This is a genomic window from Streptomyces sp. NRRL S-87 (assembly GCF_000719335.1).
Taxonomy (GTDB): Bacteria; Actinomycetota; Actinomycetes; order Streptomycetales; family Streptomycetaceae; genus Streptomyces.
This window is the reverse complement of the sequence record NZ_JOGB01000003.1, coordinates 114153-229495: the sequence shown is the minus strand read 5'-3', so window position 1 is coordinate 229495 and position 115343 is coordinate 114153. Positions and strand designations below refer to the sequence as shown.

Annotated in this window: 103 protein-coding genes, 1 tRNA gene, 1 pseudogene and 1 riboswitch (2 of these 106 cut by a window edge); of the genes and pseudogenes, 53 read left to right on the top strand and 52 right to left on the bottom strand. The window is 72.1% G+C overall.

The features are described 5' to 3' along the window. The 4 genes from IF43_RS0103230 to IF43_RS0103215 all read right to left on the bottom strand — a co-directional run. A protein-coding gene (locus IF43_RS0103230) for a bifunctional MaoC family dehydratase N-terminal/OB-fold nucleic acid binding domain-containing protein (protein ID WP_051794638.1) crosses the window boundary here: on the bottom strand, nt 1-9 show its 5' portion. 930 nt of this gene lie to the left of the window's left edge; 9 of the gene's 939 nt are visible here — the first part of the coding sequence; it begins with the start codon at nt 7-9; its stop codon lies beyond the left edge, outside the window. Between the two features lie 122 nt (nt 10-131). Next, nucleotides 132-1304, bottom strand: coding sequence for an acyl-CoA dehydrogenase family protein (locus tag IF43_RS0103225; RefSeq protein ID WP_030193493.1), 1173 nt, complete (start codon nt 1302-1304; stop codon nt 132-134). A gap of 334 nt (nt 1305-1638) precedes the next feature. Continuing rightward, on the bottom strand, nt 1639-2016 hold the full coding sequence (locus tag IF43_RS0103220; protein WP_051794595.1) for a DUF6344 domain-containing protein: 378 nt from the start codon (nt 2014-2016) through the stop codon (nt 1639-1641). 217 nt (nt 2017-2233) lie between these two features. Continuing rightward, on the bottom strand, nt 2234-2644 hold the full coding sequence (locus IF43_RS0103215) for a MazG nucleotide pyrophosphohydrolase domain-containing protein (RefSeq protein WP_030193489.1): 411 nt from the start codon (nt 2642-2644) through the stop codon (nt 2234-2236). A 191-nt stretch (nt 2645-2835) separates the two neighbouring features. Between IF43_RS0103215 and IF43_RS0103210 the strand changes: the two genes are divergently transcribed. Beyond that, nucleotides 2836-3441: a potassium channel family protein gene (locus IF43_RS0103210; RefSeq protein ID WP_051794594.1), complete on the top strand. Its 606-nt coding sequence runs from the start codon at nt 2836-2838 to the stop codon at nt 3439-3441. Between the two features lie 97 nt (nt 3442-3538). Here the strand turns inward: IF43_RS0103210 and IF43_RS0103205 are convergent. The 6 genes from IF43_RS0103205 to IF43_RS0103180 all read right to left on the bottom strand — a co-directional run bounded on the left by IF43_RS0103205 (nt 3539) and on the right by IF43_RS0103180 (nt 9227). Continuing rightward, nucleotides 3539-3626, bottom strand: a tRNA-Ser gene (locus IF43_RS0103205). A 61-nt stretch (nt 3627-3687) separates the two neighbouring features. After that, nucleotides 3688-4650: a peptidase gene (locus IF43_RS0103200; protein ID WP_030193485.1), complete on the bottom strand. Its 963-nt coding sequence runs from the start codon at nt 4648-4650 to the stop codon at nt 3688-3690. Between the two features lie 203 nt (nt 4651-4853). Beyond that, on the bottom strand, nt 4854-5960 hold the full coding sequence (locus tag IF43_RS0103195; protein WP_030193483.1) for a YeiH family protein: 1107 nt from the start codon (nt 5958-5960) through the stop codon (nt 4854-4856). Further along, nucleotides 5960-6535: a cysteine dioxygenase family protein gene (locus IF43_RS0103190; protein ID WP_030193480.1), complete on the bottom strand. Its 576-nt coding sequence runs from the start codon at nt 6533-6535 to the stop codon at nt 5960-5962. The genes IF43_RS0103195 and IF43_RS0103190 overlap by 1 nt, the downstream gene beginning before the upstream one ends. A gap of 220 nt (nt 6536-6755) precedes the next feature. Beyond that, on the bottom strand, nt 6756-7661 hold the full coding sequence (locus IF43_RS0103185; RefSeq protein ID WP_030193478.1) for a LysR family transcriptional regulator: 906 nt from the start codon (nt 7659-7661) through the stop codon (nt 6756-6758). Between the two features lie 87 nt (nt 7662-7748). Beyond that, nucleotides 7749-9227, bottom strand: coding sequence for a S1C family serine protease (locus IF43_RS0103180; protein WP_030193476.1), 1479 nt, complete (start codon nt 9225-9227; stop codon nt 7749-7751). 275 nt (nt 9228-9502) lie between these two features. Here IF43_RS0103180 and IF43_RS0103175 point away from each other — a divergent pair, with 275 nt between their 5' ends. From IF43_RS0103175 to IF43_RS0103165, 3 genes are all read left to right on the top strand, one after another. Further along, entirely contained in the window at nt 9503-10333 is an 831-nt protein-coding gene (locus IF43_RS0103175; protein WP_030193474.1) for a glycerophosphodiester phosphodiesterase, read from the top strand. A gap of 74 nt (nt 10334-10407) precedes the next feature. Beyond that, complete coding sequence (locus IF43_RS0103170; protein ID WP_078909873.1) at nt 10408-11076, top strand: ATP-binding protein; 669 nt, start codon at nt 10408-10410, stop codon at nt 11074-11076. A gap of 151 nt (nt 11077-11227) precedes the next feature. Continuing rightward, on the top strand, nt 11228-12217 hold the full coding sequence (locus IF43_RS0103165) for a DUF5926 family protein (RefSeq protein WP_030193471.1): 990 nt from the start codon (nt 11228-11230) through the stop codon (nt 12215-12217). Nucleotides 12218-12418: 201 nt separating this feature from the next. Here IF43_RS0103165 and IF43_RS0103160 read toward each other — a convergent pair whose 3' ends face one another. Continuing rightward, nucleotides 12419-13078: a hypothetical protein gene (locus IF43_RS0103160; RefSeq protein WP_030193470.1), complete on the bottom strand. Its 660-nt coding sequence runs from the start codon at nt 13076-13078 to the stop codon at nt 12419-12421. A 106-nt stretch (nt 13079-13184) separates the two neighbouring features. Further along, nucleotides 13185-13871: a bifunctional DNA primase/polymerase gene (locus tag IF43_RS0103155; RefSeq protein ID WP_030193469.1), complete on the bottom strand. Its 687-nt coding sequence runs from the start codon at nt 13869-13871 to the stop codon at nt 13185-13187. A 491-nt stretch (nt 13872-14362) separates the two neighbouring features. On the opposite strand from IF43_RS0103155, the gene IF43_RS0103150 reads away from it, so the two are divergent. After that, nucleotides 14363-15778, top strand: a complete 1416-nt coding sequence (locus IF43_RS0103150; RefSeq protein ID WP_078909872.1) for a PP2C family protein-serine/threonine phosphatase — start codon at nt 14363-14365, stop codon at nt 15776-15778. 226 nt (nt 15779-16004) lie between these two features. Further along, nucleotides 16005-17468 carry an aminopeptidase P family protein gene (locus tag IF43_RS0103145; protein WP_030193466.1) on the top strand — a complete coding sequence of 488 codons (1464 nt, stop codon included), beginning with the start codon at nt 16005-16007 and terminating at the stop codon, nt 17466-17468. Between the two features lie 99 nt (nt 17469-17567). Here the strand turns inward: IF43_RS0103145 and IF43_RS0103140 are convergent, their stop codons facing one another. Next, nucleotides 17568-18053 (bottom strand): ATP-binding protein, encoded by a 486-nt coding sequence (locus IF43_RS0103140; protein ID WP_030193464.1) that lies wholly within the window; start codon nt 18051-18053, stop codon nt 17568-17570. 231 nt (nt 18054-18284) lie between these two features. Between IF43_RS0103140 and IF43_RS0103135 the strand changes: the two genes are divergently transcribed. The 9 genes from IF43_RS0103135 (at nt 18285) to IF43_RS0103095 (ending at nt 28191) form a co-directional block, all read left to right on the top strand. Then, nucleotides 18285-19109, top strand: coding sequence for a hypothetical protein (locus tag IF43_RS0103135; protein ID WP_030193462.1), 825 nt, complete (start codon nt 18285-18287; stop codon nt 19107-19109). A 101-nt stretch (nt 19110-19210) separates the two neighbouring features. Beyond that, the gene (locus tag IF43_RS0103130) at nt 19211-19939 is read left to right on the top strand and encodes a YcnI family protein (RefSeq protein WP_030193460.1); all 729 of its coding nucleotides are present in this window, start codon (nt 19211-19213) and stop codon (nt 19937-19939) included. A gap of 103 nt (nt 19940-20042) precedes the next feature. Beyond that, the gene (locus IF43_RS0103125) at nt 20043-20690 is read left to right on the top strand and encodes an SCO family protein (protein ID WP_030193459.1); all 648 of its coding nucleotides are present in this window, start codon (nt 20043-20045) and stop codon (nt 20688-20690) included. Further along, a complete protein-coding gene (locus IF43_RS0103120; RefSeq protein ID WP_030193457.1) occupies nt 20687-21178 on the top strand; it encodes a copper chaperone PCu(A)C in 492 nt (163 codons plus the stop codon). The genes IF43_RS0103125 and IF43_RS0103120 overlap by 4 nt, the downstream gene beginning before the upstream one ends. Before the next feature lie 20 nt (nt 21179-21198). Beyond that, entirely contained in the window at nt 21199-23223 is a 2025-nt protein-coding gene (locus tag IF43_RS0103115; RefSeq protein WP_030193456.1) for a copper resistance protein CopC, read from the top strand. Between the two features lie 17 nt (nt 23224-23240). Next, a complete protein-coding gene (efeB, locus tag IF43_RS0103110; protein ID WP_030193454.1) occupies nt 23241-24509 on the top strand; it encodes an iron uptake transporter deferrochelatase/peroxidase subunit in 1269 nt (422 codons plus the stop codon). A gap of 60 nt (nt 24510-24569) precedes the next feature. Beyond that, nucleotides 24570-25505, top strand: coding sequence for a prephenate dehydratase (pheA, locus tag IF43_RS0103105; protein WP_030193452.1), 936 nt, complete (start codon nt 24570-24572; stop codon nt 25503-25505). A 605-nt stretch (nt 25506-26110) separates the two neighbouring features. Continuing rightward, nucleotides 26111-27388, top strand: a complete 1278-nt coding sequence (gene serS, locus IF43_RS0103100) for a serine--tRNA ligase (protein WP_030193450.1) — start codon at nt 26111-26113, stop codon at nt 27386-27388. Then, a complete protein-coding gene (locus IF43_RS0103095) occupies nt 27385-28191 on the top strand; it encodes an HAD family hydrolase (protein ID WP_030193447.1) in 807 nt (268 codons plus the stop codon). The genes serS and IF43_RS0103095 overlap by 4 nt, the downstream gene beginning before the upstream one ends. 152 nt (nt 28192-28343) lie before the next feature. Here IF43_RS0103095 and IF43_RS0103090 read toward each other — a convergent pair whose 3' ends face one another. The 5 genes from IF43_RS0103090 to IF43_RS0103070 form a co-directional block, all read right to left on the bottom strand. Beyond that, the gene (locus IF43_RS0103090; RefSeq protein WP_030193445.1) at nt 28344-28988 is read right to left on the bottom strand and encodes a rhomboid-like protein; all 645 of its coding nucleotides are present in this window, start codon (nt 28986-28988) and stop codon (nt 28344-28346) included. Between the two features lie 124 nt (nt 28989-29112). Beyond that, a complete protein-coding gene (locus IF43_RS0103085; RefSeq protein WP_030193443.1) occupies nt 29113-29832 on the bottom strand; it encodes an ABC transporter permease in 720 nt (239 codons plus the stop codon). A 14-nt stretch (nt 29833-29846) separates the two neighbouring features. Beyond that, nucleotides 29847-30758 carry an ABC transporter ATP-binding protein gene (locus IF43_RS0103080; protein ID WP_030193441.1) on the bottom strand — a complete coding sequence of 304 codons (912 nt, stop codon included), beginning with the start codon at nt 30756-30758 and terminating at the stop codon, nt 29847-29849. Further along, complete coding sequence (locus tag IF43_RS0103075) at nt 30755-31642, bottom strand: ABC transporter permease (RefSeq protein WP_030193439.1); 888 nt, start codon at nt 31640-31642, stop codon at nt 30755-30757. The genes IF43_RS0103080 and IF43_RS0103075 overlap by 4 nt, the downstream gene beginning before the upstream one ends. Beyond that, entirely contained in the window at nt 31632-32666 is a 1035-nt protein-coding gene (locus IF43_RS0103070) for an ABC transporter ATP-binding protein (RefSeq protein WP_078909871.1), read from the bottom strand. The genes IF43_RS0103075 and IF43_RS0103070 overlap by 11 nt, the downstream gene beginning before the upstream one ends. Before the next feature lie 241 nt (nt 32667-32907). Here IF43_RS0103070 and IF43_RS0103065 point away from each other — a divergent pair, with 241 nt between their 5' ends. The 3 genes from IF43_RS0103065 (at nt 32908) to IF43_RS0103050 (ending at nt 36704) form a co-directional block, all read left to right on the top strand. After that, the gene (locus IF43_RS0103065) at nt 32908-33735 is read left to right on the top strand and encodes a M24 family metallopeptidase (protein WP_030193434.1); all 828 of its coding nucleotides are present in this window, start codon (nt 32908-32910) and stop codon (nt 33733-33735) included. Between the two features lie 2 nt (nt 33736-33737). Further along, on the top strand, nt 33738-35507 hold the full coding sequence (locus tag IF43_RS0103060) for an SDR family oxidoreductase (RefSeq protein ID WP_030193432.1): 1770 nt from the start codon (nt 33738-33740) through the stop codon (nt 35505-35507). A gap of 240 nt (nt 35508-35747) precedes the next feature. Further along, a complete protein-coding gene (locus IF43_RS0103050; protein ID WP_030193429.1) occupies nt 35748-36704 on the top strand; it encodes a MerR family transcriptional regulator in 957 nt (318 codons plus the stop codon). A 128-nt stretch (nt 36705-36832) separates the two neighbouring features. On the opposite strand, the gene IF43_RS0103045 is transcribed toward IF43_RS0103050, so the two are convergent. Beyond that, entirely contained in the window at nt 36833-37570 is a 738-nt protein-coding gene (locus IF43_RS0103045) for an aquaporin (RefSeq protein WP_051794590.1), read from the bottom strand. A 248-nt stretch (nt 37571-37818) separates the two neighbouring features. Between IF43_RS0103045 and IF43_RS0103040 the strand changes: the two genes are divergently transcribed. The 3 genes from IF43_RS0103040 (at nt 37819) to IF43_RS0103030 (ending at nt 40283) form a co-directional block, all read left to right on the top strand. Beyond that, a complete protein-coding gene (locus IF43_RS0103040; RefSeq protein WP_030193425.1) occupies nt 37819-38358 on the top strand; it encodes an RNA 2'-phosphotransferase in 540 nt (179 codons plus the stop codon). 66 nt (nt 38359-38424) lie between these two features. Continuing rightward, nucleotides 38425-39327, top strand: a complete 903-nt coding sequence (locus tag IF43_RS0103035) for an LLM class flavin-dependent oxidoreductase (RefSeq protein WP_030193423.1) — start codon at nt 38425-38427, stop codon at nt 39325-39327. 95 nt (nt 39328-39422) lie between these two features. Next, nucleotides 39423-40283, top strand: coding sequence for a Cof-type HAD-IIB family hydrolase (locus tag IF43_RS0103030; RefSeq protein WP_051794587.1), 861 nt, complete (start codon nt 39423-39425; stop codon nt 40281-40283). A gap of 143 nt (nt 40284-40426) precedes the next feature. Here IF43_RS0103030 and IF43_RS0103025 read toward each other — a convergent pair whose 3' ends face one another. The 4 genes from IF43_RS0103025 to IF43_RS0103010 all read right to left on the bottom strand — a co-directional run bounded on the left by IF43_RS0103025 (nt 40427) and on the right by IF43_RS0103010 (nt 48475). Beyond that, the gene (locus tag IF43_RS0103025; protein WP_030193409.1) at nt 40427-42157 is read right to left on the bottom strand and encodes a GAF domain-containing sensor histidine kinase; all 1731 of its coding nucleotides are present in this window, start codon (nt 42155-42157) and stop codon (nt 40427-40429) included. Nucleotides 42158-42253: 96 nt separating this feature from the next. After that, nucleotides 42254-45808, bottom strand: a complete 3555-nt coding sequence (gene cydD / locus IF43_RS0103020; RefSeq protein ID WP_234331920.1) for a thiol reductant ABC exporter subunit CydD — start codon at nt 45806-45808, stop codon at nt 42254-42256. A 141-nt stretch (nt 45809-45949) separates the two neighbouring features. Further along, nucleotides 45950-46954 carry a cytochrome d ubiquinol oxidase subunit II gene (gene cydB / locus IF43_RS0103015; RefSeq protein ID WP_030193407.1) on the bottom strand — a complete coding sequence of 335 codons (1005 nt, stop codon included), beginning with the start codon at nt 46952-46954 and terminating at the stop codon, nt 45950-45952. A gap of 18 nt (nt 46955-46972) precedes the next feature. Then, a complete protein-coding gene (locus tag IF43_RS0103010; RefSeq protein ID WP_030193406.1) occupies nt 46973-48475 on the bottom strand; it encodes a cytochrome ubiquinol oxidase subunit I in 1503 nt (500 codons plus the stop codon). A gap of 184 nt (nt 48476-48659) precedes the next feature. Between IF43_RS0103010 and IF43_RS0103005 the strand changes: the two genes are divergently transcribed. Continuing rightward, on the top strand, nt 48660-49028 hold the full coding sequence (locus IF43_RS0103005) for a cyclophilin-like fold protein (RefSeq protein ID WP_030193405.1): 369 nt from the start codon (nt 48660-48662) through the stop codon (nt 49026-49028). Between the two features lie 27 nt (nt 49029-49055). Here the strand turns inward: IF43_RS0103005 and hisC are convergent, their stop codons facing one another. Continuing rightward, nucleotides 49056-50135, bottom strand: a complete 1080-nt coding sequence (gene hisC / locus IF43_RS0103000) for a histidinol-phosphate transaminase (protein WP_030193404.1) — start codon at nt 50133-50135, stop codon at nt 49056-49058. Nucleotides 50136-50484: 349 nt separating this feature from the next. On the opposite strand from hisC, the gene IF43_RS0102995 reads away from it, so the two are divergent. The 3 genes from IF43_RS0102995 to IF43_RS0102985 all read left to right on the top strand — a co-directional run bounded on the left by IF43_RS0102995 (nt 50485) and on the right by IF43_RS0102985 (nt 53995). Next, nucleotides 50485-51597: a LacI family DNA-binding transcriptional regulator gene (locus IF43_RS0102995; RefSeq protein WP_030193402.1), complete on the top strand. Its 1113-nt coding sequence runs from the start codon at nt 50485-50487 to the stop codon at nt 51595-51597. Nucleotides 51598-51786: 189 nt separating this feature from the next. Further along, on the top strand, nt 51787-53034 hold the full coding sequence (locus IF43_RS0102990; RefSeq protein WP_030193400.1) for a metallophosphoesterase: 1248 nt from the start codon (nt 51787-51789) through the stop codon (nt 53032-53034). A 154-nt stretch (nt 53035-53188) separates the two neighbouring features. After that, on the top strand, nt 53189-53995 hold the full coding sequence (locus IF43_RS0102985) for a membrane protein (RefSeq protein WP_030193398.1): 807 nt from the start codon (nt 53189-53191) through the stop codon (nt 53993-53995). 91 nt (nt 53996-54086) lie between these two features. On the opposite strand, the gene IF43_RS42000 is transcribed toward IF43_RS0102985, so the two are convergent. Beyond that, complete coding sequence (locus IF43_RS42000) at nt 54087-55532, bottom strand: hypothetical protein (protein ID WP_199922666.1); 1446 nt, start codon at nt 55530-55532, stop codon at nt 54087-54089. 399 nt (nt 55533-55931) lie between these two features. On the opposite strand from IF43_RS42000, the gene IF43_RS0102975 reads away from it, so the two are divergent. Next, nucleotides 55932-57047, top strand: coding sequence for a glycosyltransferase (locus IF43_RS0102975; protein ID WP_063753261.1), 1116 nt, complete (start codon nt 55932-55934; stop codon nt 57045-57047). Nucleotides 57048-57129: 82 nt separating this feature from the next. Here IF43_RS0102975 and thiC read toward each other — a convergent pair whose 3' ends face one another. Then, nucleotides 57130-58911 (bottom strand): phosphomethylpyrimidine synthase ThiC, encoded by a 1782-nt coding sequence (thiC, locus tag IF43_RS0102970; RefSeq protein ID WP_030193393.1) that lies wholly within the window; start codon nt 58909-58911, stop codon nt 57130-57132. After that, nucleotides 58905-59060, bottom strand: a riboswitch (TPP riboswitch). Its footprint overlaps the gene before it by 7 nt. 76 nt (nt 59061-59136) lie before the next feature. Between thiC and IF43_RS0102965 the strand changes: the two genes are divergently transcribed. Then, the gene (locus IF43_RS0102965; protein ID WP_030193391.1) at nt 59137-60546 is read left to right on the top strand and encodes a YibE/F family protein; all 1410 of its coding nucleotides are present in this window, start codon (nt 59137-59139) and stop codon (nt 60544-60546) included. A 187-nt stretch (nt 60547-60733) separates the two neighbouring features. Here the strand turns inward: IF43_RS0102965 and IF43_RS0102960 are convergent, their stop codons facing one another. The 4 genes from IF43_RS0102960 to IF43_RS0102945 form a co-directional block, all read right to left on the bottom strand. Then, nucleotides 60734-61189 (bottom strand): SsgA family sporulation/cell division regulator, encoded by a 456-nt coding sequence (locus IF43_RS0102960; RefSeq protein ID WP_030193389.1) that lies wholly within the window; start codon nt 61187-61189, stop codon nt 60734-60736. Nucleotides 61190-61286: 97 nt separating this feature from the next. Further along, nucleotides 61287-62057 carry an IclR family transcriptional regulator gene (locus IF43_RS0102955; RefSeq protein WP_199922665.1) on the bottom strand — a complete coding sequence of 257 codons (771 nt, stop codon included), beginning with the start codon at nt 62055-62057 and terminating at the stop codon, nt 61287-61289. 302 nt (nt 62058-62359) lie between these two features. Next, nucleotides 62360-62578: a DUF5326 family protein gene (locus IF43_RS0102950; RefSeq protein WP_030193387.1), complete on the bottom strand. Its 219-nt coding sequence runs from the start codon at nt 62576-62578 to the stop codon at nt 62360-62362. A gap of 138 nt (nt 62579-62716) precedes the next feature. Next, nucleotides 62717-63034 carry a cupin domain-containing protein gene (locus IF43_RS0102945; protein WP_030193386.1) on the bottom strand — a complete coding sequence of 106 codons (318 nt, stop codon included), beginning with the start codon at nt 63032-63034 and terminating at the stop codon, nt 62717-62719. 80 nt (nt 63035-63114) lie between these two features. On the opposite strand from IF43_RS0102945, the gene IF43_RS0102940 reads away from it, so the two are divergent. The 4 genes from IF43_RS0102940 to IF43_RS0102925 all read left to right on the top strand — a co-directional run bounded on the left by IF43_RS0102940 (nt 63115) and on the right by IF43_RS0102925 (nt 66450). Continuing rightward, nucleotides 63115-63492, top strand: a complete 378-nt coding sequence (locus IF43_RS0102940) for a phage holin family protein (protein ID WP_030193384.1) — start codon at nt 63115-63117, stop codon at nt 63490-63492. A gap of 12 nt (nt 63493-63504) precedes the next feature. Next, the gene (locus IF43_RS0102935) at nt 63505-64662 is read left to right on the top strand and encodes a cystathionine gamma-lyase (protein WP_030193383.1); all 1158 of its coding nucleotides are present in this window, start codon (nt 63505-63507) and stop codon (nt 64660-64662) included. Nucleotides 64663-64905: 243 nt separating this feature from the next. Next, nucleotides 64906-65814 (top strand): LysR family transcriptional regulator, encoded by a 909-nt coding sequence (locus IF43_RS0102930; protein WP_030193379.1) that lies wholly within the window; start codon nt 64906-64908, stop codon nt 65812-65814. Between the two features lie 156 nt (nt 65815-65970). Continuing rightward, the gene (locus tag IF43_RS0102925; RefSeq protein ID WP_030193378.1) at nt 65971-66450 is read left to right on the top strand and encodes an NUDIX domain-containing protein; all 480 of its coding nucleotides are present in this window, start codon (nt 65971-65973) and stop codon (nt 66448-66450) included. 28 nt (nt 66451-66478) lie between these two features. Here IF43_RS0102925 and IF43_RS0102920 read toward each other — a convergent pair whose 3' ends face one another. Both IF43_RS0102920 and IF43_RS0102915 read right to left on the bottom strand, forming a co-directional pair. Next, complete coding sequence (locus IF43_RS0102920) at nt 66479-67747, bottom strand: globin domain-containing protein (protein WP_078909869.1); 1269 nt, start codon at nt 67745-67747, stop codon at nt 66479-66481. A gap of 142 nt (nt 67748-67889) precedes the next feature. After that, on the bottom strand, nt 67890-68540 hold the full coding sequence (locus tag IF43_RS0102915) for an HAD family phosphatase (RefSeq protein ID WP_030193376.1): 651 nt from the start codon (nt 68538-68540) through the stop codon (nt 67890-67892). Nucleotides 68541-68728: 188 nt separating this feature from the next. Here IF43_RS0102915 and IF43_RS0102910 point away from each other — a divergent pair, with 188 nt between their 5' ends. Together IF43_RS0102910 and IF43_RS0102905 are read left to right on the top strand one after the other, a co-directional pair. Beyond that, nucleotides 68729-69604, top strand: a complete 876-nt coding sequence (locus IF43_RS0102910; RefSeq protein WP_030193375.1) for a GNAT family N-acetyltransferase — start codon at nt 68729-68731, stop codon at nt 69602-69604. 16 nt (nt 69605-69620) lie between these two features. Next, a complete protein-coding gene (locus tag IF43_RS0102905) occupies nt 69621-70796 on the top strand; it encodes a winged helix DNA-binding domain-containing protein (RefSeq protein WP_030193373.1) in 1176 nt (391 codons plus the stop codon). A 26-nt stretch (nt 70797-70822) separates the two neighbouring features. Here the strand turns inward: IF43_RS0102905 and IF43_RS0102900 are convergent, their stop codons facing one another. The 3 genes from IF43_RS0102900 to IF43_RS0102890 all read right to left on the bottom strand — a co-directional run bounded on the left by IF43_RS0102900 (nt 70823) and on the right by IF43_RS0102890 (nt 74167). Continuing rightward, the gene (locus IF43_RS0102900; RefSeq protein ID WP_030193371.1) at nt 70823-72211 is read right to left on the bottom strand and encodes a serine hydrolase; all 1389 of its coding nucleotides are present in this window, start codon (nt 72209-72211) and stop codon (nt 70823-70825) included. Between the two features lie 122 nt (nt 72212-72333). Beyond that, nucleotides 72334-72927, bottom strand: a complete 594-nt coding sequence (locus tag IF43_RS0102895; RefSeq protein ID WP_234331931.1) for a response regulator transcription factor — start codon at nt 72925-72927, stop codon at nt 72334-72336. 82 nt (nt 72928-73009) lie between these two features. Continuing rightward, nucleotides 73010-74167 (bottom strand): sensor histidine kinase, encoded by a 1158-nt coding sequence (locus tag IF43_RS0102890; protein ID WP_051794585.1) that lies wholly within the window; start codon nt 74165-74167, stop codon nt 73010-73012. 178 nt (nt 74168-74345) lie between these two features. Between IF43_RS0102890 and IF43_RS0102885 the strand changes: the two genes are divergently transcribed. Both IF43_RS0102885 and IF43_RS0102880 read left to right on the top strand, forming a co-directional pair. Beyond that, nucleotides 74346-74558 carry a hypothetical protein gene (locus tag IF43_RS0102885; protein WP_030193365.1) on the top strand — a complete coding sequence of 71 codons (213 nt, stop codon included), beginning with the start codon at nt 74346-74348 and terminating at the stop codon, nt 74556-74558. Between the two features lie 98 nt (nt 74559-74656). Further along, the gene (locus IF43_RS0102880; RefSeq protein ID WP_030193363.1) at nt 74657-75223 is read left to right on the top strand and encodes a dihydrofolate reductase family protein; all 567 of its coding nucleotides are present in this window, start codon (nt 74657-74659) and stop codon (nt 75221-75223) included. 6 nt (nt 75224-75229) lie between these two features. On the opposite strand, the gene dnaB is transcribed toward IF43_RS0102880, so the two are convergent. Further along, complete coding sequence (gene dnaB, locus IF43_RS0102875; protein ID WP_030193362.1) at nt 75230-76720, bottom strand: replicative DNA helicase; 1491 nt, start codon at nt 76718-76720, stop codon at nt 75230-75232. Nucleotides 76721-77167: 447 nt separating this feature from the next. On the opposite strand from dnaB, the gene IF43_RS0102870 reads away from it, so the two are divergent. Further along, nucleotides 77168-78505 (top strand): MATE family efflux transporter, encoded by a 1338-nt coding sequence (locus tag IF43_RS0102870; RefSeq protein ID WP_030193360.1) that lies wholly within the window; start codon nt 77168-77170, stop codon nt 78503-78505. Between the two features lie 188 nt (nt 78506-78693). On the opposite strand, the gene rplI is transcribed toward IF43_RS0102870, so the two are convergent. The 4 genes from rplI to rpsF all read right to left on the bottom strand — a co-directional run bounded on the left by rplI (nt 78694) and on the right by rpsF (nt 80392). Then, the gene (gene rplI / locus IF43_RS0102865; protein WP_030193358.1) at nt 78694-79140 is read right to left on the bottom strand and encodes a 50S ribosomal protein L9; all 447 of its coding nucleotides are present in this window, start codon (nt 79138-79140) and stop codon (nt 78694-78696) included. Between the two features lie 18 nt (nt 79141-79158). After that, complete coding sequence (rpsR, locus tag IF43_RS0102860) at nt 79159-79395, bottom strand: 30S ribosomal protein S18 (RefSeq protein ID WP_005315025.1); 237 nt, start codon at nt 79393-79395, stop codon at nt 79159-79161. 43 nt (nt 79396-79438) lie between these two features. Beyond that, complete coding sequence (locus IF43_RS0102855; protein WP_030193357.1) at nt 79439-80029, bottom strand: single-stranded DNA-binding protein; 591 nt, start codon at nt 80027-80029, stop codon at nt 79439-79441. 72 nt (nt 80030-80101) lie between these two features. Then, entirely contained in the window at nt 80102-80392 is a 291-nt protein-coding gene (gene rpsF / locus IF43_RS0102850) for a 30S ribosomal protein S6 (RefSeq protein ID WP_004950685.1), read from the bottom strand. A 270-nt stretch (nt 80393-80662) separates the two neighbouring features. Between rpsF and IF43_RS0102845 the strand changes: the two genes are divergently transcribed. The 3 genes from IF43_RS0102845 (at nt 80663) to IF43_RS0102835 (ending at nt 83354) form a co-directional block, all read left to right on the top strand. After that, a complete protein-coding gene (locus tag IF43_RS0102845; RefSeq protein ID WP_030193356.1) occupies nt 80663-80977 on the top strand; it encodes a hypothetical protein in 315 nt (104 codons plus the stop codon). Between the two features lie 144 nt (nt 80978-81121). After that, nucleotides 81122-82240 carry a peptidoglycan bridge formation glycyltransferase FemA/FemB family protein gene (locus IF43_RS0102840; RefSeq protein WP_030193355.1) on the top strand — a complete coding sequence of 373 codons (1119 nt, stop codon included), beginning with the start codon at nt 81122-81124 and terminating at the stop codon, nt 82238-82240. An 82-nt stretch (nt 82241-82322) separates the two neighbouring features. Further along, the gene (locus IF43_RS0102835; protein WP_030193354.1) at nt 82323-83354 is read left to right on the top strand and encodes an alanine racemase; all 1032 of its coding nucleotides are present in this window, start codon (nt 82323-82325) and stop codon (nt 83352-83354) included. Nucleotides 83355-83474: 120 nt separating this feature from the next. Here IF43_RS0102835 and IF43_RS0102830 read toward each other — a convergent pair whose 3' ends face one another. Next, nucleotides 83475-84923: a glycosyltransferase family 87 protein gene (locus IF43_RS0102830; protein WP_030193351.1), complete on the bottom strand. Its 1449-nt coding sequence runs from the start codon at nt 84921-84923 to the stop codon at nt 83475-83477. Nucleotides 84924-85062: 139 nt separating this feature from the next. Further along, nucleotides 85063-87840, bottom strand: a complete 2778-nt coding sequence (locus IF43_RS0102825) for a transglycosylase domain-containing protein (protein ID WP_030193349.1) — start codon at nt 87838-87840, stop codon at nt 85063-85065. A 272-nt stretch (nt 87841-88112) separates the two neighbouring features. Here IF43_RS0102825 and IF43_RS0102820 point away from each other — a divergent pair, with 272 nt between their 5' ends. From IF43_RS0102820 to IF43_RS0102810, 3 genes are all read left to right on the top strand, one after another. Next, nucleotides 88113-88715 carry a PadR family transcriptional regulator gene (locus IF43_RS0102820; RefSeq protein ID WP_030193347.1) on the top strand — a complete coding sequence of 201 codons (603 nt, stop codon included), beginning with the start codon at nt 88113-88115 and terminating at the stop codon, nt 88713-88715. Nucleotides 88716-88765: 50 nt separating this feature from the next. Continuing rightward, nucleotides 88766-89848 (top strand): inositol-3-phosphate synthase, encoded by a 1083-nt coding sequence (locus IF43_RS0102815; RefSeq protein ID WP_030193345.1) that lies wholly within the window; start codon nt 88766-88768, stop codon nt 89846-89848. Between the two features lie 120 nt (nt 89849-89968). Next, the gene (locus IF43_RS0102810; RefSeq protein ID WP_030193343.1) at nt 89969-91237 is read left to right on the top strand and encodes an MFS transporter; all 1269 of its coding nucleotides are present in this window, start codon (nt 89969-89971) and stop codon (nt 91235-91237) included. A gap of 75 nt (nt 91238-91312) precedes the next feature. Here IF43_RS0102810 and IF43_RS0102805 read toward each other — a convergent pair whose 3' ends face one another. Further along, nucleotides 91313-92755, bottom strand: coding sequence for a CCA tRNA nucleotidyltransferase (locus IF43_RS0102805; RefSeq protein WP_030193341.1), 1443 nt, complete (start codon nt 92753-92755; stop codon nt 91313-91315). A gap of 244 nt (nt 92756-92999) precedes the next feature. Between IF43_RS0102805 and IF43_RS0102800 the strand changes: the two genes are divergently transcribed. The 7 genes from IF43_RS0102800 to trxA all read left to right on the top strand — a co-directional run bounded on the left by IF43_RS0102800 (nt 93000) and on the right by trxA (nt 102458). Further along, the gene (locus IF43_RS0102800; RefSeq protein ID WP_030193339.1) at nt 93000-95267 is read left to right on the top strand and encodes a DUF6049 family protein; all 2268 of its coding nucleotides are present in this window, start codon (nt 93000-93002) and stop codon (nt 95265-95267) included. Between the two features lie 47 nt (nt 95268-95314). Continuing rightward, nucleotides 95315-97492 (top strand): murein biosynthesis integral membrane protein MurJ, encoded by a 2178-nt coding sequence (murJ, locus tag IF43_RS0102795; protein ID WP_030193337.1) that lies wholly within the window; start codon nt 95315-95317, stop codon nt 97490-97492. 117 nt (nt 97493-97609) lie between these two features. Then, nucleotides 97610-99325 carry a serine/threonine protein kinase gene (locus IF43_RS0102790; RefSeq protein ID WP_030193335.1) on the top strand — a complete coding sequence of 572 codons (1716 nt, stop codon included), beginning with the start codon at nt 97610-97612 and terminating at the stop codon, nt 99323-99325. A 26-nt stretch (nt 99326-99351) separates the two neighbouring features. Next, nucleotides 99352-100041 (top strand): RNA polymerase sigma factor SigM, encoded by a 690-nt coding sequence (gene sigM / locus IF43_RS0102785; protein ID WP_078909868.1) that lies wholly within the window; start codon nt 99352-99354, stop codon nt 100039-100041. Further along, nucleotides 100038-100979, top strand: coding sequence for an anti-sigma factor (locus IF43_RS0102780; RefSeq protein WP_030193331.1), 942 nt, complete (start codon nt 100038-100040; stop codon nt 100977-100979). The genes sigM and IF43_RS0102780 overlap by 4 nt, the downstream gene beginning before the upstream one ends. A 142-nt stretch (nt 100980-101121) precedes the next feature. After that, a complete protein-coding gene (gene trxB, locus IF43_RS0102775) occupies nt 101122-102081 on the top strand; it encodes a thioredoxin-disulfide reductase (RefSeq protein WP_030193329.1) in 960 nt (319 codons plus the stop codon). Nucleotides 102082-102122: 41 nt separating this feature from the next. Beyond that, nucleotides 102123-102458 carry a thioredoxin gene (gene trxA / locus IF43_RS0102770; RefSeq protein WP_030193327.1) on the top strand — a complete coding sequence of 112 codons (336 nt, stop codon included), beginning with the start codon at nt 102123-102125 and terminating at the stop codon, nt 102456-102458. 92 nt (nt 102459-102550) lie between these two features. Here the strand turns inward: trxA and IF43_RS0102765 are convergent, their stop codons facing one another. The 9 genes and pseudogenes from IF43_RS0102765 to rpmH form a co-directional block, all read right to left on the bottom strand. Beyond that, on the bottom strand, nt 102551-103168 hold the full coding sequence (locus tag IF43_RS0102765) for a GNAT family N-acetyltransferase (protein WP_030193325.1): 618 nt from the start codon (nt 103166-103168) through the stop codon (nt 102551-102553). 232 nt (nt 103169-103400) lie between these two features. Next, a complete protein-coding gene (locus IF43_RS0102760; RefSeq protein ID WP_030193323.1) occupies nt 103401-104471 on the bottom strand; it encodes a ParB/RepB/Spo0J family partition protein in 1071 nt (356 codons plus the stop codon). Beyond that, nucleotides 104468-105544 carry a ParA family protein gene (locus IF43_RS0102755; protein ID WP_078909867.1) on the bottom strand — a complete coding sequence of 359 codons (1077 nt, stop codon included), beginning with the start codon at nt 105542-105544 and terminating at the stop codon, nt 104468-104470. Before IF43_RS0102755 ends, IF43_RS0102760 begins: the two co-directional genes overlap by 4 nt. Nucleotides 105545-105815: 271 nt before the next feature. Next, nucleotides 105816-106535, bottom strand: a complete 720-nt coding sequence (rsmG, locus tag IF43_RS0102750) for a 16S rRNA (guanine(527)-N(7))-methyltransferase RsmG (RefSeq protein WP_030193319.1) — start codon at nt 106533-106535, stop codon at nt 105816-105818. Between the two features lie 140 nt (nt 106536-106675). After that, nucleotides 106676-107188 carry a R3H domain-containing nucleic acid-binding protein gene (locus tag IF43_RS0102745; RefSeq protein ID WP_030193317.1) on the bottom strand — a complete coding sequence of 171 codons (513 nt, stop codon included), beginning with the start codon at nt 107186-107188 and terminating at the stop codon, nt 106676-106678. 15 nt (nt 107189-107203) lie between these two features. Continuing rightward, the gene (gene yidC / locus IF43_RS0102740; protein ID WP_030193315.1) at nt 107204-108307 is read right to left on the bottom strand and encodes a membrane protein insertase YidC; all 1104 of its coding nucleotides are present in this window, start codon (nt 108305-108307) and stop codon (nt 107204-107206) included. Nucleotides 108308-108337: 30 nt separating this feature from the next. Beyond that, nucleotides 108338-108592: pseudogene (gene yidD / locus IF43_RS38880) on the bottom strand (membrane protein insertion efficiency factor YidD); the annotation flags it as partial. Then, nucleotides 108589-108963, bottom strand: coding sequence for a ribonuclease P protein component (rnpA, locus tag IF43_RS38875; protein WP_078909865.1), 375 nt, complete (start codon nt 108961-108963; stop codon nt 108589-108591). The gene rnpA and the pseudogene yidD, both read right to left, overlap by 4 nt. Before the next feature lie 21 nt (nt 108964-108984). Further along, nucleotides 108985-109122, bottom strand: coding sequence for a 50S ribosomal protein L34 (gene rpmH / locus IF43_RS38870; protein ID WP_078909864.1), 138 nt, complete (start codon nt 109120-109122; stop codon nt 108985-108987). 357 nt (nt 109123-109479) lie between these two features. Here rpmH and dnaA point away from each other — a divergent pair, with 357 nt between their 5' ends. From dnaA to recF, 4 genes are all read left to right on the top strand, one after another. Beyond that, nucleotides 109480-111285 (top strand): chromosomal replication initiator protein DnaA, encoded by a 1806-nt coding sequence (dnaA, locus tag IF43_RS0102730; RefSeq protein ID WP_051794583.1) that lies wholly within the window; start codon nt 109480-109482, stop codon nt 111283-111285. Between the two features lie 885 nt (nt 111286-112170). Beyond that, on the top strand, nt 112171-113301 hold the full coding sequence (dnaN, locus tag IF43_RS0102725) for a DNA polymerase III subunit beta (protein WP_030193309.1): 1131 nt from the start codon (nt 112171-112173) through the stop codon (nt 113299-113301). Nucleotides 113302-113409: 108 nt separating this feature from the next. Next, nucleotides 113410-114285 carry a phosphogluconate dehydrogenase (NAD(+)-dependent, decarboxylating) gene (gene gnd / locus IF43_RS0102720; RefSeq protein WP_030193307.1) on the top strand — a complete coding sequence of 292 codons (876 nt, stop codon included), beginning with the start codon at nt 113410-113412 and terminating at the stop codon, nt 114283-114285. Between the two features lie 169 nt (nt 114286-114454). Beyond that, on the top strand, nt 114455-115343 hold the 5' portion of the coding sequence (gene recF, locus IF43_RS0102715; RefSeq protein WP_030193305.1) for a DNA replication/repair protein RecF. It continues 260 nt past the right edge of the window; only the first 889 of its 1149 coding nucleotides appear in the window; its start codon is at nt 114455-114457; its stop codon lies off the right edge, out of view.

Sequence of the window (115343 nt, the reverse complement as noted above, 5' to 3'; positions counted from 1 at the left end):
CCGGTCCATGCCGCCGCCCTGCTCCCCGCCTCTCTCCCGGCCCCCGGCCCCGCGCGCCTCCCCGCCCCCGGCCTCGCGCGCCTTGCGGTCCCCGGCCCCGCGCGCCTCCCGGCCCCTCTCCTCGGCGGCGCTCACCGCTTCCTCCCCTTCATGCCGAGCCGCGTCATCGCGACGATCTCGCGCTGGACCTCGCTCACCCCGCCGCCGAAGGTGTTGATCTGGGCGGCCCGGTTCATCCGCTCCAACCCGCCGTCGCCGACCGCCCCGGGCGATCCGGCCCGGATCAGCGCGGCCTCCCCGACGACCTCCTGGCACATCCGGTAGACCTCGACGGCGGACTCCGTGCCCAGGAACTTCACCCCGCTCGCGTCACCCGGCGCGAGGGTGCCGTTCCCGACGTCCTGCACCAGGCGCCAGTTGAGGAGCCGGACCGCGGCCAGTCGGGCGTGCGCCTCCGCCAGCCGGGCCCGTACCCACGGACGGTCGGCGGGGCGCTCACCGGTGACCGCGTCGCGGGTGCGGGCGTGCGCGAGGGCGGCGGCGTAGAAGTCCTCGGCCTGCATGCCGATGGCGGCGAGGGCGACCCGCTCGTGGTTGAGCTGGTTGGTGATCAGGCCCCAGCCCTGGTTCTCGGTGCCGACGAGGTTCCCGGCCGGCACGCGGATGCCGTCGTAGTACGTCGCCGTGGTGGTGAGTCCCCCGACCGTCTCGATCGGCGTCCAGGAGAACCCGGGGGCGTCGGTCGGGACGAGGACGATGGATATGCCCTTGTGCTTGGGGGCGTCGGGGTCGGTGCGGCAGGCCAGCCAGATCCAGTCCGCGTTCTGGGCGTTCGAGGTGAAGACCTTCTGCCCGTCGATCAGCCACGCGTCGCCGTCCCGGACCGCTCGCGTGCGCAGGGCGGCGAGGTCGGTGCCGGCCCCGGGCTCGCTGTAGCCGATGGCGAAGACGAGCTCGCCGCGCAGGATGCGGGGGAGGAAGGAGGCCTTCTGCTCCTCGGTGCCGTACTTCATGAGGGTCGGGCCGACCGTGTTCAGCGTGACCATGGAGACCGGTGCGCCGGCGCGGTAGGCCTCGTCGAAGAACACGAACTGCTCGTCGGGGCCGCGCCCCTGGCCGCCGTACTCCACGGGCCAGCCGAGGCCGAGCAGGCCGTCGGCGCCGATCCGGCGCAGGAGCGCGCGCTGGCGCTCCGGACCGTCCGGGTCGTCGGGCGGCGGCGGGCCGTCCGGCATCAGGGCGCGGAAGTACGCGCGCAGTTCGGCGCGCAGGGTCAGCTGCTGCTCGGTCGGGGCGAGGTGCACGGCGGGCGGCCTCCCGGACGTACCTACGGCGTACCAGTCAGTTTCTGACTGTCCGTCAGATACGGTCGGGCTGTCAAGGAGTCGGGGCCACCGGACCGGGACGTGCCTGCGGGGCCGGACCCCAGCCGGTCCGGTCCCGCAGGTGCTCAGGGGGTCGTGGCGCCACATCCACCAGGGTGGAAGTCGATCGCCACGTTGCCGTTCGGCTGCTGAACGGTGGTGTACGCAGACCCGTTCACCTGGGCCGTGCGGTTCCGGGCGGAAGCGCACGTGCCGCGGGTTGTGAGCGGCAGTCGGACTTAGACGATCGCCCCCGATGCGCCCCGGCGGCCCGCTAGGCGGTCAGGTCGTACGCGTGCGCGGGCCACGACGCGCCCGGGGTCAGGAACGACGGTCCCGACACGACCCGGCGCGGGGCCGGCGACGAACCGTGCGCCTCGGCGCGGATCCGCTGCTTGAGGGTGGGGGGCAGCGCGCCGGAGCCGGATCGCCGCCACTGCCGCGGCACCCGGACCGCACCGTTCGGCACGGCCGTACGGGCGACCGCCGCGGACGTACGGGCGACCCGCGCGACGACACCGGACGCCCCGGACGCCCCGGACACCCCGGACGCCCCGGCCGCGGCACCCCGGCGGCGGAAGGCGCCGAAGAACGCGGCGAGGGCGGCGAACAGGGCGGTCCAGAATGACGGAAGGGCGCGGCTGCTGGTCATGACGGGCTCCTCGAGTCCTCAAGTCGGACGGGCGGATCTGCATACATTCGTCATGATGTGTCCGCAAGCCGAGGGCCGACGTCCGCCGCCCCGATCTTCCGACAAACACCACCCGCCCGGACCAGTGCGGCCGGTGACCGGCCCGCCGCCGGGGCGCCCACCGGGCCCCGCACCGGGCCACGCCGTGGTCGCGCCCCGGGTCCCGCCGCGTCCCGCGCTACTCCGCCGCGGGCCGGGGCTCCCACCCCTGCGCCCGCAGCACGGCGGCCACGTCCGGCGCCCGGTAGCGGTCCCCCTTGAGGACCTTGCCGTCGGCCCGCAGCGTCGGCCGCCCGTCGGGCCCGAGCTTGGACATGTTGGCCCGGTGGACCTCGGCGAGCACCGCCTCCAGGTCGATGCCGTGGACGAGGGCGGTGCCGAAGGCCACGTACACGACGTCCGCCAGCTCGTGCGCGAACTCCGCGAGCCCGCCCTCCGCGGCGGCCTCCGCCAGCTCCCCGACCTCCTCCTCGATCAGGTCCTGCCGGTGCCGGGCCAGCTTCGCGGAGACCTCCGCCGGCCGGTCCCGCGCTTCGAGGCCGCAGGCCTCGTGGAACTCTCGGACCAGGTCGGAGACGGACACGGACACGGACACCACTGCGGACTCCCGGGGGTTGGCGTACGAAAGGGGCACCCCGGTCCCGGGGCGCCCCCTGACGGGCGCGCCCCACGTTAGGTCAGACGCCTTTTCCGCGGCTCGACTTGCCGATGCGGTTCGGCCTCCCGACGGGCCGGTGAGTGCCACAGTTGAGCGGTTGATCACCGCCGGGAGGACGGACCATGCGGACACGACACGGCGCCGGGCAGGCGCCCCGGGACCGGCGCGAGGCGGCGGGGCGGGCCCCCTCGTCCCGCCAGATCATCTGGAGCACGCTGCGCGTGACCGGCTCGATCACCGCACTCGGGGCCGCGTACTACCTGATGCCGCTGGACCACTTCGCCGCGTCCTCCTGCGTGATCGTCCTCTTCGTCGGCCTGGGGGTGTTCGTCGCACTGGTCGCCCTCCAGCTCCGCTCGATCCTCCGCTCCTCCCACCCGGGGCTGCGGGCCGTCGAGGCGCTGGCCATCAGCACCCCGTTCTTCCTCCTGCTGTTCGCGGCCACGTACGTCACGCTGGCCGCCCAGTCGTCGGCCAACTTCGGCGGGCACCTCTCCCACACCGACAGCCTGTACTTCACCGTCACCGTGTTCTCCACGGTCGGATTCGGCGACATCACGGCGAAGTCAGACCCGGCGCGGCTCGTGGTCACGGTGCAGATGCTCGTCGACCTGATCGTCCTCGGCCTGGCCCTGAAGATCTTCGTGGGCGCCGTCCGCCGGAGCCGGGAGCGCAGGAGCACCGGCCCCGGAGCCGGAGCCCGGGCCGGGGAGGAGGGCGCCGACTGACCACCGTCGGCAGTCGCACCGCGGTCTTCCGCCGAGGAACGCAGAAGGGGCGCCCACGCGTGGGGCACCCCTTCCGGTCAGGTACGTCGATGACCTGTGGCGGTGGGTGTGGGATTTGAACCCACGGTGACTCGCGCCACGACGGTTTTCAAGACCGTTCCCTTAGGCCGCTCGGGCAACCCACCCTGCGCCGCCGTGCGGCGGAGCGGGCTACAGCCTAACGGGTTTCGGGGACGGTCGTGGGGGTCAGGAGGTCTGCGCCCTGTTGTACGCGGCCAGCGCCTCGGGGCCGAAGTAGGGGCCGAACATGCGGTTCGGCAGGAAGTTGTAGCCGAAGCTGTTCACCGAGACCTGGAGGCCGGTGCCGGCGGACTCGTTGAAGGACGTGAACCAGGGGCCGCCGCTGGAGCCGCCGGTCATGTTGCAGCCCAGCCCGTGGTCCTTGGAGAACAGGAAGTCCTTGCTGCTGTTGCCCGAGCAGTAGATCAGCCTGGTGCCGTCGTACGGGGACGCGGCCGGGAAGCCGAAGGCGTACATCGGCTTGTTGTAGCCGCCGTTGAACTGCAGGCCCTGCGCGCCGACGACCGAGCCGAGCTTCTGCCCGTTCAGCGGCGCGACCACCGCGAGGCCGACGTCGTAGTTGATGTCCTCGCTGGCGGCCCACTGGTCGGTGGCGAAGGTCGCGGTGGCCGACCACTGGCCGTAGGGCGCACTGCCGTTGTCGTAGGCCGGGACGAAGATCCAGTTGGTGTGCCAGGCGCCCTGGTACTTCACGCAGTGCCCGGCGGTGATCACCGTGCTGCCGTTCTGGCTGGTGACCGAGTCGCCCGAACAGGAGGCCGTGCGCCCCTGGAAGGTGAAGAAGATCCGCCCGGAGGTCTTCACGACCGCGCCGCTGCCCGTCCAGGGGCCGCCCGCCTGCGGGAAGGCCGTCGGCGAGGCGGCGGTCCGGGACGCGGCGGTCGGGGCGACGGTGACGGGCGCGGCCGCGGAGGTGCCCGCCGCCCTGAGGCGGGTGCCGGGCGCCGGGACCAGGTCGAGCGGGGTGGCCGAGCGCATCCGCTCGGGGGTCCAGAAGCCCGCCGCGGCGGGCTTCTGCCGGAAGGACGTGGGCGTGGGGGCGGCGCCGGCCTGGCCGGCCGAGAGGGCGCCCGCGAGCAGGGCGCCGGCGGCGAGCAGGACGGACGCGGCAGTGCGATGGCTTCTCACGCATGACTCCTTCTGCCGTGCCCGGCGCGGGAGTGGCCGGGCAGGGTGGGGGTGAAGAGCGGTGCGGATCGGCGTTGCCGTGGGCAGACTGCCACGCCCTCTACGCGATTGTCAGGTGCGCGTCATCCCGTTCTGCGGGAACCGGCCGGCGAAACGGCCGGATCCCACCGGTTGCGGGTACGGGCGGCGGCCGCCCGGCGCGGTCATGCGGTGAGCAGCACTCCCGCGTACGAGACCCCCGCGACCACCCCCCAGGCCCCCAGGCCGAGCAGGGCCGCGCGGCCGCCCGTGCGCGCCAGGGTCGGCAGGTGCACCGCGCTGCCCAGGCCGAACAACGCGGCCGCGAGCAGCCCCTCCTGGGTCCGGTGCGCGACCTCCAGTACGAACGGCGGCAGCACGCCCGTGGTGCGCAGCGCGGCGGCCACCAGGAAGCCGGCCACGAACAGCGGCACCGGCGCCGGCCGGCGCCCCGAGGCGGTCCGCACCCCGTGCCGCCGGGCCCGTACCGCGAAGGCCACGGCGGCCACCAGCGGCGCCAGCAGCGCCACCCTCATCAACTTGACCAGCACGGCGTCGCCCAGGGCGGCCGGACCGGCGGTCTGCGCGGTGGCGACGACCTGGCCCACGTCGTGGACGCTCGCCCCGACCCAGCGCCCGAAGGCCGGGTCGGCCAGGCCGAGCGGCCCCTGGAGCAGCGGCAGCACCGCGATCGCGAGGGTGCCGCACAGGGTCACGAGCGCCACGGAGGCGGCCACGTCCTCCTCGTCGCTGCCGGACACCTCGCTCACCGCGCCGATGGCCGAGGCCCCGCAGATCGAGTAGCCGGTGGCGATCAGGAGCGGCTGGTCGCCCCGCAGCCCGAGCCGCCGCCCCAGCCACAGCGTGCCGGAGAAGGTCGCTGCGACCACCGCGAAGACCATCGCCACGGTGGCCCAGCCCAGCCGGAACACCTGGTCCAGCCCGAGGCCGAGACCGAGCAGCACGATGCCGATCCGCATCAGGCGGCGGCCGGCGAGCGACAGTCCCGCGCGGCCGGTGCCGCGCACGAAGCCCCGTACCCGCGGCAGGTGCGCGGCGGCGATGCCCAGCACCACGGAGGCGGTGAGCATCGGCACGGCGGGCACGACCGCGTGCGCGCCCCACGCGAGGCCGGCCCCGCCGACGGCCGTCACCAGCCCCGGCCAGCTCCGCGCGCCGCGCGGAGGGGCGCCACGGGGAGCGGCGGGCCGGGGCACGAACCGGCGAGGAAGGGCACGTCGGGGACCCGCCGCCGGGGCGGTCTGCGCGCCCGGCCGGTTCAGCAGCGCCATCAGTCGGCCGGAAGCGTGTAGACGCGGCGGACGCTGCTGCCCAGGCGCACCACGTCCGCGCCGTAGACGTGCAGGGATATCGCCGTCGAGGAACAGGAGTTGCGGACCCGGTGGATGTCGCCGGGCGGGGCGAAGCCGCACACGTCGCCGGGACCGTTGACCACGTCCTCGGTCGGCACCAGCCGTGCCGCCCCGCCGGCCCCGGGGGCGAGCCGGTAGCGGCGCTCGCTCTCCTCTCCCTGGTGGACCCCGGCCACGCACCACGAGACGTGGTCGTGGATGGCCGTCTGCTGGCCGGGCAGCCAGACCAGGGCGACCACGGAGAAGCTCCCGTCGGGCTCGGCGTGCAGGACGTGCTGCCGGTACCGCTCCGGGTCGCCCACCCGCTGCTCCGCCGTGAGGAGGTCGGGCGCGCCCAGGTGCGGTGAGAGCCGCTCGCCGACGAGGTAGGCGGTGAGGTCGGGGGCCAGTCCGCGGTCGACGACGGCGCGGATCTCGCGGACGAGGTCGGCCATCCGCGCGGTGACGCGGGCCGCGGGCCGGGAGGGGGCCGGGGATGCCGTGCTGGGGGTCATACCGGCAGCGTCCGGCAGCCCGTCCATCACGTCCAACGACAGTTCTGCCCTGAAATCCCAAGCTCCGCTTATGGATGGGGCGTTCCCCTGCCGCACGGGCATCGCGCGGGCGCCGTACGGGTGCATGGCGGGCGCCGTACGGGCGCATGCGGGCGCATGGCCGGCGCCGTACGGGCGCATGGCCGGCGCCGTGCGACCGCCGCGCGGGGCCGCCCTGGCCTCAGCAGCCGACCCGGTTGGCGGACACCCGGCGCAGTTCGTCGAGGACCGCTGCCGTCGCCGGGATGCGCAGGTGGTCGCGGTGGACGTACGCCGAGATGTGCCGGCGGGCGGCCGGGGCCAGCACCCGCCCGCAGACCCGGCTGAGCGACAGCGAGGGCAGGACGAGCGCGGGCGTCATCGCCACCCCCAGGCCCTGTCCGACCAGGCTCTGCACGACCAGGTTGTCGTCGGTCGCGAACACGATGTCGGGCACGAAGCCCAACTCGGCGCACTCGTGCAGCAGGTTGGCCCGGCACCGCGGGCAGCCGGCTATCCACCGTTCCTCCGCCAGGTCGGCCAGGTGCACGGCCCGCCGCCGGGCGAGCGCGTGGCCGTGCGGCAGGAGCACGGTCAGCTGGTCCTCCAACAGCCGCACCTCGGCGACCTCCTCCGGGACCTCCTCGTGCAGGCCGGGGTAGGTGAAGGCGAGGGTGACGTCGCAGTCGCCGCGGCGCAACCGCTGGAGGGACTCGGGCGGTTCGCCCTCCAGCAGCTCCACGGTGATGCCGGGGTGCTCACGGGCCAGGGCGCTGAGGGCCTCGGGCACGAGGGTGGCGTTGGCGCTGGGGAAGCCGCACAGGCGGACCCGCCCGGTGCGCAGCCGGGTGTAGGCCTTCATCTGCTGCTGGGCGGCGTCGAGGCTGCCCAGGATGGCCTCGCTGTGGCGGGCCATGGACCGGCCTGCCTCGGTGAGCCGCATCGTGCGGCCCACCCGGGTGAACAGGGGCGTGCCGACGGCCCGTTCGAGCGCCTTCATCTGCTGGGTGACCGCGGGCTGGGTGTAGCCGAGCTCGCGTGCGGCCGCGGAGTAGGAGCCCGCCGTCACCACCGCGTGAAACGTCCTGATGTGCCGCGAATCGAACACACCTGAAGCATAAGCAGACGTTTCAGGGGGCCGTAGACGGAATCCCGCCTACGGCCCCTCCGGTTCAGGCCGGTCGGGCGCTGCGACCTACCGGTCGCCCTCGTGCGAGCCGAGGGTCAGGTCCGCGGTGTGCGGCTTGCCGTCGCGGAGGTAGGTGACCTTGACGGTGTCGCCGGGCTTGTAGGTCCAGATCTCGCTGATCAGGGTCGGGCCGCTGTCGATCGGCTTGCCACCGAGCTGGGTGATCACGTCGCCCGGCTTCAGACCCGCCTTGGCCGCCGGGCCGCCCGGGGTGACCGGGTCGCCGCCGCCCACGCCCTGGGCCGAGATCTTCGCGCCCTCGCCGCGGGCCTGGAGGTCCACGGAGACGCCGATGATCGGGTAGACCGGCTTGCCGGTCCTGATCAGCTGCTCGGCGACGTTCTTCGCCTGGTTGATCGGGATGGCGAAGCCGAGGCCGATCGAGCCGGACTGCGACGCGCCGAGGCCGCCGTTGCCCGCCGACTGGATGGCGGAGTTGATGCCGATGACCGCGCCGCGGCCGTCGAGCAGCGGGCCGCCGGAGTTGCCGGGGTTGATCGAGGCGTCCGTCTGCAGGGCGCTCATGTACGAGTTCTTGCCGCCGCTGCCGTCGCCGGAGGCCACCGGTCGGTTCTTGGCGCTGACGATGCCGGTGGTCACGGTGTTGGACAGGCCGAACGGGGCGCCGATGGCGATGGTGGGGTCGCCGACCGCCACCTTGTCCGAGTCGCCCAGCGGCAGCGGGACCAGCCCGGACGGCGGGTTCTTCAGCTTCAGGACGGCCACGTCGTAGCCCTGGGCCCGGCCGATGACCTCGGCCTCGTACTTCCGGCCGTTGGAGAACGTCGCCGAGAGCTTGCCGCCCTCGGCCGCGGAGGCGACCACGTGGTTGTTGGTCAGGATGTGGCCCTGCTGGTCGTAGACGAAGCCGGTGCCGGTGCCGCCCTCGCCGTCGCCGCCCTGCGCCTCGATGGTGACGACGCTCGGCAGGGCGTGGGCCGCGAGGCCCGCGACCGAGTTCGGGGCGCGCCGGAGCGCCTGCGGCACCTCGCCGGCGCTGACGGTGGTCGAGCCGGTGGCGGAGCCGCTGCCCCCGGCGAGCAGGTAGCCGAGCGTGCCGCCGACGCCGCCGGCGATCAGGGCCGCGGCCAGGACGGCGGCGACCAGGCCGCCGCGGCCCTTGCCCTTGGGGGCCGGCGCCGCGTGCGGCGCGCCCCAGACGTCGCCGCCGCCGCCCGCGTACCCGGGCACGGCCGGCGGGGCGGGGGGCCACTCGCCGGCGCCCTGCGCGCCGTGGTGGGCGTACGGGGAACCGGGCGCGGCGTGCTGCGGGCCGGCCGGCGGCGCGGGCGGCACGGAACCGACCGCGGGCTGGCCGGCCGGGGTCGGCGGCAGCTGCTGGGTCGGGGGCTCGGGGGTCGACGGCAGCTGCTGGGTGGGGGCCTCGGGAGTGGGGCCGGAGGCGGGAGGGGCCACCGGCGCGGGGGGCGCGGACGGGGCATTCTGGGGCGTCGGGGACGCGGTGCCCTCGTTCTCGGTGCTCACTGTCTCTCCTCGTCACACACGGTCAGGCAGGTACGGTCGGGGCGCCGCGGCGGCTGCCGCGGCGGCGATCGGGCTCGCACGATCCCGGGGAACAGCTTTTCCCAGGCACTGTCAGAGCACTGTAAGCCGGAGCTGTGCGTCCCGCCGCCATCCTTTATCTCCGGCATTTCCGGCGCATCCCGAGCCGTCCTCCGGCACCTCGCCGACGGCTCCCGGACACCTCCCGGCCATGGGCGGGGCGGCATCGCACCCCTGCCTGGTGGCACCATGACGCCGTGACCCACGCACCGCAGCAGACCGCACTCCGGCCCATCCAGGTCGTCGCCCACCGCGGCGCTTCCGAGGAGGCCCCCGAGCACACCCTGGCCGCCTACCGCAAGGCCATCGAGCACGGCGCCGACGCGCTGGAGTGCGATGTGCGGCTGACCGCCGACGGCCACCTCGTCCTGGTGCACGACCGGCGGGTCAACCGTACGTCGAACGGGCGCGGCGCGGTGTCCGCGCTGGAGCTGGCCGACCTGGCGGCGCTCGACTTCGGATCGTGGAAGGACCGCGAGGAGTCGCCCGACTGGGACGCCGAGGGCATGGGGGAGCCCGACCCGGAGCGCACCTCGGTGCTCACCCTGGAGCGGCTGCTGGAGCTGGTCTCGGACGCCGGGCGGCCGATCGACCTGGCCATCGAGACGAAGCACCCCACGCGCTGGGCCGGACAGGTGGAGGAGCGGCTGCTCCTGCTGCTCAAGCGCTTCGGGCTGGACGCCCCGCCGGCCGACGGCCCGTCCCCGGTGCGGATCATGAGCTTCTCGGCCCGCTCGCTGCACCGGGTGCGGGCGGCGGCGCCGACGATCCCGACCGTCTACCTGATGCAGTTCATCTCGCCGCGGATGCGCGACGGGCGGCTGCCGGCCGGGGTGCGGATCGCCGGTCCGGGGATGCGGATCGTCCGCAACCACCCCGGGTTCGTCAAGAAGCTCCAGGCCCAGGGACACCGGGTCCACGTGTGGACCGTGAACGAGCCGGAAGATGTTCAGCTCTGCGCGGATCTGGGCGTGGAAGCCATCATTACCAACCGACCTCGACAGGTTCTGTCCCAACTCGGTCGCTAATCACACCAGTTGCCCCCTCCCCCTTCGTGACAGGGTGTGCTCCGGCGCATCCGCTCCGCATTCACTGGTCATGAATGCGTCAGGGGGTCCCGAGCGCCCGGTTTCCGGTCCAGGCCATTGGGGCATCCAGACCTTGGCGTGGGGCTAAGGAGGTTGCGGGGGTGGCGTTGGTGGTGGCACAGGAAGTGCCCACGTCGTCGAGCATGGCCGTACCCCATGGCCCGGCTGGCGTGGGGACGGCAAGACACCGGATGCGCGAGCAGCTGCGCCTGAGCGGGGTGTCGGAACCGGTCGTCGACGATGCGGTTCTGATCCTTTCCGAGCTGCTCAGCAACGCCTGCCGACACGGCAGGCCGCTGGGCTCGAACGACGTGGGCGACGGAGACGTGCGCGCGGCCTGGCGGGTCGACGCGTTCGGCGGTCTGACCGTCGAGGTGACGGACGGGGGCGGGCCGACCCGGCCGGTCCCCTCGACGCCCTCGGTCACCGCGCGCGGCGGCCGCGGACTGAACATCATCAGCGCGCTCGCCCAGGACTGGGGCGTGCGCGACGGGGCGGCCGGCGAGGTCACGGTGTGGGTGACGATCGACGCGGGGCATCCTCACGAGGATCTCGCTACGCGCGTCACCGCGCCCCCGCTCAGATTCGTCACGGCCGTCACGGCCATCACCGCCTTCGACGGACTGGAGTCGTGCCCGCTGGCGCCGGACCGATGGCAGGCGCCGCCCGCGCGCCGGCACTGACGGACCGTGACGCGCCCCCGCCGGAGGCGGGCGACACCCGGACGCCGAATTTCACGTTCCGGTCCTCGCCCGCGCCGGGTTCCCGGTACGAACGGCTAGGCTCGCGCCGACAGAGCCTCAGCACGACTGCCACAACCGGGAGACACCCACGATGGCCAAGAAGCGTCCCCAGACCGGGGGGTCCCAGCCCAAGGGCGGAAAGCCGCAGCTCACGGATGGGGAGATCCCGGTGGTGGGCGCCCGCGAGCCGTGCCCCTGCGGCTCCGGCCGCCGCTACAAGGCCTGTCACGGCCGTGCCGCCGCGCACGCCGTGACCGAGCTGGTCCGTCGCCCGTTCGAGGGCCTGCCCAGCGAGTGCGACTGGGTCGCGCTGCGCGAACTGGTCCCGGCCGCCACGGTGGAGCTCCCCCTCAAGGGCGGACTCCCCGACGGCGTACCCGCCGTGACGCTCGCGACCGTCCTGCCGATGGCGTGGCCGGCGCTGCGCCGCGAGGACGGCTCGGTGCTGCTCGGTTTGCAGAACGACACGTCTTCGGGCGACCTCGGCCGCGATCTCGCGGACACCCTGGAGCGCGCCATCGCGGCGGAACCGGGAACTCCGGTCGCCCCCCGACGCGTCCCCCAGGACGGTCCCCGACTTCAGGATCTCCTGGACCAGGACGGCGTTTTCGAGCCGGTTGTGCATACCGGATTCGAATTCTGGATTCCGGAATCCGACGCCTCCCAGACCGCCTCCCCGGAGATCGCCGCCTCCCTCGAGCGGGCCAACGCGGCGGCCATCCCGACCGTGAAGCTCACCGGCGTCGACGCCGCGTACTGGTGCGAGACCCCCGAGAAGAACCACCTGCGCTGGGTCATGCCGCACGCCGAGGAGAAGCTCCTCGACGCCTTGGCCAGGCTGCACGCGGCCGGCGAGACCTCGCTCGGCGAAGGCACCCGCCTGGTCGGCTCCTTCCGTGCCCACGGCCTCATGGTGCCGGTCTGGGACCTGCCCACCGGGACCACCGCGGCCGACGTCGAGAAGCCCGCGGCGCAGTTCGCGGAGCGGCTCGCGCAGGCCCTGGCCTCGGACGAGCCGCTCACGGCCGAAGAGCGCCGGGCGCGCGGCGGCCTGACGAACCGGCAGGTCACCCTGAGCTGACCCGGACGGCGCGGAGGTCGTCGGCGGGGGTGGTGTTCCCGACCGCCCGGTCTGGTGACTCGGGTCACAACTCCCGCTAATCGGAGGCAAATCGACTGTCCGAATATCCGAGATCGAATTTGCGAACGAGCGATCTCTTGTTACCGTTCTTGTAGCCCGGTCGCTGGTGCATCCCCCGTCGCCAGCGACCGGGCCTTTCATTTAACCCTCCGGCGCTGCTCCGGAGTTGCTTCCGGCCCGCAGGAGAAGCGGACCATCCTCCTCCGGTACTGAGAATTCCGCTACGGCCGAGTAGTCGTCCGGCCCGCCCGCGGAGGGCTCCCGCGGGGTCTCGCAGATCCCAGGTTCGTCCCCCGCCGCGACCGCGCAGCGGATCTGCACGGTCCGCCCGCCGGGGGCCATGAGCGTGAGCACCGCGTCCAGCGGACGTCCGGTGGCGTTGCGGTAGTACGTTCGCCCCCACGTGTCTCCGGCGTCGGTCAGGACGCACGTCTGGCCCTCCACCCCCTCGGGGGAGGACAGTTCGGGACCGCACCGGGTCCGCGCCACGGGCGCCCCGTCCGGTCCGGACTCCGCCGCCCCACGTGCGCCACCGTCGCCGCGACCGGCGGGGGCACCGCCCGGGTGCCGGGGTACGCGGCCGTCCGCGTCGCGTGCGGACCCGCCCGGGCCCCCGGGGTGCCCGGAGCCCGCGGCCCGCTCCACGTCCCCGCCCCCGCCTCCGGCGGAGCCCCGCAGCCCGAGCGAGGTGAGCAGTCCGCCGCCGCTGCCGTCCGACAGCGGACCGGCCGTCGCCGCGGCGAGCGGGAGGGCCAGGGCGACCAGCACGCCGGCGCTGATGCCGACCAGGCGGAGGTTCATCCGGCGAACATAGCGACGCGGGGCGCGCCGCCGGACGGCCGCGCGCCCGATTCCCCGGGAACTGGCCCCCGCTCACACCCGTTCGAGTGAGCGGCTCCGGGTCGTGTCAGTACGCCAGCCGGCTGCCGCCGCCGGGAGCCGAGGTACTGGCCTCCACCAGCGCGTCGACCACCGCCTCGACGTCCGGCAGCCAGGGCCGCGCCGATCCGGCCAGCGGCGCCCGCTCCCACCGCACCGGCCCGTTCCCGGCCGCGGTCGGCGGCAGCGGCAGGTAGCCGCCCTCGCCGTGGAAGCGCAGCGAGCTCGGGACCCGGTCCTTGACGAAGAGCAGTTCGCCGAGCCGTTCCATCGAGTACGGGGCGACGAGCAGCGCCATCCGGGTGGGGGTGGCGACCACCGGGCCCAGGCGCATGCCCATGCGGTCGAGCCGGGTCAGCGCCCCCGCGCCGGCGCCCAGCGGCAGGCTGACCGCGCACGGCGCGCGACCGCCGGTCGCGAGGAGCAGCGGAGCGGCCGGGCGATTGGTCCACCACCAGCGCACCATCCGCGCGTCGGTGCTCGCCGCGAGCAGGCCGGGGTCGAGGGGGTGGGCGCCGGGCACCACGCAGTCGGGGTCGGGGCAGGCGCACCGCACGCCGCGGGCGGCCGGGCCGCCGGGGGCCAGGCCCACGCCCGGCAGCACGGGCCACTGCCACGCGGTGGCGCAGGTGAGCGCCGCGTCGAGGAGGGCGGACGGTCCGCCGCGCCGAACGAGCCGGAGTCGCTGGAGACGCCTTCCGAGGATCTCGCGCATGAGCGCTCGTTCCTTTCCGTTGAACGCCGAGGGCCACATCACACCATGTATCCGGTGTTTCACCACACGTACACGTTTCGCGTCACTTGTCCACTTGATGAGGATTACGCGGTTCGTGCAGTTTTCCTGCTGGCTTACGGGGTCCGTACAACGCCCGGTGTGGCCGACGCGCGACTCGCGCCGTCTGGTTCCAGGGACTCGTCAACTGCCCTGGGCCATCACCGTTTACGTACCCGTCACGCACGATATGACGCTCTGCTGACCCAGTTCAGTCGACCGCAAAAGACGTCCCCTCCGGGTATTTTTCGGCCAAGTTCAAGCCTTGACCCGACAGCGAGTTGTCGCCCCTCGGACACCAGGATTCCCACCTGGGCAATGCTGGACATCCGTCCACATCTGCGTGTAGATGTGGACCCATTGATGGCGGCGCAGATTGATCTGGGGGTCGCGATGTTTTATGGCGAATCGCACCAGGTGGAAAGGCGGCTGCCATGAGCGCCCCGCATCCACCGAAAGTGGCTGGAATCGATCCTGCCGTTCCGGCCGCCCCGCACACTGTCGCGCCCGCGTCCGCCCGACCCGCCCCCGCCGCACCCCTGGCGGCCGCCCCCGGCACGGTGATCCAGGACCGCCTGGCCGGCTGGGTCTCGGACCTCACCACGCTGCACGAGCTCACCGAACGCCTCACGCGCACCGGTGACCTCGACGCCGCCCTCCAGGAGCTGCTGCGCGCCGGCGCCGCCCTGGTCGGCGCCCGCCGCGGCCTCGTCGTCCTCGAACCCGCCGACGGGCAGGGCCCCACCACCACCATCGGCCTGGGCCTGGGCCACGCCGACCTCGGACACATCGAGACGGTGCCGCGCAGCGCCACCTCGTACGGGCGCATCCTCGACGGACTGCCCGACGCCCACGGCGGCGCCGAGCAGCTCCCCGACACCGAACCGAGCGCGGGACAGGGCGGGTACGCCCCGCCCGTCGACCCCCGGCACCGAGAGGTCGCCGCCCGGCTGGGCTACGCCGCCAGCTACGCCCTCCCGCTCGCCACCGAGACCGCGGGCCGCCTCGGCGCCGTCGTCTGGCTCTACGACGAGCACGCCGAACCCGTCGAGCGCCAGCGCCACCTCGTCGGCCTCTACGTCCGGTACGCCGCCGAGCACACGGCCCGGCTGCTGGAGGTGGAGCGCTCCCGGACCCGCCTGCGCACCATCGCGGAGGAGCTGCTGCCCAGCCGGCTGCCCAGGGTCTCCGGCGTGCGACTGGCCGCCCGGCACCGCACCGGACCGCGCGGCGGCGGCGACTGGTACGACGCGCTGCCGCTGCCCGAGGGCGCACTGGGCCTGGCCGTCGGCTCGGTCACCGGCTCCGGGCCGAGCGCGGTCGCGGCGATGGGCCGGCTGCGGGCCTCGCTGCGCGCGTACGCGGTGATGGAGGGCGAGGACCCGGTCGCCGTCCTGTCCGACCTGGAGCTGCTGCTGCGGCTGACCGAGCCGGCCCGCTCGGCCACCGCGCTCTTCGCCTACTGCGAGCCCGCCCGCCGCAAGATCGTGCTGGCCGGGGCCGGGCACACACCGCCCCTGCTGATCGGGGACCGCCGGACCGAGTTCATCGAGACCTCCCTGTCCGCGCCGCTGGGGATGCTCTCGTGCTGGGAGGCGCCCAGCATCGAGGTGGAGCCGGGACCCGGAGAAACGGTGCTTCTCTACACCGACGGACTCCTGCAGCGCACCAGCGACTCCATGGACCGTGCCTTCGCCCGGCTGCACGCGGCGGCCGCGAGCGTGCCGCGGGCCGTCCGGGACGACCCGGCCGGCATCTGCGACCACGTGCTGCGGACCGTGCTGCCGGACGGTGCGGACGAGGCGGACTCGGCCGAGGACATCGTGCTGCTCGCCGCCTGCTTCGACTGAGGCCCGCCGCCCCCGCAACCGGCACCGGTGTCCGCACCCGTGCCGCACCCGACCCCCGCGCCACCCCGGGGCGCGGGGTCGGACCCGCCTCCGGGGTCCTCGCGCCCCGGAGGCGACAGTCGTCCGTTTTGACTGATTTGTCACAGCCTTGCCGGTCGTCTTCCCTTCGCACATACGATGGACGAGGTCCGCACCCGGTCCGTGTCGTAGCAGCTGAGGAGAAGACGTGGCTGACGAGCTCACCCCGGAGACCCCGGAAGAAGAGCAGCCGAAGAAGATCAAGCAGCGGAAGAACGGTCTGTACCCGGGCGTCTCCGACGAGCTCGCCGAGAACATGCGCACCGGCTGGGCGGACACCGAGCTGCACGGACTGGAGCCGATCGCGCAGGCCGGGCACACCGCCGCGCGCCGCGAGGCCCTCTCCCGGCGCTTCCCGGGCGACCGCCTGGTGATCGCCGCCGGCCGCCTCAAGACCCGGTCGAACGACACCGAGTACCCCTTCCGCGCGGCGACCGAGTACGCGTACCTCACCGGCGACCAGACCGAGAACGGCGTCCTGGTCATGGAGCCCGCCGGCGAGGCGGGCCACACCGCCACGCTGTACCTGCTGCCCCGCTCCGACCGCGAGAACGGCGAGTTCTGGCTCTCCGGCCAGGGCGAGCTGTGGGTCGGCCGGCGCCACTCCCTCACCGAGGCCGAGCAGCTGCTCGGCATCCCGGTGAAGGACGTGCGCACCGTCGCCGACGTCCTGAAGGAAGCCACCGGCCCGGTGCGCACCGTCCGCGGCCACGACTCCGTGATCGAGGAGGCGCTGACCGACAAGGTCACCGCCGAGCGCGACGAGGAGCTGCGGGTCTACCTGTCCGAGGCGCGTGCCGTGAAGGACGCGTTCGAGATCGGCGAGCTGCAGAAGGCCGTCGACTCCACCGTCCGCGGCTTCGAGGACGTGGTGAAGGTCCTCGACAAGGCCGAGGCCACCAGCGAGCGCTACATCGAGGGCACCTTCTTCCTGCGCGCCCGCGTCGAGGGCAACGACGTCGGCTACGGCTCCATCTGCGCGGCCGGCGCCCACGCCTGCACCCTGCACTGGGTCCGCAACGACGGCGCGGTCCGCTCCGGCGACCTGCTGCTGCTCGACGCCGGTGTCGAGACGCACTCGCTCTACACCGCGGACGTCACCCGCACGCTGCCGATCAACGGCACGTACACCGACATCCAGCGCAAGATCTACGACGCCGTGTACGAGTCCCAGGAGGCCGGCATCGCGGCCGTGAAGCCGGGCGCCAAGTTCCGCGACTTCCACGACGCCTCGCAGCACGTGCTGGCCGAGAAGCTCGTCGAGTGGGGCCTGCTGGAGGGCCCGGTCGAGCGCGTCCTGGAGCTGGGCCTGCAGCGCCGCTGGACCCTGCACGGCACCGGCCACATGCTCGGCATGGACGTGCACGACTGCGCCGCCGCCCGCACCGAGGCCTACGTCGACGGCACGCTGGAGCCGGGCATGTGCCTGACCGTGGAGCCGGGCCTGTACTTCCAGGCCGACGACCTGACCGTGCCGGAGGAGTACCGCGGCATCGGCGTCCGGATCGAGGACGACATCCTCGTCACCGAGGACGGCAACCGGAACCTGTCGGCCGGCCTGCCGCGCCGGTCCGACGAGGTCGAGGCGTGGATGGCCCGCCTGAAGGGCTGAGCCGCGGCACGGACCGTGCAGACGCCGGTGGGCGGGGACTTCGTGGTCCCCGCCCACCGGCGTTTCACGTGAAACGTCCGGCTCCCGGGGGACGCTCCTTCAGGAGACCTTCAGCAGTGCGCCCTCGCGCCACTTGAGGATCTTGTCGAAGCTGACCACCGCGCCGCGGCCCGGCCGGTTGCGGAACCGGACGTGGTCGGCGAGCTCCTCGATCAGCCCCAGGCCCCGGCCGTGCTCGGCCGTCTCCGCGGGTCCGGCCGGTCCGACGGCGCCGGCGGCCCCGACGCGGTCGCCGGTTCTGCCTCCCAGGTGGGCGGGGAAGCCCGGCCCCGAGTCGGTCACCTCGATCCGGCACGTGTCCCCGTCCAGGTACGCGGTGACCCGGTAGGCCTCGGAGATCCCGTGGGCACCCAGGCCCCCGCCGTGCTCCACGGCGTTGGCGCAGGCTTCGGTGAGGGCCACGGACAGGTCGTACGAGACATCCGGATCCACCCCCGCGGTCTCCATCGTCCCCAGCAGCAGGCGCCGGGCGAGCGGCACGCTCGCGGCCTCACGCCGCAGATGGAGGGACCACCAGATGCTCATGCTCCTGCCTCCTGGCCGCGGCTCGACATACCGTTACGTATTGCCCCCCTCACTCAGCGGTAAGCCCCTCGAGGGTCCGAGAACGCTCATTTGGCCGATGCGCACACCCCCGGTCGCGAGGTAAAAGGACGAACGGCCCGGAGGTACGGGCACGAACGTGCGCATGTACGACGGACCGGGCACGCCCCTGCCGTAGGCAGGCCCGGGGTGCAGTGCGATGATGACCCGGCCATGCCTACCCCCCGCCCGATGCGCGCCGGAGCCGGTCTGCGGCTCCTCCGGGCCGCGGTGTTCACCGCGGTCTGCGTCGTGCTGTCCGCGGTGGGACACGTGCTGGCCTCCTGCGCGACGGTGCCCTGGTGGGCGCTGTGCGCGGGCTTCCTGGCGGTGTTCGCGTGCGCGGCGCCGCTCGCCGGGCGGCGCCGGTCGCTGCCCGCGATCGCGGGCGCCCTGGCCGGCGGCCAGCTCGTCCTGCACAGCCTCTTCGGCCTCGGCCAGCACACCGCCGCGGCACGGCCGGCGGCCGGCACCGACACCGACCTCGCCGCCCTCGCGGCCCGGCTGATCTGCGGCGGCAACACCGTCCCGCTCAGCGCGGCCCAGGCACGGCAGGTGCTGTACACGGCCGGGATCGACCCGGCGTCGGCCGCCGGGCAGGTGCACGTGCACACCGGCCACGTCATGGGCGCCGGGCACCTGTGGGACGCCGGTCGGATGACGGAGGGCGCGGCCGCCGTGCCGTCCACCGGACTGTTCACGCTGCCCATGCTCCTCGGGCACCTGCTGGCCGCGCTCGCCGCGGGCTGGCTGCTCGGGCGCGGCGACGAGGCCCTGTTCCGGCTGGTGCGGCTGTCCGGCGAGTGCGGTCCGGTGCGGTCCCTGCGGGACGCGCTGGCCCTCGTACGCGCGCTGCGCCGCGGACTGCCGGGTGCGCCCGCGGCGGTGCGGCGGGTCCCGGCCACGGACCGTTCCGGAGCGCCGGCCGGCGTACCGGAGGCACTCCTGCACGCGGTGATCAGGCGCGGGCCGCCGGCGGCGTACGCCCTCGCAGCCTGACGCGGCACCCGCACCCGGGGAACCCCACGGACGCGGCGGTGCCGCGGCGTACCCGCGCGCCCGCGCGGGCCCACCGTTCCCCGCCTGTGGAGATTCCCTTCATGAAGACCTCTCGCGTCTCCGTCGTCGCCGCCCTCGCCGCCGGCTCCGTCCTGCTGCTGTCCGGCCCCGCCTTCGCGCACGTCAGCGTGCAGCCCGGGACCGCGGAGAAGGGCTCGTACGCCACCATCAACTTCAAGGTGCCGAACGAGCGCGACAACGCCTCGACCGTCAAGCTCGAGGTCACCTTCCCCGCCGACCACCCGCTCGCCTCGGTCATGCCGCAGGACGTCCCGGGCTGGCAGGTCCAGGTCACCAAGAGCAAGCTCGCCAAGCCGCTGACCCTCCACGGCAAGCAGATCGACGAGGCCGTCACCAAGGTCACCTGGACCGGCGGGAAGATCACCACCGGCCGCTTCCAGCAGTTCCCGCTCTCCGTGGGCCAGCTGCCCGAGGACGCCGACCAGCTCGTCTTCAAGGCCGTCCAGACGTACGACGACAACGAGGTCGTCCGCTGGATCGAGGAGGCCAAGGAAGGCGCGGCCGAGCCGCAGAACCCCGCCCCCGTCCTGAAGCTGGCCACCGGCACCGGCGAGGGCCACCACGGCGGCACCACCGGCGGCAAGGACGACGCCAAGCACACCGACGCCCACGACGAGTCCGGCGAGGACGAGCACACCGGGGCCGCGTCCACGACGGACACCACCGCCCGCGCCCTCGGCATCGCCGGCATCCTCGTCGGCGTGGTCGGCGTGGCCTTCGGCGTGCTGGCCCGCCGCCGCACCAGCTGATCCGGTACGCCTGGCGTACGCCCGGCCGCCCCGGCCCCGCGTACGCCCGTCCGTACGTCCAAGACGCCCCGCCCCGGGGCACCCCGATCCCAGGGAAACACCCATGCGCACCACACGTGTGACGGCCGCCGCTCTCGCGGTGACGGCCGCACTCACGCTGTCCGCCTGCGGCGGCAGCACCGGGAAGACCCCCGTCGCGGAGGTGAACGCGCCGAGCAGGACGAAGGCCGCCACCGTCCTCGACCGGCCGTTCGAGAAGCCGGACCTGGTCCTGACGGACACCCGCGGCACGTCGTTCGACCTGCGCGCGCGGACCAAGGGCAAGCCGACGCTCATCTACTTCGGCTACACCAACTGCCCCGACGTCTGCCCGCTGACGATGAGCAACATCGCCATCGCGAAGAAGGCGCTCCCGAAGGCCGACCAGGACACCGTCCAGGTCGTCTTCGTCACCACGGACCCCGAGCGGGACACCCCCGACTCGCTGGGCAAGTGGCTCAAGGCGCAGGACCCGGGCTTCATCGGCCTGACCGGCGACTTCAAGGCGATCCAGGCCGGCGCCCGCTCCATGGGCATCGGCATCGACCCGCCGAAGAAGGAGAAGGACGGCAGCATCGTCTCGATGCACGGCGCCCAGGTCATCGCCTTCTCCCCCAAGACCGACGAGGGCTACGTCCTGTACGGCGAGGACACCACCGCCGACGACTACACCAAGGACCTGCCGAAGCTCATCAAGGGGGAGAACCCGTGAACCACCGCACCACCCTCCGTACCGCTCTCCTCGCCGCCACCGCGCTGACCGCCTCGTTCGCGATATCGGCCTGCTCCTCCGACGCGTCGGACGCCGCGAAGGACGGCAAGCCGGCCCTGTCGGTGAGCGACGCGTTCATGCCGGAGCCGGTCACCGCCGACATGGCGGGCGGGTTCCTGGTCGTCAAGAACGGCTCGGGCACCGCCGACAAGCTGACCTCGGTCACCAGCGCCGTCTCCGGGGACATCACGATCCACGAGACCAAGGACCAGAAGATGCAGCAGGTCGCGTCCCTGGACGTGCCGGCGAACGGCGTGCTCCGGCTGGAGCGCGGCGGCAGCCACATCATGTTCATGGGTCTGAAGAGCAAGCCGAAGGTCGGCGACAAGGTCGCCGTCGAGCTGCACTTCGAGAAGGCCGACCCGGTCAAGGTCGAGCTGGACGTGAAGGAACGGACCTACAACTCCGCCGCCTCCTCGCACCACTGACGGACTGAGGAACCCACGCCATGACGGCCACCGCCCCCCTTCGCGCCCGGCAGCTCCGCCGGCCCGGGCAGCTCCGCCGGCTCCGGCGGCCCGGCCTGCTCCGGCTGCTGCTCGTCGCAGTGGCGCTGCTGGGCTCGCTGTTCGCCACCGCCGGGCCGGCGACGGCGCACGCCGCGCTGACCGGCAGCGACCCGAAGGACGGGGCGGTGGTCGCCACGGCCCCCGCCCAGGTCACCCTCACCTTCTCGGAGGAGGTGGCCCTGGGCGAGGACTCGATCCGCGTCATGGACCCCAGCGGCAGGCGCGCCGACACCGGCGAACTGCGCAACCTGTGCGACGGATCCGTCATCAAGCACGGCGTCGTGCTCCACTCCGGGCTGCCGAACGGCACGTACACCGTGGCCTGGCAGGCGGTCTCCGCCGACAGCCACCCCGTCGCGGGCGCCTTCACGTTCTCCATCGGCGCACCGTCCACGACCTCGGTGGCACTGCCCGAGCGGGAGGCCGGCGGCGGGCCCGTGGGCGTCGCCTACGGCATCGCCCGGTACGCCGCCTACGCGGGCTTCGTGCTCCTCGTCGGCGGATCGGTGTTCGTGCTGCTGTGCTGGCGGCGCGGGGCGGGGCTGCGTCCGGTGCAGCGGGTCGTGCTGACCGGCTGGCTGACGCTCACGGCGGCCACGCTGGCGATGCTGGCGCTGCGGAACCCGTACACGGGCTCGGGCGAGTTCGCCGATGCCTTCGACCTGGCCGGGCTGAAGGCCGTCCTGGAGACCAAGACCGGCGCCTCGCTGGTCTCGCGGCTGCTGCTGCTCGGCGCGGCCGCACTGTTCCTCGCCGTCCTCTTCGGGGCCTTCGCCCGCCGACAGGCAGCCGTGCCGGAGGAGCCCGACGGACCGGAGGAGCCCGACGGACCGGAGGCGGAGCAGCACGCCAAGGAGACGAGCGACCTCACCTTCGGCCTCTCGGTCGGCGGTGCCGTGGTCGCCGGCGGCATCGCGGCCACCTGGGCGCTGGCCGAGCACGCCTCCACCGGGATCCAGCCCGGGATCGCGATGCCCGTCGACATCGCCCACCTGCTGGCCGTGGCCGCCTGGCTGGGCGGGCTCGTGACGCTGGTCGTGGCCCTGTACCGGGTGCCGGACCTCGAGCGGGCCGCGGTACGGCGGTTCTCCCGGATGGCGTTCGTCAGCGTGCTGGTGCTGGCCGCGACCGGGCTGTACCAGTCCTGGCGTCAGCTCGGCAGCTGGTCGGCCCTGACCGGGACGTCGTACGGGCAGCTGCTGATCGTGAAGGTCGGCCTGGTGGCGCTGCTGGTGGGCATCGCCTCGATCTCCCGGCGGTGGACGGCCCGGCTGGCCGAGGTACCCGCGGACGCGGCGGACACCGACGATGTTTCACGTGAAACGTCCGCGGACCTGCCGGAGCAGGCCGCGCCGGAGCCCGAGCCGGTGACGGTTCCCGCCGACCCCGAGCGGGCCGCCCAGCTCGCCCGCCAGCGGGCCGTCCTGGCGACCGCCCGCGAGAAGAAGCGCCGGGACGCGGACCCGCACCGCGCCGGACTGCGCCGCTCGGTGCTGGCCGAGACGACCGTCGCGGTCGTCCTGCTGGCCGTGACCACGATCCTGACCAGCACCGAGCCGGGCCGGGCGGCCGAGCTGGAGGCCGCCGCCGGCGGCGGCACCGGCGCCACGGCCGTGCCCAACCGCCCCATCAAGTTCTCGCTGCCCTTCGACACCGGCGGCGAGGACGGCCGGGGCACCGCCCGCCTGTCCCTGGACCCGGGCCGGACCGGGGTCAACACCCTGCACCTGTGGCTGGAGCGGCCCAACGGCCGCGCGCTGGACGCCCCCGAGGTCAAGGTGGCCTTCACCCTGCCCGCCAAGGACATCGGGCCGCTCCCGCTCGTGCCCGACCACGCCGCGAGCGGACACTGGACGGCGTCCGGCGTCCAGCTCCCGCTCGCCGGCCAGTGGCGCATCGACCTGACCGTGCGCACCTCCGACATCGACCAAGTGACCGTGCAGAAGAACGTGAAGATCGGCTGACCAGCGTGACCGAGAGCATGACCGACATCGAGATCTCCCGGCGGCGGCTGCTGGGCACCGTGGGCGCCGCGGGCGCCGCGGGGCTGGTGGTGGGCGCGGCCGGCGGCGCGCTCGCGGGTCAGGCGCTGTCCGGGGGCGAGGACCCCGCGGGCGGACCCGCCGCGGCCGGAGCACTGGCCTCGCTGGGTGCGACCGAGGTGGCCTTCCACGGCGAGCACCAGGCCGGGATCACCTCCCCGATGCAGGCCAAGGGGCACCTGGTCGCTTTCGACCTGAGGCCGGGCGCCGGCCGCAAGGAGGCCGCGGCCCTGCTGCGCCGCTGGTCGGAGACGGCGCGGCGGCTGATGGCCGGGGAGCCGGCGGGCACCGGGGACACCGGGATCGCCCTGGATGCCGGGCCCTGCTCCCTGACGGTCACCTTCGGCTTCGGCCGGACCTTCTTCGACCGCACGGGGCTGGCCGCCCGCCGCCCCACCGCCCTGGACCCGCTGCCGGACTTCTCGGCCGACGCCCTCGACCCCCGGCGCAGCAACGGCGACCTGTGGGTGCAGATCGGCGCGAACGACGGGCTCGTCGCGTTCCACGCGCTGCGCGCGCTCCAGAAGGACGCCGGGGACGCGGCCGCGGTGCGCTGGCAGATGAACGGCTTCAACCGCTCGCCCGGCGCGACGGGCAAGCCGATGACGGCCCGCAACCTGATGGGCCAGATCGACGGCACGGGCAACCCCAAGCCCTCCGAGCCCGACTTCGACCGCCGGGTGTTCGTCCCCGGCACCGGGCCCGGCCCGGCCGAGCACGCGTGGATGGGCGGTGGCTCGTACGCCGTCGTACGTCGCATCCGGATGCTGCTCGACGACTGGGAGGCGCTCGCCCCCGGCAAGCAGGAGCAGGTGATCGGGCGCCGCAAGTCCGACGGCGCCCCGCTGACGGGCGGCTCGGAGACCACGGAGATGGACCTGAACGCGCTCGGGGCGGACGGCAAGCCGGTCATCCCCGCGAACGCGCACGCCCGGATCTCGGCCCCGGAGCAGAACGGCGGGGCGGCGATGCTGCGCCGGCCGTTCTCGTACCACGACGGGATCAGCCAGGACGGGACGCCCGACGCGGGCCTGTTGTTCGTCTGCTGGCAGGCGGACCCGCTGCGGGGCTTCGTGCCCGTCCAGCGCAAGCTCGACCGCGGGGACGCGCTCTCGGCGTTCGTCCGGCACGAGGCGAGCGGCCTGTACGCGGTGCCGCCCGGCCCGCGCGCCGGGGAGTACGTCGGCCAGCACCTGCTGGAAGCGTGATCGCTTCTCGTTGGGTGAACGGCACCGCGGCCGGACCCTCCGGCGCACTAGGCTGACCGCATGTCGGCCACCCGCTACACCTATCTCGGTCCCGAGGGCACCTTCACGGAGGCCGCCCTGCGCACGCTCCCGGAAGCCGCCACCCGGGAGCTCGTGCCCATGGTGTCGGTGCCCGCCGCGCTCGACGCGGTGCGCAACGGCGAGGCCGCGGCGGCGCTGGTGCCGATCGAGAACTCGGTGGAAGGCGGCGTGACCGCCACGCTCGACGAGCTGGCCTCGGGCGAGCCGCTGATGATCTACCGCGAGGTCCGGCTGCGGATCGCGTTCGCGCTGCTGGTGCGCCCGGGCACGAAGATGTCGGAGATCAAGACGGTGACCGGGCACCCGGTGGCCCAGCCCCAGGTGCGCAACTGGCTGCGGGCGAACCTGCCCGACGCCCTCTGGGAGTCGGCGGCCTCGAACGCCGACGGCGCGCGGCTGGTCCAGGAGGGCCGGTACGACGCCGCCTTCGCCGGCGAGTTCGCGGCGGCCACGTACGGGCTGGTGCCGCTGGTCACCGAGATCCACGACGCGGAGAACGCCGAGACCCGGTTCGTGCTGGTGGGCCGGCCGGCCCGGCCGGCGGCTCCCACCGGGGCGGACAAGACCTCGGTCGTCATCTGGCTCGGTGACGACCACCCGGGCGCGCTGCTCGAGCTCCTGCAGGAGTTCGCGGTCCGCGGCGTGAACCTCATGCTGATCCAGTCCCGGCCGACGGGCGAGGGCATCGGCAACTACTGCTTCGCCGTGGACGCCGAGGGCCACATCTCCGACCGGCGCGTGGGCGAGGCGCTCATGGGTCTGAAGCGGGTCTGCCCGAACGTGCGGTTCCTCGGCTCGTACCCGCGTGCGGGGGTCTCCGCGGCCGAGGTGCGGGCGCCCCGGCCGGGGACGTCGGAGGGTGACTTCACGGCGGCGTCGGACTGGCTGACCCGCTGCCTGGACGGGCGGGCGTAGATCGCGTAGTGCGACGGGACGGACCGGGCGCGGGCCGGCCGTCCTGCCCACAGGGCTGTCCACAAGGTTGTCCACAGAGTTATCCACAGGCGCGCTTCTCTACCTGGGGACAAGTCGACACGCGGGGTGGGCAAGGTCGACAAATCGCTCCCGGCGACGAGGTGGCGTCCCACCCCCCACGAGATGAACGACGTCACCCGCACACCATTGATCAACTCTTTGGAGCGAGCATTTCCCACCCGAATGAGTGTGTGGTGGGGGTTTGAACCAGGATTCCTTCGGCGAGCGAAGCGATGCACAAGGAGCGCCATTCATGTCCACAGCCGATCGATCCAGCCTGTGGATAACGAACCCCTGCCGACCATTCCTGTGGACAACCGGTACGCCGCCGACCGCCCCCCGCAAGGCCTCCGGCAGCCCCGCACCGTCCGCGGAACACCGGATGTGTGCCCCTTTCGGGGAATGACACCTCTTTATCGACTTCCGGCGGGCGAACCGGTTCCGGCCACCATCGATCAGTTTTGCATTTACCGCAATCAGGACATAGCGACACGCAGCGTGATATCGATGTGAGGCGAGGAACCCCAGGCCGGTAGCCTGGAGGGGTGATTGACCTCCGGCTGCTCCGTGAAGACCCTGACCGTGTCCGCGCCTCGCAGCGCGCCCGTGGAGAGGACGTCGAACTCGTCGACAGGCTCCTCTCCGCCGACGAGCGCCGCCGGTCGTCCGGTGTCCGCTTCGACGACCTGCGCAACGAGCAGAAGTCTCTCGGCAAGCTGATCCCCAAGGCCTCCCCGGAGGAGCGCGCCGAGCTCCTCAAGCGCGCCGAGCAGCTGAAGGCCGACGTCAAGGCCGCCGAGGCGGAGCAGAACGAGGCCGACGAGGCCGCGAAGCAGCTGCTGCTCCAGCTCGGCAATATCGTCCACTCCGACGTGCCGGTCGGCGGCGAGGAGGACTTCACCGTCCTCGAGACCCACGGCACCGTCCGCGACTTCGCGGCCGAGGGCTTCGAGCCCAAGGACCACCTGGAGCTCGGCGAGCTCCTCGGCGCCATCGACGTCGAGCGCGGCGCCAAGGTCTCCGGCTCGCGCTTCTACTACCTCACCGGCGTCGGCGCGCTGCTCGAGCTGGCCCTCGTCAACGCCGCGATCGCGCAGGCCACCGAGGCCGGCTTCGTCCCGATGCTGACCCCGGCGCTGGTCCGCCCGCGCGCCATGGAGGGCACCGGCTTCCTCGGCCAGGCCGCGGAGAACGTGTACCACCTGGAGAAGGACGACTACTACCTGGTCGGCACCTCCGAGGTCCCGCTCGCCGCGTACCACATGGACGAGATCATCGAGGCCGAGAAGCTGCCGCTGCGCTACGCCGGCTTCTCCCCGTGCTTCCGCCGCGAGGCCGGCACGTACGGCAAGGACACCCGCGGCATCTTCCGCGTCCACCAGTTCGACAAGGTCGAGATGTTCTCGTACGTCGCTCCGGAGGACGCCGAGGCCGAGCACGCCCGCCTGCTCGCCTGGGAGAAGCAGTGGCTGAACTCCCTCGAGCTGCCCTTCCAGGTCATCGACGTCGCCACCGGCGACCTCGGTGCCTCCGCCTCCCGCAAGTTCGACTGCGAGGCGTGGATCCCGACCCAGGGCAAGTACCGCGAGCTGACCTCCGCCTCCAACTGCGACGGCTTCCAGGCCCGCCGCCTGTCGGTGCGCATGCGCGACGGCAAGAAGGTGCAGCCGCTGGCCACCCTCAACGGCACCCTGTGCGCCGTCCCGCGCACGATCGTCGCGCTGCTGGAGAACCACCAGCAGGCCGACGGCTCCGTGCGGGTGCCCGAGGTGCTGCGTCCCTACCTCGGCGGCCGTGAGTTCCTGGAGCCGGTCTCCAAGTGAGCTTCCCGTACCGGCTGATCGCGACCGACCTCGACGGCACGCTGCTGCGGGCCGACGAATCGATCTCCGAGCGGACGCGCGAAGCGCTCGCCGCGGCCACCGCGGCGGGCGCGGCGCACATCGTGGTCACCGGCCGTGCGGTGCCCTGGACCCGCCACATCCTCGACGACCTCGACTACGACGGCCTCGCGGTGTGCGGCCAGGGCGCGCAGCTGTACGACGCCGGCGCGCACCGGCTGCTCACGTCGGTGACGCTGGACCGGCAGCTCGCCGGGCTCGCGCTCAACAAGATCGAGGCGGAGCTCGGGCCGCTGCTCGTGGCCGCCAGCCGCGACGGCTTGGACGGCGAGGTGCTGGTCGGCCCCGGATACCAGGTGCAGGAGGGGCCGCTGCCGTACGTGTTCCTGAAGGACACGGCGGAGGTGTGGGCGGCCCCGCTCACCAAGCTCTACATCCAGCACCCGGACCTCGACGACGACGCACTGGCGACCACGGCCCGGCAGGCCGTCGGCGCGCTGGTCGACGTGGTCATGGCGGGTCCGGGCGTGGTGGAGATCCTCCCGCTCGGGCTCAGCAAGGCCACCGGGCTGTCGCTGGCCGCGCGGCGGCTCGGCGTGAAGAAGCACGAGGCCATCGCGTTCGGCGACATGCCGAACGACATCCCGATGTTCGGCTGGGCCGCGCACGGGGTGGCCATGGCCAACGCCCATCGGGAACTGAAGGCCGTGGCCGACGAGGTGACCACCTCGAACGAGGCGGACGGCATCGCGGTGGTGCTGGAACGCCTGCTCGGCGCGGCCTGAGCAGCTGCCGGGAGAGCGGTCCGGGACGGCCCGCGCCGCGGGGCGCGCTCGAAGCGGCCGCCCCGGACCGGTGGAACTCTCCGCGCCTCCACTCTGCCCCCCGTCCCCTCCGGACACCATCGAATTTTCTCGAACACACGCACGGACGCGGGTCAGTTGCGGTACGGGTGGGGGTGCTCGGGGTGGCGGGTGAGGGGCCAGGACAGCAGGCCGATGGCCAGGGCGATGGCATGGCCGAGGTCGGTGAAGGTGGCACCGGTGGCGAGCGGGATGCCGAAGAACGCGACCGCGCCCGCGAGGTAGAGCCAGCGCCAGGGGCCCGGCAGGCGGTACGTCAGGACGCCGACGGCGGCGGCGAGTCCGTAGCTCACGCCGATGTCGACGACGTGCACCATGCTGCGCGGGGCGCGGTGGTCCCGGATCGCCAGGAAGACGGCGTTCTGGCTGGCCAGGGTCGCCACGACGTGCGCCGTGGCCACGATGACGAACCAGCGCACGGTGCCCAGCCAGCGCTCCACCGGGGCGTGGAAGACCTCGAAGAGGGCCGCGTAGAGCAGCAGGGACGCCGGGCTCTCGATCCAGAAGGCGCTGGCCACCAGCGATCTCACCGGGTGCTGCACCAGTTCGTGGATGTTGCTGCTGTTGCGGTGCAGCAGCAGGTGCTCGGTCCGGTCGGGGACGATCACCACGACGAGGCTGGTGATCGCGATGATCGCCAGCCAGGCGTGCGTGCCGGGCGAGGACCGGATCCACGACCGCACGGGCCGGGACGGTTCGGGTCCGGAGGCGAGCGTCATGACCCGATCATCACTCCGGATCCTGCCCGCCGCCCGACGCACCCCCCTTCCCGAGCCGTCGTCCACCGCGACGCGAGGAGGGGCCCGCCGCACCGGCGGGCCCCTCCTCATCGGTTCCGGAGTCTCACTCCTCGCCGGCGAGGGTCAGCCGGCGCAGCTTCTGGCCGGCGTACCAGGTGGCGACGACCGTGACCGCGGCCAGCAGGACGGTGGCCGTGGGCAGGCCGACGGCGGAGTCCACCACGCCCGGCCCGGTGACCTTCTCGGCCAGGGCCAGGGACCACTGCTGGACGCTCAGGGTCTTGGCCCCGTCCACCAGCGACCCGAAGAGGGACTCCCAGACGAGGGCGTAGACCAGGCCGAACACCACCGCGTGCCGGCTGACGGTGCCGAACAGCAGGAACAGCGCGCTGTACGCGATCGAGGCGACCAGGGCGGCGACGGTGTAGGCGACCGCGATCTGCTGCCCGTTGCCGTTCAGGATGTAGCCGGCGATCAGGGTGGGGACGGCGGAGAAGACCATCGTGACGGCGACGGCGACGAACAGCTTGGTGACGATGATCGTCGGGCGCTTCACCGGCTTGGCGAGCAGGTAGACGATCGAGCCGTCGTCGATCTCGGGGCCGATGGCGCCGGTGCCGGCGATGACGCCGATCAGCGGGACCATCGTGGCCAGGGCGAAGCCGCCGAGCAGGCCGGAGGCGGTGGCGTCGTCGGCCCCGTCGAGCAGCCGGACGGCGACCGCGAGGACGATCAGCAGGGCCGGCAGCGCGAAGAGGATCAGTGCGCGGCGTCGGCCGAGCAGGGCCCGGTAGGTGAGCCGGGCGACGGTGGGGTTGTACATCGGTGCCAGCTCCTTCAGGCCGCTACGAGGTAGGAGAAGACCGACTCGAGGGACTCGTCGGAGGGCGAGACCGTCAGGAGCCGGATGCCGTGCGCACGGGCCACCTGCGGCAGCAGCGCGGTGAACCGGCCGAAGTCGACCGCCTGGATGCGCAGCGCGCCCTCCTTGTGGTCGACCTCGATGCCGGCCGTGGAGGGGTCGGCGATCAGGGCGGCGGCGAGCGCGCGGTCGTCCGACGAGCGCACCAGGTAGCGGTGCGGGCGGTCCGTCATGAGGCGGCGGATCCGGCGGAAGTCGCCGGAGGCCGCGTGCCGGCCGGCCACGATCACCTCGATGTGCGAGGCGAGCTGCTCGACCTCCTCCAGGATGTGGGAGGAGAACAGGACGGTGCGGCCTTCGGCGCCCATCCGCCGCAGCAGCTCCATCAGCTGCATGCGCTGGCGCGGGTCCATGCCGTTGAACGGCTCGTCGAGCAGCAGCACCGACGGGTCGTGGACCAGGGCGGAGGCCATCTTGACGCGCTGGCGCATGCCCTTGGAGTACGTGCCGATCTTGCGGTCCTGGGCGTACTCCATCTCGACGGTGGCCAGGGCCCGCTGCGCGGCGCGCTCGTCGAGCCCGTGCAGTTCGGCGTTGGCGACGACGAACTCGCGGCCGGTCAGGAAGTCGTACATCGCCTCGCGCTCGGGCACGACGCCGATGTGCTGGTAGACCTGCTCGTTGCCCCAGATCGGGGTGCCGTCGAGGGTGACCGTGCCGGTGGAGGGCGCCAGGAAGCCGCCCATCATGTTGATCAGGGTGGACTTGCCGGCGCCGTTGGGGCCGAGCAGGCCGGTCACACCGGGGCCGATGCTCATCGTGACGTCGTTGACGGCCACGACGTTGCCGAACCAGCGCGAGGCGTGCTCGATGTCGATGGTGGTCACAGTCCGGCCTTCCGGTAGCGGGCCATCAGGACGCCGTACGATCCGGCGATCACGCCGAGGGCGGCGAGCAGGTAGACGAGGCCGACGCCCGTGGAGGGGACCACCTCGCCCGGGAAGGTCGACTTGGCGCCGAGGAAGGCCGACTGGAAGCCGCTGACCAGGGTCATCGGGGAGAACAGACCGAGCCACTCGATCGCGCCGTCGGCCCCGGTCTCGTTGGCGATGACCTGCACGGTCGAGACCGCGCCGAACGGGATGACCAGCACCGCGATGACGGCGGCGACGCCGAACCCGCGGCGGGGCGTCAGGGCGGCCATCACCAGGCCGATGCCCGCGAAGAGGAGGGAGAGCAGCAGCACCGAGACCAGTCCCTGTGCGAACCCCTTGGTCTGGGTCGCGAAGTCGAATTTGGCCAGCAGGGAGCCGATGTACATGATCAGCAGCGGCGCCGCCGTGAGGATGAACAGCGCCGACGCCATCGCCCCGTACTTGGCCAGGACGTAGTCGACGCGCTCGATGGGCCGCGAGAAGTACAGCGGCACGGTCCGGAAGCGCAGGTCCCGGGAGACCGTCTGGGGCGCCTGCGAGGCCAGGTAGAGGCCGATGACCATCTGCAGGAGCATGGCGTAGTTCGGGTACTCGATCGGCAGGTCGGTCGATCCCGGAACCGCGATGGCGACGGCGACGATGATGGCCGCGGGGACGCACATGATGCCGAACAGCAGCATCGGCAGCACCTTGGACTTGGCCGAGCGGCCCAGGCCGTACGCCCCGCGCAGCGACTGCGCGTAGAGCGAGCGGCGGGCGTACGCGCGGCCGAGGCGGGCTCCCTCGTAGGAGCGGTAGCCGATGTTGTGGATCTGGGTGGCGGTCTCAGGCGCCATGGCTCCCGGCTCCCTTCTGGACGAAGTCCTGCTGCGGCTGGGCGAAGCCCGGGTGCTGCGGGGACTGCTGCTGGGGGTACTGCTGGGGCTGCTGCTGGAAGACCTCGGCGATCTGGTGGCGGCGCTGCTCCATGCGGACCAGGCCCAGGCCCAGCCCGGCGACGGCGTCGCGGACCAGGTCGTACGTCGCGTCGCCGGTGGCCTCGACGAGGAGGATGTGGCCGGCGCCGGGCAGACCCTGCTCCCCGCCCTCGTGGAGGGTGGCGCCGGCGGCGGCCAGGGCCTCGCGCAGGGCGCGGGTGCCGTCGGGGTGCGCGTCGGAGTCGGTGACCTCGACCGCGAGGGTGGTGGTGGTCTGCGTGAAGTCGCTGGTCGAGCTGGAGCGCAGCAGGCGGCCGCCGTCGACCACCACGACGTGGTCGCAGGTGCGTTCCAGCTCGCCGAGGAGGTGCGAGGTGACCAGGACCGAGATGCCGAAGTCGGTGTAGACCCGGCGGATCAGGCCGAGCATCTCGTCGCGGCCGACCGGGTCCAGGCCGTTGGTGGGCTCGTCGAGGAGCACCAGCTTCGGGTCGTGGACCAGCGCCTGGGCGAGCTTGACGCGCTGCTTCATGCCGGTGGAGTAGCCACCGATGGGGCGGTAGCGCTCCTCGTACAGCCCCACGTGGCGCAGGGTGTCCGCGGTGCGCTCGCGCGCCGCGGTCGGGGGGAGCCCGGACATGCGCGCCATGTGGACGACGAACTCGGTGGCCGAGACGTCGGGCGGCAGGCAGTCGTGCTCGGGCATGTAGCCGACGCGTTCGCGGATGGCGCCGCCCTGCGTGGCGACGTCCAGTCCGAGCACGGCGGCACGGCCCTCGGTGGCCGGGGAGAGGCCGAGGAGAATCTTGATCAGCGTGGACTTGCCGGCCCCGTTCGCACCGACGAGGCCGGTCACGCCGGGGCCGATGTCCAGGGAGAGCCGGTCAAGGGCGGTCACTCCGGTGTACCGCTTGCTCAGGCTTTCGGTCGCGATGACAGTCACGGTTTCGAAGGTAGTGGCGGGCGATGTCGCCGTCGTCACTCTGGAGCGCGGTCCCCGTCTCAGCCTTGGGTCGTACACCGAACGCGGTCATCCGGGACGTAAGGGCTACCCCGAACGGGCAGCGGCGCCACCGAAAGGTTTTCCACAGGACTGCTCACGGGCCTTGACGTGATCTCCAGGCATTGTCACATTCATCAATGGCAACTTTCGGGCACGTTACGGCTACCGGGACGGGGCTGGCATGGCAGGGGACGATCTTCGCGGGTTCAGGGAAGTCCAGCGGCTCGCGTACGAGTGCGCCGAGGCGGTGGCGGCACAGCTGAAGCCGGGCGTCACGGAGCGGGAGGCCGCGCGCATGCAGCGCGCGTGGCTGCGGGCCCGCGGGGTCACCGACTGGTTCCACCTGCCCTTCGCCTGGTTCGGCGACCGCACGGCGTTCACCGGGTTCAAGATCCCCCTGCAGTTCTTCCCGACCGACCGGCGGCTGGAGCCGGGTATGCCCTTCATCCTCGACATGGCCCCCGTCTACAAGGGCCACACCGCGGACATCGGCTACTCCGGCTCGCTCGGCCTCAACCCCGTGCAGGACCGCCTCATGGACGACCTGCGGGCGCACCGCGAGCTGATCCTCGCCGAGGTCCGCGAGCGCCGGCCGCTGCGCGAGATCTACGAGGACGTCGACCGGCTCATGGTGAAGCAGGGGTACGCGAACCGGCACCGGGCCTACCCCTTCGGCGTGATCGCGCACAAGGTGGACCGGGTCAAGGAGCGCCGCTGGGCGCCGACCGCCTTCGGCTTCGGCACCCGGGCCCTCAGGGGGCTCGCCTCGGACGCGCTGCACGGGCACCGCGAGGGCTGGTCGCCGCTGTGGAGCCCGTACCGGTTCTCCGACCACCCTCCCCGGCCCGGGCTGTGGGCGGTCGAGCCGCACCTGGGATTCCGGGGCACCGGCGCGAAGTTCGAGGAGCTCCTGGTCGTCACGGACTCCAGGGACCCCGAGGAAAGTGCGTTCTGGCTGGACGACGACCTGCCGCACGTGCGGCGCTGGGCAGAGGAGAAGGCAGCGTGAGCATGACGGTCCTCAAGGGCGCGCGCGAGCGCCGGGTGCACACCGGCGGGGTCGAGCTGTGCGTGGCGGAGCTCGGCGACACCGCGCGGCCCACGGTGGTGCTGGTCCACGGGTACCCGGACAGCAAGGAGGTGTGGTCGGAGGTCGCCGGGCGGCTGGCCGACCGCTACCACGTGGTGCTGTACGACGTGCGCGGGCACGGCCGCTCCAGCGCACCGGTGCCGCTGCGCGGCGGGTTCACGCTGGAGAAGCTGACGGACGACTTCCTCGCCGTCATCGACGCGGTCAGCCCGGACCGGCCGGTGCACCTGGTGGGCCACGACTGGGGCTCCGTACAGGCCTGGGAGTTCGCCACCGTCAAGCGGACCGAGGGCCGGATCGCCTCCTTCACCTCGATGTCCGGCCCCTCCCTGGACCACTTCGGGCACTGGATCAAGAAGCGGATGTCCCGTCCCACCCCGCGCCGGGCCGCCCAGCTGCTCGGCCAGGGGGCCAAGTCCTGGTACGTCTACATGCTCCACACCCCCGTGCTGCCGGAGCTCGCCTGGCGCGGTCCGCTCGGCAAGCGGTGGCCGAAGGTCCTGCAGCGCATGGAGAAGGTGCCGGCCGACGGCTACCCGACCGCCTCGCTCCCCTCCGACGCGGCGCACGGAGCGTGGCTGTACCGGGACAACGTACGGGCGCGGCTGCGCCGCCCCCGCGCGGACGCGTACGCGCACGCCCCGGTCCAGCTGATCACCCCGACCGGGGACGCCTTCCTGTCGGAGCGGCTGTACGACGACCTGGAGCTGTGGGCACCGAGCCTGGTGCGCCGCACGCTCCCGGCCAAGCACTGGATCCCGCGCACCCGGCCGGACCAGCTGGCCGCGTGGATCGGCGAGTTCGCCGCCGCCCAGGAGGACCGCGGGCCGGCCACCGCGCCCGCGCCGGCCGGCGCCGGGCGGTACGCCGACCGGTTCGGCGGCCGACTCGTCCTGGTGACCGGCGCGGCCAGCGGCATCGGGCGGGCCACGGCCTTCGCGTTCGCCGAGGCCGGGGCGCGCGTGGTGGCCGTGGACCGGGACGCCGACGGCGCGGCGCGCACCGCGGAGCTGGCCCGGCTGGTCGGTGCCCCGCAGGCCTGGGCCGAGGCCGTGGACGTCAGCGACGAGCCGGCGATGGAGAAGCTCGCGGCCAAGGTCGCCGCCGAGTACGGGATCGTGGACGTGCTCGTGAACAACGCGGGCGTCGGACTGTCGGGCTCCTTCCTCGACACCACGTCCGAGGACTGGAAGAAGGTCCTCGACGTCAACCTGTGGGGCGTCATCCACGGCTGCCGGGTCTTCGGCCGGCAGATGGCCGAACGCGGCCAGGGCGGACACATCGTCAACACCGCCTCGGCCGCCGCCTACCTCCCCTCGAAGACGCTGCCCGCGTACAGCACGTCGAAGGCGGCGGTACTGATGCTCAGCGAGTGCCTGCGCGCCGAGCTCGCCTCGAAGTCCATCGGCGTGTCCGCGATATGCCCCGGCATCGTCAACACGAACATCACCGCCACCGCCCGGTTCGCCGGCGTCGACGCCGCGGAGGAGAAGCGCCGCCAGCAGAAGTCCCAGCGCCTGTACGGGCTGCGCAACTTCCCGCCGGAGAAGGTCGCCGACGCGATCCTGGAGGCCGTCGTGAAGAACCGGGCCGTGGTGCCGGTGACGCCCGAGTCCCGCGGCGCGCTGTGGATGTCCCGCTTCACGCCCCGGGCCCTGCGCGCCCTCGCCCGCTGGGAGCCGAGGCTGTGAGCCGGGCCGGGGCCGGGCGGCCGACCCTCCCGGCCGGGCGCCGGCCCCGCCCGGGACGGTCGGCCGCGCGCACCGGGCGCGGCACGGCCATACCCGCCTCAATCCGCCGGTCGTACCATCCCTCGCAGGAGGGCTCGCCGCGCGGAGCGGTCGAGTACCTGGCGGCCCCACCGGCCGCCCGGACCGCGGCGGACGAGGCCGGCGCGGCCGGCCGGGCGGCGATGTCGTAGGGAGTGCGTTGTGTCCGAGCAGGCGGTGGCCGAGTACCGGATCGAGGATCTGGCCCACCACAGCGGCGCGACGGTGCGCACGATCCGGGCGTACCAGGACCGCGGTCTGCTGCCGAAGCCGGAGCGGCGCGGGCGCTCCAACGTGTACCGCGACACGCACCTGGCCCGGCTGCGGCAGATCGCCGACCTGCTCGACCGCGGCTACACCCTGGCCTCCATCAAGGAGCTGCTGGAGGCGTGGGACGCGGGGCGCGGGCTGGGCGGCGTCCTCGGCCTGGTCGCCGAGGTGCACGGTCCCTGGACGGACGAGGAGGCCGCCCGGATCTCCCGCGCGGAGCTGAACGCGCGGTTCGGCGGGCGGCCCGACGAGCGTGCGGTGGACGAAGCGGTGGAGCTCGGGGTGCTCGAGCGGCTGCCGGGGCGCGAGGACGAGTTCCTCGTCCCCAGCCCGCAGGAGCTGGCAGTGGCGGCCGAGCTGTACGCGGCCGGGGTGCCGCTGGACGCCGTCACCGGGCACCTGCGCGAGCTGCGGGCGCAGGTGGAGTCGATCGCCGCCCGGTTCCTGGAGTTCACCACGGAGCACGTCTTCGCCCGCTACCTCGGCTCGACCCCGCCCACCGACGCGGACGCGGCCGAGGCGGCGGCGCTGGTACGGCGGCTGCGGCCGCTGGCCCAGCAGACCGTGGACGCGGAACTGGCCCGGGCGATGCGACTGCAGGCCACCCGGCACCTGCAGCAGCACCTGACGGCCGCCGGGACGGCGGTGGTGCCGGCCGGGCCGGTGCCGGTGGCACTGCCCGGGGCGACGGTGCGGGCGGTGCAGGAACTGGTGGGGCCGGCTCACGTGGCGGCCTTCGTCCGGGCCGCGACGGAGCGGGAGCTCCAGGCCCGGACGATGAACGAGCTGGCCTCACGGGTCGTGCACGCCCCTGAAGGGAACGGAACGACCACCCTTCCGGGTGAATGACAAACTCACAGGTTTACCCACAGGGGATGCCGTGACTGCTTGAGCATTCGACGACAATTACCGCCAAACAGGCTGTGGATAAGCATCCCCTCGCTGTGGAGAACGACCGGACTCCACCGGCGCAGGCGTCAACTCGCGGCGCGGAACGGGGTGTTGATGGAGGTGACCTGCGCCTCCCGGGCCCGCGTCGGCCCGTACAGCACCACCGACAGCACGATCCCGAGCACGCCGCCGGCCAACTGCGCCGCGACGAACCCCGGCAGCGAGACGGGCGCGATCCCGGCGAAGGAGTCGCTGAAGGCCCGGCCCACCGTCCCCGCGGGGTTGGCGAACGAGCCGGAGGACGTGAACCAGATCGCCGCGGCGATGTACGCGGCCACCGCCGCCGGCACCAGTCGGGCGCGGCCGATGCGCCCGAGCCCCTGGATCACCAGCACGAGCCCGGCCGTGGCCACGACCTCGCCGACCAGCAGATGCCCGCCCGCCCGCACCTGGGTGGCGAAGACGCCGGGCTCCCGGCCGAACATGGCCTCCGCCAACACCGCGCCGGAGATCGCGCCGGCCGTCTGCGCGACCACGTACGCCAGGCCCCCGCGCCAGCCGATGCCGTCGCCGCCGGAGCGCCCGTCCCACCAGGCGACGAGCGTGACCACGGGGTTGAGGTGGGCCCCCGACAGCGGCCCCAGCAGGGTGACGAGCAGCCCCAGGCCGATCGCCGAGGCGAGCGAGTTGGCCAGCAGGGCCACTGCGGTGTCGCGGCTGAGCGCGGAGGCCTGGATGCCGGAGCCGATCACGACCGCCACCAGGGCGGCGGTCCCCGTGAACTCGGCGGCGATCCGGCGTGGCAGCGGAGCGGTTGCGGACATGGGTGTTCCCCCTTCGGGCGGCGGGACCGCGTCGGGACGCGGCGGATCACGGTGGATCGGAGCGCGGGATGCCGAGGCGCGTCCTCGGCGGAACCGGGGACGCGCCGTCAGGACCGGAGAGGGTCGACGGAGCCGGGCGGCAACGGAAAATATATTTCGTATCTTGGAAGTCGACTAGGGGGGTCCCCCACGAAGGAACCGGCGAAAAGGACGTGCCGCGTGGCCCTTCGGCCCGGCACGCTGGGTCCATGGACGAACGCCGCACCGTCAAGGTCTCGAAATACGTCTCGAAACACCTGCGCCACCAGCCGGAACGCATCGGACTGGCGCTCGACCCACAGGGCTGGGTGGAGATCGACGACCTCCTGGCGGCCGCCGCCGCGCACGGCTTCCCCCTCACCCGGGCCGAGCTCGACCACGTGGTCGCCGCCAACGACAAGCAGCGCTTCGCCGTCGAGGGCACCCGCATCCGTGCCAACCAGGGCCACACGGTGGCGGTGGACCTCGGCCTCCCGGAGGCCGAGCCGCCGGCGTACCTCTACCACGGCACGGTGCCCGCGGTGCTGGCCGCGATCCGGACGGAGGGCCTGCGCCCCATGGCCCGCCACCACGTGCACCTCTCGGCGGACCGCGAGACCGCGACGCGCGTGGGCGCCCGCCGGGGCCGCCCGGTGGTGCTGGGCGTCGACGCCGGGGCCATGCGGGCGGCCGGGCACGTCTTCCGGATCAGCGCCAACGGGGTGTGGCTGGTGGACGCGGTACCGCCGCAGTTCCTGCGCTTCCCCTGAGCTCCTGCGGCCCCGGGCCCCCCGGGACCGAAAGGATCGAGCCACCGACCACGTACGCTCGACAGCATGCGTTTGAGTACCGTGATCCTTCCCGTCCAGCGCTGGCACGCGGGTGGCCGCGAAAAGTGGCAGCACGCCGAGGCCCTCGGCTTCCACGCCGCCTACACCTACGACCACCTCTCCTGGCGCGTGCCGTTCCGGGACGGACCGTGGTTCGGCGCGATCCCGACGCTGACGGCCGCCGCGGCCGCCACCTCCCGGCTCCGCCTGGGCACCCTGGTGACCTCGCCCAACTTCCGCCACCCGGTGACCCTCGCCAAGGAGCTCATCTCCCTCGACGACATCTCCGGCGGCCGGGTCACCCTCGGCATCGGCGCCGGCGGCAACGGCTTCGACGCCACCGCCCTGGGCCAGGAACCCTGGACCCCGCGCGAGCGCGCCGACCGCTTCGGCGAGTTCCTGCCCCTGCTCGACCGGCTGCTCACCGAGGGCGCGGTCAGCCACGAGGGCACGCACTACTCCGCCGTCGAGGCCCGCAACGTCCCCGGCTGCGTACAGCGCCCGCGACTGCCCTTCGCCGTGGCCGCGACCGGCCCGCGCGGACTGCGGCTCGCCGCCCGCCACGGCCAGGCCTGGGTGACCACCGGGGACCCGAAGCTGTTCGAGGACGGCACCCCCGAGCAGTCGGACGAGGCGCTGCGCGGCCAGGCCGAGAAGCTGGAGAAGGCCTGCGCCGACGTCGGCCGGGACCCCCGGGAACTCGACCGGATCCTGCTGACCGGGTTCACCCCGGACCGCTCCCGCCCGCTGGAGTCGGTCGACGCGTTCGTCGACTTCGCCGGCCGCCAGCGGGACCTCGGCTTCACCGAGCTCGTGATCCACTGGCCGATCGCGGACACCCCGTTCGCCGCCGACCAGCCGGTCTTCGAGCGGATCGCCACCGAGGCCCTGGCCCAGCTCGACGCCTGACCGCTCCCCGCGCGGGCGGGGGGGGCCGGCCCCGGTCCCCGCCCGCGCGGTCGGCAGGCGCCGATCCCGGGCCTCCCGCCCGGCCACTCGCCGCCATGGGCGAAGATGGAGCCGTGACCGCAGCCCCCCAGCACCCGACGGCCCCCCGGCTGATCGCCACCGACCTCGACGGCACCCTGCTCCGCGACGACAAGTCCGTCTCCGAGCGCACGATCGCCGCCCTCGCCGCCGCCGAGGCGGCGGGCATCGAGGTCTTCTTCGTCACCGGCCGGCCGGCCCGCTGGATGGACGTCGTCAGCGCCCACGTCCACGGCCACGGCCTCGCGATCTGCGCGAACGGCGCCGCCGTCGTGGACCTGCACGCCGGTGGAAGGATCATCGAGGTGCGGGAACTGCCCCGCCCGACCGCCCTGGACGTGGTGCACGCCCTGCGCGCCGCCGCCCCCGGCACCTCGTTCGCCGTGGAACTGGCCACCGGCATCCACTACGAACCGCACTACCCGCCCTTCTTCCTCGACCCGGGCGCCACCGTGGCCACCGCCGAGAAGCTCCTGCGCACCGACCACAGCGAGGCCCCGGTGCTCAAGCTGCTCGCCCACCACACCGAGCTGGCCCCCGACGAGTTCCTCGCCGTGGCCCGCGCCGCCGCCGGCCGGCACGCCTCCATCACGCGGTCCAGCCCGACCGCCCTGCTGGAGGTCAGCGGCCTGGGCGTCTCCAAGGCGAGCACCCTCGCCCTGTGCTGCGCCGAGCGCGGGATCCGCCCCGAGGAGGTCGTGGCCTTCGGGGACATGCCGAACGACATCGAGATGCTCACCTGGGCCGGCACCTCGTACGCCATGGGCAACGCGCACCCCGACGTCGTCGAGGCCGCCTCCGGGCAGACCCTGGCCAACGAGGAGGACGGCGTGGCGGTCGTCATCGAGCGGCTCGTCGCGCTGGCCGAGGGAGCCTGACGGCCCCGTCGGCGCGGCAGCCCCTCGACACTCCGCCCGGCCCGACCCGCCCTCCGACCCAGGCGGCCGCGTCCTCGGCAGTGCCGGCGGGAGCCGCCCCCCGAAGCGAGCTCACCCCGCCACCGGCCCGCAACCAGCAGCCCTCACCCCGCACCCCTCTCGACCGGCACCTCCCACACCACCCGCGTCCCCCCGCCGTCCGCCCGGATGCCCGCCCCGTACCAGCTGCTCCCGCCCAGCGACTCGGCCCGCCGGCGCAGGTTGCGCAGCCCGCTGCGGCGCCCTCCCTCCGGGATCCCCACCCCGTCGTCGGCCACCTCCAGGCGGACCGCCGGCCGCCCGTCCGCCAGCCTGGCCGCAGCGTCCACCACGACCTCGATGCGTCCCGCCTCCGCGTGCCGGAAGGCGTTCGACAGGGCCTCCCGCAGCGCCGCGATGAGGTTCTTGCCGACCAGCTCGCCGACCACCGTGTCCACCGCACCGAGGAAGCGGTGCGAGGGCTTGAACCCCAGCGGTACGGCCGCCATGTTGATCTCCCTCAACACGCGGGTCCGCAGCCCCGAGGGCGCCTCGGCCGGCCCCTGCTGGAGCGCGAAGATCGCGGTGCGGATCTCCTGGATCGTCACGTCCAGCTCGTCGACGGCCTTGCCGACCCCGTCCTGCACCTCCGGGACGACCGACCGGCGCTGGGCGCCCTCCAGCATCATCCCGGTGGCGAACAGCCGCTGGATCACGAGGTCGTGCAGGTCCCGCGCGATCCGGTCGCGGTCCTCGAAGACCGCCAACCGCTCCCGGTCCCGCTGCGCCTCGGCCATCATCAGCGCGAGCGCCGCCTGGGACGCGAACTGCGTGGCCAGCGTGCGCTCCGCCTCCGTGAAGGGCCGCCGCCCGCGGGCCCGCGGGGTGACCAGGGCGCCGAGCACGCGGCCGCCGCTCTGCAGCGGCAGCATCATGCAGGGCCCGTACTCACTGGCGAGCTTGGTGATCATGCGGGGATCGCCGGCCGCGTCCTCCACCACCACCGGCCGGCCCGCCAGCAGGGCGCGCACCACCGCGCTCTCCTCCGGGACGAGCAGGCCCAACGCCGAGGAGGGCCGCTCGGAGGAGACCGCGACGATCTCCATCCCGCCCTCCTCGGCCGGCAGCATCACGATCCCGGCCGCCGAATCGGCCAGGTGGCGGGCCTGCTCGGCGACCACGGCCAGGGCGTCGTCGGCGTCGCCACCCGACAGCAGGGCCGTGGTGACCGCCACCGACCCGTCGATCCACCGCTCGCGCTGGGTCGCGGCCTCGTAGAGGCGCGCGTTGCCGATGGCGATCCCGGCCTCGGTGGCCAGTACCCGGACCATGTGCAGGTCGTAGTCGTTGAACTGCTCGCCGTCGTGCTTCTCCGCCAGGTAGAGGTTGCCGAAGATCTCGCCCTGGACCCGGATGGGGACGCCGAGGAACGTGCGCATCGGCGGGTGGTGGGGCGGGAACCCGGCCGAGCGCGGGTCGGTGGTGAGGTCGGCCAGCCGGACCGGCTCCGGGTGCTTGATCAGGGCGCCGAGCAGGCCGCGTTGGCCGTCGGGCCGGTGGCCGATGAGCCGGGCGCGCTCGTCGTCGATGCCGTACGTGACGAAGTCCGACAGGCCCGGGCCCTCGACGTCCACGACCCCGATGGCCGCGTACCGGGCGCCGGCCAGCTCGGCCGCGGTCTCGCAGATCCGGTCGAGCGTGGAGTGCAGTTCGAGTCCGGTCCCGACCGAGCGCATGGCCTCCAGCAGCTGCGGCACCCGCGCGGTGAGCTCGGTCGACAGGCCCTGGAGGCTCCGGGTCGCCTGCGCTGCGGCCTCGAGCGGACCGGGGGACTCCTGTGGCTCCTGCACTGACATGACCTTGAGAGTAGTTAGTCCGTTTTGCCGGGGAAAGTCGACCAGACCGGGGTGGGCGTTCCCGCAGTTGCTCGCGCGGGAGCGCCCGCACCTCGACTAGACCGGAGCGGGCGCGCCCGCTCCGCTGCCCCCCAGCAGGGCCTCCGTCCGGCGCTCGCGTTCCAGCATCCGGCGCAGTGGGCCGTCCGCCGCGGCGAGTGCCCCGTACGGTCCGCGCTGCACGATCCGGCCGCCGTCGAGGACGAGCACCTCGTCGACGGCGTCGAGGCCGGCCAGCCGGTGGGTGATCAGCACCGTCGTACGGCCCTCGGTCGCGGCCAGCAGGTCGGCCGTCAGGGCGTCCGCCGTGGCGAGGTCGAGGTGCTCGGCCGGCTCGTCGAGGACGAGTACGGGGAAGTCGGCGAGCAGCGCCCGGGCCAGCGCGAGGCGCTGTCGCTGACCACCGGAGATCCGCTCGCCGTGCTCGCCGACGAGGGTGTCGAGGTCGAGGGGGAGCCGGGCGGCGGCGAGGGCCGCGCGCAGCTCGGCGTCGGTGGCGCCGGTCCTGGCCAGCCGGAGGTTCTCGCGCACGGAGCTGTCGAAGATGTGGGCGTCCTGGGCACACAGGCCCACGAACCGCCGCACCGCGTCGTCGTCGAGGTCCCGCACGTCCGTGCCCCCCAGGGTGTACGCCCCCGTGCAGGTGTCCACGAAGCGGAGCAGGACCTGGGCGAGCGTGGTCTTGCCGGCTCCCGAGGCACCGACGACGGCGATGCGGCGGCCGCGTTCGAGGACGAGGTCGACACCGCGCAGGGCGTCGGCCTCCTGACCGGCGTGGCGGGCGGTGAGCCCGGCGAGGCGGACCGGGAAGGGCGAGGCCGGCGGCGGGACGGGGGATTCCGTACGCACCGGCGCGGGGGAGTCGAGCACCTCGAACACCCGCTCCGCACTGCGCCCCACCCGCTGCCGGTACTGCACGGCGAGGGGCAGCCCGGCGACCGCCTCGAAGGCGGCCAGCGGAGTGAGCACGACGACCGCGAGGGCCACACCGGACAGGCTCCCGGCACGGACCGCGCCGACGCCGACGAGGGCCGCGCAGACCACGGTCAGCCCGCACACGAGGGCGGACAGGCCCGCCCCCAGGCCGGTGGCGGCGGCGCCCCGCCGGGCGATGCCGGTCAGCGTCGTGTCGGCACCGCGCACGCCCGCCTTCCGCTCCTCCAGGGCGCCGGCCACGGTGAGCTCGGCGGTGCCGGCGAGGAGGTCGGCCACCTGGGTGGCGAGTTCGCCGCGGGCGGGGGCCAGCCGCCGCTCCGCCCGACGGGCGAGCGCGCCACCGACCAGGGGCACGCCGACTCCGGCGAGCAGCAGCCCGGCGGCCAGCACGGCGCCGGCCGCGGGCAGGAGCCACGCGGTGAAGCCGACGGACGCGGCGCCGACGAGCACCGCGGTGCCCAGCGGGAGCAGCCAGCGCAGCCAGTAGTCCTGGAGGGCGTCCACGTCGGCCACCAACCGGGAGAGCAGGTCGCCGCGGCGGGTGGCGCGCAGTCCGGCGGGCGCGATGCGCTCCAGCCGGCGGTACACGGAGACGCGCAGGTCGGCGAGCATGCGCAGGACGGCGTCGTGGGAGACCAGCCGCTCCGCATAGCGGAAGACGGCCCGGCCGATACCGAAGGCGCGCGTGGCGGTGACCGCGACCATCAGGTAGAGCACGGGGGGCTGCTCCGAAGCCCTCGAGATCAGCCACCCGGACACGGCCATGAGCCCGACCGCCGACCCGGTGGCCAGACTCCCGAGCCCGAGCGCCGCCCCGAACCGCCCCCAGCGTGCCCGCGACTCCGTCCGGACCCGCGCGAGCACGTGACCCCGCGCGGCGGAGCCGCCGACCGGGACCGCGGAACCCGTACCGGGACCGTCACCCGTACCGGCACCGTCACCCGCACCCGAGTCGGCACCCGCGCCCCTACCCGAACCCGAGCGGTCACCCGAACTCGAACCCGCACCCGAGTCGGCACCCGCACCCGCCCCCGGACCACCCACGTGCACGACGCGGTCGGCGACGGCGAGCAGGGCCGGCCGGTGCACCACCAGCAGCACCGTGCGCCCCGCGGCGAGACGGCGGACCGCCTCGACGACCCCCTCCTCCGTCTCCCCGTCCAGCGCGGCCGTCGGCTCGTCCAGCAGCAGCACCGGCCGGTCGGCCAGGAACGCCCGGGCGAGCGCGAGCCGCTGCCGCTGCCCGGCGGACAGCCCCAGGCCGCCCTCGCCGAGCACCGTCTCCGCCCCGTCCGGCAGCGCGGACACGAACTCCCATGCCCCGGCGTCCCGCAGTGCGGCCTCCACCGCGGAGTGCGGCGCGTCCGGCCGCGCCAGCCGCACGTTCGACGCGACCGTCCCCGCGAACAGGTACGGCCGCTGCGGCACCCACGCGATCCGCGACCGCCATTGCTCGGGCGAGAGCTCCGCCAGATCGGCGCCGCCGATCCGGACCCGGCCGCCCGTCGGCCGTACGAACCCCAGCAGCACGTTCAGCAGCGTGGACTTGCCCGCGCCGCTCGGCCCCGTGAGGGCCACCGTCTCGCCCGGGCGGACGGTCAGCGACACCGGCGCCAGCGCGTCCCCGTCCCGCCCGGGGTACCGGACCGACACGCCCTCGACCCGCAGCTCCGCCCCGTCCGGGACCGGCGCCCCGACCGCGGGAGCCCCCGTCCCGGCCTCCAGCACCTCGAAGATCTCCTCCGCGGCCGCCAGTCCCTCGGCGGCCGCGTGGTACTGGGCGCCGACCTGACGCAGTGGCAGGTACGCCTCCGGGGCCAGGATCAGGATGACCAGACCCGTGTAGAGGTCCAGGTCACCGTGGACCAGCCGCATGCCGATCGTGACGGCCACCAGCGCCACCGACAGCGTCGCCAGCAGCTCCAGCGCGAACGACGACAGGAAGGCGATCCGCAGGGTCCGCAGGGTCGCCCGCCGGTACTCGTCGGTGATCTTGCGGATCGACTCGGCCTGCGCCTTCGCCCGGCCGAACACCTTCAGGGTCGGCAGACCCGCCACCACGTCCAGGAAGTGGCCCGACAGCCGGGACAGCAGCCTCCACTGACGGTCCATCCTGGCCTGCGTGGCCCAGCCGATCAGCACCATGAACACCGGGATCAGCGGCAGGGTCACCACGATGACGGCCGCCGACACCCAGTCCTCGGTGACGATCCGGGCGAGCACCGCCACCGGCACCACCACCGCCAGCCCCAGCTGCGGCAGGTAGCGCGCGAAATAGTCGTCGAGGGCGTCCACGCCCCGGGTGGCCAGTGCCACCAGCGATCCGGTGCGCCGGCCGCTGAGCCAGGCCGGCCCCAGGCCCGTGGCCCGGTCCAGCAGCCGCGCCCGCAGCTCCGACTTCACGGCAGCGCTCGCCCGGTGCGCAGCCAGCTCCGTCAGCCACGACACCAGCGCCCGCCCCACGGCCACCGCGGCGAGCAGGACCAGCGGCGTCCGGAGGGCCGGGACGTCCAGCCCGTGTCGGAAGGCGCCCGTCACGATCTCGGCGATCAGCATCGCCTGGCCGACGACCAGTCCCGCCCCGGCGAGACCGAGGGCCACCACCGCCGCGAGGAACCGTCGCGTGGACCGGGCGTGGCGGAGCAGGCGTGGGTCGATCGGTTTCACGTGAAACATCCCTCTCGGCAGGAAGGGCCGGATGGAACCTGATGGAGCCGGACGGACCCCGGCTGACCCCGCCGGGGTCAGCGGACCCGAACCGGAGCAGCCGGTCTGTCCGGCGATGTTTCACGTGAAACATCCCCCGGACCCGGCGACTCAGTGAGCGGGCTCGGCGATGTGCTGCGTACCGATCCGCTTGCGGAAGACCCAGTAGGTCCAGCCCTGGTAGAGCAGCACCACGGGCGTGGCCACCGCCGCGCACCAGGTCATGATCTTCAGCGTGTACGGGCTGGACGAGGCGTTGGTGACCGTGAGGCTCCACGCGTCGTCCAGTGAGGACGGCATGACGTTCGGGAAGAGCGTCAGGAAGAGCATCGCCACCGCGGCGGCGATGGTGATCCCGGACAGCGCGAACGACCAGCCCTCCCGGCCCGCCGCGAGGGCGGCGAGGGCGCCGGCCAGGGCGAGCACCGCCACGACCAGGGCGGCCAGGCTCTTGGCGTCCCCCTTCGAGACCTGGGTCCAGACCAGGAAGGCCAGCGCGAGCACCGCCGTGACGGCGCCCAGCCGCAGCGCCAGCGTGCGCGAGCGCTGCCGGATGTCGCCCACCGTCTTGAGCGAGGTGAAGACGGCGCCGTGGAAGGTGAACAGGGTGAGCGTGACCAGGCCCCCGAGGATCGAGTAGGCGTTCAGCAGGTCCCCGAGGGTCCCGACGTACTCCTTCGTGGCGTCGATCTTCACGCCGCGCACGATGTTCCCGAAGGCCACGCCCCACAGGAAGGCCGGGATCAGCGAGGTCCAGAAGATCGCGTGCTCCCAGTTGGTCTGCCAGCTCTCCTCGGGCCGCTTGGCGCGGTACTCGAAGGCGACGCCCCGGACGATGAGGCAGACCAGGATGACCAGCAGGGGCAGGTAGAAGCCGGAGAAGAGGGTGGCGTACCAGTCGGGGAAGGCAGCGAAGGTGGCGCCGCCGGCGGTGAGCAGCCACACCTCGTTGCCGTCCCAGACCGGGCCGATCGTGTTGATCAGCACCCGCTTCTCGGCCCGGTCCCGGGCCAGCAGCTTCGTCAGGACGCCGACTCCGAAGTCGAAGCCCTCCAGGAAGAAGTAGCCGGTCCACAGGACGGCGATGAGTACGAACCAGACGTCGTGGAGTTCCATAGCGCGGTCCCCTCGGCCTCAGTAGGAGAAGGCCATCGGCCGGTCGGCATCGGCGTCGCCGCCGATCTTGGTGGGCGGGTTGAGATCGGACTCGGTCAGCTCCGGCGGGCCGGCCTTGACGTACTGCACGAGCAGCCTGACCTCGATGACCGCGAGGACGGCGTACAGCAGGGTGAAGACGGCCATCGAGGTGACCACCTCGCCCTGGGAGACGCCGGGGGAGACCGCGTCCCGCGTGCGCAGCACGCCGTAGACCACCCACGGCTGCCGGCCCATCTCGGTGAAGATCCAGCCCCAGGAGTTGGCGATCAGCGGGAAGCCGAGCATCCAGACGGCGGCCAGCCAGTACCACCGCGTGAGCCGGGCGCCGAGCGGCTGCCTGAAGAGCACCAGGTGCGGCACCTCGTCCTCACCGGTCCGCAGGGCCGCGGGCAGCATGAACTTCCGGCGCGTCAGCCACAGCCCCGCCGCGCCCAGGGCGAGGGAGGCCATGCCGAAGCCGATCATCCAGCGGAAGCCCCAGTACGCGACCGGGATGTTGGGCCGGTAGTCACCGGGCCCGAACTTCTCCTGCTCGGACTTGTTGACGTCGTTGATGCCGGGGACGAAGGAGTCGAAGTCGTCGTTGGCGAGGAAGGACAGCAGGCCCGGGATCTCGACGGCGACCTTGTTGTGGCCCTTGTCCACGTCCCCGTACGCGAAGACGGAGAACGGCGCCGGCGCCTCGCCGTCCCACAACGCCTCGGCGGCGGCCATCTTCATCGGCTGCTGCTTGAACATGACCTTGCCGAGGAAGTCGCCGCTGAGCGCGGTGAGCAGGCCGGCGATCACGATGGTGACCAGGCCCAGCCGCAGCGAGGTGCGCATCGCCGGGACGTGCTTCCTGCGGGCCAGGTGGTAGGCGGCGATGCCGACCATGAACGCGCCGCCGGTGAGGAAGGCCGCGGACAGGGTGTGGAAGACCTGGGTGAGCGTGGTGTTCTGGCTGAGCACCGCCCAGAAGTCGGTCAGCTCGGCGCGGCCCGTGGCCTTGTTGAGCCGGTAGCCGACCGGGTGCTGCATCCAGGAGTTGGCCGCCAGGATGAAGTAGGCGGACAGGACGGTGCCGATCGAGACCATCCATATGCAGGCCAGGTGGATCTTCTTGGGGAGCTTGTCCCAACCGAAGATCCACAGCCCGATGAAGGTGGATTCGAAGAAGAACGCGATCAGGGCCTCGAAGGCGAGCGGGGCGCCGAAGACGTCGCCGACGAACCGCGAGTAGTCGGACCAGTTCATGCCGAACTGGAACTCCTGGACGATGCCGGTGACGACACCCATCGCGATGTTGATCAGGAAGAGCTTGCCCCAGAACTTGGTGGCCCTGAGGTACTTCTCCTTCTCTGTCCGCACCCAGGCGGTCTGCAGGCCGGCGGTGAGCGCGGCGAGCGAGATCGTCAGGGGGACGAAGAGGAAGTGGTAGACGGTGGTGATGCCGAACTGCCATCGCGCCAGAGTCTCCGGCGCCAGAGCCAGGTCCACGTCGTCTCTCCTTACGTCGCCGTGGGCGGCAGCGAGCGCACGTGAACCCGGGCGTACCCGGAGGAAACACGCACGCTTGTGAACGCGTTCACATTCACAAGCATTATGTCGCACAGGCTTCCGGCGGTTTCATCCGGGGGGTACACCTCTAGCCAAGGAATTCAACATCTTGTTGAATTTGCCCATGCAGATTCGAATCTCCTGGCCCGCCGGCCAGCTCACGGCCACGCTCGACGACACCCCGACCACCCAGGCGCTCACCGCCGCGCTCCCGATCCACGCGTCCGCGAACACGTGGGGCGAGGAGGTCTACTTCGACACCGGTGTCTCGGTCGCCCTGGAGGACGACGCCGAGCAGGTGGTCGACCCGGGCACCGTCGCCTTCTGGACCGAGGGCAACGCCCTCGCCCTCCCCTACGGCCCGACCCCGATCTCACGCAGGGGCGAGAGCCGCCTGGCGAGCCCGTGCAACGTGCTCGGCTCGTTCGACGGCGACCCCCGCCTCCTGGCCACCGTCCGCGACGGCGACCCCGTCCGCGTGGAAGCGGCGTAACACCGCTCCCACCCGCGACCGCGACTCCTACAGCTCCTTGCGGAACGCCTCCGCCGCATGCAGGAAGAGGTCGTTCGCCTCCGGCTCGCCGATCGTGACCCGCAGGCCCTCACCCGCGAACGGCCGGACCACCACACCGGCCTGCTCGCAGGCCGCCGCGAACCGCGCGGTGGCCTCGCCCAGCCGCATCCACACGAAGTTCGCCTGGGTCTCGGGCACCGTCCAGCCCTGGCCGACCAGCGTCTCGTACACCCGCTTGCGCTCGCCCACCAGCGACCCGACCCGGCCCAGCAGCTCGTCCTCGGCCCGCAGCGAGGCCACGGCCGCGTCCTGCGCCAGCTGACTCACGCCGAACGGCACCGCGGTCTTGCGCAGCGCGGCCGCCACCGGCTCGTGCGCGACCGCGAAGCCGACCCGCAGGCCGGCCAGCCCGTACGCCTTGGAGAACGTGCGCAGCACCGCGACGTTCGGCCGGTCGCGGTAGAGCTCGATGCCGTCCGGCACGTCCGCGTCGCGGATGAACTCGCGGTACGCCTCGTCGAGCACCACCAGGCAGTCCGCCGGAACCCGGTCCAGGAAGCGCTCCAGCGCGGCCCGGCGCACGACGGTGCCGGTCGGGTTGTTCGGGTTGCAGACGAAGATCAGCCGGGTGCGCTCGGTGATCGCGTCGGCCATGGCGTCCAGGTCGTGCACGTCGCCCGGCGTGAGCGGGACCTGGACGGAGGTCGCGCCCGAGATCTGCGTGATGATCGGATAAGCCTCAAAAGATCGCCACGCGTACATGACCTCGTCGCCCGGGCCCGCCGTCGACTGGATCAGCGACTGCGCGACCCCCACCGAGCCGGTGCCGGTGGCCACGTGCTCGACGGGCACGCCGAAGCGCTCCGCCAGCTCCGTGACCAGCCCGGTGCAGGCCATGTCGGGGTACCGGTTGAAGCTCCCCGCCGCCGCGACCGCGCTCTCCAGCACGCCCGGGAGCGGCGGATACGGGTTCTCGTTGGAGGACAGCTTGTACGCCACGGGCCCCCCGGCCGCCGCCGGCTTCCCCGGCTTGTACGTGGGGATGCCGTCCAGCTCGGCGCGCAGCTTCGGGCTCTTCTCGCTCACCGCAGGTCCTCCTCGACCTTCCCGTACAACTCAATACTGCTCACCTTATGAGGATTCCGCCGTTCGGAGAATGGCTGGCAGAAGGAATGAGGGGAGCGCATGCATATATGCGTGCGCCGGTGGCTTGCGCCGTGGCGCGCATCCCTCGTGAAGGTGAGTTGAGACCACTTCGAAACATCCGCACTTTGGCATGCCCGTACCGGCCGACAGGTGCCAGCACCGCCCTTTCCCCATAACCTCCTTTGTTTCCAAGGTCATTGAGGGTGGCGAACCTTGCAGAAACGTGCCTGTCAACGACTGCATATGCATCCGGACCAGCCAGGCACCCGAGCCCTACTATCGGCTCGCCATGACAGCAGCAGGGAAGCATCAGGTGAGCCGGACGGAGACCCCCCGGCGGGCCGCCCGGCAAGGACGGGCAGGCATCAGGGACGTGGCCGCCGCGGCCGGCGTCTCGATCACAACTGTCTCGGACGCGCTCAATGGCAAGGGCCGGCTGCCGGACGCCACCCGCCGCCACGTCCGCGAGGTCGCAGACCGGCTGGGCTATCGCCCCTCCGCCGCGGCCCGAACGCTCCGTACGGGCAAATCGGGCCTCATCGGCCTGACCGTCACCACGTACGGGGATGAACCTTTCACCTTCACCGAATTCGCGTACTTCGCGGAGATGGCGCGGGCCGCCACCTCCGCCGCGCTCGCCCGGGGGTACGCCCTCGTCATCCTCCCGGCGACCTCGCGCCACGACGTGTGGTCGAACGTCGCCCTCGACGGGACCGTGGTGATCGACCCCTCCGACCACGACCCGGTCGTCACCGAGCTGGTCCGCCAGGGCCTGCCGGTGGTCTCCGACGGCCGGCCGGCGGGCTCGCTCCCGGTCACCGCCTGGGTCGACAACGACCACGAGGCCGCCGTACTCGACCTGCTCGACCACCTCGCCGCCGCCGGCGCGCGCCGCATCGGGCTCCTGACCGGCACGACCACGGACACGTACACCCGGCTCTCGACCACCGCCTACCTGAACTGGTGCGCCCGCGTCGGCCAGGACCCGGTGTACGAGTCCTACCCCGCCCACGACCCGTGCGCGGGCGCGGTCGCCGCCGACCGGCTGCTCGCCCGGCCCGACCGGCCGGACGCGGTGTACGGGCTCTTCGACCCCAACGGCACCGACCTGCTCGCCGCCGCCCGCCGCTACGGGCTGCGCGTCCCGGACGACCTGCTGCTGGTCTGCTGCAGCGAGTCCACCGTCTACGCGAACACCGAGCCGCCGATCACGACCCTCTCGCTCAAGCCCCGGCGCATCGGCACGGCGGTCGTCCAGCTCCTCATCGACGCCATCGAAGGCGTCGACGACGGACGGCCGGTCGAGCAGGTGATACCGACCGAACTCATCATCAGGACCTCGTCGCAGCGCCGGAAGCCGCGTACCACGGTCAGCCCGCCGCGCTCGCCGGCCAAGGACTGACGACGGGCCCCGTCGCGAGAAGACCACCCGTTCAGACCCCCCAAACCGGGAGAAACTGCCAGACCGGCCGTGTTCGTCCAGGATTCACCACCCCTGGTGCGTCACACAGCGCGAGCCGCATTCCTATGATGGGCGCACGACATCACGGACCCTCCGTCAGGAGGGTCCGCGGGTGCACGGCAGCGCGAGGTGGTGGAGGGGTCGATGACTCAGGGGGCCGGTCAGGGACCCGCGATGCGGACGGAGACGCTCCGGGATTTCCGCGTTCCCGCGGTCGAGTACGGCCCGTACGGCTCCGCCCCCGCCCCCGCCCCCGGCACCCCCGCCGGGTACGAAGGCGGCACCGGGTACGGCGCGACGCCGGCCGCCGCGTACGAGTCCGGCGCCGTCCCCCCGTACGAGGGCGCCGTACGCGCCGGCTACGAGCCCGGCACCGCGCCCGCCGCACCGTACGGCGCCGAGGCCACCCCCGCAGCCCCGCCGCACGGCACCGAGGACGCCGAGGGCTACACGCCGACCCGGCGCGACCTGCCCGTCATCGGCCGGCAGGCCGCCGGCGGCGGCCCCGGCGACACCGTCCAGCTCCAGTACGTCCCGGAGGAGCGCAAGCCCGGCCAGGGCCCGCTCTGGGTCGTCGGCGACGTCCACGGCTACCTGGACGAGCTCGTCGCCGAGCTGCGCGCGCAGGGCCTCATCGACGCCGAGGGCAGCTGGGCCGCCGGCAACTCCCGCCTCTGGTTCCTCGGCGACTTCACCGACCGCGGCCCCGACGGCATCGGCGTGATCGACCTCGTCATGCGGCTGTCCGCCGAGGCCGCCGCGGCCGGCGGCTACTGCAAGGCGCTGATGGGCAACCACGAGCTGCTGCTCCTCGGCGCCAAGCGCTTCGGCGACACCCCCGTCAGCTCCGGCGCCGGCACCGCCACCTTCCAGGCCGCCTGGCTGCTCAACGGCGGCCAGCGCGTCGACATGGAGCGTCTGCAGGACGTCCACCTCCAGTGGATGTCCCGGCTGGACTCGGCCGTCGTCGTCGACGGCCACCTCCTGGTCCACTCGGACACCACCGCCTACCTCGACTTCGGCGACTCCGTCGAGGAGGTCAACGACACCGTCAAAGAGGTCATCAACCGCAACGACGCCGACGAGTGCTGGGACCTCTTCCGCAAGTTCACCAAGCGCTTCAGCTTCCGCGACGAGGAGGCGGGCCCGGGTGCGGTGCGCGAGCTGCTCGGCACCTACGGCGGCGGCCGCCTCGTGCACGGCCACAGCCCGATCCCGTACCTGCTGGGCGAGGTCGGCTCCGAGGACGGCGACGAGGAGAGCCGCCCGGTCATCGAGGGCCCGCACGTGTACGCCGACGGGCTCGCCATCGCCATGGACGGCGGGGTGACCATGGCCGGAAAGCTCCTGGTCGTACAACTTCCGCTGAGCGACTGAGCGTTCACCGTCCGGGGTATTTCACCAAAGCCCCTGTCACCGCACGGCACGGGCGCTCTACCATCGCACTGTCCGTAGCAGGCTCTCCTCCGTTTCCGCCGGACGCCCGGTCTACGCGGGCATACCGGCGCCCACGGAGCATCGGGGGACGCACATGACCAGCGCTGGCAACCTGCTGACCGAGGACCGCCCGGAGTTCCTGCGCCTCCTCGACGAGGTCCTGCGCACCGCGCACGAGCGCCCGGACCTGGCCGCGGTCGGCGAGCGGCTCAACGCGGAGCAACTGCGCACGATGGCGCTCAACGCCAGCGTCATCCTGACGACGGCCGCGGCACCGGAGTACGACCACTACGTGAAGGTCCGCGAGGAACTGCGCGAGCCGGCCGGGGCACGGGATCCGGCGTCGGCGGACGACGACACGGGCGGGGCGGGCGCGAGCGCGGTGGTGCTCGTCCTCGCCCCGGTCCTGGCCGTCACCGCCATGCTGATCTTCCTGCTGGTCGGCTACGTCCTCAAACTGCTCGACCCGGCACCGGCGTTCGCCGACACCATGCTCACGGCGGGCTGGCTGTTCGGCGGGCTGACCGTGGTCGCGATCCTCTTCGCCGCGGTGGGACTGCTCGTCACGGCCGTGCGCAACAGCGCGAACGAGGTGGTGGCCGAGGACCCGGAGGCGATACCCGAGGAGGTCTCGCGCGCCCGCGAGGCCTGGCGCAACGCGCTGCTGGAGCGGGGCATCCTGCCCTTCCTGCGCGAGGCGCTCGCCGATCCGAGCACGGACCCGGCCGCGAGCACTCCGCGGCGGCCCACGGGCGGCGGCCGGATCCCCCATCTGGGGTACACGCGGCCGGACTTCACCAGCCCAGGGCCGGCCGCGGACGATCCGGTGCGTCGGCCCGGCTACACGAGCCCGGACTTCACGAGCCCCGACGTCGGCAGCCCGGACCGCCTCCCGGACTGATGTCCGGGGGCGGCCCGGGCCGCGTGGGTGGTGCCGTTACCGCGGGTCCGGCAGGGCTTCCTGCCGGATCACCGCCCTGCTACTGCTCGGGTCAGCCCTTGTGGTGCGCGGGGCGGAACTTGTTGGGCTTGGCGGCGTGGTGGGCGACCGGCTTGGCCACCACCTTCCGCATCTGCTTCTTGGCCGGCCGGGCCTTGACCGCTGCCGGCTTCTTGGCCGCCGGGACCTTGGGAGCGGCCCGGCGCTGCAGCGGCGGGTTGTCGACCAGGTCGTTGACCTTGGTCCAGCCCTGGTTGCAGGTCAGGGTGGGCGGGTTGCTGGAGACCACGGTGCACTCGGTCTCGAAGACCGTGGTGAGGCCCGTGTCCGGGTCGGGAGCCACGACCTCGACGTGGGCGTTGTTGTTGTGGTCGCTGATCGCGATGCCGCACGCCCCGGCCGGGTAGCCGGTGTTGTCGGACAGGTTGTTCCACTCGAAGTTCGACGGCGGAGCCGGCGTCAGACTGCGGATACCGGCCCACGCGTTGCCGTCGACGATGACACCCTTGACCTCCTGCGAGGCGCTGGGCTTGTACACGGAGACGCCCGTGCACCCGCCCGTCGCACCCGTGGCGCCCTGGGCGCCGGTCGCACCGGTGGCACCGGTGGCACCCGTCGCACCCGTCGCACCCGTCGCGCCGGTCGCACCGGTGGCGCCGGTCGCACCCGTCGCGCCGGTGTCGCCCGTCGCGCCCGTCACGCCGGTGGCACCCGTCGGACCGGTCGGACCCGTCGGACCCGTCGGGCCCACCGAGCCCTCGCCGCCGGGGCCGGTCGCGCCCGTGGCACCGGTCGGACCCGTGTCACCCGTCGCGCCGGTCACACCCGTGGCACCGGTCGGGCCCACCGAGCCCTCGCCGCCGGGGCCCGTGGCACCCGTCGCACCGGTGGCGCCCGTGGCACCCGTCGCACCGGTGGCACCCGCCGGGCCGGTCGGGCCCGTCGTACCGGTGCCGCCGCCGCCGGCAGGGCCCGTCGGACCCGTGGCACCCGTGGCACCCACGCCGGTCGCACCCGTGGCACCCGTGGCGCCGGTCGCACCCGTGGCACCGGCCGGGCCGGTCGCGCCGGTGCCGCCGCCCCCGGCGGGGCCCGTCGGGCCCGTCGGACCGGTGGGACCGGTCGGGCCGGTCGCGCCGGTCGCGCCCGGGCACTTGTCGTGGTCGTCGTGGCCCCCGCCACCGCCGTGGTCGTCGTCGTCGCCGCCGCCCAGGTACTCGTCCAGCAGCTGCGCGTGGAGCGGCTTGCCCTCGTGGTGGCGCGGGCCGTCCTCGTGCTCGCGCGGGTGCTCCTCTTCCTTGCAGTCGTCGCCGTCACCGCCGCCCGCCGGGCGGACCGCGGTCACCTCCGACCGGGCCTGCTGCGCCGCCGTGGCGACGACGGGGCTGACGACGCCGGCCAGCACGAGGGAGAGCGAGGCCAGGGCTCCGCCCGCCATCCAGGCCCTGCTCCGGGGCAGGGGCCCGAGGGGGGCCTTGGTCCGGTGCTCACGACTCATAGAGCGCTCCTTTGGGAAGGTACGTCGGACCGGGGCTATCGGCGCCCCGGTCGCGGGGTCGAGCTTCCCCTGATGATCATGAATCGCGTATGCAACGCCCCTAGAAGAACCGCCCCTTATCAGCACATCGGCCTACTCGATGCCTGCCATCCGGGTCACCCGATTTGCCCCGTATAGATGCAGGATGTACGAACCCTGCCATCGTTCCGGCCGACCGCTTCCGGCCACTCGGTACGTTGGCGACCGCGAATCCGCGGTGATCGGGGCAGCGATTTTCGGCGCCCCTCGGCGCGCCACCCCCGGCGACGCACCCCCGCTCCCTAGAGTCACCGACCGCCGGAACGCCCACCGGGACGACTCCGGAACGCACGCCCACTACTGCGGACGGGGACGGGGACCGTGAAAGCAACTGTCTGTCTGAACATGATCGTCAAGGACGAGGCGCCCACCATCGCCAAGTGCCTCGAGTCCGTGCGCCCCCTGATCGACACCTGGGTCATCGTCGACACGGGCTCGACGGACGGCACCCAGGACGTCGTCCGCGAGTGCTTCCGCGACCTGCCCGGCACCCTGTACGAGCGCCCGTGGAAGGGCTTCGACGGCAGCCGCACCGAGGCCGTCGAACTCGCCCGCGACACCGCGGACTACCTCCTGTTCATCGACGCCGACGACGTCATGGAGATCCGGCCGGACTTCCGGATGCCGGACCTCTCCCTGGACGCGTACCAGATCGCCCTGCACGACGGGCCGCTCATCCACTACCGGCCGGCCCTGGTCGCCACCCGGCTGCCGTGGCGGTACGTCGGCGTGCTCCACGAGTACATCGACTGCGGCACCCCCCAGTACAGCCGCGCCGTCCTGGAGGGCATCAACATCCTCAGCATCGGCGGCGGCGCCCGGCTCCGGGAGAACGGCCAGCGCGCCAAGTACCTGCGCGATGCCGCCGTCCTGGAGGAAGGCCTGGCCAAGGAGCCCGACAACGCGCGCTACATGTTCTACCTGGGGCAGAGCTGGCGCGACGCGGGCGAGCCGGAGAAGTCCATGGCCGCGTACGACCGGCGCGCGCAGATGATCGGCTTCTACGAGGAGACGTACCTCGCGCAGGTGTACGCCGCCCGGGCCGCCGCGGGCCTCGGCCGGCCGATGCCGGAGCTGATCGACCGCTACCTGCGCGCGCACGAGAGCCGGCCCTGCCGGGCCGAGGCGATCGGCGACCTCGCCGCCCTGTGCCGCACCGCCAAGCGCTGGCCGCTGGCGTACATGTTCGCCAAGGAGGCCGTCCGCATCCCGTACCCGGACGACGTCCTGTTCGTCGAGTACGGCTGGCACGACTGGCGCGCCCTCGACGAACTCGCCATCGCCGCCTACTGGACCGGCGCGTACCGGGAGTCGCTGGAGTGCTGCGAGCGCCTCCTGGGCGAGGGCCGGCTGCCCGCCGACCAGCGCGACCGGGTCTCCGCGAACCTGGACTTCGCGCGGAAGGGGCTCGGCGGGACGTACACCACGGTCGCCTGACCCCACCGCCGCACGGACCGGCCCGCGACTCCCCCCATGAGGTCGCGGGTCGGTCCGTGCGCGGGTGCGGGCCCCGGGCGGGTCAGTCGGCCAGCGGCAGGTAGACCCGGTTGCCCGAAGCCGCGAACTCGGCGGACTTCTCCGCCATGCCCGCCTCGATCTCGTCGGACTTCAGGTCACCGCCGTGCTCGCGGCGGATGTCCTGGGAGATCTTCATCGAGCAGAACTTCGGACCGCACATGGAGCAGAAGTGCGCGGTCTTGGCCGGCTCGGCGGGCAGCGTCTCGTCGTGGAACTCGCGCGCCGTGTCGGGGTCCAGGGCCAGGTTGAACTGGTCCTCCCAGCGGAACTCGAAGCGCGCGTCCGAGAGCGCGTCGTCCCACTCCTGCGCGCCCGGGTGGCCCTTGGCCAGGTCCGCCGCGTGTGCCGCGATCTTGTACGTGATGACGCCGGTCTTGACGTCGTCGCGGTTGGGCAGGCCCAGGTGCTCCTTGGGCGTCACGTAGCAGAGCATCGCCGTGCCCCACCAGGCGATCATGGCCGCGCCGATGCCCGAGGTGATGTGGTCGTACGCCGGGGCGACGTCGGTGGTCAGCGGGCCGAGCGTGTAGAACGGCGCCTCCTCGCAGATCTCCTGCTGGAGGTCGATGTTCTCCTTGATCTTGTGCATCGGGACGTGGCCCGGGCCCTCGATCATGGTCTGGACGTGGTGCCGCTTGGCGATGGTGTTCAGCTCGCCCAGGGTCCGCAGCTCGGCGAACTGCGCGTCGTCGTTGGCGTCCGCGATGGAGCCGGGCCGCAGGCCGTCGCCCAGCGAGTACGTGACGTCGTACGCGGCGAGGATCTCGCAGAGCTCCTCGAAGTTCGTGTAGAGGAAGTTCTCCTTGTGGTGCGCCAGGCACCAGGCCGCCATGATCGAGCCGCCGCGCGAGACGATGCCGGTCTTGCGGCGGGCGGTGAGCGGCACGTACCGGAGCAGCACGCCGGCGTGCACCGTCATGTAGTCGACGCCCTGCTCGGCCTGCTCGATCACGGTGTCCTTGTAGATCTCCCAGGTAAGGTCCTCGGCCTTGCCGTCGACCTTCTCCAGGGCCTGGTACAGGGGCACCGTGCCGATCGGGACGGGGGAGTTGCGCAGCACCCACTCGCGGGTGGTGTGGATGTTGCGGCCGGTGGAGAGGTCCATGACGGTGTCGGCGCCCCAGCGGGTGGCCCACGTCATCTTCTCCACCTCCTCCTCGATGGAGGAGGTGACCGCGGAGTTGCCGATGTTGGCGTTCACCTTCACCAGGAACCTCTTGCCGATGATCATCGGCTCGATCTCCGGGTGGTTGACGTTCGCCGGGAGCACCGCACGACCCGCGGCGATCTCCTCGCGCACCACCTCGGGGGAGACGTTCTCGCGGATCGCGACGTACTCCATCTCCGGGGTGATCTCGCCGCGGCGGGCGTACGCGAGCTGCGTGACGGCCTGGCCGGCGCGGCCGCGGCGCGGCAGCCGCGGGCGGCCGGGGAAGACGGCGTCGAGGTTCTTGAGGCCACCGCGCGGAGAGGTGTGCTTGATGCCGTCGTCCTCGGGGCGCACGGGGCGGCCCGCGTACTCCTCGGTGTCGCCGCGGCCGATGATCCAGTTCTCGCGGAGCGGGGCCAGGCCGCGGCGGACGTCGGTTTCGACGGTGGGGTCGGTGTACGGACCGGACGTGTCGTAGAGCGTGACGTCCTTGCCGTTGGTGAGGTGGACCTGGCGGACGGGCACACGGAGGTCGGGGCGGGAGCCCGCGACGTAGCCCTTGTGCCAGCCCGGCTGGCGCTCGCTTCCGCCGTCCTGGCTGGTGGCAGGCGTGCGTGCATCCTGAATGGTCATGAGACCTATCTCCCTACGCCGGCATTACCCGGTAACAGGTTCGGCGGTCGGCGCAGCCTCCTCCCGTACGTGTCGTGCGTCCACATCGACGCGCGTACGGTGATCAGCGCCCTCTCAGCCCGGTGCTCCGAGCTCCCGCGTTGTGCAAAGGTGCCCCCACGCTAGCGGCATCCGTGGCGCGCTGAACAGTGGGCCCCCTCCATCTGTTGCGATGATCTGCCTGTGATGACCTCGCCCCAGCGCCCCGCAGACCACGACCGTGGCCCCGGCCACGACGGCCACGACGGCCACGGGCACGGCCCCGGACCCGGCCGTGCCGACGGACACGACGGCCACGGCCACGGCCACGGGCATGCGCACAGCCACGGTCCGGCGGCTCCCGGCTCACGGCACCTGCGCAGGGTGATCGCCGCGGTGCTGATTCCGTTCGCGGTAGCGGTGGTCGTGGGTCTGGTCGTCCTGTGGCCCGGCGGCACGCCCTCGCACCAGCGCACCGGCGTCGGCTTCGACCGGCAGACCCAGCAGGGGCGGGTGGTCGCGTTCCAGCGGGTGGACTGCAAGGAGGTCAACGCCGCCCAGGTCCCGGTGGGCGGGGACACCGCCGGACAGACGGACCGCAGTGGTGCGCAGTCGCGAACCGGGCAGTGCGGGAAGGCGACGGTGGAGGTGCAGACCGGCCCCGACACGGGCCGGAAGTTCGTGGAGGTCGTCCAGCCCGGCGCCCCGCGCCAACTGAAGGACGGTCAGGAGGTCGTCGTCGCGTACGCCCCGGACGCCCCGCGCGACCTGCAGTACTCGGTGGTCGACCTGAACCGCAAGCTGCCGCTCGCCCTGCTGGCCGGCATCTTCGCGGCGGCCGTGGTGCTGGTCGGGCGGATGCGGGGCGTCACCGCCCTCATCGCGCTGGTGGTGAGCTTCGGCGTGCTGACGCTGTTCATCCTGCCCGCCATCCTGGACGGTTCGAACCCGCTGGTCGTCGCGGTGGTCGGGGCCAGCGCGATCATGCTGATCGCGCTGTACATGTGCCACGGGCTGACCGCCCGCACCTCCGTGGCGGTGCTCGGCACGCTGGTCTCGCTGCTGCTGATCGGGCTGCTGGGCTCGGTGTTCATCGACTGGGCGTTCCTGAGCGGCAACACCGACGACAACACCGGCCTGATCCACGGCCTGTACCCGGACATCGACATGAGCGGCCTGCTGCTGGCCGGTGTGCTCATCGGATCCCTGGGCGTGCTCGACGACGTGACGGTCACCCAGACCTCGGCCGTGTGGGAACTGCACCAGGCGGACTCGCGGATGGGGCCGCGGGCGCTGTACCGGGCCGCCATCCGGATCGGCCGGGACCACATCGCCTCGGTGGTCAACACCCTCGTACTGGCGTACGCGGGTGCGGCCCTGCCTTTGCTCCTGCTGTTCTCGATCGCACAGAGCAGCATGGGCGCGGTGGCCAACAGCGAGCTGGTCGCCGAGGAGATCGTCCGCACCCTCGTCGGTTCGATCGGCCTGGTCGCCTCGGTGCCGGTGACCACGGCGCTGGCAGCGCTGGTGGTCTCCACCGACCGGCCGGGATCCCCGGCCGCCGCGCCGGCCGGGGGGCCGGGGCGCGGCGGGCGGGGACGCCGGCGCAAGCCCTAGACCACGCCGGCCGCAGGCCGGTGGTCGTACGGCCGGTGGTCGTACGGCCGGTGGTCGTACGACCGGCGGGTGTACGGCGGGCGTACGGGCCGGCGGGCGTACCGGCCGGCGGGCCGGTACGCGGGAGGAGCGGCGCGGGCACGGAGGCTCGGAGTTCTCCGCGGGCCGCGCGGTGCGGAGCGCCGGGTCAGCCCGCGTTCCGCTGGTTCTGCTGGGTCTGCGCCTCGGCGAGGATCCGGCCGAGGGCCTCGTCGAGGTTCTCCTCGAAGTCGCCGAGGTTGCGCTCCTGGCCGAGCGGCACCAGCCGGTCGGTCCGGTCGAGGAACGCCACCAGGGGGGCGGCGCTCGCCCGGAAAAGGGCGCGGTCACCACCGACCTGGAGCCGGATGTGGACGTCGGACAGCTCGTCCGGGTCGGTGGGCGCGATGTGCACATCGCCGTCGCCGCACGGCTTGTTGATCCCGTCGAGCAGGAGCTCCCGGCCGAACGCCCAGGTCACGGGCGCGTCTCCGGGGAGGTGGAAGGTCAGACGGACTGCGTACGGATCACGTGCGTCGTACCGGAGCTCCACCGGGATCCGGAACGAGAGCTCCTCGGAAACGAGGAAGCTCATCATGACCTCTGCCTGTACCGACTCGCGCATTGCCTACCCCGCTGTTGTGGAAGTGGCCAGGAATGACCCCCCAGGACCCCCTTGACAAGGGTGGTGCACCCGCTTGCAGATCACAAGGAGTGAGTTTTCAGATACTGATAGAGAACGAGAGCGAGCTCAACAGCGCGCCTACTTCACTCCGTAGCCGATCAACCACATAGAGCAATCGGTCCTGTTGATGCAAGGGGAGTGAAATCGCCATGGTCGCAGCCGCGTCACCTGCGGTGATGGGAATCGCGGCGCAAACCGTGCCCAAGGCGTACTCCTGGCGCTCGATCGCGGGTTCCATTCGCCCCATGGAAGCGATCCGTTGTTCGAGGGCGCGTTGGTCACGCACCGTATACGGCGTGACGGCCTCGACGGGGTGGCTCGCGTAGTACGCGCGCCGGGTCTCGGCGTCGAGCTGGCCGAGCAGGCACTGGCCGATGGCGTGCGCGTGGCCGGTCGCACGGAAGTCGGCCCATTCCTCGACCGCGGGGAGCGCCGGGCTGTCGGACACGCCGACGACCTCGATCTCGCCGTCGCGGAACACCGCGAAGTAGATGGGCGCCCCGACCACGTCCCGGAAGTGCGCCAGGGAGTCGAGGATCATGCTGCGACGTTTCTGCTGCAATCCCCCACCGGCCAGGCGTCCCGCCGCGGCGCCCAGCACGAACACCCCGCCCTCCCGGCGGAGGTAGCCCTCGTGGGTCAGGGTGCGCAGCAGGTGGTAGGCCGTGGGGAGCGGGAGGCCGGCCTCGCGCGCCAGCTGCTTCGCCGGAGCGCCGTCACTGTGGGACCCCGCGGCCTCCAGCAGTCTCAGCGCCCTCTGCACCGAGCCGATCAGCGTCGGAACGACGGTGTTGTCCACCGAAGACAAGACTCACCCCCAGGCGTGGCGGCGGGCGCTGGGGGCCCGCCTGCGGGGGCCGCCCCCGCAGCGGCCGCACTCCTGGGGGCCTCCACGCGGTGGCGTGGTCCTGGAAAACCCTGGTCAGAGCGGTGATACCCGGCCACGCGGTCCCAGGGACGGCATAGATTGCCACTGTATCCACCGATTCCTGGGACACGGGTGGTCGAGCGCTCCTTCTTCCCTCATGCGGGCTAACCGCCGCGTGGGGTGAGCGACGCTCGTGCGCCGCCCGTGCGCCTTCCACCCGCCTCGACCGGGCGCGTGCCGCCCTACCAGTCGCCGTGGGTGGACTTCGTGCCCGAGCCGGTGAACTTGCGCACCACGAAGATCAGACCGCCCACCAGTGCGACGAACAGCAGGGCCTTGAAGACGAAGGAGATGAGCGCGCCCAGGAAGGCCGTGATGACCCCGCCGAAGACCATGAGGGCGAGCAGCGGGACCGCCACCCACTTAACCCACCAGGGCATGCCTGCGAATATCTCCCGGATGCCGTCCATTTCCTCAACCTCTTCCTGTCTTGTCGCTTCCTGCCTTCGATGCTAGGAGGCGGAAAGGAAGAACGGAGGCGGGGAAAGCCCTTGGAGTCCCCTGATCCGCCCCCTAGGGGTCGGGCCCCGGGGGCGGCCTCAGCTCTCAGGGGGAGAGAAGACCACCATCACCCGCAGGTCCTCCGAGATGTGGTGGAACCGGTGCGGCACCCCTGCCGGGACGTACACGACGCTGCCGCGCGCGACGGCCGTCGTCTCCTCCCCCACGGTGATCGCGCCGCGGCCGCTGACCACGAAGTACACCTCGTCCTGGCCGTGCGGCTGCTGCGGGTCGGTCTGCCCGGCGTCGAGCGCGTAAAGCCCCACGGACATGTTCCGCTCGCGCAGGAACTGCAGGTACGCCCCCTTGTTGGCCGCCCGTTCCGCTTCGAGCTCGTCCAGCCGGAAAGCCTTCATCGTCCCTGTTCCCCTACCGTTTCCCGGATCCGCTCCACTGCTTATATCCGCCACGGATCATCTCTGCCACGATCAGACCCATGACGAATTTCCTAGTCAAGACGCTCGCCAACGCGGCAGCCCTGGCCGTGGCCATCTGGCTGGTCGCCGACATCACGCTGACCGGTGACAGCACCGGCCGCAAGGTCCTGACCCTCGTCCTGGTCGCCCTGGTGTTCGGCCTGGTGAACATCATCGTCAAGCCGGTGGTGAAGCTGCTGTCCTTCCCGCTGTTCGTCCTGACGCTGGGGCTGTTCACCCTGGTCGTCAACGCCCTCATGCTGCTGCTCACCTCGTGGATCTGCGACAAGCTCGACCTCAGCTTCCACGTGGAGGGCTTCTGGACGGCCGTCGTCGGCGGCCTGATCATCAGCGTCGTGTCCTGGGCCGTGAACCTGGCCCTGCCCGACAACGACTGAGCGGCGGCCCCCATGAACGGCTTCGAGGACACGGCCGCGGCGGGGTACGGCGACGGCACGCGCGCGGTACGGGCCGGTTTGCCCGAGCCGGTCAAGAACGAGCCGGTCCTGCCCGGTCCGGCGTTCGCGGCGCACTTCCACCTGCCGGGCGACGTCGAGGGCCCGTATGCGTACGGCCGCGACACCAACCCCACGTGGACGCTGCTGGAGCGGGCCATCGGTGAGCTGGAGGCCCCGGGGACGGACGGCACGGACACCGTCGTGTTCGCCTCGGGCATGGCGGCGGTCTCGGCCGTGGTCCTCTCCCAGGTGCGGGCCGGCGACCTGGTCGTCCTGCCCTCCGACGGCTACCAGGTGCTGCCGCTGGTGCGGGCCCAACTGGAGGACTACGGCGTGCGGGTGCGCACCGCGCCCACGGCCGGCGACGCCCAGGCCGCGCTGGTCGACGGCGCCCGCCTGCTGTGGCTGGAGACCCCCTCGAACCCGGGGCTCGACGTGTGCGACGTACGCCGGCTCGTCGACGTGGCGCACGCGGCGGGAGCCCTGGTCGCGGTGGACAACACCCTCGCCACCCCGCTCGGCCAGCGCCCGCTGGAGTTGGGTGCCGACTTCTCGGTGGCCAGCGGCACCAAGGGGCTGACCGGCCACGGCGACCTGCTGCTGGGCTACGTCGCCTGCCGCGACGCCGGGCTCGCGGAGCGGGTGCGCAGGTGGCGCAAGGTCGTCGGCGCCATCCCCGGCCCCATGGAGGCCTGGCTGGCGCACCGCTCGCTGGCCACGATCCAGCTGCGCAACCAGCGCCAGTGGACCAACGCGCTGGCCGTGGCCGAAGCCCTGGCCGACCGGTCCGAGGTGGCCGGGCTGCGCTACCCGGGACTGCCCTCCGACCCCTCCCACGAGGTCGCGGCCCGGCAGATGCGCGGGTTCGGCGGGGTGGTGTCGTTCACCCTCCCGGACCGGGCGTTCGCCGAGCGGTTCCTGACCGCGCTGCGACTGGTCGAGGACGCCACGAGCTTCGGCGGCGTACGGTCGACCGCCGAGCGGCGCGGGCGGTGGGGCGGCGACGCGGTGCCCGAGGGCTTCGTCCGCTTCTCCGCGGGGGTGGAGGACACCGAAGACCTGGTGGCGGACGTGCTGCGGGCTCTGGACGCCGCGGGCTCCGGGGCCTGAGGCCCGACGCGCCCGGCGCGTCCCCGCGGGACCGTCGGACGGGGGCGGACGCTCCGAGCCTCCCCCCTCATGGCTCGGAGCGTCCCTGGGTCCCCGCGCTCCGCCCCGGTCTCCGCGCGAAGAACCACGCGGACAAGGCTAGTTGACTCTGTGTCAGAGTCCAATCACCGTAACGACAGAGACCTATCGACATATTTATAGTGGGGAGTCCGCTGGGGGCGAGGCCACCGGAGAGGGGCAGCCATGGATCTGGTCCTGCTGCGTACCTTCGTCGCGGTGCACCGGGCCGGGTCGTTCACCAGGGCCGCCGCCCTGCTGGGCCTCTCCCAACCCGCCGTGACCTCCCAGATCCGCACGCTCGAACGGCAGTTGGGCCGACCGCTGTTCCTGCGCCGGGCCCGCGGCGTGACGCCGACGGCGGTGGGGGACGAGCTCGCGCACCGGGCCGCCCCGCACCTGGACGCCCTGCTGGAGATCACCGGGAGCGGTGCGGACTCCGGGCCGGGGCTGCGCTCCCTGCACCTGGCCGGACCGCCGGAGTTCCTCTCGCTGCGCGTGCTGCCGGCCCTCGTACCGCCTGCCGGCGAGGGGTCGGGCAGGGCCCCGGCCGTACGGGTCTCCCTGCCCGCCGGGACGCAGGACGCACTGGACGGCCTGGCCGCCGGGCACCACGACCTGGCCGTGACCACGGCCCGGCCGCGCGGCGGCCTGTTCAGCGCGACCGCGCTGTGGGACGAGGAGCACGTCCTGGTGGCCGCCCCCGCCCGGGCCTCCGCCGTCGACCCGGTCGCTCTGCGCGGCAAGGGCCCGGCCGCGCTGGCCGGCCTGCCGCTGGTGGACGTGCACGAGTCGCTGCCGCTGGTCAGCCGGTACTGGGCTGCGGTGTTCGACACGCTGCCGGACGGGCCGGCCACCATGGTGGTGCCGGACCTGCGCGCGGTCCTGGAGTGCGCCGCCGCGGGGGCGGGGCTCGCGGTGCTGCCGCGCTACCTGTGCGAGGAGGCCCTCGCGGGCGGCCGGGTGGTGGCCCTGCTGGAGCCCCCGGTACCCCCGCTGCGGACGTACTTCCTCGTCGTCCGGACCGGAACCCTCGGGTTGCCGCACCTGGCCCGCGCCCACCAACGGCTGCTGACCGCCGCGGCCGGGTGGTGAGGGCCCGCGACGGTACGGGCGCGCCGGACGGGTGGGGCCCGTGGGACCGGTGGGGGCGCCCGGCGGTGGAGCCCGCGGGACCGTGGGGGGCGCCGGACCGGCCCTGATCGCCCACCGGGGCGTTTCAGACGCCCGGTACCGGGCCACTCTCTTCCCATGACCGAACGTCCCGTGGTCAAACGCACCGCCCGCGCCATCCTGCTCGACGGTGACGACCTGATCCTCATCAAGCGCACGAAGCCCGGAGTCGATCCCTACTGGCTCACCCCCGGCGGGGGAGTGGAGCCCGATGACGCGACCGTCGTCGACGCCCTGCACCGCGAGGTGCACGAGGAGCTCGGCGCGAAGATCACCGACGTGGTGCCCTGCTTCGTCGACACCGTGGAGCACATCGCCGAGGGCGGGGTGACCGGGGTGAAGGTGCAGCACTTCTTCGTCTGCCGCCTGGAGTCCATGGACCCGCGCCAGCGGCACGGCCCCGAGGTCGACGAGCCGCAGGGGGAGTACGAGATCGTCCGGGTGCCCTTCAGCCGGGTCGGGATCGCGGCGGTCCACCTGGTACCGCTGTCCCTGCGGCACTACCTGGACGGGAACATCGAGGGCGTGCGCGCGATGCACGCGCCCGACCTGGGCTGACCGGCCGGGCCGGGCGGGTCCGCCCGGCTCAGCCCGCGGCCACCAGCTCCTCCACGGCGTCGTGCCGGATCCGCTCCCCCGGGATGCCGATCCGTTTCAGCGCGGCGACCCCGCTGCGGATCATGGCGGGCGGCCCGGAGATGAACGCGTCGTACGAGCTCCAGGGCCCGTGCTCGCCGACGGCGTCAGGCAGCTGCCCCGTGAGCCCGTCGGAGACCACCGGGCGGACCGAGAGCCACGGGTGCGACTGCTGGAGGCCGAGAAGGGTGTCGATGTCGTACAGGTCGCCGTCCCGGCGCGCCCCGTAGAACACCTCGACCGGGCGCCGCTCGCCGTGCTCGGCGACGTCTTCGATCATGGCCTTGATCGGGGCGATGCCGGTACCGCCGCCCAGGCACAGCATCCCGTTGTCCGTGCTGTGGTCGACGACCATCGAGCCGGCCGGCGGGCCCAGGCGCAGGACGTCCCCCGGGCGGGCGTGCCGGACGAGGGCGGTGGAGACCCAGCCCGCGGGCACGGCCTTGACGTGGAAGGACAGCAGCCCGTCGGAGCGGGGGGCGGAGGCGAAGGAGTAGTGCCGCCAGACCCGGGGCCACCAGGGGGTCTCCAGGCTGGTGTACTGCCCGGCCAGGAACGGGTACGGCTGGTCCGGTCGGACCGTGACGACGGCGATGTCCGGGGTGCGCAGGTCGTGCGAGACGACCTCGGCGTGCCACCAGGCGGGCCGGACCTGCTCGTCCTCCGCAGCCGCGTCGATCATGACCTGCGAGATCGTGGTGTACGCCCGCACCCACGCGGCCTCGGCCTCGGGCCCCCAGGAGTCGGCCGCGTACCGGGAGAGCGCCCCGATGAGGGCCTCGCCGACGGCCGGGTAGTGCTGGGGCAGGGTGCCGTACTTGCGGTGGCCGCTGCCCAGTCGGCGCAGGTACGGGACGAGCACCTGCGGGTTGTCGATGTGCTCGGCAGCGGTCAGCAGGGCCTTCAGGAGCCGGTCGCGCTGGACGTCCATCGCGGCCGGGAACAGCTCTCGGAGTTCGGGGTGGCCGGTGAAGACCAGGGCGTAGAAGTACGAGGTGACGTTGTCGGCGATCGGGGCGATCTCCGCCAGCGTGCGGCGGATGACGACCGCGTCGGCCGAGGGCTCGGCGCCGTCGGCCGCGAAGAGCCCGCCGGCCGGGTCCGGCTCCGCACGGGGGGCGGGGACGGCCGGTGGGGCGGTGGCGGGCCTCGGCGCGGGGCGGCCCACCAAACGTATCTGGGTCGTGCCCCTGGCGGGTCTGGTGGGCGGTGCGTCCATGCGGTGCCTCGCTTAGAGCATCTCGGTGGTCTGCGCGCGCCTGGGGGTCGAATCCGCGGTTCCGGGCTTTCGCAGCATGGCAGGCCCTGTACCGCAGCTGGGGCAAAACGCGGAAACTCCGCGTTTCGCACGGGATTTCTGGCTAGGATCCGGCGTTCTGGCGCGGGCCCGACCGGGTCAGCCCGAAGGCCTCCCGGAGGTCCCGTCCCTCGTAGACGTGCGTGGCCGAGGCGGCCAGATGGGGCCGGGCGTTGACCGCGACCGAGACCGGCACCGCGGCGAAAAGCGCCTCGTCCGTCACGGAGTCCCCGTAGGCCACGCAGTCGCTCCGGCTCACCCCGAAACGGGCGCAGAGCCGGTCGGCGACCTCCACCTTTCCGGCGGGGGTCAGGACGCCGCTGACGTCCACGGGCCGGGTGAAGGGAACGGCGGGGAACACCGAACCGTGGGCCGCGTGCGCACCCCATTCCAGGAGCAGCTCCACGAAGAACGACGGGGAGAGGGAGATGACGGCGCAGTAGTCGCCCCGCTCGCGGATCTCCTGCCAGACCTCCTGGATCCCCACCAGCCACGGCGCTCCGTCGAAGGCCGCCCGGACATGGGCGGGGGTGAGCTCGGACCACAGGGCGTGCAGCCGCACCGCGAACTCGGGCGGTCCGATCCGCCGCTCGCTGAACTCCCGCTCCAGTGCCGCGGTCTCGGCGGACAGGCCGAGCTGACGGGAGATCTCGACGGGCGCGGCGGAGCCGTGCATCAGAGTTCCGTCGAGATCGAAGAGGTGGAGGGCGGTCATGACAGTCGAGGCTAGACGCTCGGTTTCACGTGAAACACCGTGTTTCACGTGAAACATGGCCGCCCTTGACCGGATCACGTCCCTCTCGGAGCGGACGTTTCACGTGAAACATCGACGTTCCGGCGTCCCGGCCCCGGATCGCCGAAATCCGCTGGACGGGGGTCGGGACCTCGGCCAAGCTGTCGCGCGTGCCGACCTCACCCCTCTCCACGCTGACGATCCGCCCGCTGACCGTGGAGGACCTCGCGCGCTGCGCCGACCTCTCCGAAGACCGTGACTGGCCCCGCGAGGAACACAAGTGGGGGCTGCTGCTGGCCGCGGGCACGGGGTACGGCATCGACGCCCCCGACGGCCGGGGACTGGCCGCCGCCTGCGTGGTCACCCGGTACGGGGACTCCGCCGAGACCCCGGAGCTGGCCGCGATCGGCATGGTGCTGGTCGCCCGACGCTACGCCCGCCAGGGGCTGGGCCGCCGGCTGATGACCTCCGTCTGCGAGGAGCTGCACCCGGTCCCGCTCACGCTGCACGCCACCCCGAACGGCCGCCCGCTCTACGAAGAGCTCGGTTTCACGGCGCCGGGGCGAGCGGAGATGCTGGTGGGCGCGTTCCGGCCGGTCGGGGACGAGAGCACCGAAGGCGTACGGCCCGCCGTCGCCGAGGACCTCCGGGCCGTCCTCGAACTGGACCGCGAGGTGTTCGGCACCGCCCGCACGCACATGGTCGCCCGCCTGCCCGCCTTCGCCGACCACCTGCTGGTCGCCCACGACCCGGACGGCCGGCTCATCGGGTACGCCGCGGCCTGGCCCAACATGCACACCCATGTCGTCGGCCCGCTCATCGCCCGGGACACGGCGACGGCCAAGGCGCTGGTCACCGCACTCGCCGCCCGTACCGACCGGCCGCTGCGCACCGATATCGACGTCCGCCACGAGGAGTTGCGGGCCTGGCTCGCCGATCGCGGCCTGGACGTCGTCTTCTCCAACGCCGTGATGACCCGCGGCATCCCCGACCTGCCGGGCGACTGGACGCGCCGGTTCGCACCACTGACGGTGGCCGCCGGCTGAGCCTACGATCCGGGGCATGACCAAGAGCCGTCCCACCCTCACCACGGCCGACCGACGGAACCGGCTGGCACTGCGCCACCGCCTGGCCCCCTCGGTGCACGCGCGCACCGCCGCCGAAGCCGCGGACGCCGTGGTCGCCCTGCACGCGACCGACGCGGCGACGGTCTACCTCTCCGCCCGCGCCCGGACCGCAGGCCTCGACGTGGCGTCGATGGAGGCCGAGTTCTACGACGAGCACGCGGTGGTCAGGTTCCTGAGCATGCGCCGCACCCTGTTCGCCGTCTCCCGGGAGATGGCACCCTACGTGGACTCGGGGGCGGCCCGGGCGATCGCCGCCAAGGAGCGCACCACACTCCTCAAGCACTTGGAGGAGGACGGCCACGGGCTGGACGCGGCCTGGCTGGCCGAGGCGGAGGCCGCGACCCTCGCCGCCCTCGACGAGCACGGCCCCTCGACCGGCACCGAACTCGCCGCAGCCGTACCGCAGCTCCGACACAAGATCACCGTGTTCCCGGGCCAGAAGTGGGAGACCGTCCAGGGCGTGGCCACCCGGGTCATCCGCCAGCTGGCCGCCGACGGCCGGATCCGGCGCGACCGGCCGCGGGGCAGCTGGACCTCCAGCCAGTTCCGCTGGATCCACACCGAGCCCTGGCCGCAGCTGCCCCCGCCCGAGGCCCGGGCCGAGCTCGCCCGTCGCTGGCTGCGCGCGTACGGGCCGGCCACCGAGGCCGACCTGAAGTGGTGGACCGGCTGGACCCTGACCGAGACCCGCAGGGCCCTCGCGGCCGTGGGACCGGACGAGGTGCTGCTCGACGGCGGGAGGGCCGCGCTGGTCTCCTCCGGTGACACCGAGCCGGTTCCCGAACCCGAGCCGTGGGTGGCGCTGCTGCCCGGCCTCGACCCCAGCGCGATGGGCTGGGCCGACCGCGGGTTCCACCTCGACGCGGAGCACCGCCCGGCGCTGTTCGACCGCGCGGGCAACGTCGGGCCCACGGTGTGGTGGAACGGCGAGATCGTCGGGGGTTGGGCCCAGCGGGCCGACGGCGAGGTCGTCGTGCGCCTGTTCGCCGACCACGGGACGGAGGCCGCCCGCCTCGTCGAGGACGAGGCGGCCCGGCTCTCCGCATGGCTCGGCGAGGCCCGGATCACCCCCCGGTTCCGGACCCCGCTCGAACGCGAACTGAGCGCCTAGCGATCGGCGTCACACCTGCCGGGGACTCACAGGCCCTGGTCGGAGCCGCGCCAGCCGCGGGGGTCCAGCCCGCCGGGAATGGGCGCGGCCGGGTCGTACGGGGTCCTGGTGAACACGAACGACGCCAGGTCCAGGTGGCTCAGGGTGCCGTCGGGCCGCCGTACGGGGCGCAGGGTCTCGCCCGCGTAGTAGCCGTTCAGCCCGGTCCAGGTGCCGTCCGGTTCCGCCCGCAGCCGCGAGGACCGGCCCATGGCGCCGACCGGGCCCAGTTCCAGACCGCCGTCCCGGGTGAGCCGCAGCAGGTGGGGGGCCGTGCCCCAGTACCAGGGCCCGGTCAGCTCCAGCAGCGCCGGGTCGACCGAGGGCATCGGCCGCCACGGCTCCGGGATGCGCGGCTCGGCCTCGGCGACGATCCGTACGAGGTCCGCCGCGACCGTCGCGGCGGGTACGCCGGAGGTGCAGTTGGCCAGCACCACGGCCGCCACGTCGTCCGCCTCGCTGAACCACAGCCCCGCCACGAACCCGGGCAGCGAACCGCTGTGCCCGGCCAGCGTCCGGTCCGCCACCTTCGTGAGCTGCAGCCCCAGCGCGTACCCGCCGTCGGCCATGCCCGGCTCGGGCGGCGAGGCGGGCGCGCGCATCTCGCGCACCGTCTCCGCGCGCAGCACCCGGTCGTCGCCGGCCAGCAGGAAGGCCGCGAACCGGGCGAGGTCCGCCGTGGTCGACCACAGCGCACCCGCCGGGGCCATCAGCCCCAGGTCCTCCAGCGGCTCCGGCAGCATCGCGTCGGCCCACGGGTGCACGGCCCAGCCACCCGCGTGCGGGGCCCGCGGCAGGGCGCTGGTGCGGTGCAGGCCCAACGGCTCGAGGACCTCGTCCTCCAGCACCTCCGCCCAGGGCCGGCCGCGCAACGCCTCGACGAGGGCGCCCAGCAGCGTGTAGCCGGGGTTGGAGTAGTGGTGGCGGCGGCCCGGCGCGTGCTTGAAGGGCTCCGCGCCGAGGACGTCGGACAGCGCGGGCCGCAGGCCGCCGGGCGAGCGCTCCCACCACTCACCGGGCGTCTCGGCGGCCAGCCCGCCCGCGTGGCACAGCAATTGGGCGATCGTCACCTCGCCGGCACCGGTTCCGGGCAGGTGCTTCTCCAGCGGGTCGTTCAGGTCCAGCAGGCCCTCGTCGCGCAGCCGCATGACGAGCACTGCCGTGAAGGTCTTGCTGATCGAACCGATCCGGTACTGCACGTTCCCGTCGGGGGCGTGGCCGTCCACGCTGGAGCGGGCGCCGTCCCAGACGGTGTGCCCGCCGCGCACCACGGCGGCGACGAGGGAGGGGGAGCGGCCCTCGCTCTGGGCGACGGCGATGCGGTGCAGCAGGGCCCGGCGGGTGCCCGGGAGCAGTTCTTCGGGTGCGGAAGTCATGGCGGCAGCTTCGCACCCCGGGCGGCGCGGGCCCGCACGCGTTTCGCCCGGTCGCTCCGGACGGCGTCGGCGGACCCGCGGACCTTCTCCACGTGGCCCCGGGCGCCGGCGTCCGCGCCGGGTCAGGACTCGCCCGCGTCGTTGACCAGGAGCGCGAGCTGGACCCGGTTGGTCAGGCCCAGCTTCGCCATGATGCGCGAGACGTTGGTCTTGACGGTGGGGAGGCTCATGTACAGCTCGGCCGCGATCTCCGCGTTCGCCTTGCCCTCCCCCACCGCGAGGGCGACCTCCCGCTCGCGCGGGCCGAGGGCCGTCAGCCGCTCACGGGCCCGCGCGGCCCGCCCGGCCGGCGCACCGCCGGCGACCTGGGCGATCAGCTGACGCGTGACGTCGGGGGAGAGCACCGGCTCGCCCGCCGCCACGGCGCGGACCGCCGCGACGATCCGCGGCGGCGGGGTGTGCTTGAGCAGGAAGCCGGCCGCACCCGCCCGCAGGGCGCGCAGTACGTGCTCGTCGGTGTTGAAGGTGGTCAGCACGACGACCTCGGGCGGGTGGGGCCCGGCGCGCAACGCCTCCGTGGCGGTCAGCCCGTCCACCCCCGGCATGCGGATGTCCATGAGCACCACGTCGGGGGCGAGTTCGGCGACCCGGTCGGCCACCTCCGCGCCGTCGGCGGCCTCGCCGACGACCTCGATGCCGGGGGCTCCGCCGAGCATCAGGCGCAGACCCGAGCGGACCAGCGCGTCGTCGTCGACGAGCAGGACGCGGACGGCCGCGGGCTCGTTCACCGGGGGCTCCTCACGGGGTCGGGTCGGGCTCCGCCGGTCGGCGCGGCCCGCTCCACGGTAGCCAGGCGCGGAGTCGGAACTCCGCCCCGGTGGAGCCGTGTTCGAGCCTTCCGTCCGCGAGCCGGACCCGCTCCGCCAGGCCGACCAGGCCGTGCCCGGCCCCGGGGATGGGGCGGTCGCGGTCGGCGGCGGGCAGCGGGTTGCGCACCTCGACGGCCAGGCCCTCGCCCGGACCGCCGCTGACCGTCACGGTCACCGGCTGTTCCGGGGCGTGCTTGCGGGCGTTGGTGAGCCCTTCCTGGACGATCCGGTAGGCGGTGCGACCGGTCGGGGCGGGGAGGGCGGCCGGTTCGGCGACGGCCTGGTCGAGCGTGACGGGCGTCCCCGTCCCCCGGGACTCGGCGGCCAGCCGCGGCAGGTCGGCGAGGGTGGGCTGGGGGCGCTCGGCGCCGTCCGCCGGTACCGGGGAGCGCAGCACTCCGATGATCTCCCGCAGGTCCTCCAGGGCCTGGTGCGCGCTGTCCCGGATCACCCCCGCGGCGCGCCGCACCTCGGCCGGCGGGGCGTCGGGGTGGTACTCCAACGCGCCCGCGTGGACGCTGAGCAGCGACAGCCGGTGGGCGAGGACGTCGTGCATCTCGCGGGCGATGTCCTCGCGCGCGGCGCGCTGGGCCTCCGCCTCGGCCCGGACGGCGCGGTCGCGCAGCTCCTCGACCAGGCGGCGCCGGGAGCGCACGTACAGGCCCCAGCCGAAGGCGGCCGCCACCAGTGCGAAGTAGACGATGCCCGAGGTGGTTGCGGGCAGGTCGGGGTCGGGGCGCTGGACGACGAACACCACCAGCGGGACGGCGGCGGCCGCCGCGACCCACCGCGTGGTGCGCGGGGACCGGTGGGCGGCGACGGTGAACAGGGCCACGAGGGTGGGTCCGGTGACGAAGTGCGAGAGCTTGCCGGCGACCAGCAGTACCAGCGCCAGCTGCACGGCCCACCGGCGCCGCAGGAACAGCGCCGCGCAGGCGAGTCCGCCGACCAGTTGCTCGTGGAACACCGTCGCCTCGGACAGGTCCCGCCCCGCCACCACGACGTCCGAGGTGGCGACGGAGAAGGTGGCCGCGAACAGGAAGCAGCCGAGGTCGGCCAGGCGGTCGCGGGCGGTGGGGCGGCTCATGTCCGCAATCTACGGTCCCGGCGCCGCGGCGCGGCCGGCCCGCGGAGCGGCCGCGCCCTTCGGAACCGCGATCGATACCTTGGTACGACAGCGGCGGCGCGGAGGCGCGACTTCGGTCGGCACGGCCGCGCCCGGCGCCCGATACCGGCCGCACCGGGCGGTCCCTAGCGTCGGAGCCATGAAGAAGATCCTCGGTTTCCTCGGCTTCGTCCTCATCGCCGGCGGCCTCAGCGGCCTGGTCCACGAGTGGTTCGACGGCTTCCGTCTGTTCGGCTTCCTGCGCCACCTCGCCCCGGACGGCTACGAGCTCTACGCGAGCATCGTGTACGTCGTGGTCGGCGTCGCCGTGTCCCTGTACGCGGACTCCCTGAAGGAGTCGCCCTCGGAGTGAGCGCCCCGACCGGGGGCCGCCAGTCGGCCCTGCACGGGTCTCGCGGCGCGTGGGCGCTGGTATATACGCCGGACACCCACGGACGGAAGGCCGGGCCCATGCGGAAACTGATCTACGGCATGAACCTGACGCTGGACGGCTACATCGCCGCGGCCGGCGACGACATCGGCTGGAGCGGCCCGCCGAGCCCCGAGCTGTTCCAGTCGTGGCTCGACCACGAGCGGGCGAGTGCGCTGTCGCTGTACGGGCGCAAGCTGTGGGAGACGATGAGCTCCTACTGGCCGACCGGCGACCAGAAGCCCGGCGCCACCCCGGCGGAGATCGAGTTCGCGCGGAACTGGCGGGACACGCCGAAGGTGGTGTTCTCCTCGACGATCGACGAGGTCGACTGGAACGCCCGCCTGGTCAGCGGCGACGCGATCGCCGAGATCACCCGGCTCAAGGCCGAGGACGGCGGCCCCATGAGCATCGGCGGCGCAACGCTGGCCGGCGCGGCCATGCGCGCCGGGCTGGTCGACGAGTACGTGATCGCCACCCATCCGGTCCTGGTGGGCGGCGGCACGCCGTTCTTCACCGCGCTGGACAACTGGGTGAACCTGAACCTGGTGGAGACGCGGACGTTTCCCGGCGGCGTGGTCCTGACCCGGTACGAGACGAGGCGCTGAGCAGGGTCAGGTGTTGGCCATGTCCACGAAGCGGGAGTAGTGGCCCTGGAAGGCGACGGTGATCGTGGCCGTGGGGCCGTTACGGTGCTTGGCGACGATCAGGTCGGCCTCGCCCGCGCGGGGGGACTCCTTCTCGTAGGCGTCCTCACGGTGCAGCAGGATGACCATGTCGGCGTCCTGCTCGATGGAGCCGGACTCACGCAGGTCGCTGACCATCGGCTTCTTGTCCGTACGCTGCTCGGGGCCTCGGTTCAGCTGGGAGAGCGCGATCACCGGGACCTCGAGTTCCTTGGCCAGGAGCTTGAGGTTACGGGACATGTCCGAGACCTCCTGCTGACGGCTCTCGGGGCGCCGCGCGCCGCCGGACTGCATCAGCTGGAGGTAGTCGATCACGACGAGCGAGAGGTCCTGGCGCTGTTTGAGGCGGCGGCACTTCGCGCGGATCTCCATCATCGACAGGTTCGGGGAGTCGTCGATGTAGAGCGGGGCGGCGGAGACGTCCGGCATGCGGCGGGCCAGCCGGGTCCAGTCGTCGTCCGTCATCGTGCCGGAGCGCATGTGGTGCAGGGCCACCCGGGCCTCTGCGGACAGCAGGCGCATCGCGATCTCGTTGCGCCCCATCTCGAGGGAGAAGATGACGCTGGGCAGGTTGTTCTTGATGGACGCCGCCCGGGCGAAGTCCAGCGCGAGCGTCGACTTACCCATGGCGGGACGGGCCGCGATGACGATCATCTGACCGGGGTGCAGGCCGTTGGTGAGGGAGTCGAGGTCGGTGAAGCCCGTGGGGACACCGGACATCTGACCGCTGCGGGAGCCGATCGCCTCGATCTCGTCGAGCGCGCCCTCCATGATGTCGCCCAGCGGCAGGTAGTCCTCGGAGGTCCGCTGCTCGGTGACGGCGTAGATCTCGGCCTGGGCCTTGTTGACGATCTCGTCGACGTCGCCGTCGGCGGCGTACCCCATCTGCGTGATCTTGGTGCCGGCCGAGACCAGGCGGCGCAGCACGGCCCGCTCGTGGACGATCTCCGCGTAGTACTCGGCATTGGCGGCGGTGGGCACGGACTGCACGAGGGTGTGCAGGTACGCCGCGCCGCCGACCTTGGTGATCTCGCCGCGCTTGGTCAGCTCGGCGCCGACCGTGATCGGGTCGGCCGGCTCGCCCTTGGCGTAGAGGTCGAGGATCGCCTGGTAGATCATCTCGTGGGACGGGCGGTAGAAGTCGGGGCCCTTGAGGATCTCCACGACGTCCGCGATGGCGTCCTTGGACAGCAGCATGCCGCCCAGCACCGACTGCTCGGCGTCCAGGTCCTGCGGCGGGACGCGCTCGAAGCCGCCACCGCCGTCGTCCCAGGCACCGCCCTCGCGGCCGCGCTCGGGCTGGTCCTCGCCGCGCCGACCGGGTCCGCCCTCGCCGCGACGCGGTCGGGAGACCGGAAGGCGGTCGCTGGGGCTGCCGTCGACGGCCCAGGGGTCCTCCATGGGCTCGGGGATGCTCACCGGGCCGTCTCCTCCCGTCCGCCGTGCGGACCTTCCCGTGCCACTCTTTGTACGCCACGGCTCTGACATTTCACGTGCCCGAATCGCGCACTGCGGCAGCTCCGGCGGATGCCGGGGAGAGACGGGACGACGGTCAACGGTAGGCCTGCCGGCACCGTCAGCCAATCTGGTTATCCACAGGCTGTGTGGATGAGGGCCCGAAGTCTGTGGGTAACTCCGCGGAACCTGTGTACGGACCGGGGGACGGCACTGTGGACAAACTCACGCACAGCACTAGCTCACACCACTTGACCTGCACTTTCCCCATCCGGACCCTGTGGGGGACAAAAACTTGGACGAGGGTTTCAAGATCGCCGCGAACCGTGCACGAACAGGCTCCCGATCCCCTCGAAAGTAAGAGTCCCAATGCCTTTGCGTCCATTACCTGTGGAAGATTAGATTGAACACATGACACAAGCCCCCGCGCCGCCGAAGGTCGCCGCCGGACGCCACGACCGCGAGATCCTCGCCCTGGCCGTGCCCGCGTTCGGCGCCCTGGTCGCCGAGCCGCTCTTCGTCCTGGCCGACAGCGCCATCGTGGGCCACCTCGGCACCCCGCAGCTCGCCGGGCTCGGTGTCGCCGCCGCTCTCCTGACGACCGCCGTGAGCGTCTTCGTCTTCCTCGCCTACGCCACCACCGCGGCGGTCGCCCGCCGCGTCGGCGCGGGCGACCTCCAGGCCGCGATCCGTCAGGGCATGGACGGCATCTGGCTCGCCCTGATCCTCGGCGCCGCCGTCATCGCCGTCTTCCTGGCCACCGCCCCGGGGCTGGTCTCGTTGTTCGGCGCCTCGGACACCGCGACCCCGTACGCCGTCACGTACCTGCGCATCTCCGCGCTCGGCATCCCCGCCATGCTCGTCGTCCTGGCCGCCACCGGCGTACTGCGCGGTCTCCAGGACACCCGCACGCCGCTGTACGTCGCCATCGGCGGGTTCGCCGCCAACGCCGCCCTCAACCTCGGCCTCGTCTACGGTGCCGGGCTCGGCATCGCCGGATCCGCCTGGGGCACGGTCATCGCCCAGTGCGCGATGGCCGCCGCGTACCTCGTCGTGGTGGTCCGCGGCGCCCGGCGGCACGGCGCCTCGCTGCGCCCCGACGCGGCCGGCATCCGGGCCTGCGCCCAGGCCGGAGCCCCGCTGCTGGTGCGCACCCTGTCGCTGCGCGCGATCCTGATGATCGCCACCATGGTCGCCGCCCGCCTCGGGGACGCCGAGATCGCGGCGCACCAGATCCTGCTGTCGCTGTGGAGCCTGCTCGCCTTCGCCCTGGACGCCATCGCCATCGCCGGACAGGCGATCATCGGCCGCTACCTCGGGGCCGACGACGCGGTGGGGGCCAAGGCCGTCTGCCGCCGGATGGTCCGGTGGGGCGTCGTCTCCGGCCTGGTCCTCGGTCTCCTGGTGATCGTGACCCGGCCCCTGTTCGTCCCGCTCTTCACGAGCGATCCGAGCGTCGAGGCGGCCCTGCTGCCCGCGCTGCTGGTGATGGCCCTCTCCCAGCCGGTCTCCGGCATCGTGTTCGTGCTGGACGGCGTGCTGATGGGTGCCGGCGACGGCCCGTACCTGGCCGGAGCCATGCTGGTGACGCTGGCGGTCTTCGCCCCCTTCGCCCTGCTGGTCCCCGTGATCGGCGGCGGGCTGACCACGCTCTGGTGGGCCATGACGCTGATGATGCTGGTCAGGATGGCCACCTTGCAGCTGCGGGCCCGCTCCGGCCGCTGGCTGGTCACCGGCGCCACCCGCTGAGCGTCGGCCGGTCGATGTTTCACGTGAAACACCGACCGCCGCCGCAGGCACCACCGGTGCCGCGCGCGGGGCGATGTTTCACGTGAAACGGAAACGGGCCCACGAACGGGCCCAGGACGTCCCAGGCCAGCGGTCCCAGGAACGGCAAAGGGCCGCACCCCGGGGGGTGCGGCCCTTCAGCGCGGCACTCAGGCGCCGACGACCTCGACGCCCAGCTTCGCGACGACGTCAGCGTGCAGACGCACGGAGACCTGGTGCGAGCCGAGGGTCTTGATCGGGGCACCCAGCTCGACACGACGCTTGTCGGTCTTCGGGCCACCCGCAGCCTCGATCGCCGTGGCGACGTCGGCCTGGGTCACGGAGCCGAAGAGACGGCCGGCGTCGCCCGAACGGACGGCCAGACGAACCTTCAGACCCTCGAGCGCAGCCTTGACCTCGTTGGCCTGCTCGATGGTCGCGATCTCGTGGATCTTGCGGGCGCGGCGGATCTGCGCCACGTCCTTCTCGCCACCCTTGGTCCAGCGGATCGCGAAACCACGCGGAACCAGGTAGTTGCGAGCGTAGCCGTCCTTGACGTCGACGACGTCGCCAGCGGCACCGAGGCCGGACACCTCGTGGGTCAGGATGATCTTCATGATTCGGTCACCCTTTCCTTAGCGCGCGGTGGACGTGTAGGGCAGCAGTGCCATCTCACGGCTGTTCTTGACGGCCGTGGCGACGTCACGCTGGTGCTGCGTGCAGTTGCCGGTCACGCGACGGGCACGGATCTTGCCGCGGTCGGAAATGAACTTCCGCAGCATGTTCGTGTCCTTGTAGTCCACGTACGCGGTCTTGTCCTTGCAGAACGCGCAGACCTTCTTCTTAGGCTTGCGCACAGGCGGCTTCGCCATGGTGTTTCTCCTGTGTGATCAAGAAGTTTGGGTACGAGCTGCCCTAGAAGGGAGGCTCGTCCGAGTAGCCGCCGCCGTTGCCGCCGGAGCTGCCGCCCCAACCGCTACCGCCGCCCTGCTGGCCGCCGGACGGTGCGCTGGAAGCCCACGGGTCGTCGGAGGGAGCTCCGCCGCCCTGCTGGCCACCACTGGGGGCTCCGCCCCAGCCGCCACCGCCGCCGCCCTGCTGGCCGCCGCCACCGCCGCCGTAGCCACCCTGGCCGCCGCGACCGGTGGTCTTGGTGACCTTGGCCGTGGCGTTGCGCAGGCTCGGGCCGACCTCGTCGACCTCGAGCTCGAAGACCGTGCGCTTGACACCGTCGCGGTCGTCGTACGACCGCTGCTTCAGCCGGCCCTGCACGACGACGCGCATGCCTCGCTGGAGCGACTCGGCGACGTTCTCCGCCGCCTGGCGCCACACCGAGCAGGTCAGGAACAGGCTCTCGCCGTCCTTCCACTCATTGGTCTGGCGGTCGAAGGTGCGGGGGGTCGACGCGACACGGAACTTCGCGACTGCCGCCCCGGACGGGGTGAAGCGCAGCTCGGGGTCGTCGACAAGGTTGCCGACTACCGTGATGACGGTCTCGCCTGCCATGGATGAACCTCTCGGCGGGGATTGCTGCTGGCTGCTTGTGCTACTCGAACCCGATTACCTCTGAGCGGAAGCTCAGTGGGTCTCGGGGCGGAGGACCTTGGTCCGGAGGACCGACTCGTTCAGGTTCATCTGGCGGTCGAGCTCCTTGACGACCGCAGGCTCGGCCTGCAGGTCGATGACCGAGTAGATGCCCTCGGGCTTCTTCTTGATCTCGTAAGCGAGACGACGACGGCCCCAGGTGTCGACCTTCTCGACCTTTCCGTTGCCCTCACGGACGACGGAGAGGAAGTTCTCGATCAGCGGGGAGACAGCGCGCTCCTCGAGATCGGGGTCGAGGATGACCATCACCTCGTAGTGACGCATGTGGAACCCACCTCCTTTGGACTCAGCGGCCACGGTCGTTCCGTGGCAGGAGGGTCGTGATGCGTGCCGCGCGGGTCTCCAGAGAGCAGAGACCGCGCAGACCGTACAGAGTACCTGCTCCCCTCCTTCCGGTTGAAATCCGGCGAGGGGGGGCCACAATCTGTACACAACGGGTGTGCGCGGTGCTATGCCCGCCGACGGGTGCGAACCCGCCGGGGAACAGGGCGGTGTACCCGCGGCACCACATTCCAGAGCCGGGAGGTGCCCCTCATGGCACAGGCCATCCGACCCCAGTCCCAGATCTCCCTCCTCTCCACCGACGGCAAGCCGCACCCGCTCCAGGACACCCTGATGGCGGTCACACTGATCCTCGGCGCCGTGTCGTTCATCACCGCGTGGTTCTACAACCTGCACCTGCTGACCTCGTGGACCGGCCTCATCGGAATCCTCACGGGGGCCTACGGCCAGTTCATCTCGGAGACGACACGCGAGCGCTTCGCACTGATCATCGGCCTTGGCGCGTCCGGCATCGGGTTCTATCTGGGCATGGCCCACGGCGGCCTCTTCGGCGGCGTGGTGAGCTGAGGGACGCCTCCCCCGCGACGGACACCTGCGCACGTGGAGGGGCGGTCCGGGCACGACTGCCGGGCCGTCCCCCAGAAGGGTGGCGCCCTTGTCGCAGTAGGCTTCGCGGCATACCCAGCGAAGCCGCCGGAGGAGACGCCCCGCATGAGCCTGTCCCTGAGGACCATCAGCCGAGAGCAGCATCTGGCCTACATCCAGAGCCTGCCCTCGGCGAGCCACTGCCAGGTCCCGGCGTGGGCCGACGTCAAGAACGAGTGGCGGTCCGAGAACCTCGGCTGGTTCGACAAGTCCGGCGAGCTCGTCGGCGCGGCCCTGGTCCTGTACCGCCAGCTGCCCAAGGTGAAGCGGTACCTCGCGTACCTGCCCGAGGGCCCGGTCATCAACTGGTTCGCCCCCAACCTCGAGGACTGGCTCCAGCCGATGCTGGCCCACCTCAAGCAGCAGGGCGCGTTCACGGTCAAGATGGGCCCGCCGGTCGTCATCCGCCGCTGGAACGCGACCGCGATCAAGGCCGGCATCCAGGACCCCGAGGTCAAGCGCCTGCGGGACGTCGAGGCCACCTTCATCGAGCCGCGCGCCTTCGAGGTCTCGGACAAGCTGCGCCGCATGGGATGGCAGCAGGGCGAGGACGGCGGTGCCGGCTTCGGCGACGTCCAGCCGCGCTACGTCTTCCAGGTGCCGCTCGCCAACCGCTCGCTGGACGACGTCCTCAAGGGCTTCAACCAGCTGTGGCGCCGCAACATCAAGAAGGCCGAGAAGGCCGGCGTCGAGGTCGTCCAGGGCGGTTACGAGGACCTGGCCGAGTGGCAGCGCCTGTACGAGATCACCGCCGAGCGCGACAAGTTCCGCCCGCGCCCGCTCAGTTACTTCCAGCGCCAGTGGACGGCCCTCAACTCCGAGGACCCGAACCGGATGCGCCTGTACCTGGCCAAGCACGAGGGCGAAGCCCTGGCCGCTGCCACGATGCTGACGGTGGGCCAGCACGTCTGGTACTCCTACGGCGCCTCCGCGAACCACAAGCGCGAGGTCCGCCCGTCGAACGCCATGCAGTGGCGCATGCTGCGGGACGCGTACGCGCTCGGCGCGAGCGTCTACGACCTGCGCGGCATCAGCGACTCCCTCGACGAGACGGACCACCTGTTCGGCCTGATCCAGTTCAAGGTCGGCACCGGCGGCGAGGCCGTGGAGTACGTCGGCGAGTGGGACTTCCCGCTCAACAAGCTGCTGCACAAGGCGCTCGACATCTACATGTCCCGCCGCTGACGATCGACCCGGCGGACCGCTGACGCGGCTGCCGGGACTCCAGTCGAGACCCCCCACTTTCGAGAAAGGCTCCGGACGGGCGATGGCGCTCACGCTCTACGTCGACACCGCGCGCTGGCGTGCGCACCACAAGCAGGTGCTGGACCAGTTCCCCGGTCTGATCCCGGTCTGCAAGGGCAACGGATACGGCTTCGGCCACGATCGGCTCGCCGACGAGGCGACCCGGCTCGGCGCGGACGTGCTGGCGGTCGGCACGACGTACGAGGCCGCCCGCATCAAGGACATGTTCAGCGGCGACCTGCTGGTCCTGACCCCGTACCGGCGGGGCGAGGAGCCGGTCCCGCTGCCGGACCGGGTGATCCGCTCCGTGTCGTCCGTGGACGGCGTCCGCGCCCTGGTCGGCGTCCGCGTGGTCATCGAGGTCATGAGCTCGATGAAGCGGCACGGCATCACCGAGGACGAGCTCGGCCTGCTGGCGGGGGCCGTCGACGACATCCGCCTCGAGGGCTTCGCGATCCACCTGCCGCTCGACCGCCCCGACGGCTCCGACGCCGTCGAGGAGGTCATCGCCTGGATGGACCGGCTGCGCGCGGCCCGGCTGCCGCTGCACACGATGTTCGTCAGCCACCTGCGGGCCGAGGAGCAGGCCCGGCTCCAGCAGCAGTTCCCGCAGACCCGCTTCCGCGCCCGGATCGGTACGCGGCTGTGGCTGGGCGACCACGACGCGACGGAGTACCGCGGCGCGGTCCTGGACGTCACGCGCGTCAACAAGGGGGACCGCTTCGGCTACCGCCAGCAGAAGGCCGCCTCGGACGGCTGGCTGGTCGTGGTCGCGGGCGGCACCTCGCACGGCGTGGGCCTGGAGGCGCCGAAGGCGCTGCACGGTGTGATGCCGCGGGCCAAGGGCGTGGCGCGGGCCGGCCTGGCCACCGTCAACCGGAACCTTTCTCCGTTCGTCTGGGCCGGCAAGCAGCGCTGGTTCGCCGAGCCCCCGCACATGCAGGTCTCGATCCTCTTCGTGCCGTCCGACGCCGACGAGCCGAAGGTCGGCGACGAGCTGGTGGCCCACCTGCGGCACACCACGACGCAGTTCGACCGCCTGGTGGAGCGCTGACGCACGGCGGGGGGCGCTGATCCTCCGACGCGGTGGTCAGGACTCCCGACGCGGTGGTCAGGACTCCCGACGCGGTGGTCAGGACTCCCGGCGCAGGGGTCAGGACCCTCGGCGCGGGGGTCAGGACCCCCAGTCCACCCGCTGACCCGCCGAGGGCGCCGCGTACCGCGGTGCCCTCGCGGCGTCTCCGAGCACGAACACGTCCGGCGCCCCGTCGAGCACCCCGCCCGAGGGGTCGTCCGAGCCGTCCCGGCGGACGACGTCCCGGTCGGGCCGCAGGATGTCGCGCACCACGACGGCGCACAGGTACAGCGTCGCCAGCAGGTGGGCGGCGATCGCGACCTGGTAGCCCTCCAGGGGCAGGCCCTGGTGCTTGTCCCCGCCGGTCGAGTAGGCCAGGTAGAACCAGATGCCCAGGAAGTAGAGGACCTCGCCGGCCTGCCAGATCAGGAAGTCGCGCCAGCGCGGCCGGGCCAGGGCCGCGAGCGGGACGAGCCACAGCACGTACTGCGGTGAGTACACCTTGTTGGTGAGGACGAAGGCCGCCACGACGAGGAAGGCCAGCTGGGCGAAGCGGGGCCGGCGCGGGGCGGTCAGCGCCAGTACCGCGAGGCCGCCGCAGAGGCCGAGCATGAGCAGGACCGCGTACGTGTTGGCGGCGTCCAGCGGGTTCCCGGTGCGCTGGGAGATCAGCAGCCAGAGCGAGCCGAAGTCGATGGGCCGCTCCTGGCTGAAGGTGTAGAACTTCTTCCACCCCTCCGGCGCGAACAGCATGACCGGCACGTTCACCAGGAGCCAGGAGCTGACCGCGCCCGACACCGCCAGACCGTACGTGCGCCACGTCCCGGCCCGCCAGCACAGCACCAGCAGCGGTCCGAGCAGCAGCACCGGGTAGAGCTTGGCGGCGGTGGCCAGGCCCAGCAGGACGCCGAAGGCGAGCGCCCGGCCGCGCGACCACATCAGCATCGCGGCCGCGGTCAGGGCCACGGCCAGCAGGTCCCAGTTGACGGTGGCGGTGAGCGCGAGGGCCGGTGCCAGGGCCACCAGCAGCGCGTCCCAGGGGCGGCGACGGTGCGTGCGGGCCACGCAGACCACGAGCACGGCGGCGCAGACCATGAGCATGCCGGCGTTGACCATCCAGTAGACCTGCTGGCGGTGCTCCATGGCGCCGCCGGTCGGCGTCAGCCAGGACGCGGCCTCCATGAAGAGGCCGGTCAGGACCGGGTACTCCAGGTACTCCATGTCGCCGGGCAGCCGGTCGACGTACGGGGTGAGCCCGTCGGCGAAGCCGCGGACCCGGTACAGGTGCGGGATGTCCGAGTAGCAGGCGTGCGTGTACTGCGAGGTGGCCCCGCGGAACCAGGCCCAGTCGTAGCAGGGCACCTTCTGGGCCATGCCGAGCGCGAACATGCCGAGCGCGACGATGACGACCACCCGGACCGGGGTCAGCCAGTGACCGCCGAGCAGCGCGCGGCGCCCGAGGGGCCCGCCGATCAGCTCGCTGCCGGCCGCGGCGACCTCGTCCTGCTGGGTGGGCAGTACGGGGCTGTCCCCGTGCACCTTCGTCATGGGGGTCATCCTGCCGTACACGGCTGTGCGGTGGGGCGGGGGAGACGCGGGAGGCGGACGTACCGCCGGAGGAAAGGCCCGAGGGCCGCCGCACGAGCGTGCGACGGCCCTCGGGGCCCGCTTCGGTGTACGGGCCGGGCTAGCCGGTGCCCCCGAAGAGGCTCGTCCCGCCGGAGCGGCCCGGCTTGCCCGACCGGCTGGGCGACGGGCTCGGGTCGGCCGTGGCTCCGCCGTCCAAGCCGCCGTCGGTGACTCCGCCGTCGGACTTGCCACCGTCGGACTTGCCGCCGTCGGACTTGCCTCCGTCGGAGGTGCCGGGGCAGTCCCAGTCCAGCGGGCCGCAGGACGGACGCGGCTTCCGCGTCTTCGACGGCGTGGGCGAGGGCGACTCGGACACCTCGTCGCTGGGCGAGGCCGAGGGGCTGGTGGAGATGCTCGGGCTGGCGGTGGGGGCCCCGTCGCCGTCGGCCTCGACGCCGATGTCCTCGGGCTCCGGGAACTGCTCCACCGTCTTCGGCAGGGCCGCCTTCATGTACTCGGTCCAGATCTCGGCCGGGATGTCACCACCGTGGATCGAGGAGATGCCGCCGGTGCCGTTCATCGACAGCAGCTCCTTGTCCTCGCTCGTCGGGTCGGTGCGGAAGAGGGTGACGGACGTGGAGAGCTGCGGGGTGTAGCCGACGAACCACGCCGACTTGTTCTTGTCGGTGGTACCGGTCTTGCCGGCCGCAGGACGACCGAGCTTCAGGACCTTGGTACCGGTGCCCTTCTCCACCACGTGCTCCAGCACCTTGGTGACGTTGTCGGCGATGGAGTTGTCCATGACGCGCTCAGCCTTCGGCTGCTCGAAGCCCTCGAGTGGCACGCCGTCCTTCATCCGCTCGACGGACTCGACGGAGTACGGCTCCCGGTGGGTGCCCGAGGCCGCGAAGGTGGCGTACGAGTCAGCCATGCGGATGGCGCTGGGGGTCGAGGTGCCGAGCATGAACGAGGCGTCGTCGTTCGGGTTCATCGACTCCTCGAGGATGCCGGTGGACTTGGCAACCTCGCGGATCTTGCTGTGGCCCACGTCGAAGCCGAGCTGCACGAACGGCGTGTTGATGGACTTCTGCATGGCCACGTCGAGGGTGACGTAGCCGTACGCGGTCGGGCTCTCGTTCTTCTGGCGGAACGGACGGCCGTTGTTGCCCATCACCGGATCGCCGTCGCGGTTGCGGATGACGAGCAGGTCGTTGCCGTTGTACTTGCTCATGGGCGAGATGCCCCGGCCGTCGGAGTTCTTGGTGCCGTACTCCATGGCCGCTGCCAGCACGTACGGCTTCCAGGTCGAGCCGACCGGTACGCCGGACGTGTTGGCGTTGTTGGTGAAGTGGTTCTTGTCCATGCCGGGACCGCCGTATATGGCGACGATCTTGCCGGTCTTGACGTCGACCGAGGCCGCGCCGAACTGGACGAACCTGTCCGTCTCCGGGCGCTCCTTCTCGTCGAGGAATTCCTTTCGGGTGTTGTCCACCGCCCTGGTGAGCGCCTCGACCTTTTTCTTGTCGAACGTCGTCTTGATCCGGTAGCCACCCATGTCGAGCGCGCGCTGGTCGATCTGGCCCGCGCCCTTCTTGAGGACGTACTGCTTGGCGATCTCCACCAGGTAGCCGGTCTGACCGGTCAGGGACCGGGCCGCGGACAGCGGCTGGATCTTCGGGAAGGTCTTGTACTTGTCCCGCTCTGACTGCGACATGCGGCCCACGGTCACCTCGCGGTCCAGCACCCAGGCCCAGCGCATCTTGGCCCGGTCGGTGTTGGCCTTGGGAGTGGCCGCCGCCCCGATGCCGCCGTCCGGGTTGTAGAGGTTGGGGCCCTTGAGGATCTGCGCCAGGAAGGCGCACTCGGAGGGGTCGAGCTTGTCCGCGTTCTTCTTGAAATAGGACTGAGCGGCGGCCTGGACGCCGTACGCGCCGCGCCCGAAGTAGGCCGTGTTCAGGTACCCGGCCATGACGTCTTGCTTGTCACCCGTCCACCCCAGCTTGACCGAGATCAGCAGCTCGTTGAGCTTGCGGGTCATGGTCTGGTCGGAGTCCAGGAACGTGTTCTTGACGTACTGCTGGGTGATGGTCGAGCCGCCCTGGACCGAGCCGCCCTTCGCCATGTTCCACGCGGCGCGCGCGATGCCCATCGGAGCGACGCCGTGGTCGGTGTCGAAGGACTCGTTCTCCGCCGCGATCACGGCGTCCTTCATGGCCTTGGGGATGTCGCTGTACTGGAGGATCTGCCGGTTGCGCTCACCGCCGACCGCTGCCATCTGCGTGCCGTCGGACCAGAGGTACACGTTGTTCTGGGCCGTCGCCATGTCGTTCGGGTTCGGGGTGTCGACGAACGCCAGCGCTATGCCGGTGGCCGCCGTCAGCACCGCGAAGCAGCCCAGGGCCGTGCCGCCGACCAGCTTCCACGAGGGGACGAACCGCTTCCACCCGTCCTTGTCGGAGCGGGGGTAGTTGATGAAGCGCTTGTCGGGTACGCCCCGGCCGCCGCGCCCGCCGCGTCCGCCGGCCGGTTCCGCGCCCCGGCGGCGGCTTCCGCTTCCGCGCTGCGCGGCCCGTCGGGCCTCGGCGCGGCCGCCGTAGACCGGCTGCTCCTCGCTGCGCGACTCCTGCCCGTACGGGGTGCGTCCCTGCGGGGGCTGCTGCCGCGGCGGGGGGCCGGGCGGCTGCTGGCCGTACTGGCCCCCGGGCCGGCCCGGCGCGCCCTGCCGACCGTACTGCTGCCCGCCCTGCGGCTGACCGTACGGGGGCCGCTGCTGGCCGTACTGAGGCTGTCCGTACTGCTGGCCCGGCTGGCCCCCGGGGCCTTGCGGGACCCCCCGACGGCCGCCGGAAGGGCCACCGCCCTGGGGGTGCGGGGGTTTGCGACGGTGCTCGCTCATCGAACGACTACTCCTCGGACAGGCGAGTGCGCCTGGAAGCGGCAGGTGAATTCCGGTTCCACCGGAGTCACCGCACAGACTACGCACGGTCAAAACCCTCGCAGCACCGAAGTTCACCCCAAATCAGGCAACTTGCCTCCTACGAATTGGTGATGTGACGCCGGTCACCATGTCCCCGCTTGCCGAGCGGATCACTCGGATCTATCGTCTGGATGTATCGAGTCGATACATCGGCACGACATACGGAACCAGGGGCGGAGGAGGTTCGGCGGGTGAGCAGACGCTCCGGCATCCTTGAGTTCGCCGTCCTCGGTCTGCTTCGTGAATCCCCCATGCACGGGTACGAGCTCCGCAAGCGGCTCAACACCTCGCTGGGGGTCTTCCGGGCGTTCAGTTACGGAACGCTCTATCCCTGCCTCAAGACGCTGGTCGCCAACGGCTGGTTGATCGAAGAACCGGGGAACGCCCCGGAGGACGCTCTCGCCGCATCACTCGCAGGGCGCCGCGCCAAGATCGTCTACCGGTTGACGGCGGCAGGTAAGGAGCACTTCGAGGAGCTGCTCTCCCACACCGGCCCCGACACCTGGGAAGACGAGTCCTTCGCCGCCCGCTTCGCGTTCTTCGGTCAGACCGAACGCGATGTTCGCATGCGGGTGCTCGAAGGCCGCCGGAGCCGGCTCGAGGAGCGCTTGGAGAAGATGCGCGCCTCTCTGGCCAGGACGCGTGAGCGGCTCGACGACTACACCCTCGAGCTGCAGCGGCACGGAATGGAATCCGTCGAGCGCGAAGTGCGCTGGCTGAACGAGCTCATCGAGAGCGAGCGGGCGGGTCGGGACCAGAGGCGCCCCGGACCGTCCGACGACACTGCAAAGTGAGGCCCTGCTCCGCGCAGGCCTCATCCGAGAACAAACAGGGAGCAACCGGAATGGGTTCGGTTCGCGTAGCCATCGTCGGCGTGGGCAACTGCGCCGCCTCGCTGGTCCAGGGCGTGGAGTACTACAAGGACGCCGACCCGGCGACCAAGGTCCCCGGCCTGATGCACGTGCAGTTCGGCGACTACCACGTCCGTGACGTCGAGTTCGTCGCCGCGTTCGACGTGGACGCGAAGAAGGTCGGTCTCGACCTGTCCGACGCCATCGGCGCCAGCGAGAACAACACCATCAAGATCTGCGACGTCCCGAGCAAGGGCGTGACCGTCCAGCGCGGCCACACCCTGGACGGCCTGGGCAAGTACTACCGCCAGACCATCGAGGAGTCCGCCGAGGCCCCGGTCGACGTGGTCCAGGTCCTCAAGGACCGCCAGGTCGACGTCCTGGTCTGCTACCTGCCCGTCGGCTCCGAGGACGCGGCGAAGTTCTACGCCCAGTGCGCCATCGACGCCAAGGTCGCCTTCGTCAACGCCCTCCCGGTCTTCATCGCCGGCACGAAGGAGTGGGCGGACAAGTTCACCGAGGCCGGCGTGCCGATCGTCGGTGACGACATCAAGTCCCAGGTCGGCGCGACCATCACGCACCGCGTGATGGCCAAGCTGTTCGAGGACCGCGGCGTCCGCCTCGAGCGCACCATGCAGCTCAACGTCGGCGGCAACATGGACTTCAAGAACATGCTCGAGCGCGACCGCCTCGAGTCGAAGAAGATCTCGAAGACCCAGGCCGTCACCTCGCAGATCCCCGACCGCGAGCTGGGTGACAAGAACGTCCACATCGGCCCGTCCGACTACGTCGCGTGGCTCGACGACCGCAAGTGGGCGTACGTCCGCCTCGAGGGCCGCGCCTTCGGTGACGTCCCGCTGAACCTCGAGTACAAGCTCGAGGTCTGGGACTCCCCGAACTCCGCCGGTGTCATCATCGACGCCCTGCGCGCCGCGAAGATCGCCAAGGACCGGGGCATCGGTGGCCCGATCCTCTCCGCGTCCTCGTACTTCATGAAGTCCCCGCCGGTCCAGTACTTCGACGACGAGGCCCTGGCCAACGTCGAGAAGTTCATCAAGGGCGAGGTCGAGCGCTAAGCACGCGCCGGAACCACCCAGGAGCGGGAAGCGGGCCGCGAGCCCTCGTCACCTGTTCTTCCGCGGAGGGTCCTCGGGCAATATGCCCGGGGACCCTCCGCGTATGTGACCCTTGCCCTCATGCCTGCCGTACGTGATCTGCGCGTACTCCTGCGCCTGAGGGACTTCCGCCGCCTGCTCGCCGTACGGCTGCTCTCCCAAGCCGCCGACGGCGTGTACCAGGTGGCGCTCGCCACCTACGTGGTCTTCTCACCGGAGAAGCAGACCTCGCCCGGGGCCGTCGCCTCCGCCATGGCGGTCCTGCTGCTCCCCTACTCGGTGATCGGGCCGTTCACCGGAGTCCTGCTCGACCGCTGGCGGAGGCGCCAGGTCTTCCTCTACGGCAACCTGCTGCGCGCCCTGCTGGCCTGCGGGACCGCGGTGCTGGTGCTGGCCGAGGTGCCCGACTGGCTGTTCTACGTCTCCGCGCTGTCCGTGACGGCCGTGAACCGGTTCGTCCTGGCGGGCCTCTCGGCCTCCCTGCCCCGGGTCGTGGACGCGGAGCGGCTCGTGACGGCAAACGCCCTCTCTCCGACCGCCGGGACCCTGGCCGCGGTCGCGGGCGGTGGCCTGGCCTTCGCGGTACGGCTGCTGGCGTCAGACTCCAACGCCGTGGTGGTCCTGCTGGGCGCGATGCTCTACCTCGGAGCGGGCCTGGCCTCGCTGCGGCTGCCCGTCGGGCTGCTCGGCCCCGACCGGGACCCCGACCACCGCCACCCGTCGCCGGGCGAGGCCGTGGTGCTCACCGCCCGGGGGATGGCGGCGGGCCTCCGGCACCTGGCGCAGCGCCGCGAGGCGGCCCGGGCCCTGACCGCGATGACCCTCATGCGGTTCGCCTACGGGGCCCTCACGGTGATGCTGCTGATGCTGTGCCGGTACGCCTGGTCGGACACGGAGTCCGAGGGGCTGGGCCTGCTGGGGTTGGCGGTGGGGGTGTCCGGCGGGGGCTTCTTCATGGCGGCAGTCGTCACCCCGTGGGCCGTCGGCCGCCTCGGCACCCTGGGCTGGATGACCGTACTGGCGGCGTCCGGCGCCCTGCTGGTGCCGGCGCTGGGGCTGCCGTTCGCCCCGGGGCCCATGCTCGTCGCCGCGTTCCTGCTGGGCCTGGTGACGCAGGGGGCGAAGATCTCCACGGACACCGAGGTGCAGTTCCGGGTGGACGACGCCTACCGCGGCCGCGTCTTCTCCGTGTACGACGTGCTCTTCAACGTGGCCTTCGTCGGCGCGGCCGCGGTCTCGGCGCTGATGCTCCCGCCGGACGGACGGTCGGTGCTGCTGATCGTCGCCGTGTCCGCGATCTATGCGGGTGTGGCGCTCCTCCTGATGCGCAAGAGCCGATGTTTCACGTGAAACATCGGCTCTCGGGCGTGACCGCCGCGGTCCGACGGCCGATGTTTCACGTGAAACATCGACGGCCGGCCCGGGTCAGTTCTGGGCGGCCCACCACTCCTTGAGTGCGGCGACGGCCGCGTCGCGCTCCATCGGACCGTTCTCCAGGCGCAGCTCCAACAGGAACTTGTAGGCCTGACCGATCACCGGACCGGGCCCCACGCCGAGCACGTCCATGATCTCGTTGCCGTCCAGGTCGGGCCGGATCGCGTCCAGCTCCTCCTGCTCCTTCAGCTCGGCGATCCGCACCTCCAGGGCGTCATACGTCCGGGAGAGCGCGTTGGCCTTGCGCTTGTTCCGCGTGGTGCAGTCGGAGCGGGTCAGCTTGTGGAGCCGCTCCAGCAGCGGGCCGGCGTCGCGCACGTACCGGCGCACCGCGGAATCGGTCCACTCGCCGGAGCCGTACCCGTGGAAGCGGAGGTGGAGCTCCACCAGGCGCGAGACGTCCTTGATGATCTCGTTGGAGTACTTCAGCGCGGTCAGCCGCTTCTTCGACATCTTGGCGCCCACCACCTCGTGGTGGTGGAAGGAGACCCGGCCGTCCTTCTCGAAGCGGCGGGTACGGGGCTTGCCGATGTCGTGCAGGAGGGCCGCCAGCCGGAGCACGAGGTCCGGGCCGTCCTCCTCCAGGTCGATCGCCTGCTCCAGCACCGTGAGGGAGTGCTCGTAGACGTCCTTGTGCCGGTGGTGCTCGTCACTCTCCAACCGCAGGGCCGGGAGCTCGGGCAGCACGTGGTCGGCCAGGCCGGTGTCCACGAGCAGGCCCAGACCCGTGCGCGGGTGGGAGGAGAGCAGCAGCTTGTTGATCTCGCCCTGGACGCGCTCGGCCGAGACGATCTCGATGCGGTCGGCCATCGCCTTCATCGCCGCGAGGACCTCGGGGGCCACCTCGAAGTCGAGCTGGGCCGCGAAGCGGGCGGCCCGGAGCATCCGCAGCGGGTCGTCGGAGAAGGAGTCCTCGGGGGTGCCGGGGGTGCGCAGGACGCGGGCCGCGAGGTCCTGGAGCCCGCCGTGCGGGTCGATGAACTCGTTCTCCGGCAGCGCCACGGCCATGGCGTTGACGGTGAAGTCGCGCCGGACGAGGTCGGCCTCGATCGAGTCGCCGTAGGAGACCTCGGGCTTGCGGGAGGTCCGGTCGTACGCCTCGGACCGGTAGGTCGTGACCTCGATCTGGTAGCCGTCCTTCTGCGCGCCCACGGTGCCGAACGCGATGCCGACGTCCCACGTCGTGTCCGCCCACGGTCGGACGATCTTCAGTACGTCCGCGGGACGGGCGTCCGTGGTGAAGTCCAGGTCGTTACCGAGCCGGCCCAGCAGGGCGTCGCGCACGGAGCCGCCGACCAGGGCGAGGCGGAAGCCCGCCGCCTGGAAGCGGCGCGCGAGGTCGTCGGCTACCGGAGCCACGCGCAGGAGCTCGCTCACGGCACGGTGCTGCACCTGGTTCAGGGCGCTGGGATTGTCTTCGTTGGCGTTCGGCACAACAGAAAAGGGTACGTGGCCCGCCCGGCCCCGGCCGCCGGGTTTCCCGGGGCCCGGGCCCGTACCGGCGACCAGGCCCGCCCCGCCGCACCGGCCCGCCCCGGCGACCAGGCCCTGCCCCGCCGCACCCGCCCGCCCCGGCGGACCGTGTGGAGCAGTCCGCGGCACTCCGGCACAGCGGCCCTCGTTACCATGCGTGGACGCACAACCGACGACCACTGACACGACGAGGACGGGCGAGCGCGTGGCCGAGGCGGCAGACATCCACGGGGACACCCCCGCCCCTGCCCGCCGATGGCTGCGGCGGGCCGTCGTCATGCTCGCCGGCACACCGGTCCTGGCCGGCCTCGTCTACGTTCCCGCGGGCTCCGCGCAGGCGGCGCCCACCGCGGCCGGGCCGTCCACCGTGGACGTCTCCCTGGACTCCCTGACGCCCAGCGCACCGGTCAAGGGCGACACCCTGACGCTCACCGGCACGGTCACCAACCGTGGCAGGGACACCGTCACCGACGCCCACGTCGGCCTGCGGGTCGGACCGCAGATCACCGACCGCGGCGCCGTCGACGACGCCGCCGGGCGCACCGGGTTCCGCCCCGGCAGCGAGCCCGCCGAGGTGGCCGGCACCTCGGTGAAGGTCTCCGCGCTCGCCCCCGAGGTCCCCCAGCCCTTCACGATAAAGATCCCCGTGAGCAAGCTCGGGCTGGACGAGGACGGGGTCTACCAGCTCGGGGTCTCGCTCTCCGGGGAGACCGACAGCCGGGGGTACGAACAGGTCCTCGGGATCCGGCGGACCTTCCTGCCGTGGCAGCCGGACGCCGCCGCCAGGCGCACCCAGCTCAGCTACGTCTGGCCGCTGATCTCCACCACGCACCTGACGGCCCAGACCGGCTCCGACGAGCTGCAGACCCCCGTCTTCGAGAACGACGACCTGGCCGCCGAGCTCCGCCCCGGCGGTCGCCTGGAGCAGATGGTCTCCCTCGGCCGGGACCTGCCCGTCACCTGGCTGATGGACCCCGACCTGCTGGCCAGCGTGGCCGCCATGGCCAACGCCTACATGGTCAGGACGCCGGACGGGCAGATCGTGCCGGGCCGCAACCAGGCCGTCGCCAAGCGCTGGCTGGCCGACCTGGAGCGGGCCGTGCAGGGCAAGAAGGTCGTCGCCCTGCCCTTCGCGGACCCCGACCTCGCCTCCCTGGCGCACCAGGGCAAGAACGTCTCAGGCTCCCTCGCCCACCTGCGACCGGCCACCGAGAAGGCCCGCCAGGTCGTCGAGACCGTGCTGCACGTCGAGCCGTCCACCGACTTCTCCTGGCCGGTGGAGGGGGCCGTCGACCCGGCGATCGTCAACGTCGCCACCTCGGCCGGCGCCCACAACGTCCTCGCCCGCAGCGACAGCTTCCAGGAGACCGGGAACCTGGCCCACACCCCGTCGGCGCCCCGGCCGATCGGCGCCGGCACCACCGCGGTCGTCGCCGACGCCCGGCTCTCCAAGGCCTTCCAGGGCGACATGCTGTCCGCCGAGAACGCCACCCTCGCCGTCCAGCGGTTCCTGGCGCAGAGCCTCGCGCTGAACCTCCAGGACACCGACGCCCCGCGCAGCATCGTCGTCACCCCGCAGCGGATGCCCACGACCAGCCAGGCGCAGACGATGGCCAACGCGCTGCGCACCCTCCAGTCCGGCCGCTGGACCCAGCCGGTCGACCTGGAGGCCGCCGCCAAGGCCAAGCCCGACCCGGGCGCCACCACGCTCGTCCCGGGCGCCGGCCAGTACCCGGTCTCGCTGCGCCGGACGGAGCTGCCGCAGCCGGCCTTCGAGACGATCCGCACCACGCAGACCATGCTCGACCACTTCAAGGTGATCCTCTCCCACCCCGACCGGGTCGAGATCCCCTTCGGCAACACCTTCAACCGCATGATGTCGACGTCCTGGCGCGGCCGCCCCGAGGAGGCCGAGGCCTACCGGGACGGGGTACGGGAGTACCTCGAGGGGCTGACCGAACAGGTCAAGCTGATCCCCAAGTCGAAGGCGCACCTCTCGGGCCGCAGCGCCACGATCCCCGTGACCGTCCAGAACGGCCTCGTGCAGGACGTCCACGGCCTGGTGCTGCGACTGAGGTCGGCGAACCCGACCCGCCTGATGTTCGGCGACGACGGCGAGGCCGAGCAGCAGATCGACGTCCAGGGCGGCCACAGCCAGTCCGTCAAGTTCACCGCCAACGCCACCGCGAGCGGTCCTGTCGAGGTCACCGCACAGCTCTACACCAAGGACGGCGTCCCCTACGGCAAGGAGCGGAAGTTCACCGTCCAGGCCACCGAGATCACCTCGACCGTGCTGCTCGTCATCGCGGCCGGCGTGCTCCTGCTGGTCCTGGCCGGGGTGAAGATGTACGCGAGTCGCAAGAAGGTCGCGGCCCGGGCCGCCGAAGACAGCACGCAGCCGAGTGACCCGACGCCGGACACCGGAGGAGAAAGCGACAGCTCCTCCGGCCCGGGTGAGACAGTGGACCGTTGAGCGACACCGTGGCCGGCCGGGCCTGGGGACGATGAGGTGGGGTTTCGATGAACGCGCCGTACGACGGTGACCGCGCGCAGGGAGCGAGCGGTACCGCGCCTTCCAGAGAAGGCGGCGAGGGCGCCCCGGTACCGGGGCAGGTCCCGCCGCCCGCCTCCCCTGCCCAGGACCCGTACGTCCAGGAGGCCTACGAGCAGGACCCGTACCGCTCCCAGGACCTCGCGGCCCAGGACCCGGTGACCGAGGCCCTGTACGACCGCGCCGCGCACCCCCCGCCGCCGCCCGGCACCTTCCAGGAGCCCGGCCCCCTGTACGACCGGCCGGCCGCGTCCCCGTACTCCCCCGACCCGCGGGTGTGGGCCCAGACGCCCCCGCCCGAGCCCGACGGCCCCTCCCGCCACCTCCCGTACGGCGACCACGCCACGACCACCGAGTTCGTGGGCGTGGACGCGCTCGTGACCCGGGCCTCCGACGAGGGGGCGGAGCCGGACGCCTTCGCGCACCTGTACCGCGACCAGCAGGCCGCACCGCAGCCGCAGGCCCCGGCCGAGGAGGCCCCGGTGGCCGCCCCCGCGCCGAGCAAGCCGGCCGGGCGCGCGGCGGGCCTGCTCAAGTCCAGTGCGCTGATGGCGGCCGGCACGATCGTCTCCCGCATCACCGGCTTCATGCGCACGCTCGTGATGGCCACCGCGATCGGCGTCGGCACGTTCAACGACACGTACCAGATCGCCAACACGCTGCCGACGATGATCTACATCCTGGTCGGCGGCGGCGCGCTCAACGCCGTGTTCATCCCCCAGCTCGTCCGCGCGATGAAGAACGACGACGACGGCGGCGAGGCGTACGCCAACCGGCTGCTGACCCTCGTCGTGGTGCTGCTGGCCGGCGTCACCACCGTCTGCGTGCTGGCCGCCCCGCTCTTCATCACCATGATGTCCCCGAAGATCGCCTCGGACCCGCAGCAGCGGGACGTCGCGGTGGCCTTCGCCCGCTACTGCCTGCCGACCATGTTCTTCATGGGCGTGCACGTGGTCATGGGTCAGATCCTCAACGCCCGCGGCCGGTTCGGCGCGATGATGTGGACCCCGGTCCTCAACAACATCGTCGTGATCGCCACGTTCGGCGCCTTCATCTGGGCCTTCGGCGGTTTCACCAGCACCCACGTCAGCGCCGCCACGGTCACCCCCGAGGGCGTGCGGCTGCTGGGCATCGGCACCCTGCTGGGCCTGACGGTCCAGGCGCTGGCGATGGTCCCGTACCTGCGCGACGCGGGCTTCAAGCCGCGGCTGCGCTTCGACTGGCGGGGCCACGGCCTGGGCAAGGCCGTCGGCCTGGCCAAGTGGACCTTCTTCTTCGTCCTCGCCAACCAGATCGGCCTCGTCGTCGTCACCCAGCTCGCCACCTGGGCGGGTTCCGTCGCCGACAAGCAGGGCTACTCCGGCACCGGCATCACCGCGTACAACTACGCCCTGAACCTGTGGCAGATGCCGCAGGCCATCATCACGGTCTCCGTCATGACGGCCGTGCTGCCGCGCATCTCCCGCTCCGCGCACGACGGCGACGCGGCCGCGGTCCGCGACGACATCTCGTACGGCCTGCGCACCTCGGCCGTCGCCATCGTGCCCTGCGCCTTCGCGTTCCTCGCGCTCGGCGTGCCGATGGCGACGCTGCTCTACGCCGGCTCCGGCAGCGGCGCCCGCAACATCGGTTTCATCCTGATGGCGTTCGGCCTCGGCCTCATCCCGTACTCCGTGCAGTACGTCGTGCTCCGCGGCTTCTACGCCTACGAGGACACCCGAACCCCCTTCTACAACACCGTCATCGTCGCCTCGGTCAACGCGGCGGCCTCGGCGCTCGCCTTCTTCGTGCTGCCGGCCCGCTGGGCCGTGGTCGGCATGGGCGCCGCCTACGGCCTGGCCTACGCGGCCGGGGTGGGCGTCGCGTGGCGGCGGCTGCGCACCCGCCTCGGCGGCGACCTCGACGGCGCCCACGTGGTGCGCACGTACGCCAGGCTCGCCGGCGCCTGCGTCCCGGCGGCCGTCCTCGGCGGGGGCACCGCCTACGCCGTCATGGCCCTGCTGGGAAGCGGAGCGCTCGCGTCCCTCGCCGCGCTGGTGGCCGGCGGACTCGTCCTCATGGGTGTCTTCTTCACCGCTGCCAAGCGCATGCGGATCGAGGAACTCAACGCGATGGTCGGGATGGTCCGGGGGCGACTGGGACGCTGACCCGCACAACCATCCGCAGTTTCCGCGTGTCGTGCACAGCGGCGGACTGTGGGCACAATTGGCATGGCTTTGCAGACTGGCCGACAGCGCGCAACGGATGGGGAGGCAGGAACGACGGTGGCGGAACGTAGCACGGCTGCCGTCGACGTGGCCGACAACAGCGGTGACGAGCCGCTGACCGCCAAGGCGGGGAAAGCCACGGCCGACGGGGCGGCACAGACCCAGGAATCCAGGCCGACGAACACGTCCACGACCGACCCGGAGGCCGACCGCGGCCGGTCCTCCGCTCCCGACCTGCACAGCGGCCACAAGCTCGCCAGACGCTACCGCCTCGAGGAGTGCGTCACCCGTCTGGACGGATTCAGTTCGTGGCGTGCGATGGACGAGAAGCTCCGGCGCGCCGTGGGCGTCCACCTGCTGCCCGCCGATCACCCGCGGGCGCGGTCCGTGCTCGCCGCCGCGCGCTCCGCCGCCCTGCTCGGCGACCCCCGCTTCGTCCAGGTCCTCGACGCCGTCGAGGAGAACGACCTCGTCTACGTGGTCCACGAATGGCTCCCGGACGCGACCGAGCTGACCGCGCTGCTGGCGGCCGGCCCGCTGGAGGCGCACGAGGCCTACCAGCTCGTCCACCAGGTCGCGCAGGCCATGGCCGCCGCGCACCGCGAGGGACTGGCCCACCTGCGGCTGACGCCGAGCGCCATACTCCGCACTTCCACGGGCCAGTACCGCATCCGCGGCCTGGCCGTGAACGCCGCGCTGCGCGGCATCACCAGCGACACCCCGCAGCGCTCCGACACCGAGGCGATCGGCGCGCTCCTGTACGCCGCCCTCACCCGGCGCTGGCCGTACGAGAACGACGCCTACGGCCTGTCCGGCCTGCCCAAGGGCGTCGGGCTGCTCCCGCCGGACCAGGTCCGCGCGGGCGTCCACCGCGGCCTCTCCGAGATCGCGATGCGCGCCCTCGCAAACGACGGGGCCACCGCGTCGCGCCAGGAGCCGCCCTGCACGACGCCCGAGGAACTCGCCAAGGCCGTCTCCGCGATGCCGCGCATCCGCCCGCCGGAGCCCGTCTTCCCGGCCCCCGCCGAGTACCAGCACACCACCTACCAGCAGGGCACGTACGGGCGCCCCAGCGCGATCCCCGGCGCCGCGGCTCCGCCGACCCTCGTGGCACCGCCGCTCCCGGCGCCGCTGCAGAGCCGTACCGGCCGGGCTCTCAAGTGGGGCGTGGCCGCCCTGCTGATCGCCGCCCTGGGGCTGGGCAGCTGGCAGCTGGCCGACACCCTGCTGCGCGACTCGGGCAGCGACACCAACCAGTCGCAGACCTCCGAGGGCAACGAGGCCCCGCCGCCGAAGAAGAAGACCCCGGTGGTGCTGTCGATCAAGGACGCGGCCGAGTACTACCCGGACGGCGTCCCGCAGAACCTCGACGGCGTCCCGCAGGCCTACGACGGCGACTCCTCCACCTACTGGCGCTCGAAGAGCTTCGACCAGGGCCCCAAGCTGCTCATCAAGGACGGCGTCGGCCTCGTGTTCGACCTCGGTTCCGAGCACGAGGTCAGCGCTGCCGCGATAAGCCTCCGCGACGCGGGCGACCACACCACGGCCGCGATCTACGCCGCCGACTCGATGGGCTCGTCCACCAAGGTGACCGACATGAAGCGGATCGCCTCGGGAACCACGCAGAGCAACAATCTGGTCCTCACGGCCAAGAAGCCCGTGAAGACCCGCTACGTGGTCCTGTGGCTCACCGAGATGCCCAAGTCCGGGCGGGACGAGTTCAGCCGCGCCGGATACAAGCAGGGCATCACGAACGTGAAATTCACCGGCTGACCGGACAGCAGGGGAGGGGCTCACCGTTGGACGCTGACGCACCCGGGGGGATGACCGACCAGGAACTCCTGGCACGGCACGTCGCGGGCGACCCCGACGCGTTCGGTGAGCTCGTCCGGCGCCACCGCGACCGGCTGTGGGCCGTGGCCCTGCGCACCCTCGGGGACCGCGAGGAGGCGGCGGACGCGGTCCAGGACGCGCTCGTGTCGGCCTACCGGGCCGCCCACACCTTCCGGGGCCAGTCCGCCGTCACGACCTGGCTGCACCGCATCACGGTGAACGCCTGCCTGGACCGGGCCCGCAAGGCCGCCTCACGGCGGACCTCGGCCGTCGACGACCCGGAGGACTTCGAGCGGCTGCTGGAGCCCCACGAGTCCGCCGAGGCGCCCGCGGAGCGGCAGGACCTGCACCGCGAGCTGCTGGCGGCGCTGCGCACCCTGCCGACCGAGCAGCGGGCCGCCCTGGTGCTCGTCGACATGCAGGGCTACCCCGTCGCCGAGGTCGCCAAGATCCTCGACGTGCCCACGGGTACCGTGAAGAGCCGGTGCGCCCGCGGCCGGGCGAAACTCCTCCCGATGCTCACTCATCTGCGCGGGGATCCCGGGGATAACACCGAGGTGGACCGGGGAAGGAACCGGTCGCAGGGGACAGCCGTCCCACCAGCAGCAGAATCCAGGGACCCCGATGCGGTGAAGGGCGGAGGTGGGCGAGCGTGACTTCCACGACCGGCACGATCCGGCACCCGGATGTCTCGGAGATCTCCGATCTCACCGAAGGCCTCCTCTCCCCGGCGCGTACCGCCGAGGTGCGCACCCATCTGGCCGAGTGCCCCCTGTGCGCCGACGTGAGGGCGTCGTTGGACGAGATCCGCGGGCTCCTCGGCACGTTGCCCGGCCCGCAGCGCATGCCCTCCGACATCGCCGGGCGCATCGACGCCGCCCTCGCGGCGGAGGCCCTGCTGAACGCGACCTCGCCCGAGGCTCCCGCACCGGAGCGGGCCGCCGCGGAGACGAGCGCCGCGACCACGGCCGATGTTTCACGTGAAACATCACTCTCCCGGCCCAGGACCCCGCGTTCCGCCCGCCCCGCCGGCCGCCCCCAGGGCGGCACCGGGCCCGGCCGGACCCGAAGCCGCCGCAGGCTGGGCGTCCTCACCGCCGTGGGCGCGGCCGCCGCCTTCGCCGTGACCATCCTCCTCGTCCAGACGCTCACGGTGAACGGCAACGACGAGGCGGGCAGCAACCGGGCCTCGGACACGGCAACCAGCGCCGCGGCGTTCACGGCCGCCGGCCTGGGGGGCGACGTCCAGCGCCTCCTCGGCGACGGCCCGGAGGCCTCGGCCAAGAGCGCCAAGCCCCCCGCGGACATGCCCGGCGCGGACACCTACAGCAGCGAGGCGTCCCCGCAGACGGCGACCGGGCGCCTCACCGGCGTCACCGTGCCCGCCTGCGTGAAGGGCGGCACCGGCCGCACGGAGGCCCCACTGGCCGCCGAACGAGGGATCTTCGAAGGCCGGGACGCCTACCTGGTCGTGCTCCCGCACAAGGGCGACGCCGGCCGGGCCGACGCCTACGTGGTCGACGCCGCGTGCGAGAGCTCCGATCCGACGGGACGAGGAACGGTCCTGCTGTCCGGGACCTACCCGCGCGGCTGACCGGCCCGGACCTCGCGGGTGACGGGCCCGGACCTCGCGGGTGACGGGCCGGGAATGCGGGCGCCATAGGATCCGTTGGGTGGGGTGAGGCCACCGGCCCCCGGTTGTCAGCAGGCAGTCCGCAGAAACGAGGAAAGTACCCGTGAGCGACGTTCGTAACGTGATCATCATCGGCTCTGGGCCGGCCGGCTACACCGCCGCCCTGTACACGGCGCGCGCATCGCTCAAGCCCCTGGTCTTCGAGGGTGCCGTCACCGCCGGTGGCGCGCTCATGAACACCACCGAGGTGGAGAACTTCCCCGGCTTCCGCGACGGCATCATGGGCCCCGACCTCATGGACAACATGCGGGCCCAGGCGGAGCGCTTCGGCGCCGAGCTCGTCCCGGACGACGTCGTCGCCGTCGACCTGTCCGGTGAGATCAAGACCGTGACGGACACCGCAGGCACCGTGCACCGCGCCAAGGCCGTGATCGTGACCACCGGCTCCCAGCACCGCAAGCTCGGCCTGCCCAACGAGGACGCCCTGTCCGGCCGCGGCGTCTCGTGGTGCGCCACCTGCGACGGCTTCTTCTTCAAGGACCAGGACATCGCCGTCGTCGGCGGCGGCGACACGGCCATGGAGGAGGCGACCTTCCTCTCGCGCTTCGCCAAGTCGGTCACGATCGTCCACCGCCGCGACAGCCTGCGGGCCTCCAAGGCGATGCAGGAGCGCGCCTTCGCCGACCCGAAGATCAAGTTCGCCTGGGACAGCGAGGTCGCCGAGATCCACGGTGAGCAGAAGCTCTCCGGTCTGACCCTGCGCAACACCAAGACCGGTGAGACCTCGGAGCTCCCCGTCACGGGCCTCTTCATCGCCGTCGGCCACGACCCGCGCACCGAGCTCTTCAAGGGCCAGTTGGACCTGGACGCGGAGGGCTACCTGAAGGTGGACGCCCCCTCCACCCGGACCAACGTCACCGGTGTCTTCGGCGCCGGCGACGTCGTGGACCACACCTACCGCCAGGCCATCACGGCCGCCGGTACCGGCTGCTCCGCCGCCCTCGACGCGGAGCGCTTCCTCGCGGCCCTCTCCGACACGGAGCACGCGGCCGCGACCGTCTGACCCGTTTTCCCACACCCCACCTGCAGAAGAAGGAGGCCGCTGTGGCCGACCTGAAGAACGTGACCGACGCGAACTTCGACGAAGAGGTCCTCAAGAGCGGCAAGCCCGTCCTCGTGGACTTCTGGGCGGCCTGGTGCGGCCCGTGCCGTCAGATCGCTCCGTCGCTGGAGGCCATCGCGAAGGAGCACGGCGACGAGATCGAGGTCGTCAAGCTCAACATCGACGAGAACCCGGCCACGGCCGCCAAGTACGGCGTCATGTCCATCCCGACGCTGAACGTGTACCAGGGCGGCGAGGTCGTCAAGACGATCGTCGGCGCCAAGCCGAAGGCCGCGATCCTGCGCGACCTCGAGGGCTTCGTCACGGCCAAGGCCTGACGCGTCGTTTCACGTGAAACGACGTTTCACGTGAAACACCGAAGGGGCCGCCCGGTCGGGGCGGCCCCTTCGCGTTGCTCCGGGGACCGGCCTCAGGTCGGGCGCAGCACGGGCTCCTTCTGCACCGCGCCGAGCAGCCGGTCGATGGCCATCTCCACGTCTTCCTTCCACGACAGCGTGGAGCGCAGCTCCAGCCGAAGCCGTGGGTGCACCGGATGGGGGCGGACGGTCTTGAAGCCCACCGCGAGCAGGTGGTCGGCCGGCAGCAGACAGGCGGGCGCCTCCCAGCGCGCGTCGCCGAAGGCCTCGATCGCCTTGAACCCCCGACGCAGCAGGTCCTTGGCCACCGTCTGCACCATCACCCGCCCCAGACCCTGCCCCTGGTACCCGGGGGTGATCCGGCCCGTCATCAGCTGGACGGCGTCCGGGGAGACGGGACTCGTCGGGAAGGCCGTCGAGCGCGGCACGTACGCGGGCGGGGCGTAGAGCACGAAGCCGACCGGGACGTCGTCGACGTAGCAGACCCGACCGCAGGAACCCCACTCCAGCAGGACCGCGGAGATCCAGGCCTCCTTCTCCAGTTCCGGCGTGCCCGCCTTTATCGCGGCGTCGCGGCTGACCGGGTCGAGCTCCCAGAAAACGCAGGACCGGCAGCGCTGGGGAAGATCCGAGAGGTTGTCCAACGTGAGCGGTACAAGCCGACGACCCATGATCCGACAAAACCTCCTACGGCTCCCAGTCCCAGGCCCGCAGTCAACAGGCCGGTGCGGCTCACCGATCGCATGGCTCACGCCCCCTCTTTCGTGAGGTGCCTCAACCGCCATACCCGAATTGCATCGTAGCCACCGGAGGTTTGCCCCGATACCGGGGAAATGCAAAGTGCCGGTAGCGGTAAAGCGAAAGGGCGGGCCGAAGCCCGCCCTTCACCGTGCGTCGCGCTGCTCAGCGGTCGCCGCCGGCCTGGTTCAGCACCGGGCCCTCGCCGGGAGCGAGCGTGTCCAGGATCCGCTCCAGGTCCTCCATCGACGCGAACTCGACGGTGATCTTTCCCTTCTTCTGACCCAGGTCGACCTTCACCCGGGTCTCGAAGCGGTCCGACAGCCGCGAGGCCAGATCCGTCAGCGCCGGGGAGACGCGGCCACCGGCACGCGGGCCCTTCGGCTTGACCGAGCTCTTCGGCTCACTGGCCATCAGCGTCACGATCTCTTCGACCGCACGCACCGACAGGCCCTCGGCCACGATGCGGTGCGCCAGCCGGTCCTGCTCCTCCGAGTCCTCCACGGAGAGCAGCGCGCGTGCGTGACCGGCGGACAGCACTCCGGCGGCCACCCGGCGCTGCACCGGCGGAGACAGCCGCAGCAGGCGGAGGGTGTTGGAGACCTGCGGACGGGACCGGCCGATCCGGTCGGCCAGCTGGTCGTGGGTGCAGTTGAAGTCCTGGAGCAGCTGGTCGTACGCGGCCGCCTCCTCCAGGGGGTTCAGCTGCGCCCGGTGGAGGTTCTCCAGGAGGGCGTCCAGCAGGAGCTTGTCGTCGTCCGTGGCACGGATGATCGCCGGGATCCGCGCCAGACCCGCCTCACGGCAGGCCCGCCAGCGGCGCTCGCCCATGATGAGCTCGTACCGCTCGGCGCCCAGCTGCCGCACCACGACGGGCTGGAGCAGGCCGACCTCCTGGATCGAGGTCACCAGCTCCGCCAGCGCGTCCTCGTCGAACACCTCACGGGGCTGGCGCGGGTTCGGCGTGATGGAGTCCAGCTCCAGCTCGGCGAAGGTCGCTCCGGCCACGGCCGCGTCCGGGGCCGCGGCCTGGGCCGGCACCTCGGCGGTGGGCGCCACCCCGGCCTGCGGCAGGGACGCCACCTTGGCCGCGGCCACCCCGCGGTCGGTGGTCAGCACGGGTACGGCGGAGGGGGAGGTGGACCCCGCCCCCAGCGCGGGGCCGGGCGTCTCCTGCGGAGCCGCCGGGATCAGAGCGCCGAGCCCCCGCCCGAGACCTCTACGTCGCTCGCTCACTGCATTCCCTCCGCTGTGCTGGTGATTCCGCCGCCCACGTGGGCGTGCTGGGCGTCGTACGAAATCCCCACTCCGCGCAGCGCGATCTCGCGCGCCGCTTCCAGGTACGAGAGGGAGCCGCTGGAGCCCGGGTCGTAGGTGAGCACCGTCTGGCCGTAGCTCGGGGCCTCCGAGATACGGACCGAGCGCGGGATGCTCGTGCGCAGCACCTCGTTGCCGAAGTGGCTGCGCACCTCGTCGGCCACCTGGGAGGCCAGCCGCGTCCTGCCGTCGTACATGGTGAGCAGGATCGTGGAGACGTGCAGGGACGGGTTGAGGTGGGCCCGCACCAGGTCGACGTTCCGCAGGAGCTGGCCCAGACCCTCCAGCGCGTAGTACTCGCACTGGATGGGGATCAGCACCTCGGCGCCCGCCACCATCGCGTTGACCGTCAGGAGGCCCAGCGAGGGCGGGCAGTCGATGAGGATGTAGTCCAGCGGCTGCTCGTACGCCTGGATGGCCCGCTGGAGCCTGCTCTCGCGCGCCACGAGGGAGACGAGCTCGATCTCCGCGCCGGCCAGGTCGATGGTGGCCGGGGCACAGAAGAGGCCCTCGACGTCCGGAACCGGCTGGACGACCTCCAGCAGTGGCCGGCTCTCGACCAGGACGTCGTAGATCGAGGGGACCTCCGCGTGGTGGTCGATCCCCAGTGCCGTCGAGGCGTTGCCCTGCGGGTCGAGGTCGATGACCAGCACCCGGGCGCCGTGCAGCGCCAAGGACGCGGCCAGGTTCACGGTCGTCGTGGTCTTGCCCACGCCGCCCTTCTGGTTCGCGACCACGATGACGCGGCGCTGCGCGGGCCGCGGGAGGCCTTCGCCAGCCCGCCCGAGGGCCTCCACCGCCAGCTGGGCGGCACGGCCGATGGGCGTGTCGGAGTCCACCGGGGGCATCGATGTTTCACGTGAAACATCGCCCCCCGGTGATTCTGTGCGAGGGCCGGGGACCGGATCGGCCATCGGCCCCGCGAGGTCGGCGTCGGACCGCACGGAGTCACTCTCCTCGACTTCAGGCTCGGGATGAACAGAGCCTGCCATGCCTTCGGGGTCGCGAACCAGCGGGGACCGCACTCCTGTGGATGAATCCACACCTGTGGACAACTCCGTCACCCCCCGCTCATGGCGGTTCCGGGGGGACGCGGCCGCACGCCCGCGACTGATGATTCCGTGCAGCAGTGAGCGACGTTTCACGTGAAACACGATGCACGCGCGGGCACTTCATCCCGCTACGACACTCCGAAATCCATACCGTTCGGACACCTCAACGGCGCCCCGACCCCGCTCCGCCGCCAGGCCGGCAGGCGCCCGGTCATCGGCGCTTGCGTACCCGTCCGACCCGCGCCGCCTTGGCCCGCTTCGCCGCGAAGCGCACGCCGCCCGGGCTCTCGCCGACCTCGACCCGGACCACGGTGGACATGGGATCCACCACACCCTCACCCACCTGGACCACGGAGGTCTCCACCACGCCGAGCTTCGTCAGCGCGGCCTTGGCCGCCACCAGCTCCTCCTCGGCGGTGTCGCCCTTGAGCGCCAGCATCTCTCCGTACGGGCGCAGCAGCGGCACACCCCAGCCGGCGAGGCGGTCCAGGGGAGCCACCGCGCGGGCGGTGACCACGTGCACCGGGGGGAGCTTGCCGAGCATCTCCTCGGCCCGACCGCGGACCACGGTCACGTGGTCCAGGCCCAGCAGCTCCACGACCTCCTGGAGGAAGTTCGTGCGCCGCAGCAGCGGCTCCAGCAAGGTGATCTTCAGGTCCGGGCGCACCAGCGCGAGCGGAATGCCCGGCAGACCGGCACCCGAGCCCACGTCGCAGACCGTGACGCCCTCGGGCACCACTTCGGAGAGCACCGCGCAGTTCAGCAGGTGCCGCTCCCAGAGCCGGGGCACCTCACGCGGGCCGATCAGACCGCGCTTGACCCCCGCGTCCGCCAGCAGCTCGGCGTAGCGCACGGCTTCCGGGAAATACTCGCCGAAGACCGCCCGCGCCGTCTCGGGCGCCGGGGGAAGCTCCGCTGCTGCCTCCGTCACGGGGACCGTCCTTCCGTACCGCCAGTGCGGTGATCAACATACCGCCACTGCGGTGACCGACACATGCTCGTTGAATGCCAGGCTGACAAACATCGGCCCCGTCTGCGAGACAGACGGGGCCGACCACTTCTTCCGACCGATCAGGCCGGGAGCACTACGACGAAGCGCTCCGGCTCCTCGCCCTCGGACTCGCTGCGCAGGCCGGCGGCGGCGATCGCGTCGTGCACGACCTTGCGCTCGAAGGGGGTCATCGGCTGGAGCTTGACCGGCTCACCGGTGCTCCTCGCCTCCTCCGCCGCCTTGACGCCCACGGCGGTGAGCTCCTCGCGCTTCTTGGCGCGGAAGCCGGCGATGTCCAGCATGAGGCGGCTGCGGTCACCGGTCTCGCGGTGCACGGCGAGCCGGGTCAGCTCCTGGAGGGCCTCCAGGACCTCACCGTCGCGCCCGACCAGCTTCTGCAGGTCACGGCTTCCGGAGTCGCTGATGATCGACACCGCGGCGCGGTCCGCCTCGACGTCCATGTCGATGTCGCCGTCGAGGTCGGCGATGTCGAGCAGGCCCTCGAGGTAGTCGGCCGCGATCTCACCCTCCTGCTCGAGGCGGGTCAGGGTGTCGCCACCCTCGGCGGCGGCGGAGGTGGTGCCTTCCGTCACGGGATGGACTCCTTCTTACTTCTTGGACGAGGGCTTGGGGGTCTGGCGCTGGGACTTGCTCTGCCGCTTGGGCTGCTGCCGCTTCTGGGCGGCGGCGCTGCTGGCGGCGTCCGCGTCGGCAGTGGTCGCGGTGCTCTTGACCACCGTGCCGTCGGCCTGGGCGGCCATGCCCTGCTTCGACAGAGCGGTGATGAACTTGCGCTCGTTGTCGTTGCGGTCCGGGCCCTTGGCGACGATCGCGGAGATGATGGTGCGCCGGCGGCGACCCTTGACCTCACCGTGGGAGGTGATGTGCTTGAGCAGGCGCTGCAGGTACTGGTCCTGGGCCTTGGAACCCGGCGTCGGGTTCTGGTTGATCACGTACATCTGCTGGCCCATGGTCCACACGTTGGTGGTCAGCCAGTAGATGAGGACACCGACGGGGAAGTTGATGCCCATGCCCGCGAAGATCAGCGGGAAGATGTACATCAGCATCTTCTGCTGCTGCATGAAGGGCGTCTTGACCGAGAGGTCGACGTTCTTCTGCATCAGCTGGCGCTGCGTGTAGAACTGCGACAGCGACATCAGGACGATCATGACCGCGGTCACGATCCGGACGTCGGTGATCGAGGCACCCAGCGAAGCGGCCTTCTCGGCGCTGTCCGTGAACTTGGCGGCGAGGGGCGCGCCGAAGATGTGCGCCTGTCGGGCGCTCGCCAGCAGCGGGCCGTCGATGACGCCGATCGGCTTGCCGTTGGCGATGGCGGACAGCACGTGGTACAGCGCGAAGAAGAACGGGGACTGCGCCAGGATGGGAAGGCACGAGGAGAGCGGGTTGGTACCCGTCTCCTTGTACAGCTTCATCATCTCTTCGGACTGGCGCTGCTTGTCGTTCTTGTAGCGATCCTGGATCGCCTTCATCCTCGGCTGCAGCGCCTGCATGCCCCGCGTCGCCTTGATCTGCTTCACGAAGAGCGGGATCAGGCAGATGCGGATCAGCACCACCAGGGAAACGATGGACAGTCCCCAGGCCCAGCCCGTGTCAGGGCCGAAGATCGCCCCGTACAGGCTGTGGAACTGGACGATGACCCATGAGACAGGCCAGGTGATGAAGCTGAACAGACTGGCAATCGTGTCCACTAATCAGGCTCCTTGAGCATTGCGAGGTCTACGCAACGCACTGCGCAGCCGTTCGTGCCAACGCGGGCGTTTGCGAGGTGGGACATGGTCGACACCGCCGGGGGACCACGGGTTGCACCGCAGGATCCGCCAGGCGGTGAGGGCAGTCCCCTTCACCGCACCATGCCGGTCGATGGCCGTGTACCCGTAGTGCGAGCACGAGGGGTAATAGCGGCACACCGGCCCCAGCAGCGGACTGATCGTCCACTGGTACAGCTTGATCAAAGCGAGCAGCGGGTACTTCATCGAGCCACGCCTCCCAGCAGCCGCTCAAGGGCGGCATCCAGGTCCCGGGCCAGCGCGCCGTGGTCGGCGTCGCCAGCACCGGGCAGCGCACGGACCACCACCAGGCTACCCGCGGGCAGGCCGGCGAGGCGGTCCCGGACCAGGTGGCGCAATCTGCGCTTGACCTGGTTGCGGACGACCGCCCCGCCCACGGCCTTGCTGACGACGAAACCCGCACGCGTCGGGGAGGCATGGCCCCCCGGCTCGTGCGGGTCCGTTGCACCGCTGGTACGAAGGTGGACGACGAGGAGCGGGCGGCCTGCCCGGCGGCCTCGTCGTACCGCAGTCGCGAAGTCCTCGCGCCGCCTCAGCCGGTTTCCGGAAGGCAGCACGACGTCACGGCCTGTGCGCGCTTAGGCGGACAGGGCCTGGCGACCCTTGGCACGGCGGTTCGCGAGGATCGCGCGGCCGGCACGGGTACGCATACGCAGGCGGAAACCGTGGGTCTTGGCGCGACGACGGTTGTTCGGCTGGAAGGTGCGCTTGCTCACTCGGGGGCTCCAGAGAATGAATCGTGGTGGCGGTACATCGCCTGGCTGTCACCGTGCGCCCACGAGGAACTTCGCGTGATCGCCACGAGTGGCACCGCATAACCGATCACGTTGAGGTGATCTTTGCCCATCGGTAGGCAGGCGGCAGCAGCCATCGACAACTCGACCTCGGTACGGTACGCGGGACTACGCCATCCGGTCAAACCGAGCCACGCGCGGGCCCCGCTGTGCACAGGCTGTGGACAACAACTTGAACCGCACGGGTCGCGCTGACTACCTTGGCTTGACCCCGCATTTTTTTGTCCCGACCGTCCCGAAGAACCACACATTCGTGGGACCTGTGAGAGAGCGTGCCCTGTGGCTGACGTACCTGCCGATCTTGCCGCAGTGTGGCCCAGGGTTCTCGAGAAGCTGCTGGGAGAAGGACAGCAGGGCATCGAGCCCAAGGACAAGCAGTGGGTCGAGCGGTGCCAGCCGCTCGCGCTGGTCGCCGACACCGCGCTGCTCGCCGTGCCGAACGAGTGGGGCAAGCGCGTCCTCGAGGGCCGGCTCGCCCCGCTGATCAGCGAGACCCTCAGCCGCGAGTGCGGCCGGCCCATCCGGATCGCGATCACGGTCGACGACTCCGCGGCCGAGCCGACCCCCCCGCCGCCGGTCCGGGAGGAGCGTCCGCGGTACGAGGACGCGTACGACCAGCTCCCGCAGGTCCGCCCCGCCTACCCGGACTACCAGCAGCAGCGCGGCCCCGAGCCGGGCGTCTGGCCGCGTCCGTCCGCGGACCGCGACGACTACGGCTGGCAGCAGCAGCGGCTCGGCGGCTACCAGGAGCGCGACCCGTACGCCTCGCCCTCCTCGGGGGGCCCGGGCGGCTACGAGCAGCCGTCGTTCGACCAGCCGCAGGCCCCGTACGAGCCCGGGCAGTACGACCCGCACGCCTACGAGCCGAAGCCGTACGACCCCAAGCAGTACGAGCAGGCCCCGTACGAGCCGTCCTCGTACGACGGCGGCCGCCCGGACCGCTCCGACGCGCCGCCCGCTCCGGGCCGGCCGGGGCCCGGTCCGATGGCGGGCCCCTCGGCCGCGCCGCCGCCGGCCTCCTCGTCCGGCTCCTCGTCGGGGCCGCTGGAGCCGACCGCGCGGCTGAACCCCAAGTACCTGTTCGACACCTTCGTCATCGGGGCGTCGAACCGCTTCGCGCACGCGGCCGCGGTGGCCGTCGCCGAAGCCCCGGCCAAGGCGTACAACCCGCTCTTCATCTACGGCGAGTCGGGTCTGGGCAAGACGCACCTGCTGCACGCCATCGGCCACTACGCGCGGAGCCTCTACCCGGGGACCCGGGTGCGGTACGTGAGCTCGGAGGAGTTCACCAACGAGTTCATCAACTCGATCCGCGACGGCAAGGGCGACGCGTTCCGCAAGCGCTACCGCGAGATGGACATCCTGCTGGTCGACGACATCCAGTTCCTGGCGAGCAAGGAGTCGACGCAGGAGGAGTTCTTCCACACCTTCAACACGCTCCACAACGCCAACAAGCAGATCGTGCTGTCCTCCGACCGGCCGCCCAAGCAGCTGGTCACGCTGGAGGACCGGCTGCGCAACCGCTTCGAGTGGGGCCTGATCACCGACGTCCAGCCGCCCGAGCTGGAGACGCGCATCGCGATCCTGCGCAAGAAGGCGGTCCAGGAGCAGCTCAACGCCCCGCCGGAGGTACTGGAGTTCATCGCGTCCCGGATCTCGCGCAACATCCGCGAGCTGGAGGGCGCGCTGATCCGGGTGACGGCCTTCGCGAGCCTCAACCGGCAGCCGGTGGACCTGGGGCTGACCGAGGACGTCCTCAAGAACCTCATCCCCGGCGGTGAGGACACCGCTCCGGAGATCACCGCGGGCGCCATCATGGCGGCCACGGCGGACTACTTCGGGCTGACGGTGGACGACCTGTGCGGCTCCTCGCGCAGCCGGGTCCTGGTGACGGCGCGCCAGATCGCGATGTACCTGTGCCGCGAGCTCACCGACCTGTCGCTGCCGAAGATCGGGGCCCAGTTCGGCGGCCGGGACCACACCACGGTCATGCACGCGGACCGCAAGATCCGGGCGCTCATGGCGGAGCGCCGGTCGATCTACAACCAGGTCACCGAGCTGACCAACCGCATCAAGAACGGCTGACGGAACCGGCTGCAGGGGCCCGGCGGAACACCGCCGGGAACGGTCCGCAGCCGTCGTACGACGCATCGAAGGGCGCTCCGGGACGCTTCCCGGAGCGCCCTTCCGCGTTCCCTTCGGTCACCCGTACGCAGCCCGTTGTTCGATTAATGGCAGGGTTACGGCCGTCTTCCACAGATCTTCGACTTTTTTCCGTCCACACCCTGGGGACCTCCGAATCCACCCACATTCCTTCCACAGGCAGGCCTGTTGATGGAGCATCAGAGCTGGTCAGGACCCTGTGGAATTGTGCGGAGCGACTATCCACAGACTGTGGACGATCATTCTGTCCACAGGCCCGTCCACCGGGTTGTCCACCGGAGACCCACAGGATGGGCCCGGTTGTCCCCAGCTGTCCCCAGCTTCTCCACACCGTTGTCCACTGTTCGGCAACCGGAGCCCCTCGGTCACCGCATGGAGTGAAAGGCGTCACACGAGAGGCGACGATTGGGCTGTGGGGAAACCGGGTAAAGCTGGGGACGGAGCTGTGGAGTACCCCGGGTCACCTGGGGACGGTCTGTGCAGAACTTTCTGTTCTCCACAGGACACCCACGTTGTCCACTGCCCCCACCCACAGGCCCGGTGGACAAAAAACCGCCGCTGACCTGCGCTGACAGGGTTATCCACGGTTTCCACAGGGCCTACTACTACCCCCATAGAGAGTTAGCTCGGATTCCGTTTTCAAGCAGGCCCTGTGCACAACTCGCCCCTCGGCTCTCCCGCCGAGTCCGGCCCGACTTGACGGGCAGCAGCACCGAGTGTCGGTGCCGTACGTCAGACTGGTCTCCGGCGTTCAGCCGACAGACGAAGGCCAGCAGGGCGAGCCAGCAACAGCAGGAGGCGGTTCCGGTGAAGATCCGGGTGGAGCGCGACGTACTCGCGGAGGCGGTGGCGTGGGCGGCCCGTAGCCTCCCGGCCCGGCCGCCGGTGCCCGTTCTCGCGGGCCTTCTCCTCAAGGCCGAGGAGGGCTCGCTGAGCCTCTCCGGCTTCGACTACGAGGTCTCGGCCCGCGTCTCGGTCGAGGCGGACGTGGAGGAGGACGGCACCGTCCTCGTCTCCGGCCGGCTCCTCGCCGACATCTGCCGCGCCCTCCCCAACCGCCCGGTGGAGATCTCCACAGACGGTGTACGGGCGACCGTGGTCTGCGGCTCCTCCCGCTTCACCCTCCACACCCTGCCGGTGGAGGAGTACCCGGCGCTGCCCGAGATGCCGGGCGCGACCGGCACCGTGTCCGGCGAGGTCTTCGCCTCCGCCGCGGCCCAGGTGGCCATCGCCGCCGGCCGCGACGACACGCTGCCCGTCCTCACCGGTGTGCGCATCGAGATCGAGGGCGACCGCGTCACCCTCGCCTCCACCGACCGTTACCGCTTCGCCGTCCGCGAGTTCCTGTGGAAGCCGGAGAGCCCCGACGCCTCCGCCGTCGCCCTGGTGCCCGCCAAGACGCTGCTCGACACCGCCAAGTCCCTGACCAGCGGTGACACCGTCACCCTGGCGCTCTCGGGCTCCGGCAAGGGCGAGGGCCTGATCGGCTTCGAGGGTGCCGGCCGCCGTACCACCACCCGGCTGCTGGAGGGCGACCTCCCCAAGTACCGGACGCTCTTCCCGACCGAGTTCAACTCCGTCGCCGTGATCGAGACCGCGCCGTTCGTCGAGGCCGTCAAGCGCGTGGCCCTCGTCGCCGAGCGCAACACCCCGGTCCGGCTGAGCTTCGAGCAGGGCGTGCTGATCCTCGAGGCGGGGTCGAGCGACGACGCACAGGCTGTGGAGCGCGTCGACGCCCGCCTGGAGGGCGACGACATCTCGATCGCCTTCAACCCGACGTTCCTGCTCGACGGCCTGAGCGCCATCGACTCGCCGGTCGCGCAGCTGTCCTTCACGACGTCGACCAAGCCGGCGCTGCTCAGCGGCCGCCCGGCCGTCGACGCCGAGGCGGACGAGGCGTACAAGTACCTGATCATGCCGGTCCGCCTCTCCGGCTGACGCCCCCGGCACGGCCGCCTGTCCGGCCGACCCCGCAGGTGTGCCCCCGCGTCCGGGCGTAGGCTCGGACGCGGGTACGAAACCGCACACACAGTTAAGGAACGCCTGATGGAGCTCGGTCTCGTCGGTCTCGGCAAGATGGGCGGCAACATGCGCGAGCGCATCCGCCGCGCAGGCCACACCGTCATCGGATACGACCGCAACCCTGACATCGCCGATGTCCACAGCCTCCAGGAGCTTGTGGACGGCCTGCAGGCCCCGCGCGTCGTGTGGGTGATGGTCCCCGCGGGCGAGGCGACCCAGTCGACCGTCGACGAGCTGGCCGCGCTGCTGTCGCCCGGCGACATCGTCGTCGACGGCGGCAACTCGCGGTGGACCGACGACGAGAAGCACGCCGCCGAGCTGGCCGAGAAGGGCATCGGCTTCGTCGACTGCGGCGTCTCCGGCGGCGTCTGGGGCCTGGAGAACGGCTACGCGCTCATGTACGGCGGCGACAAGGAGCACGTCGCCGCGGTGCAGCCGATCTTCGACGCCCTCAAGCCCGAGGGCGAGTACGGCGCGGTGCACGCGGGCAAGGTCGGCGCGGGCCACTTCGCCAAGATGGTCCACAACGGCATCGAGTACGCCATGATGCAGGCCTACGCCGAGGGCTGGGAGCTGCTGGAGAAGGTGGACTCGGTCACCGACGTCCGCGAGGTCTTCCGCTCCTGGCAGGAAGGCACGGTCATCCGCTCCTGGCTGCTGGACCTGGCGGTCAACGCCCTCGACGAGGACGAGCACCTGGAGCAGCTCAAGGGCTTCGCGCAGGACTCCGGTGAGGGCCGCTGGACGGTCGAGGCCGCGATCGACAACGCGGTGCCGCTGCCGGCGATCACCGCCTCGCTCTTCGCGCGCTTCGCCTCGCGCCAGGACGACTCCCCGCAGATGAAGATGATCGCCGCGCTGCGCAACCAGTTCGGCGGCCACGCGGTCGAGAAGAAGTAGTCCGGCACCCTTTTCGCGGGTTCCGGACCGAGAAGTACACAGGTTCCCGTCCCCGGTCCACAGGCCGGGGACACCGGCCCACCGGACGGGGGTCCCGTCCACAGGTCGGGCGCCCCGGTCCACAGGCTGGGGACGGGGACCGCAGCAGCCGGGGGAGGTCGGCGCCACCATGCACGTCACGCACCTGTCGCTGGCCGACTTCCGCTCGTACGCCCGGGCCGAGGTGCCCCTCGACCCGGGCGTCACCGCGTTCGTGGGCCCCAACGGCCAGGGGAAGACCAACCTCGTCGAGGCCGTCGGCTACCTCGCCACCCTCGGCAGCCACCGGGTCTCCTCCGACGCCCCGCTGGTCCGCATGGGCGCCGACCGGGCGATCATCAGGGCCGCGGTCACGCAGGGCGAGCGCAGCCAGCTGGTCGAGCTGGAGCTCAACCCGGGCCGCGCAAACCGCGCCCGCATCAACAGGTCCTCGCAGGTCAGACCCCGTGACGTGCTGGGGATCGTACGCACCGTCCTGTTCGCGCCGGAGGACCTCGCCCTGATCAAGGGCGACCCCGGCGAGCGGCGCCGCTTCCTCGACGAGCTGATCACCGCGCGCTCGCCGCGCATGGCCGCGGTCCGCTCCGACTACGAACGCGTCCTCAAGCAGCGCAACACCCTGCTCAAGTCGGCCGCCATGGCCCGCCGGCACGGCGGCCGCTCCATGGACCTGTCCACGCTCGACGTGTGGGACCAGCACCTGGCCCGGGCCGGCGCCGAGCTGCTGGCCCAGCGCCTCGACCTGATCGCCACCCTGCAGCCGCTCGCCGACAAGGCCTACGAGCAGCTCGCCCCGGGCGGCGGACCGCTGGGGCTCGCGTACCGGAGCAGCGCCGGCGAAGCCCTCGACGCGGTCCTGGGCACGGCCGTCCGCAGCCCGCGCGAGGAGCTGTACGAGGCGCTGCTCGGCGCCCTCGCCGGCGCGCGCAAGCAGGAGATCGAGCGGGGCGTGACCCTGGTCGGACCGCACCGCGACGAGTTGCTGCTGCGGCTGGGCGACCTGCCGGCCAAGGGGTACG

Coding starts and splice junctions, on each gene's coding strand:
- thiC (WP_030193393.1), bottom strand. CDS start 58,911: ATGACCATTCAGGATGCACGCACGCCTGCCACCAGCCAGGACGGCGGA.
- IF43_RS0103140 (WP_030193464.1), bottom strand. CDS start 18,053: ATGAGCATCTGGTGGTCCCTCCATCTGCGGCGTGAGGCCGCGAGCGTG.
- IF43_RS0103060 (WP_030193432.1), top strand. CDS start 33,738: ATGACGGTCCTCAAGGGCGCGCGCGAGCGCCGGGTGCACACCGGCGGG.
- IF43_RS0103125 (WP_030193459.1), top strand. CDS start 20,043: ATGCGCACCACACGTGTGACGGCCGCCGCTCTCGCGGTGACGGCCGCA.
- IF43_RS42000 (WP_199922666.1), bottom strand. CDS start 55,532: ATGAGTCGTGAGCACCGGACCAAGGCCCCCCTCGGGCCCCTGCCCCGG.
- IF43_RS0102815 (WP_030193345.1), top strand. CDS start 88,766: ATGGGTTCGGTTCGCGTAGCCATCGTCGGCGTGGGCAACTGCGCCGCC.
- rpsR (WP_005315025.1), bottom strand. CDS start 79,395: ATGGCGAAGCCGCCTGTGCGCAAGCCTAAGAAGAAGGTCTGCGCGTTC.
- IF43_RS0102855 (WP_030193357.1), bottom strand. CDS start 80,029: ATGGCAGGCGAGACCGTCATCACGGTAGTCGGCAACCTTGTCGACGAC.
- murJ (WP_030193337.1), top strand. CDS start 95,315: ATGAACGCGCCGTACGACGGTGACCGCGCGCAGGGAGCGAGCGGTACC.
- IF43_RS0103040 (WP_030193425.1), top strand. CDS start 37,819: ATGGACGAACGCCGCACCGTCAAGGTCTCGAAATACGTCTCGAAACAC.
- IF43_RS0103005 (WP_030193405.1), top strand. CDS start 48,660: ATGCAGATTCGAATCTCCTGGCCCGCCGGCCAGCTCACGGCCACGCTC.
- cydB (WP_030193407.1), bottom strand. CDS start 46,954: ATGGAACTCCACGACGTCTGGTTCGTACTCATCGCCGTCCTGTGGACC.
- IF43_RS0102755 (WP_078909867.1), bottom strand. CDS start 105,544: ATGGCAGGCTCTGTTCATCCCGAGCCTGAAGTCGAGGAGAGTGACTCC.
- rplI (WP_030193358.1), bottom strand. CDS start 79,140: ATGAAGATCATCCTGACCCACGAGGTGTCCGGCCTCGGTGCCGCTGGC.
- IF43_RS0103170 (WP_078909873.1), top strand. CDS start 10,408: ATGCGTCAGGGGGTCCCGAGCGCCCGGTTTCCGGTCCAGGCCATTGGG.
- IF43_RS0102840 (WP_030193355.1), top strand. CDS start 81,122: ATGAGCCTGTCCCTGAGGACCATCAGCCGAGAGCAGCATCTGGCCTAC.
- IF43_RS0102895 (WP_234331931.1), bottom strand. CDS start 72,927: ATGCTCGGCGGAGCCCCCGGCATCGAGGTCGTCGGCGAGGCCGCCGAC.
- IF43_RS0103135 (WP_030193462.1), top strand. CDS start 18,285: ATGCCTACCCCCCGCCCGATGCGCGCCGGAGCCGGTCTGCGGCTCCTC.
- IF43_RS0102905 (WP_030193373.1), top strand. CDS start 69,621: ATGACCAAGAGCCGTCCCACCCTCACCACGGCCGACCGACGGAACCGG.
- IF43_RS0102925 (WP_030193378.1), top strand. CDS start 65,971: ATGACCGAACGTCCCGTGGTCAAACGCACCGCCCGCGCCATCCTGCTC.
- IF43_RS0102890 (WP_051794585.1), bottom strand. CDS start 74,167: ATGAGCCGCCCCACCGCCCGCGACCGCCTGGCCGACCTCGGCTGCTTC.
- IF43_RS0103045 (WP_051794590.1), bottom strand. CDS start 37,570: ATGTCCGCAACCGCTCCGCTGCCACGCCGGATCGCCGCCGAGTTCACG.
- IF43_RS0102945 (WP_030193386.1), bottom strand. CDS start 63,034: ATGAAGGCTTTCCGGCTGGACGAGCTCGAAGCGGAACGGGCGGCCAAC.
- IF43_RS0103195 (WP_030193483.1), bottom strand. CDS start 5,960: ATGGCGCTGCTGAACCGGCCGGGCGCGCAGACCGCCCCGGCGGCGGGT.
- IF43_RS0103150 (WP_078909872.1), top strand. CDS start 14,363: ATGAGCGCCCCGCATCCACCGAAAGTGGCTGGAATCGATCCTGCCGTT.
- IF43_RS0102845 (WP_030193356.1), top strand. CDS start 80,663: ATGGCACAGGCCATCCGACCCCAGTCCCAGATCTCCCTCCTCTCCACC.
- IF43_RS0102930 (WP_030193379.1), top strand. CDS start 64,906: ATGGATCTGGTCCTGCTGCGTACCTTCGTCGCGGTGCACCGGGCCGGG.
- IF43_RS0102935 (WP_030193383.1), top strand. CDS start 63,505: ATGAACGGCTTCGAGGACACGGCCGCGGCGGGGTACGGCGACGGCACG.
- IF43_RS0103155 (WP_030193469.1), bottom strand. CDS start 13,871: ATGCGCGAGATCCTCGGAAGGCGTCTCCAGCGACTCCGGCTCGTTCGG.
- IF43_RS0103085 (WP_030193443.1), bottom strand. CDS start 29,832: ATGTACAACCCCACCGTCGCCCGGCTCACCTACCGGGCCCTGCTCGGC.
- IF43_RS0102810 (WP_030193343.1), top strand. CDS start 89,969: ATGCCTGCCGTACGTGATCTGCGCGTACTCCTGCGCCTGAGGGACTTC.
- IF43_RS0102940 (WP_030193384.1), top strand. CDS start 63,115: ATGACGAATTTCCTAGTCAAGACGCTCGCCAACGCGGCAGCCCTGGCC.
- gnd (WP_030193307.1), top strand. CDS start 113,410: ATGGAGCTCGGTCTCGTCGGTCTCGGCAAGATGGGCGGCAACATGCGC.
- IF43_RS0102830 (WP_030193351.1), bottom strand. CDS start 84,923: ATGACGAAGGTGCACGGGGACAGCCCCGTACTGCCCACCCAGCAGGAC.
- IF43_RS0103220 (WP_051794595.1), bottom strand. CDS start 2,016: ATGACCAGCAGCCGCGCCCTTCCGTCATTCTGGACCGCCCTGTTCGCC.
- IF43_RS0102900 (WP_030193371.1), bottom strand. CDS start 72,211: ATGACTTCCGCACCCGAAGAACTGCTCCCGGGCACCCGCCGGGCCCTG.
- cydD (WP_234331920.1), bottom strand. CDS start 45,808: ATGTTTCACGTGAAACCGATCGACCCACGCCTGCTCCGCCACGCCCGG.
- IF43_RS0102995 (WP_030193402.1), top strand. CDS start 50,485: ATGACAGCAGCAGGGAAGCATCAGGTGAGCCGGACGGAGACCCCCCGG.
- IF43_RS0103165 (WP_030193471.1), top strand. CDS start 11,228: ATGGCCAAGAAGCGTCCCCAGACCGGGGGGTCCCAGCCCAAGGGCGGA.
- IF43_RS0102965 (WP_030193391.1), top strand. CDS start 59,137: ATGACCTCGCCCCAGCGCCCCGCAGACCACGACCGTGGCCCCGGCCAC.
- IF43_RS0102870 (WP_030193360.1), top strand. CDS start 77,168: ATGACACAAGCCCCCGCGCCGCCGAAGGTCGCCGCCGGACGCCACGAC.
- IF43_RS0103090 (WP_030193445.1), bottom strand. CDS start 28,988: ATGACGCTCGCCTCCGGACCCGAACCGTCCCGGCCCGTGCGGTCGTGG.
- IF43_RS0102915 (WP_030193376.1), bottom strand. CDS start 68,540: ATGACCGCCCTCCACCTCTTCGATCTCGACGGAACTCTGATGCACGGC.
- IF43_RS0103160 (WP_030193470.1), bottom strand. CDS start 13,078: ATGAACCTCCGCCTGGTCGGCATCAGCGCCGGCGTGCTGGTCGCCCTG.
- rpsF (WP_004950685.1), bottom strand. CDS start 80,392: ATGCGTCACTACGAGGTGATGGTCATCCTCGACCCCGATCTCGAGGAG.
- IF43_RS0102985 (WP_030193398.1), top strand. CDS start 53,189: ATGACCAGCGCTGGCAACCTGCTGACCGAGGACCGCCCGGAGTTCCTG.
- IF43_RS0102765 (WP_030193325.1), bottom strand. CDS start 103,168: ATGGGTCGTCGGCTTGTACCGCTCACGTTGGACAACCTCTCGGATCTT.
- IF43_RS0103190 (WP_030193480.1), bottom strand. CDS start 6,535: ATGACCCCCAGCACGGCATCCCCGGCCCCCTCCCGGCCCGCGGCCCGC.
- efeB (WP_030193454.1), top strand. CDS start 23,241: ATGACCGACATCGAGATCTCCCGGCGGCGGCTGCTGGGCACCGTGGGC.
- IF43_RS0103035 (WP_030193423.1), top strand. CDS start 38,425: ATGCGTTTGAGTACCGTGATCCTTCCCGTCCAGCGCTGGCACGCGGGT.
- IF43_RS0103130 (WP_030193460.1), top strand. CDS start 19,211: ATGAAGACCTCTCGCGTCTCCGTCGTCGCCGCCCTCGCCGCCGGCTCC.
- IF43_RS0102960 (WP_030193389.1), bottom strand. CDS start 61,189: ATGCGCGAGTCGGTACAGGCAGAGGTCATGATGAGCTTCCTCGTTTCC.
- IF43_RS0102825 (WP_030193349.1), bottom strand. CDS start 87,840: ATGAGCGAGCACCGTCGCAAACCCCCGCACCCCCAGGGCGGTGGCCCT.
- IF43_RS0103025 (WP_030193409.1), bottom strand. CDS start 42,157: ATGTCAGTGCAGGAGCCACAGGAGTCCCCCGGTCCGCTCGAGGCCGCA.
- pheA (WP_030193452.1), top strand. CDS start 24,570: ATGTCGGCCACCCGCTACACCTATCTCGGTCCCGAGGGCACCTTCACG.
- IF43_RS0103065 (WP_030193434.1), top strand. CDS start 32,908: ATGGCAGGGGACGATCTTCGCGGGTTCAGGGAAGTCCAGCGGCTCGCG.
- IF43_RS0102885 (WP_030193365.1), top strand. CDS start 74,346: ATGAAGAAGATCCTCGGTTTCCTCGGCTTCGTCCTCATCGCCGGCGGC.
- IF43_RS0103030 (WP_051794587.1), top strand. CDS start 39,423: ATGGGCGAAGATGGAGCCGTGACCGCAGCCCCCCAGCACCCGACGGCC.
- IF43_RS0102835 (WP_030193354.1), top strand. CDS start 82,323: ATGGCGCTCACGCTCTACGTCGACACCGCGCGCTGGCGTGCGCACCAC.
- IF43_RS0103075 (WP_030193439.1), bottom strand. CDS start 31,642: ATGGCGCCTGAGACCGCCACCCAGATCCACAACATCGGCTACCGCTCC.
- IF43_RS0102880 (WP_030193363.1), top strand. CDS start 74,657: ATGCGGAAACTGATCTACGGCATGAACCTGACGCTGGACGGCTACATC.
- IF43_RS0102920 (WP_078909869.1), bottom strand. CDS start 67,747: ATGGACGCACCGCCCACCAGACCCGCCAGGGGCACGACCCAGATACGT.
- IF43_RS0103115 (WP_030193456.1), top strand. CDS start 21,199: ATGACGGCCACCGCCCCCCTTCGCGCCCGGCAGCTCCGCCGGCCCGGG.
- IF43_RS0103210 (WP_051794594.1), top strand. CDS start 2,836: ATGCGGACACGACACGGCGCCGGGCAGGCGCCCCGGGACCGGCGCGAG.